Origin of the sequence: Corallococcus sp. AS-1-12 (assembly GCF_020036995.1) — a bacterium.
Classification (GTDB): domain Bacteria; phylum Myxococcota; class Myxococcia; order Myxococcales; family Myxococcaceae; genus Corallococcus.
The window spans coordinates 513,563-595,109 of record NZ_JAIQDD010000002.1; the positions used below are offsets into that span (position 1 = coordinate 513,563).

An 81,547-nucleotide genomic window follows, 5' to 3' on the forward strand; every position below is an offset into this window, starting at 1 on the left:
CCGGGATGCGGATGGTGCGGGCCTGGTCCGCGATGGCGCGGGTGATGGCCTGACGGATCCACCAGGTGGCGTACGTCGAGAACTTGTAGCCGCGCTTGTACTCGAACTTGTCCACCGCCTTCATCAGGCCGATGTTGCCCTCCTGGATGAGGTCCAGGAACTGCAGGCCGCGGTTCGTGTACTTCTTCGCGATGGAGACCACGAGGCGCAGGTTCGCCTCCACCAGCTCGCTCTTGGCGCGCTCGGCGCGCTTCTCGCCCAGGCGGATGGCGTCGTAGTTGCGGCGGAGCGCGTCCACCGGGAGGTTGGCCTCCTCCTCCACGCGCTTGATCTTCCGCACCGCCGTGCGCACGTCGCGGTCCAGGACCTCCAACTGCTCCGGCGTGAAGTTGAGCTGCTTCTGGAGCTTCTTGGCGATGTTCGGGTTCTCGCGCGACTCCTTGAGCTGCGGGCGCAGGTCCTTCATGTTGACCTGGTAGCGGCGCTCCAGGTCCCCGAGCTCCTCCTCCGCCTTCTCCACGCGCTCGATGAGGCCCTTGAGGTTCAGGACGATGCGGTCCACCTGCTTCTTGTTCAGCCGCATCTCCTCCAGGACCTCCATCATCTTGGTCCTGAGGTCCTTCACCTCCTGCTTCAGCTCCTTCTTGCGGACCTCCGTCAGCTTCTTCTTGCCGGAGAGCTCCTCCTCCAGCACCTCGCAGTCCTTGGCGAACTTGCGGAAGCGTTCAATCTGCTTGGAGATCTGCTCGATCTTGTTGAGTTCGCTCTGCGCGAGCTGCGCGGGGGCCTCGCCCTCGGCCGCCTCCTCGGCGGGCTCTTCCGCGTTCTCCGACTGGGCCTCTTCCGGCGCGTCCTTGATGACGTCGCGCACGCGCAGCTTGCCCGTCTTCAGGCGGTTGCTGATGTCCAGGATGTCCGCCACCGCGACGCGGCAGGCCAGGAGCGCGCGCAGGACCTCCTTCTCGCCCTCCTCGATGCGCTTGGCGATCTCCACCTCGCCCTCGCGGGTGAGGAGGCTGACGCTGCCCATCTTGCGCAGGTAGAGGCGGACAGGATCGTTGGACTTGCCGCCCGGCTCGTCGTCCTCGTCCTTCTCGTCCTCGTCCTGGTCTTCCTTCTCTTCCTCGACGGCGACGGTGGGCTTGATCTCGTTGGACTGCGCGGCCTTCTGCGCGTCCACGATCTCGATGTCGTTGTCGCCGAACATGCTCATCACGTCGTCGATCTGATCGGACGACACGATGTCGGCGGGGAGGGCGTCGTTCACCTCGTCATAGGTGAGGAAGCCCTTCTCGCGGCCCGCGGCCAGCAGGTCCTTGACCTCCTTGCGCTCGGCGACGGGATCCTCCTCCACGTCGTCTTCCACGGCGTCCGGGTCCACCTGGACGGCGGCGGCGGCTTCCTCCGCGGCCTCCTCGGGGTCCACGTCGTCCGCGATGGCGGCCACGCCCTTCTTCTTCTTGATCTTCTCGGTCGCCTCGGCGGGGGCTTCCTTCGCCACCAGCTCCTTCTCCTCAGGCTCCGCTGCCTTCGTGACCTTCGCCGCAGGGCTGTCCGGGGCCTTCTTCTTGCGGATCACCGGATCCACCTTCTTCTTGGTGGGCTTCACGGATGCCTTGGGGGGCTTCTGCGTCGGCATTCGGGTACTTCTCCTTAAGAAAATCAGGTGCTTTGGCCTGGGCCAGCCGGCCGATCTACCGCAAAGTCGAGCTTTCTTACAAACGCGAACTCAAACCGGTTGCATTGGTCCCTTTGTTCCCGTTGCCGAGGAAGCGGGGGACAGCTCATCCAGGACGCGCTTGCGGAGGGCGAGCAGCTCCTTGCGCTCGGACAGGAGCAACCGCGTCTCCTCTGTCAAATCAAAAGCCCCCTGCGTCTGTTCCGTCGCTCGCTTTATATAAACGAGCCGCTCGTCAATGCGCTTCTTCATGATGTCGCGGCACGCGAGGATGAACTCCGTTTCGAGTTCCATTCCCCCCGGAGAGAGCCGGCGGCCAGCCTCCAGGAGCGTCCGCTTGACGACCTCCGAGGCCTCGAAGAGCGCCTCCTCCAACCCCCGCCCGGACGTGGCCTGGGCCAGCACCATCCGCAGTCCCATGTGGGACAGCTCATCACACACGCGGAAGGTGTCCCGGGCGAGCAGCCGGGAATCCCGAAGGATGGCGGCCACATAGAGCGCCTCGGACTCCGGCGGGGGGCGCTCCGCCTGGGGCTTGGGCACCGGGCGCGGCATGGCCTGCGCGGGCACGGCGTTGGGGTGCGAGGCGGTGGCGGCGGGCTTGGGGGTGGGGGGCGGCCTGTACTGGAGCGACGACTCGATCTGCGCCGGCATCCAGCCGAAGTGGTCCGCCAGCGCGCTGATGAGCGCCGAGCGCGTCAGGCCCGGAGGCACCTGGGAGGTGACGGGCTTGAGCCGCTCCAGGGCGGACATCTTCTCCTCGAAGCTCGCCTGCTTGCCCATGGGGAGCAGGGTGGCGAAGAGGTAGGCGGTGAGGGGCTGGGCGCCCTCCAGCAGGCGCTCCACGCCGTCGGTGCCCTCGCGGCGGGCGAAGACGTCCGGGTCATCCCCCTGCGGCAGGAGCGCCACCCGGGTGGGGGCTCCGGCGGCGAGCAGGGGACCGGCCAGGCGCTCCACCGCGGCGAGCCCCGCGGAGTCCCCGTCCAGGAGCAGCACCAGGTCGCGGGCCTCCGCGCGCTTGAGCACCTGGAGGTGCCCGGCGGTGAGGTTGGTGGAGCACAGGGCCACCGCGTTGCGCACGCCCACCTGGTGCAGGCCGATGCAGTCGAAGTACCCCTCCACGAGCACGGCCGTCTTGCGCTTGTGGATGTCGTCGCGCGCCTGGTCCATGCCGAAGAGCGTCTCGCTCTTGTTGTAGAGCCGGGACTCGCGCGAGTTGAGGTACTTGGGCCCGTCCTCCGCCGCGACCAGCCGGCCGCCAAAGGCGATGGGCCGCCCCTCCGGCGCGCGGATGGGCACCATCAGGCGGCTGCGGAAGAAGTCGATGCAGCCATCCCCGCTGTTGCGCTTCGTGATGAGCCCCGCCTTCAGGCCCCACTCCAGCATGCCGTTCTTCTGGAAGCGGTCCGCCAGGAGGCTCCACTGAGCGGGCGCCCACCCCAGGCCGAAGCCCTGGGCCACCTCTTCCGACACGCCCCGGCTGGCCAGGTAGGCGCGCGCGGCGCGGCCCTCGTCCTCGTGCCAGAGCAGGCCGCGGAAGTGCTCCGCGGCGAAGTCCGTGGCCTCCTTGACCTGCTGGCGCTCCTTGAGGCCGGGGTCCTGCGCGGCCTCCAGGTCGATGCCCACCTCCTGGGCCAGGTCGCGCACGGCGTCCTGGAACGTCTTGCCCAGGTAGCGCTGGATGAAGGACACCGCGTCGCCGCTCGCCCGGCAGCCGTGGCAGAAGTAGAAGCGCTTCTCCGGCACCACGTAGAAGGACGGCGTCTTCTCCTGGTGGAAGGGGCAGCGGCCCTTGAACTCGCGGCCGGCCTTCTTGAGCTCCACGTGACGGGACACCAGCGACACGATGTCCACGCGGTCGAGGACCTCCTGGATCTTGTGCTCCGGAATCACGACGCCCCTCCATCCATCCGCATGAGCGCGGCCTTCCGCCCGCAATCCTGACGGCCCCCTCTGACGCGAACGGACGGAAGCTGGGACACGGCGCGCACTCCTGACGGCTGCCCGCCCGCCTCCCGGGTTGGGGGACGGGCGAAGATGCCTTGAGGATCAGCGCTTAATGGGCAGCGGGCGAGGGATCAAAAAATCCGCTTCGAGCCCGGGGTGGGGAGGGCACCTGGGAGATGTTCCCGGCGCCCCTTCCCCGAAGAATCACGGGTGCTTCAGGACAGCTTGGCCAACTGGGCCTTCACTTCCTCGGAGATGGCCTTGCCCTCGGCCTTGCCCTGGACCTTGGGGTTCACGTTCTTCATGACCGCGCCCATGTCCTTGGGGCCCTTGGCGCCGACCTCGGCGATGGCGGCCTGGACGGCGGCGGTGAGCTCCGCGGGGGTGAGCTGCTGGGGCAGGTAGCGCTGCAGGACGGAGATCTCCTGCTCTTCCTTCTCCGCCAGCTCCGGACGGCCTCCGGCCTTGAACTGCTCGACGGAGTCGCGGCGCTGCTTGATGAGGGTGGCGATGACCTGCTGGATGCCCGCGTCGTCCAGCTCGCTGGCTCCCGGCTCGACCTCCTTGTACTTCACGGCGCTCTTGAGCATGCGCACCACGCTCAGGGTCAGCTCGTCCTTGGCCTTCATCGCGTCCTTCAGGTCCGCGGTCAGGCGCTCTTTCAGGGTGGTCATGTCGGGATTCCTCACGGGCGGGGAAAAGGGTCGCCGCGCCAGCGGATGGGACGGCGGGAGCCAGGGCACCTGACGCTTCCAAGGAGCCCCGGCTCCTCACTGCGGGCCTGCTTAGTACGACTTGCGGGCCTTCTTCACAGCGCGCTTCTTGGCGGCGAGGGCCTTCTTCTTCCGCTTCACGGAAGGCTTCTCGTAGTGCTCGCGCTTGCGGATCTCGGAAAGGATTCCGGCCTTCTCGGTGGCCTTCTTGAAGCGCTTGAGAGCGCTTTCGATGGACTCACCTTCCTTCACTCGAATACCGGGCATGCAGTCACCTCCTTCCGCCTAGCTGGATGCAATCTGGAAATCTTCAGAGGGTCGGGGGGTATGGCGCAGCGGGCCGGAAAAGGCAAGGAGACCCGCACGGAAAGGATGGGCCGGGTGCGCTAGAGTGTCCGGCGCGTGTCCCGCCTCCTCCTCCTGGTGCTCCTGCTGGCGGCCAGCCCCTCCCGGGCCGGCACGGTCGCTTCCGAGTGCTGGGCCTCCTGCCGCCGTCACGTCGCGGACCCCTCCCTGCGCGCGCGGACCTGTGGCGCCTGCATCACCGGGGGGCGGGTGGAGAGCTGGGTGGCGTCCCTGGGGACGGGTGGGGTGGAGGCGCAGCAGGCGCTGGCCTCGGCGCTCAAGGACCCGAGCTGGCGGGTGCGCTGGGCCGCGGTGCGGGCGGAGGCCCGGAGCCGGGGGCTCACGGAGCGGCGGGCCCTGGCGGACTGGATCATGGACACCCCGCCGGACGCGGACCTGGGGGCCTGCCTCACCGCCGTCCGGGCCGCCGCCGACTCCGGCCGCTCCACGGCGGACTTCCTGCGGGAGGCCGGCGCCCGGGGGCCTGCCGCCGCCGCCCGGGTGTGGGCGAAGCGGGACGCCGTCCGGCAGTCGCTGTCGCTGGAGATGTTCTCGCAGGAGCCGTCCGTGCGGCTGCCGGCGCTCCTGCACCTGGCCACCTTCCAGGGGCGGTCCGCGACGCGCGTGGTGCTGGACGCGGTGGCGTCGCGGCCCGTCGCGGGTGACGCGGTGATGGCGGAGCTGCTCTCCGCGGTCGCCGAGCGGCAGCACGCGTCCGTGGGCCGGCTGCTCCTGACAGAGGCAAGGCCCCCGGACGAGGCGGTCATCAACCGGCTCTTCGCCGTGTACTCGCGCGAGCTGGACGCGCTGCGGCCGGAGCTCACCTCCGCTGACGTGCGGCGCCGGCGCACGGCGGTGGCCACCCTGCGCCGCTACGGCCCGCTGGCGAAGCGGGAGCTGGAGGGGGCGCTGGGGGATGAAGACGGCCGGGTGCGGGAGCTGGCGGCGCGGGGGCTGGCGGAGTCCGCCGGGAAGCCCCTGCGGGACGTGGCGCTCCAGGGCGTGAAGGACGCGGAGTCCGCGGAGGCCGCCCGGCCGTGGCTGGGCGCGATGGCGCGTGAGAAGGGGTGCTTCGCCTTCCTGCGGGACCTGGCGGAGGGGCGCAACGCCCGGACGCCGGAGGTGCAGGGGGAGGCGGTGGCGTTCCTGGGGGATTGCACGGAAGGACCTCCGCCCACGCGGCGGCTGGCGCCCTTTCTCTCGTCGAACGTGACGCCGGTGCGCGCGGGCGCGGTGCGCGCGCTGGGGGCGCTGCCGCGGAATGGGGACGCGATGGCGCTGGCGGCGAAGGCGCTGGAGGACGGCGCGCCGGAGGTGGTGGTGGCCGCGCTGGACGTGCTGTCCGCCTACCGGCAGCCGTCGCGCGGGGACGAGGCGGCGGGCCTGCTGGAGTCGGAGCACCCGGTGGTGCGCGCGGCGGCGGCGCGGGCACTGGAGTTCGTGGGGCGCACCGCGCACGTGCGCGTCCTGGCGGAGCGCCTGCGCGGGGATCCGGTGGCGGACGTGCGCGTCGCGGCGGCGAGGACGCTGACCGTGCTGGGCGGGCCGCACGCGGTGGCCGCCCTGAGCGAGGCGGCGGCGCACGACGCGGACACGCACGTGAAGCACGTGTCGGCGGAAGGGCTGCGGCGGCTGGGCTTCGGACGCTGAGCGCTTCAGGCGGAAGGCCCGTGGATCAGGCCTTCCTCCTTGCGCTCACGGGCCGCTGATGGCCTTGGCGTCCACGCGGTTCCGGCCCGCGTGCTTGGCCCGGTAGAGGTACTTGTCCGCGGCGGAGATGAGGTCCTCCGGCTGGGAGAAGTCCGAGTCCAGCAGCGTCGCCACGCCCAGGCTGATGGTCACCTTGATGGGCGTGCCACTGAAGATGAAGTCCGCGCGGTCCACCGCCACGCGGCAGCGCTCCGCGCACGCCAGCGCCGCGTCCTCCGCGGACTCGCGCAGCATCAGCGCGAACTCCTCGCCGCCGTAGCGCGCGAGCAGGTCCTCGGTGCGCACCGTGTCCGCCACCCGCTGCGCGATGCGCGTCAGCACGAAGTCTCCGGCCGGGTGGCCGTACACGTCGTTGATGCGCTTGAAGTGGTCCACGTCGAAGAGCACCAGCGACAGCGGCACGCGGTGGCGCAGGCAGTACGCGAACTCCTTGCGCACCGTCTCCATGAAGTACTTCTTGTTGTAGACGCGGGTGAGGCCGTCGCGCGTGGCGGACTCGTAGATGCTGCGCTGGTACTGCTCCTCCAGCGCGTCCTGGATGCTGAACTTCAGCACCGTGTTGGAGCCGATCTGGATCTTGTCGCCGTCGTACAGCGGCGCCGCGCTCACCTTCAGGCCGTTCAGGTACGTGCCGTTGGTGCTGCCCAGGTCCACGAGCTGGAAGCGGCCGTCGCCAATGGCGACCACCTTCGCGTGCTTGCGGGAGATGCCGTCGTCCTCGACCTGGAACTGGGCCTCCGAGCTGCGGCCCAGCACCACCTCCGAGCGGTCCAGCTTGAACATCCGCCCGATGCCGGCGGCGGACTTGGCGCTGATGACGATCAGATACGCGCTCTGCTGCTGGGCACTGCCCAGCAGGTCCGAAATCGAATGGACGGAAGTTTTCTCCTCGGACATCGCGCCTCCCATCTTACGGGCCGCCTTTTCACGGCGGCAAGCACACCCACGCTCCTTTCACGCACCCGGTGTCAGCCGACCCGCCCCACCCGCGCCGGCCGGCGCCTGGGTTTCTCCGGTGGCGGAACTGTCGGCCGCCCGACGGACAGCTCGCCGGCCACGGGCGTCCGGAGGAAGCGGGCGAGGGCCTCGCCCCCCCGGGGATGCTCCGCCAGCCCCTGCATCAGCTTCACCAGCGCCGCGGACGGGGTCATGTCCGCGCCCCCCACGGCCCCCTCCGCCAGTGCCTTGGCCCCGGACTCATAGAGCGTGAGGTCCACCCCGTTGCGGTACGACTGGCTCACCACCAGCACCGGGACGCCCCGCTCCCGCGCCTGGACGAAGAGCGGCAGCAGCGAGCGGCCCAGCTCCGGCGCGATGGGCACGTTGCCCGCCCCGTACGCCTCCAACACCAGCCCCTTCACGTGCGGCAGGAGCTGCAGGGGCAGGGCCGGGTCCAGCCCGGGGTACACCTTCAGGAGGAAGACGCGCGGATCCAGCCGGTCGTGGAGCCGGAAGGGGCCCCGGGACACGAGGCCCTTCTCGAAGGTGGCGTCCACGCCCAGCGTGCCCAGCACCGGGAAGTTGGGGCTCTCGAAGGCGTCGTACTCCGCCACCTTCACCTTGCGCGTGCGGTTGCCCCGGTACAGGTGCGAGTCGAAGCAGATGGTCACCTCGCGCGGACCCTGGAGCGCGGAGAGCACCGCGTCGATGAGGTTCAGCCGCGCGTCCGAGCGGATCTCCCCCAGCGGCCGCTGCGAGCCCGTCAGCACCACCGGGCAGGGCGGATTGCGCAACATGAACGACAGCGCACTCGCCGTGAAGGCGAGCGTGTCCGTTCCATGGGTCACCACCGCCCCGTCGAAGTCCGGCAGTCGACGGTGGAGGTGGGCGGCCATCCGGCTCCAGAGCTCCGGCTGCATCTCCGAGCTGTCCAGGTTGGAGAACAGCTCGAGTTCGATGTCGGCCAGTTGGAACAGCTCCGGGGCTCGCTTGCGGAGCGTCTGGAAGAAGGCCGCGGGACGCAGGGCGGAAGGCCGGCCACCGGCCATTCCGAGCGTGCCTCCCGTGTGCAGCAGCAGGACTCTGGGCATGGGCGAGGGGCCGTCTGCCAAAGGCCGCCTTGCTTTACAAGCCCGGCGCGCGTGGCTAAACCCCGGGGCCGTGCTCCTCCCTCGATGGAAGCGTGTTGCTCCCGTGCTGGCCGCGGCGACCCTGATGGGCGCCGGCTGCGCCAAGAGCGCGGAAGTCCCGGCCACCCCCAAGGCCCCGGCGGCCGCCGCTCCGGCCCCGGCCCCCGCCGCCGCTCCGGCCGCGAGCCCCGCCGCGGAGGCGCCCTCGTCGGATCCGGCCCAGGTGCTGACGGGCATCCCCGGCATGGACTTCTCCGCGCTGCCGCCCGCGGCCAAGCGCGAGCTGGCCACGGTGTTCAGCGACGAGTTCTGCTACTGCGGCTGCCCCCACTCGCTGGGCGCGTGCCTCAAGCAGCACACGCCCTGCAAGCACGCGAAGCGGATGGCGCGGCTGTCCGCCCGGATGGTGGCGGAGGGCGGGCCCGCGAGCGAGGTCATCGTCACGCTGTCCAAGTACTACGCGTCCTTCCGCGAGCCGCGCGTGCAGCTCCAGGTGGATCCGCGCATGTGCCAGGGGGACGCCAACGCGCCCGTGACGGTGGCGGAGTTCTCCGACTTCGAGTGCCCCTTCTGCGGCAAGGCGCGGCCCATCCTGGAGGGCTTCGCGAAGAAGCACCCCAGCGAGGTGCGCTTCTGCTACCTGCCGTTCCCGCTCTCCATGCACCCCAACGCCGTCCCCGCCGCGCAGGCGGTGCTGTGGGCGCGCGACCAGGGCAAGTTCTGGCAGATGCACGACGCGCTCTTCGGCCAGCAGAACAACCTCAAGCCGGAGGCGCTGCCCGCGCTGGCGAAGTCGGTGGGCCTGGACGGGGACAAGCTGGCCGCCGTGCTGAGGACGGAGCAGTACAAGGACGAGATTGAAGGCTTCCGCGCGCAGGGGCGCATGGCGGCCATCAACAGCACCCCGTCCGTGTTCTTCAATGGACGCGCCTACGAGCTGGGCTTCCAGGAAGGGCAGTTGGAGCACAGCATGGAGGACGAGGTGGAGTGGCGCGCGAACAACAACGCGTGGGCCGCTGACTGACGCTTTGATGAACCCACGCTTCCGCATCGATGGCGCCGCGCAGTTGGTCCCCGAGGACCGCACCGGCATCCCCGCGCTCGCGGGACGCTCGGGGACGTACGCGCTGATGCCCACCGCGCCCGACCTGCTGGTGTTCTCCCGCACGCCGCCGGAGGGCGGCTCCATCCCCACGCCGCGCGTGGTGCTTTCGGGGGACGCGGGCGGGTTCCCGCTGTCGGACCTCATCGCGTTCCTCAGCCAGTCGCGCTGGAGCGGCGTCATCCGCGTGCACACGCCGGGCGGCGAGCGGTCGCTCACGCTGCGCGAGGGCGAGGTGCGCGGCGCTACCTCCGAGGAGCCCGCGGACCGCCTGGGCGAGGTGCTGGTGCGGCTGGGCTACGCGGACCGGGCTCAGGTGGAGGCGGTGCTGCGCGAGCAGTCGGCGTCCAAGCTGGGCCGGGCGCTGGTGGAGAAGGGCGTGCTGCAGGCGCACGACCTCTTCAAGTGCGTCACGCACCAGGTGAGTGAGATCTTCCACGCCATCGTGCTGTGCCGCGAGGGGTCGTTCTTCCTCATCGACCAGCCGCTGGACGAGAAGACGGGCCACTCGCTCCAGCTATCCACGCAGAGCCTGCTGATGGACAGCATCCGGAAGATCGACGAGATGGCGCACTTCCGGAAGCGCATCCCCCACGGCCGCATGTACGTGGCGCGCAAGCGCCCGTCCGACGGCAAGCTGGAGGAGGACGAGGACCGCGTGCTCGCGATGCTGGACGGGCGGCGCACGGTGCTGGAGCTGGGGCACGCGGCGCGGCTGTCCGAGTTCGACGTCACCAAGGTCGTCTTCCGCCTGCTGGAGGGCGGCTTCGCGGGGCTGACGGACAAGCCCGCGGGGGCGCCCGCCTCGGCCGTGGCGCAGGAGAAGACGGCGGCGCCGCGCGTGCGTCCGCCGGTGCGCGCGCCGGCTCCGGTGGATGCCCGGCCGGTGGCGCGCGTCTTCAACTTCATCTTCCGGGAGATCCGCGACGAGGTGGCCCGCTCCGGCATGGACCGCGAGTTCATCGCGGCGGCCAACGCGGCGCTGTCCAACCAGGCGCTGTCGTCGTCTCCGGTGCTGGAGGGGCTGGCGTTCGCGGCGGATGGGAGCCTGCCGGAGGGCCGGCTGATGGAGGCCTTCGACAAGCACCGCGCCCAGTTGGGCAGCGAGCCGCTGGCCTCGTTCCGTCAGGCGCTGAGCGACGTGATGTTCTTCCTGCTGTTCCAGGCGGGGGAACTCTTGGAGTCGCGCGCGGACGAGGACCTGGCCCGCCGGGTGAAGGAACTCCTGGCCACGCTCGAGGCGCCGTGACGGACACCGGCTTTCCGAGGCTGACCGCGGGCGTGCCCGGGTGCGGCGGCGCGTTCAAGCTCTCCCCCGAGGACTTCGAGGTGGAGGAGCTGCCGGCGTACCTGCCCTCCGGCGAGGGCACGCACCTGTACCTCTGGGTGGAGAAGCGCGGCCGGGACACGCGCGAGGTGGTGCGCGCGCTGGCGACCGCGCTGGGCGTGCGCGAGGACGACATCGGCGCCGCCGGCATGAAGGACCGGCAGGCGGTGACGCGGCAGTGGCTGTCCGTGCCCGCGAACGCGGAAGGCCGGCTGCCGGAGTTCGCGCTGGACGGGGTGCGCGTGCTGGAGGCGAAGCGGCACGGCAACAAGCTGCGCACCGGGCACCTGAAGGGAAACCGCTTCCGGCTGCGGCTGCGCGGCGTGAAGGACCTGGGCGCGGCGCGGGAGTCCTTCTCCCGGCTGGCCGCTGAAGGCGTGCCCAACTACTTCGGGGAGCAGCGCTTCGGGCGGGCCGGGGACAACGCGGACCTGGGCCGGATGCTCATCCTGGGGCAGCGGCTGCCGAAGCGGCCGGACCGCTTCCAGCGCAAGCTGTACCTGTCCGCCTTCCAGTCGCGCCTCTTCAACCAGGCGCTGGCCGCGCGGCTCACCGCGGGCACCTTCGCCACGGCGCTCCTGGGCGACGTGCTGCGCAAGGAGGAGACGGGCGGCCTCTTCGTGTGCGAGGCGCCGGACGTGGACGGTCCGCGCGTCGCCGCGTTCGAGGTGAGCCCCGCCGGGCCGATGTTCGGCCCGAAGATGACCGCCTCCAAGGGCGAGGTGGCGGAGTTCGAGGCGCGGCTGCTCGCGGACGCGGGCGTCACGCTGGGGGACTTCCAGCGGGGCGGCGACGAGACGGAGGGCACGCGCCGTCCGTACCGCGTGCGGCTGGGTGCGGCGGAGCTCACGGCGGATGGCGAGGACGCGCTGCTCACGTTCGAGCTGCCGCGCGGCGCCTACGCCACCGAAGTGCTGCACGAGCTGCTCAAGGACGGCTGAGGCCTCCGGCCCGCGCTGGCGCTGCCTCGCGGTTCGACGCCTCGGAGGGGCGCGAAGGTCGTCAGGGCCTCGCGCTGCTTCGTGCCCGGAAACGACCGCGCCTCCCTGGGCGTGAGGCCCGGGGAGGCGCGTGGGGGAGCCGCTTGTCCCGCTCCGTCCTGGACGGAGCGGGGTGGGGCGTCACGTCACTGCCGGATGACGTTGAACTCCGTGCGGCGGTTGAGCGCGCGGCCGGCCTTCGTGTTGTTGGGCGCCACGGGCTTCGTCTCACCGAAGCCCACGGCCTCCATGCGGCCCGGGTCGATGCCGCGCTTGAGCAACTGCGCCATCACCGCGTCGGCGCGCTTCTGGGACAGCTTGAGGTTCGCCGTGTCGTTGCCCATCGAGTCGGTGTGGCCCTCGATGCGCATCTTGCGGATCCACGGCGCGTCCTTCAGCGCCTGCGCCACCTCATCCAGGATGGTCGTGCTCTGCTTGCCGATGATCTTCGCGGAGCCGGTGCCGAAGAGGATCTGCTTCTTGATCTCAATGCGGTCCTTCTTGACGATGACCATCTTGTACTGCTTGGCGCACCCGCGCTCCTCCTTCACGCCCGGGTCGTCAGGGCACGCGTCCAGGCGGTCCACCACGCCGTCGCCGTCGCGGTCCGGATCCGGGCAGCCGCCGTTCTCCTGCGGGCCGGACTCGTTGGGGCACCTGTCCTGCGCGTCCGGCACGCCGTCGCTGTCGTTGTCCAGGTCCGGGCAGCCGTCCTCGTCCTGGTAGCCGTCCTTGTCCTCCGGCTCGTCCGGGCACTTGTCCTTGTCGTCGTTGATGCCGTCCCCGTCCTTGTCCACGATGGGGCAGCCCAGGTTCTGCAGCGGGCCCGGCTCGTTGGGGCACTTGTCCGTGCCGTCCACGATGCCGTCCAGGTCGTTGTCCAGGTCCGGGCAGCCGTCCTCGTCCTCGAAGCCGTCCTTGTCCTCGGGCTGGTCCGGGCACCGGTCCACGTTGTCCAGCACGCCGTCGCCGTCGCGGTCCTTGGGGGCCTCCGGCGGGCAGCCGTTGTTCTCCGCCACGCCGGGGATGAGCGGGCACTTGTCCTGCACGTCCAGCACGCCGTCGCCGTCGTTGTCCGGGTCCGGGCAGCCGTCCTGGTCCTGGAAGCCGTCCACGTCCTCGGCCTGCTCGGGGCAGGGGTCGTCCTTGTCCAGCACGCCGTCGCCGTCGTTGTCCGTCTCCTCGATGCTCACCACCACCTGCTGCTGCTGCTGGGGCTGGGTGGGCTGCTGGGGCTGCTCCGGCTGCTGCGGCGTCTCCGGGCGGTCGCGCACCAGCACCTGGCGCGGGCCGCAGTTCTTGGACAGCTCCAGGGCGCGCTTCACCGCGGTGTCGGCGTCGCGCACGTGCTGGGCCGCGCGCGAGCTGTTGCCCTGGCTGAGCTCTCCGCGGGCGAAGTCGAGGTTGGCCTCCGCGGCGGCCAGCTCCGCGGGCGCGCAGCGCAGGGCTCCGCCACGGCGGGCGCGCTCCACGTCGGCGGTGAGCACCTCCGTGTCAGCGCGGATCTTGTTGCCGCTGACGCAGGCGAGGGAGGTGAGCAGCAGGGTGAAGAGCGCGGACTGGGTCAGACGCTTCATCGGAGAACGCTCGGGCGTCACGGGTTCTGGGGGCGGCCCTGGGAGTCGCCGCTGTTGGCCGCGGACATGGCCTTCTCACGCGCCTCGTTGGCGAAGCGCGAGGCCTTCACGGCGAAGTCCACGCCGGCCTGGTAGTCCGAATAGCCGACCTCCTCCCGCGCCTTCTGCAGGTAGAGGTTGGCGGCCGTCCACTCGTAGGGGGCTTCCTTCTGCGCCCCGGCGGTGCGCGCGGCCTGGATCTGCACCTCGGCGTCGAGGATGTTGGACGTGGACTTCACGGGGCCACATGCGGTCAGCACGCCCGCGAACGCCAACAGGAGCGACTGCTTCGTCATCACGAGGGCCTCGGTCGACAGAGCGGAGACAGACTGGTCGACGGTCGTATCAATCGCCTCCGGGGGGGTCAAGAATCGGGCGGTTGGCGTGGAGCAGGGGGCCGGGCGGAGGGGTGGACTTTGACGGCGGGTGCCGTGCTTGCCATCGTTCCGGACCTGTGCGTCCACCGTCCGTCCGTGCCCTGCTCGTCGTGCTGCTGTTGCCCCTGACCGCCCTCTCCGGACCGGGGGCCGCGTCCAAGAAGGCCCAGGGCCGCGCGGAGGCGGACATCGTGCTCAACCAGGTGGCCAACGGCGGCCCCGTGCCCGCCGCCACGTCTCGCCTGCGCTTCCTGCGCCAGGAGGCCTACGCGGCCGAGGAGATTGGCCCGCTGCTGCGCACCACGTACGAGGAGCGCACCCGCCGCAACCTGGCGGCGCTGCTGGCGTCGCTGGGCGCGCGCACGGGGGAGGCCACGCTGGTGAAGCTGGCGTCGGACGGCGACAGCACCGTGCGCATGTACGCGGCGCAGGGGCTGGCCCGGCTTGGCAGCCGCAACACCGCCGCCGTGCTGCCGCTGCTCCAGGACAAGAGCAGCGGCGTGCGCCGCGAGGCCGCGCGGGCCCTGGGGGCGTCCCGCAACCCGAAGATGGGCAAGCCGCTGATGGCCGCCGCGAAGGACGAGCAGGAGCTGGAGGTCCGCGCGGCGCTGCTGGAGGCCGCGGGCGCGACCGGCGACGCGAAGCAGAAGGCCGCGCTCAAGGCATACCTGGACAGCGACTCGGAGAGCACGCGCTTCGCCGCGGCCCGGGGCCTGTGCCGGCTGGGCGCCCCGGAGGGCTTCGCCTTCGCGCAGAAGCTCCTGGGCCACACGGACAAGTTCGTGCGCCGCCAGGGGCTGGTGCTCTTCGAGGGCGTGCCGGCGAAGAAGGCCAGCCCCGTGCTGACGCCGCTCTTGAAGGACGCGGACCGCACCCTGGCCGCCACCGCCGCGCGCGTGCTGTACCAGGGCGGCGATGCCGCGTCGCTGGACTGGCTGGTGCTCGCGTCGTGGAACGCCAAGGGCGAGGAGAAGCTCGTCTACGAGAAGGAGCTGGAGACGCTCCAGCTCGCGGACGACCGGCGCAAGGCCATCCTGCGCAAGGCCGGGGTGGCGCCGTGAGCCCGTGGGGTGTCTGCGCGCTCGCGCTCCTGTCCCAGGCCCCCGCGAAGCCCCCGGCCACGCCGGCCGTGCCCCCGGCGCGCGCGGTGCCCGCGTCGCTCACCTCGCCCGCGCATCCGGCGGCCCCGGTGGCCCCCCCCGTGAGGGAGAACGGCTGGAGCGCGCTCACGCCCGAGCAGCGCGCGGCCCTCATCGCCGACAAGGCCGACTCCCCGCTGGCGGAGCGCCTCCTGGGCATGAGCGAGAAGTTCCTCGACACGCCCTATGTCCTGTCGCCGCTGGGAGAAGGGCAGGGCGTGGACCCCGACCCCACCTTCCGCCTGGACGCGGTGGACTGCCTCACCTTCGTGGAGGAGACGCTGGCCCTGGGGCTGGCGCACGGCGAGCCGGAGGTGCCGGCGCTGCTGGAGCGGATCCGCTACGCGAGCACGCCCACCTACGAGGACCGCAACCACCTGATGGAAGCGCAGTGGCTGCCCAACAACATCAAGAAGGGCCTGCTGGTGGACGTGACGCGCAGGTACGCGAAGGAGGACACCGTCTCCGTCACCAAGAAGCTCACCGCGCACACCTGGCAGTCGAAGTCGTCCATGGCGCTGCAACTGCCCCGCGAGCGCCAGCCCGTGGGCACCTTCACCCTGGACATGATTCCGTTGGACAAGGTGCTCGAGCACGCGCGCGGCGTGGCGTCCGGCACCATCCTCGTCGTGATGCGCGAGGACCTGCCGCTGAAGGCCACGCGCATCACCCACCTGGGCTTCGTGGTGCAGAAGAAGAAGCGCACGTACCTGCGCCACGCGTCCCGGGGCGGCTACAACCGCGTGGTGGACGAGGACCTGGAGACGTTCCTCGCCCGCAACGCGCGCTACGACAAGTGGAAGGTGACGGGCGTGAGCCTCTTCGAGGCCCGGCGTCCGCCCGCCACGCTCGCGTCCCAGCCCGCGCCCGCTCAAGGCAGCGCGGACGTGGGCTCACCCTGAGGCGCTAGTACGCGGGAGGCGCGCTGGTGTCGGCCGGGGCCTGGCGCGCCCGCTCGTCCTCCAGCTCCTCTTCCTCCGCCGCGCGGCCGGCCTCGTCCGCGTAGGCGCGCGCCTGGATCTTCTCCTCCTCCAGGAGCCGGGCGGCGCGGACCTGCTCGGTGTCCGGCACCAGCAGCTCCCACCAGGGCAGCAGGTTGCCCGTGGTCAGCTCGTCCACCACGCCTGAGCGGCCGGGGCGCACGATGAGCGGGATGCGGTGCTCGTCCAGCACGTCCACGAAGACCTGGGCCGTCACGGGGTCGTCCGCGATGCCCGCCCTCACGAAGCGGCGTTGATCCAGCTCATGGGGCAGGGGCAGCCCCCGCTCGTGCATCTCCTCCGCGGAGACGAGCGGCGGGTGGTTGGGGCAATCCGTGCAGTCCACGACACTGTCCTGATACTCCGAGCCACACCGTGCGCAGTACCTCATGAAGCCCTCCTGGGCGATGGCTGGAATGTTAGGAACGGCTCGCGCGGATGGCAGGCGGTGCCCCGCGCGAATTTCCCGTCAGTGCCGCGCGGCGTCCCCCAGCTCGCCCACCATGCGGCTCAGGCGCTCCACGTCGATGGGCTTGCGCAACACGGCATCGCAGTAGTCCGCGCCCTCCACCTGTGCGTAGCCGGAGACCAGGACGACGCGGGCCCTGGGCTCGCGCTCCTTCACCTGCTGCGCCAGCTCCGTGCCGTTCATTCCGGGCAGGGATTCATCCGTCACGACGACGTCGGGGTGCGTGGCCTCGAACGCCTTCAGGCCCGCCACGCCGTCCGACGCGGTGGTGACCTCGAAGTCGTCCTCCAGGAGCTCCGCCAGGAGCTCGCGGCTGTCCCCGTCGTCCTCCACCAGCAGCACCTTGATTCGCTCGCCATCCATGCGACTAGAGCAACCCGGTGCGGCGCGGGATTCGTCCAACGCGTCCCGGGCGCGGTGACGTCCGGCCGGCTGCTTCGGGGGAGGGCAGGCGGGAAGGCTTGCGACAGCCCCTCACGGGCGGGCGGGGGACTGCCCATGTTTATGCCCGGAGGTGAATCCATGAAGGTGCAGCTGCGGGGAGTGCATCTGGGGCTGAACGACAACCTGAAGCAGTACGTGGACACGCATCTGGTGGCGCATATCGAACGGTTCGCCGAGGACGAGGCGTCGGAGATCGAAATCGCGCTCGTGGACATCAACGGGCCCAAGGGAGGCGTGGACAAGGAGTGCCGGGTGACGGTGCGCATGCCCGGCCTGGAGGCCGTGCACGTGACGGAGACATCGGAGACGCTGTTCCAGGCCATCGACGCAACGCGTGACCGCCTGGAGAAGGCCATCAAGCGCGCGGTGGAGCGACGTCGCCAGGGCATGGGGAACAGCGGCATGCCGTTCGACCTCAACGCCGACGCGACGAACTACTAGGCGGCCGGCCGTATCGGGCGTGACAGAACGAAGGGCCCGGGAATTCCGGATGCCAGCCAGGCATCCGGCCCCCGGGTTCCTTCGGGCCAGTTCCTTGCTGGGGTCGAACGGTGGACGCTATAAGCGGACCTCTCACCCCTGGGCTAAAGGACGGCGATGGTCCGCCTCAAGTTCCTGCTGTTCGCACTCCTGGTCCTCGGACTGGGCCTGGCTCACCTCCCGACGCTGTCGGCGCCTCAGCGCGCGCGCGCGGTGGAAGGTGCGTCGCTCCAGGCCGCGTCGGGCACCGGCGAGGTCGCGCGTCGCGTGGATGCACGCCGCGCCGAAGTGCAATCCCTGGCGCTGAAGCTCGCCGGCAGCCCCCAGGTGGCCGCCGCCATGCGCGCGCTGACGCCCGCGCCCGCGCCGAAGTCCCCGCGCGACCGCTACGGTTCGAAGGACGCGGAGGAGCCGGCCGGGATGCTGCCGCTCACCGCGGAGCGCTTCGGCGCGCTGCGCACCGCCGCGCAGGCCGGTCTGCCCCAGGAGCTCCAGGGCGCGGTGGTGGCGGTGGTGGCCGGCGACGCGGTCTTCCACGCCCGCGCGGGCGCCGAGCCCTCCTCGGACACCGCGGCGCTGGACGTCGCGGCGCTCGCCCGGGCGGGCACGTCCGTGGTGGACGCCTTCGGGGCGCCGCACGTGTTCGCGGCCGTGCCGCTCGCGTGGGGCGGTGAGGGGACCCCTGCTCCGGCGGTGACGCTGGTGGTGGGCGCGCCCCTGGCCGCGGAGGCCGCGCTGCAGGGCGCGCTGGAGACGTCCGGCGCGGCCGCGGTGGGGCTCGTGCAGGGCGACAAGGTGGTGGGCGGCGTGGGCGCGGAGAAGGCGCGGCTGGATGGCGCGCTGCCCCGGCTGACGGCGGGTGCGAAGGACACGGTGCTGGAGTCGGGTTCGCTCCAGGCGCTGGGCCCGGTGCAACTGCCTGCCTTCACCAACGGCGACGCGATGGGCGGCCAGGCGCCGCTGTTCGTGGGCTCGCGCCAGGCGCTGGCGGGCACGCCGTACGAGGTCGTGGTCCTCGCGGGCACGGCGGCGACGCTGGCGCCGCTGGCCGCGTACCAGCACACCGCGCTGCTCGCGCTCGCGGGCCTGTTGGTGCTGAGCCTGCTGTGGACGGCGCTGATGGGCGGGAGCAAGAAGTCCTCCGACGAGGAGACCGTGTCGGGCGGCTCCGACACGCTGGGCTGGGGCGCGGCGATGGCCGCTCAGCAGTCCGCGCCCCCCGCGCAGCCCGTGAGCACCACGTCTCCGCCGGCTCCGGCCCCCGTGGCCGCTGCCCCCGCGGATCCGTTCGCGTCGAGCGCGCCCCCGGAGCCCGTGTCCAACCCGTTCGGGTCGGCCGCGCACGCGGAGCCCCTGTCCAACCCGTTCGCCTCGGTGGCGCCGCCGGCCGCGGATCCGTTCTCGGGCGCGGATGCGTTCCCCTTCCCGGGGACTCCGGCTCCGGCCGCGGATCCGTTCGCGATGCCTCCGCCCCAGGCCGCCGCGCCGCTGGCGGATCCATTCGCGATGCCTCCGCCCCAGGCCGCCGCGCCGCTGGCGGATCCGTTCGCGGGCGCGGATGCGTTCCCCTTCCCGTCTCCGCCCGCGGCCTATCCGCCGCCGGCCGCGGAGCCGTTCGCGCCGCCTCCGGCGTACGCGCAGGGGGGCGCGGTGCCCTTCGAGCCCCCGCCGGCCGAGCCCATTGCCCCGGCCGCGCCGCGCCACGGCGCGTTCGCCTTCGAGGATCAGCCCACGGCGGCGTACTCGCTCCAGCAGGCGGCCAATCCGTTCGCGCTGGCGGCGGCGCAGTCCTCCGAGCCGGAGTCCCCGGAGACGACGCGCGTGGCGGCGATTCCGCGCGAGCTGCTCCAGGCCAGCACCCGGCCCACGTCCGAGGCCATCCCGATGCCGGCGCCGCGCTCCAGCGGGCCGCAGGCGATTCCGCTGCCCATGCCGGGCGGCAACGGCGCGGCGGCGGCGCTGTCGGAGGAGCAGCACTTCCAGGACGTCTTCCGCGAGTTCGTCACCACGCGCGAGCGCTGCGGTGAGCAGGCGGACGGCCTGACGTACGACAAGTTCGTGCAGAAGCTGCGCAAGAACAAGGAGCAGCTCGTCACGAAGTACGCGTGCAAGACGGTGCGCTTCCAGGTCTACGTGAAGGAGGGCAAGGCCGCCCTCAAGGCGACGCCCGTCAAGGACTGACGGCCGCGCGCCACCGTGCGGTGCCCGAAGGCCCGGGACCTCTTTCACGAGGTGCCGGGCCTTCTTGCGTGAGGGTCAGCTCGCTCGGGGGAGCACGACGCTGAAGCGGGCTCCCTGGCCCGGCTCTCCGCCGACCTCCAGGCGTCCGCCGTGCTCCTGGAGGATGCGCGCGGCGATGGCCAGCCCCAGGCCGGTGCCGCCGTCCTTGGTGGTGAAGTAGGGCTCGAAGACGCGGGCGCGGTGTTCCAGGGGGATGCCGGGGCCCTCGTCCTCCACCTCGACGATGGCGTCCGCGTCCGTGCCCTTCACGCGCACGCGCAGCGCGCCGCCCTTGCCCGCCATCGCTTCCTCCGCGTTCTTCACCAGGTTGACGAGCACCTGGGTGAGCTGGTCGCGGTCCGCGCGGGCCACCACGCCTGTCTGGAGCGCGGGGACCAACTGGATGCCCTCGGGGGGCGCGGCGTACAGCGACAGGACGCCCTGGGCCAGCTCTCCCAGGTCCACCGGGGCGAGCTGGGGCTTGGGCAGGCGCGCGAAGCGGCTGAACTCGTCCACGATGCGCCGCAGCCGCTCCACCTCCTCCAGCACCACGCCCGCGCTCTCCTTGAAGAGGGTGGGGAAGCTGGGGTGGCGCGCCTCGTGCGCGGCCATCAGCGTCTCCAGCGACATGCGGATGGGGGTGAGGGGGTTCTTGATTTCGTGCGCCAGCCGCCGGGCGACCTCCTGCCACGCGGCGATGCGCTCGGTGGCCATCAGCCGCTCGGTGGTGTTCTTCAGCTCGGACGTCATGTGGTTGAACGTCCGGACCAGCTCGCCCACCTCGCCGGTGGCGCGGGCCGTCACCTGGACGTCCAGCGCGCCCTCGGCCACGCGGCGGGCGCCGGAGGTGAGGGCCTCCACGGGCCGCGTCATCCAGCGGGACACCAGCAGGCCGAGGAGCGCGGCGAAGCCCAGGCCCAGGCCGGCGAGGAGGAGGAAGGCGCGCATGACGCCCTCCTCGGCTTCGCGCGCGGCGGCGCGGCTGAAGGTGAGGCGCACGGAGGCGGCGTCGCCCAGCGGCAGCACCTGCTCCACGGTGGGCGGGGCGGCGCTGCCCGCGTGCGCGACCTGGGCGCCGCCGGACAGGAGCGTCACGTCGGATTGCGTGAGGCGGGCCAGGTGCTGGGCCAGGCCGTCGTCCAGGACCACGCCGCCCACGGCCCACAGGCGCACGTCGCCGTAGTCCACGGGGCGCGCGGTGACGAGCGCGGGGACCTGGCGCAGGCCCGCGTCGCCCCGCACGTCCACGCGCACGGGCACGGGCCTGGGGGACTTCTCCTTCGTCACGGCGAAGAGGGCGGGGTCCGGGTCGCCGCGCCGGGCGGGCAGGTGGCCGGAGGACAGCACGGTGCCGTTGCGGTCGAAGAGCGTGAGCACGGTGAGGCCGCGGCTCTTCATCAGGCCCTCGGCGGTGTTGGCCTGGATGACGCGCAGGGGGGCGGTGCGCGATTCGCGCACGAGGTCCTCCATGGCGGGGCTCTCCACCAGCTCCTCGACGGCGCGGCGCGCGTTGGCGGCGGAGCGCTCCAGGGACTCCTGCGCGGAGGCGGTGGCGGCCGTCATGCGCGCGTCGAGTTCGCGCGACAGCGTGTCGCGAAGGCGCGTCAGCGTCAGGGGAACGACGACCGCCAGCGGCACCAGCGCGAGCAGGGCGAAGGCGAGCGCGAGCCGGGTCCTCAGGCGCATGCGGGCCCGTCCTTCCCATTGGCTGCCGAGTGGATGAGGCTCATGGTCGGCCTTTGCCGCCCGAAGCCCAAGCGACGGCAGTGCCTGAGCGCCGCATGCGCAGCCACACCTTCGGGGCTCATGGCCGGCCTCCGCCGCCAGTGGCCTCGATGGGGGCGAGCCAGGCGCCTTCGAGCACGGGCAGGCCCTGGGCATCCAGCACCAGCCCGGTTACCTCCGGTGCCGCGCGCAGGGCGAGCCCTTGCGCGTACAGCGGGATGATGGGCACGGAGGGCGCGAGCGCCAGGGCCCGTTCGCGGCTTCGCGCATCCCGGGCCCCCGCGTCCGTCAGGGCCCCGATGGGCGGCAGCTCCACGCCGAGCAGGTCTCGACGTCCTCCGGCTTCCAGCACCACCGCCAGCGCGGGACCGGGAACGGGCGGCAGCAGGAACGCGCTCAGCATCAGCTCGAAGTCGCCCTTCGCCTGACGGCTTCGCAGCGCGGCGCGCGACTGCGGCTCCAGCGCGACGGTGTAGCCCTGGTCGTGCAGCTTCACCTGGATGCGTTCGGCCACGGCGCGTTGATCCGCCAGCGCGGCGTCATAGGCGAGCGTCACCTTGCGGGTCGCTCCCGCGGGGGCCGTGGGCCGGGGCCTGGGCCCCTGGGGCATCAGCGCGGGCGGCAGCAGGTTCGCCATGGGCACCGCCGGGCCCCTCACGAACAGGCGCGTGAGGTCCTCGCGGTCGATGGCGCTCTCCACCGCCTGCCGGAAGTCCGCGGGCACCTTCCGGGGGGAATACGCCAGATAGGTCGCGTACAGCCCGGCGCCTGTGAGCGTGTTGTCGTCGGGCGGGGTGCCCAGCACCACCTGCACCTGCCGCGCGGACCACAGCCGCGCGAGGCCCCGCTCATCCGTGGCGGTGAGCGCCAGCCGGTCCACGTACGGACGACCTTCGGGCCACGCGGCCTGGGCCCCCAGCACGCCCCGGCCCTCGGCGCTGAACGGCCCCGACGCGGGCGACGGCGGCGTCGCGAGGGCAGGGTGGCACAGCGCGCGCTCCAAGTCGGGCCACGGAAACGCCAGCGCCAGGTCCAGCGTGGCGCCCGTGGACGTCACCTGACGGCCTTCACCGCGTAGCGGATACAGGAGCGCGCGATACGGAGACGGCGACTCCGTGGCGGACAGCCGCGTCCACGCACGGGCCACGGCGGCCGCGCTGGCCGCAGAGGGCATCGTCACACGCAGGGCCTGCGGCACGGGGCGCGACAGCTCTCGCGCCAGCGTCGGGTGCACCTGCCCGCCGGAGTCCACGCGGCACACCGGCCGCGTCAACAGCCCCAGCAGCGCGGCCTCCATCGGCGTGTCCGCGAGCGCGGGCTCCCCGATTTCAGGTGGCCCCGCGTGCGCCACCCGCAACTCGCCCCCGTAGCGCGGACGGCTGGCCGCCAGCGCCGGAGTGGAAGCCATCAGCACGAGGCCCGCGAGGGCGGTGCGGATCCTCACGATGCCCTGCCGTCCATACCGCGGTGCCGCTGCTGCTTCGCGGCGCACCGGTTGGAGCGGCGCCCCGCTGGAGCGCGACGCCATCACCGGGACTTCGCCGCGCTCATGAGCCTTCATCACGGTGCACCCTGACGCGGGAGGACCCACTCGCTCGTGTCGCTGGCGCACGAGGGCGCGTGTCGTTCGAGCCTTCATCACGGTGCACCCTGGCGCAGGAGGAACAGCTCGCTCGTGCCGTCCGGCTTCCACGAACCCACGAGGACTTCACGGCGCTTGTCGCCATCCAGGTCCGCCGTCACCACGTACAGCGCCCGGCCCGGCGGGAGCGCCCCCTGCCACAGGGGCTCATGCGCCATCGGCGCGTCGGAGCCCAGCGACAGCACCCGCAGCACGTCCGGCGACGGCTGGAGCTGCGGTGACGTGGTGAGCAGCTCCGGCGCCCCGTCCCCATCCAGGTCTCCCAGCGCGCTGCCCGCGCCCAGCCCGGACACCTTCAGCGGCGCGGACGTGGGACGTGCGTAGAGCGACGCCGTGCTGTCCGCGTGCACGAACAGCATGCGCGGCCCCGCGAAGCTCGCCGTGCCGAAGGGCGCGGGCACCGTGAGGCTCCGCCCGTCCGCCAGCCGGACCTCGGGCGCGAACACCGTCTGCCCCGGCACGAACGCCCCGCGCTCCGCCGTCCCCAGCGGCGCGGCGTCCAGCGTCCCCGACGTGCGCAGCGTCCCCTTCGCCTTGTCCAGCACCAGCACCTCGCCGCGCGCGAACCGCGTGCTCCAGGCCGCGAGCCTCGGCGGCCCCGTCAGCACCGCCAGCGCGCCGAAGGGCTCGCGCGTCGTCGCCGCGGCCGCCGCCCCTTCCAGCTCCCGCCGCGCGAGCACCCGCCCGTCCGCGCTGAACACCACCACCTCGTGCTCGGTGAGCGCGGCCACCTCGTCGCGGCCATCGCCATCCAGGTCCCCGGCCGCCAGCGCGGCCAGCGGCGTCTCCAGCCTCGCGAACACCGCGCCCAGCAGGCGCACCGGCCTCCGAGGCTGCGGCCCCGGGCCCGTCACCCCCGACGACGGCGTCCCCACCGCCGCCAGCGACAGCACCGCGGCGTCGGCCTCCACGCCCTCGGCCACGGCGGCGGCGGGCTTCGGCGGACGCGTGGGCGTGCGGCCGGACCAGAAGTTCACCCACGTGCCCAGCACGTCCCCCCGCGCCACCAGCTCGCCGCCCTCCACGTCCAGCGTGAGCCGCGCCAGCGAGCGGGCTCCCTGTTCGCGGGCGGCGGCCTCGGCGCGCTCGGGCGGGACGTCCAGCACCACCGGCCCCAGGTTCATCGCGGAGAGCCGCGCGGCGAGCAGCGTCCCGAACGCCCGGCGCAGCTCCGGCGAGCTTCCGGACAGGCAGAGGGCCACGGGCGCCTCCGCGGGCGCGCCGCGGATGGCGTCGGCCACGGCCAGGGCCAGCCGGGCGGAGGCAGGAGGCTCGCGTTCGTCCGACTCCGCGAAGGCGGGCAGGGCGAACGCGAGCGCGAGGACCAGCGACAGGAGCGAGCGACTCACAGCCCCCTTTTGCCACCTTCCTCCAGGAAGTAGTTGTCCGGCGTCACCTGTCCGGGCGGCGGGGCCTCGGCGGTGGGCTGGGTGCCCTCCAGGTAGGGCTCCATCCGGCCCGGGACGGCGTTGCCCGCGAGCAGCCCGCTGACGGGGTCGATTCGCACCTGGGTGACGCCCGGAGGCACCTCGAAGTCACGCGCGGGCAGGCCCTCCTCCGCCACGCGCATGAAGTTGAGCCAGATGGGCAGCGCCGCCCGGCCACCCGTCTCGCTGCTGCCCAGGGGCGTGTTGTCATCGAAGCCCACCCACGCGCTGGCCACCCAGTCCATCGTGTAGCCGTTGAACCACGTGTCCTTGGACTCGTTGGTGGTGCCCGTCTTGCCCGCGGCGGGGCGGTTCAGCTCCCGCACCGCGCGCGCGCTTCCGTCCTCCACCACGCTGCGCATCAGCGACGTCGTGAGGTACGCCACCGCCGGGGGCAGCGTCTCCTCGAAGGCCGGCTGGTGCTCCTCCAGCACCGTGCCCTTCGCGTCGCGCACGCGCAACAGCGTCAGCGGCTCCGCGTAGCGGCCGTTGGCCTGGAGCGTGGCGTACGCGTTGACGGCCTCCAGCATCGTCACCTCGCCGGTGCCCAGGGCCAGCGTGAGGTTCTCCGGCATGGTGGAGCGGATGCCGGCCCGGCGCGCGAAGTCGATGGCGGTCGCGGGCGTAATCGACTCGATGAGCCGCACGGACACCGTGTTCTTCGACTTGCTCAGCGCCGTGCGCAGCGTCATGGGGCCCTCGAAGCGACCGTCGAAGTTCTTGGGCCGCCACGTCTTGCCCGTGTACGGGTCGCGGATGGACTCCGGCGCGTCGTTCACCATGGAGAGCGGCGTGAAGCGTCCGCTGGCCAGGGCCGCGCCGTAGATGAAGGGCTTGAACGACGAGCCCGGCTGCCGCTTCGCCTGCGTGGCGCGGTTGAACGACGAGCGCTCCGCGTCGTAGCCGCCCACCATGGCCACCACGTTGCGGTTGGCCGGGTTGATGACCACGAGCCCGCCCTGCACCAGGGGCACCTGATCCAACGTGGCCTCCACGAAGGCCGGCGCCGGAGGGGCCTTGAGCACGCGCACGAACACCAGCTCCCCGGGCGTGAACACGTCCGAGATGTTCTTGGGGGCGCTCTTCTTCTTCTGCCGCGCCCAGGTGACGGAGTCGAAGGACACCTCCGCGGTGCGGCCCACCAGGTCCACGCGCGCCACGTTGCGCTTCGCGTCCACCTCCGTGACGTAGCCGGTGAGGCGCAGCCCCTCCTCCATCGGCTTGAGGAGGACCTGTCCCGCGCGCTCGCGCTCCGGAGACCGGGCCTCCTCCTCCTCGGAGTCCGTGTCCGCGGCCAGGGCGGCGGGCTGCTGCTCCTCGGCGCCCTCCACCTCCGGCGCGGTGGGCGTCTTCGCCGGAGCCGGGGCGGCGAGCGGCTGGGCGAGCGGCGCCAGGTCCGCGACATACCCCTGGTCCTTCTGGCGGCGGCCGGCCTCCTCGATGCGCTGGACGATGAGCTCGCGGTAGCGCTTCCACTGCGCCTCCTCTAGCCTGCCCTGCGCGCCCCGGTAGCCCTGGCGCCGGTCCAGCGCCTCCAGGCCGTCGCGCACGGCCTGCTCGGCGGTGGCCTGGAGCTTGGGCACGAGCGCGATGTCCACGCGCAGGCCGCCCTCCATCACCATCTTCTCGCCGTAGCGTTCAATCAGCGTGCGGCGGATCTCCTCCGCGTAGTACGCGCCCGCGCTGACCGGCTTGCGCGGCGCGAGCACGATGGGCTTCTCCTTCTCCGCCTCCACCACCGCGCGCGGCACGAAGCCCTGTCCCGCCATCTGCTCCAGCACGTAGCGCTGGCGCGCCTTGGCGCGGGTGATGTTCGCCACGGGGTTGATGCGGTGCGGGGACTGCACGGTGCCCGCGAGCACGGCGGCCTCGCCCACGGACAGGTCCTTCGCGTGCTTGCCGAAGTAGAAGAGCGCGGCCTCCTCCAGGCCGTAGCGGCGCTGCCCGAAGTACACGCCGTTGATGTAGAGGCTGAGGATCTGATCCTTGGTGAGCGCCTGCTCCAGGCGAGGGGTGAGGATCCACTCGCGGATCTTGCGGCCCAGGCTGCGCTCGGGCGTGAGCAGCATGTTCTTCACCACCTGCTGCGTGAGCGTGGACGCGCCGGACTTGCGGCTGCCGGGGATGAGGTTCTTCACGCCCGCGCGCAGGATGCCGAAGGGGTCCAGGCCCTCGTGCTTGTAGAAGTCCGCGTCCTCGGCGGCGAGGAACGCGTTGCGCACGTGCGGGGGCAGGTCCTCCATGCGCACGAGCGTGCGGCGCTCCAGCGCGTACTCCGCGCAGAGCGAGCCGTCCGCGCACGTCACCTTCGTCACCTGTGGCGGCTGGTAGTTGCGCAGCGACTCCACGGAGGGCAGGTCGCGGCTGAAGTAGACGTACGTGCCCACGCACACGCCGATGAGGAGCACCAGCCCGACGGCGCCCAGCACCAGGAGCCGCTTCGTCCAGCGCCACAGCGCGGCGCCGAAGCCGCCCTTCCGGGGCGGCGGGGCTCCGGTCGGGGCCGGGGGGAGGGGCTCGGGAGGAGGAGGCATCGGTCGGGCCGGAGTCATGACGCTCGTGAAGGCTGGATGAAGGACTGGAGGTTAGACCGGGGGGCGGGCGGGGTGAACCCGTCCGGGCCATCCCCCCGGAAACGGGGCTGTTTCCTGGCTGCCCGCCCTACGGCGCGGCGGGCGGGAGCGGCTCCGGCGTGACAGGACCCGCCGGGTCGGCCCGGGCCACGCGGCCCACCCGCTCCGCGTTGACGCGAGCCTGCACGTAGCGAGGCGACAGCCGGGTGGCGGCGGCGTAGGCGGACCGGGCCTCCTCCAGCCGGCCCAGGCGCTCGCAGGCGACGCCCAGGTTGTTCTGCACGTAGGCCACGTTCGGCAGGAGGCTGGCGGCCTGGGTGAGGACCTCCACGGCGCGCGCGTTGTCGTTGGCGCGCAGGTAGGCGAAGCCCAGGTTGTTGAGCGCGTGGCCGTGCTCGGGGTCCAGGTGCACCGCCTGCTGGAAGCGCAGGATGGCGGAGGTGAGCTCATGGGCGCCCAGGTGCGCGCGGCCGAGCACCTGGTACACCTCCGGGTCCTCCGGGTCACGCAGGAGCGCCTCCTCGCCCACGCGGACGGCGTCCGGGAAGCGGCCCTCCGACACCAGCAGCCGCGCCTGCTGCACCAGCGCCCCCGCGTCATGGGGCTCCGCCTGGCCCAGCCGGGCGTACGCGTCGATGGCGAGCGGCGTGTCCCCGGCCAGCCGGGCCGTGCGCGCGAGCTGCGCCAGGGCGTCCGTGGCGCCCGGGTCGTCGTGCAGCGCGCGGCGCAGCTCCGTGACGGCGCCGGACAGGTCCCCCAGCTCGCGCAGGCCCTGGGCGCGGGCCACGTGGTCCACCCGGCGGGCGTGCGTGTGCGGCAGCGCCAGGGCGTCACCGGGGACGGGAGCCTCCGCCGGGGCGGCCTCCTCCACGGGGCGCGGGGCGGCCATCAGCGGGGGCTCGTCGCCGGTGGCCTCCAGGGGCAGGGTGGGCGCGGCGGCGACAGGGGCCTGTCCCGCGCGGGCCTCCAGGGCGTGGGAGAGCCAGGGCTTGAGCAGGCGGGGCAGGGGGACGTCCTCCCAGGCGGCGAGCCCCAGGGCGGCGAGCGCGGCGGGGATGAGGGCCTTGCGAAGCGCGGGCGGCACGGTGAAGCGCCGGAAGGAGGCGGGGCGACGGGACCGGGTGCGCGTCTTCGGGTTCATGGCCTCCCCTACTGCGACCGGTGTGCCAACGGGTTTTCCCTCTGGGGGACGGCGGGTGTGTCCCTGGGGCCACAGGCGCGAGGGGAAAAGCGTGGCAGGGGCGTGGGCCGCGTGCGACGGTCCGCGCCGCATGCGAATCGCGACCTGGAACGTGAACTCGGTGAGGGCCCGGCAGCAGCGGTTGGTCAACTGGCTGAAGAGCGCCCAGCCAGACGTGCTGTGCCTGCAGGAGCTCAAGTGCACCGACGCGGACTTCCCCTTCGACGCGGTGAAGGAGGCGGGCTACTTCGCCGCGGTGCACGGGCAGAAGACGTACAACGGCGTGGCCATCCTGGCGAAGACGGAGCCCACGGACGTCATCCGGGGCCTGTCGGACGGGGTGGATGACACGCACGCGCGCTTCATCTCCGCGACGGTGAACGGCCTCCGGGTGGTGAGCGCGTACGCGCCCAACGGGCAGCAGGTGGACTCGCCGGCGTACGTGTACAAGCTGGAGTGGTACCGGCGGCTGCGGAACTACCTGGACACGCGCCACAAGCCGGACGACCTGGTGGTGATGGGCGGGGACTGGAACATCGCGCCGGACCCCATCGACGTGTACGACGTGGCGCAGTGGGAAGGGCAGACGCTCTTCACGTTGCGCGAGCGCGACGCGCTCCAGCAGGTGTGTGCCTTTGGTTTGACGGACGCGTTCCGCAGGCTGCACCCGGACGTGCAGAAGTTCTCCTGGTGGGACTACCGGATGCTGATGTTCCCCAAGAACAAGGGCGTGCGGATCGACCACCTGTTCCTCACGGCGCCGCTGGTGCCAAGGCTCACGGCGTGTGACGTGGACCGCGAGGAGCGCAAGGGACAGCAGCCATCGGACCACGCGCCGGTGTGGCTGGAGTTGAAGGACTGAGTAGAGTCGGAGGCATGTCCGTCCTCCGACTTGAATGCACGAAGTGCGACCAGACGTATGCGCCGGGCAAGGTGTGGAACCTGTGCACGGCGTGTCAGGCGCCGCTGTTCGCGCGCTACGACCTGGAGCGCGCGGCGAAGACGTTGCGCAAGGAAGCGCTGCCCGAACGTGAGCGCTCCATGTGGCGCTACCACGAGGTGCTGCCGGTGGAGGCGCCGGCACAGCGCCTGACGTTGGGAGAGGGCTTCACGCCGCTGCTGCCCGCGCCCCGGCTGGGGTCATGGCTGGGCTTGCAGCGGGTGTGGGTGAAGGACGAGAGCGGCAACCCGACGGGCTCCTTCAAGGCGCGAGGCCTGTCCGCCGCGGTGTGCATGGCGAAGGTGCTGGGCGCGAAGGCGGTGTGCCTGCCCTCCGCAGGGAACGCGGGCAGCGCGCTGGCGGCGTACGCGGCGCGAGGCGGGATGGAGGCGCACGTCTTCGTGCCGAAGGACATCGCGTCGCTGTTCCTGATGGAGACGCGGGCGTACGGCGCGCACGTGGAGACGGTGGACGGGCTCATCTCCGACGCGGGCCGGGTGTGCGCGGGGCTGGCGAAGGAGCATGGCTGGTACGAGTGCGCCACGCTGAAGGAGCCCTACCGGGTCGAGGGCAAGAAGACGATGGGCTACGAGCTGGCGGAGCAGCTCGGGTGGACGCTGCCGGACGTCATCCTGTACCCGACGGGTGGGGCACGGGGCTCATCGGGATGTGGAAGGCCTTCGAGGAGATGGAGGCGATGGGGCTGATTGATTCGAAGCGGCCCCGGATGGTGGCGGTGCAGGCGGAGGGCTGCGCGCCCATCGTGAAGGCGCACGCGGAAGGCAAGCCGGACGCGCCCATGTGGCAGGGCGCGACGACGCACGCGCACGGCCTGCGGGTGCCCAAGGCGCTGGGTGACTTCCTCATCCTTCGCGCGGTGAAGGACAGCCACGGCACGGCGGTGTCGGTGACGGAGGCGGAGATCGTCCAGGGCACGAAGGACGCCGCCGCGGCGGAAGGCCTGTTCATGGCGCCGGAGGGCGGCGCGTGCGTGGCGGCGCTCAAGAAGCTCCAGGCCGCCGGGGACGTGAAGCCGGAGGAGACGGTGGTCGTGTTCAACACGGGTACGGGCTTCAAGTACGTGGAGAACATGGCGCCACTGTGGTGAGCGCCCGATGGATGAAGGTCTTCGCGCTCGTCGTTTCCCTGCTGCTGGTGGGCTGCGCATCCGCGCCCCTGCCGGCGCTGGAGGACTGGAGCGCGGCGGAGCACGGCGCCTGCGAGGGGCACGACCGGTGCGTGGCGCTGGTCTGTGCCGACGACCTCTGCGGCCTCTATCGCTGCGAGGACACCGGTGTGTTGCTGGCACGGGGAGGCATCCGGCCTCCCGTGTCGTCAGCAGCACCCGGTTCAGGTCCCCGGCGCAACTGGGGCAGCGCTCAGTCGCTTCCGGGTGACCGTGAAGCCATCTTCGTCATCCGCTGGTACAACCATCCCGCGCCTTCTCCGCCTCCCGATGGCAGGAAGCCCTCTGGCTCGGGATGGGTGAAGCATCACCTCTACCCCCAAGAGGAACGTCTCGCCGAGTTCTTCTGGCAGCAGGGAAGAATCAACGTGCATGACTTCACGATGGTCATTCCTCGTGCGGAGCACGTACGAATCCATGGTCCGGGAGGACGGGGCGGGCCCTGGAATCAGGCGTGGCGCGACTTCGCTCGAAAGAACACGAATGCGACTCCGAAGGAGATCCAGGATCAACTGGCTCGGATGATTGTTGACTTCAACATCATGGGTCCCATCGTTTCCTACTACCAGCTTCGATAATTGCCTGGAGGAACCGTGAGGTTCTTTGAAGTGAATGCGGCGGAAGGGCCGCGCTTCACCGGATTCATCAATGGAACGCACCGATGGGGATTGCCGGGAGGATTGTGCCCTGTGTGCGGATCCAGCCCTGGTGGACTGGGAGAGGCCTATCCCTCCGTGGATCTCTCTGGCTGGGCCCATCGTGAGGAACTCGCGGAAGCAAGGCAGGTTCCGCTGGAGGAGTACGAGCGGCTGCGTGAGTTGGTCCGGCTCCAGGTTCCCTTCGAGGCGCCATTGCTGCCAGGGGCCGAGTTCGGGCCCCTCATCGGCAAGGCCTCCGGCAAGTGGAGTGCGCTCGATCTGTATGACCCGTGGACCCTTGTGATGCGGAGCGAGACCGTGGACCGCCTTCGTGATGCGGGCATCGCTCTTCGCGTCAGCAAGATGGACCTGCGATTCAGGGGTAAGACTGAAGTGGATTTGCGGGAGGTCGAGATCCATTGCCGGGGCCGCGTGCACGACAACTGTTTCCCAGGCGGGCGGGAACGCGCCTGCGAACGGTGTGGGCGTCAGGGCGGCAGTTATCCAGACGCGCCCATCCTCGACGGGCAAACCCTGACCGGCGATCTGGATCTGTTTCGCCTCCGTGACTACACGACCATCATCATCGCCACGGAGCGCTTCGTGGACGCCGTGAACCGCCTTGAATTCGAAGGCGTCGTGTTCAAGGAGATCCCCGTCCTCTGACCTACGGCGCCACGTTCAGCCGCGTCCAATCCGCGGCGACCTGGAGCTCCAGCACACCGTTCTCGAAACGGTGTGCCAGGGCACCCGTCACGTGCCGCACGGACGTCAACCCATACACCCGGATCGTCTCCTCCACCCGCGCCCGAGCGAGTGTCCCCAGCTCGCTCCGCTCCAGTCGCAGCGCCCCCGCGGTCACTCCGCCGCGCAGCTCCGTGAGCCGTGACTCGCCGTAGCCGTCTCCCGCGTCCTCGTAGAGCCGGCCATATATCTCCGGCGCCGCGTGCACGTGCCACTCCAGGTGCTTCCAGTTCGCGTCCGTGGTGTGCATCGCGGGCCGTGTCAGCGCCACCGCGCCTCCCGCGCGCAGCCACACCGGCACCGTGTCCAGCGGCCCGTCCGCGATGACGTGCCGGCCTCCCTCGCGCACCTCTCCCGTCCGCTCCAACCCCGGCCACTCCAACCACGCACCCGCGGGCAGGTACGCCAGCCGCTTCGTCTGGCCGGGCCGCACCACCGGCGCCACCAGCAGGTCCCTTCCGAACAGGAACTGATCAAACGCGCCCGCCGCCTCCGCGTCGCCGGGCGCCTCCATCAACAGCGGCCGCAGCGGCGCGAGCCCCGTCTCCGACGCCTCGTGCATCAGCGTGTACAGCGTGGGCAGGAGCCGGTACCTCCGCTCCAGCGCCGCCCGTGCCAGCGTCAGGTACGGCTCTCCGAAGCGCCACGGCTCCTGCGGCGACGTTCCCTTGCCCGCGTGGTTGCGCATCAGCGGGTAGAAGGTGCCCGTCTGCATCCAGCGCACCAGCAGCTCGCCGTTCGCCCGGCCGATGAAGCCCGGGATGTCCACCCCCGTGTGCGCCACCGCCGCCAGGCCCAGGCCCATCAACATGGGCAGGGACGTCTCCAACTGCGTCCAGTGGCTGGAGTTGTCCCCCGTCCACACCGCCGAGTAACGCTGGATGCCCGCGAACCCCGCACGCGTCAGCAGGAAGGGCCGGGCCTCCGGCCGCAGCTCGCGCAGGCCCTCGAACGCGCCCTTCGCCATGCCCAGCGCGTAGACGTTGTGCACCTCCAGGTGCCGCTTCTCCCCGTGGCGCGCGTCGTACGGCAGCGTCTTGCCCTCCACCGTGCCGATGCCTTCCGCGCGCTCGCTCGTCAGCGTGAGGATGCCCACGTCCGGCTGCACCCCGAAGCACGACGGCTCGTTCATGTCGTTCCAGAACCCCGCCATGCCCAGCGCCACGAAGTCGCGATGCAGGCCGCCCCACCAGCGCTGCACCTCCGGCCGCGTCAGGTCCGGGAACACCGCGGGCTTGGGCCACACCTCGCCCACCAGCACGTCGCCCCGGTCGTAGCGCACCAGGTGGTCGCGCGCCTTCGCTTCCTCGTACACGCTCCAGCCCGGCTCCAGCTTCAAGGCCGGGTCGATGATGGGCACCAGCCGCACGCCCTGCGCCGCCGCCTCGCGCACCAGGCCGGCCGGGTCCGGGTAGCGCGCCCGGTCCCAGGTCCAGACCTTGTACCCATCCATGTAATCGATATCGAGGTACACGCAGTCCAGCGGCAGGTCCCGCTGCCGGTAGCCCTGGATGACGCCCCGGATGTCCTGCGCGTTCTCGTAGCCCCAGCGGCTCTGCTGCGCGCCCAGGCTCCACAGCGGGGGCAGGGGAGGCCGCCCCGTCAGCGCCGCGTACCCGCGCACCACGTCCGCGGGCAGGGGCCCCGCGAAGAGGTAGCAGTCCAGCTCCGGCCCCCACGACTCCCACGCCACCCGCGACGCGTCCGCGAGCGCCACGTCCACCTCCGAGCGCCAGGACTCGTCCAGGAAGAACCCCCACGCCACGCCGTCGCGCAGGCCCACGAAGAACGGGATGGACTGGTAGAGCGGATCCGTGTCCGGGTGGTGCGGCACCACGTCCGTGTTCCAGAACGTGAAGTGCATGCCGCGCTTGTCCAGCGGCCCCACCTTCTCTCCGAACCCCAGGTAGCGCTCGCCCTCCGGCGCCCGCAGCTTCAGCCGCGCGCGGTGCCGGCTCATCGGATACGCGGCCTGCACCTCGCCGGACACCTCCACGCAGCGCGCCAGCTCCCGCCCCCGCGCGTCCCGGAAGCGCCACGTCCCCGACTCCACATCCACCTCCAGGGACACGCCCTCCGCCGTCACCCGCGCGAGCTCGCCGTCGCGCTCGACCTTCACGGGGTGGCTCCCTTCGGCGATGACGGACCAGGACCGCTTGCCGGGCAGCTCGGGATGGAGGAAGCCTGTCTCCGACGACACCGGCGCGTGCCTCAGCCGCAGCACCCCGGGCAGCGGACACGACACCTCCAGGACGGCGTGCCGGCCGGACAGGCGCAGCCGGTGGGATTCGACGTGGGCGTCAGCGACGTGCATGGCCCGCAATCTAGGGAGCGCGCGCGGCCCGCACCCGCCTTTCCTTCCCGGCCCGTGCGATGCTGTCCACTGTCATGACGCCGCCCCCTGATCCGCTGCCGTTCCCGGGCAGCCTCTGCCACCGCTGCGCCGCGCCGCCCCGCTACGTCCAGACGCGGACCTCCACGTTCATCATGTGCCCGCTCCTGCCCCAGAAGTACGCGCCCCAGCCCGTGCGCGCGTGCTCGCTGTTCCGTCCGCGCGAGCCCGGCGCCACCCCGGCGTAGCGCCCCGGTCTCCAGCGCCGAGCAGGCAGCGGAGCGGCGCGGGCCATTCCCCGCCAGCCATCCGTACCTTTGTCCCCAGCAAAGGAGCCTTCATGGCCAGCCGTCGCAAGACCCACGCCGCTCCCCGGCGCAAGCACGCCGCCGCCACGCCCGCGAAGCGCGCCGCGCGAAAGCCCCACGCGTCCGCCAGCGCGAGCAGCCGCTATACGAACCCCGCCCTGCGCGAGCGCCTCAAGAAGCGCATCATGAAGAGCGACAAGGGAGGCCGCGCCGGCCAGTGGAGCGCGCGCAAGGCCCAGCTCCTCGCCGCGGAGTACAAGAAGGCCGGCGGCGGCTACCGGGGCTCCCGCGGCACCGCGCAGCGCCACCTGTCCTCCTGGACGAAGGAGAAGTGGCAGACCCAGGACGGCCGCACCCGCGCCCGCCACGGCCGCACCACCGCGCGCTATCTTCCGAAGGAGGCCTGGGCCCACCTGAGCCCGGCGCAGAAGAAGGCCACGGAGCGGCGCAAGCGCGCGGGCTCCCGGGCGGGACGCCAGTTCGTCGCCAACACGCCCGCCGCACGCCGGGCGAGGAAGCAGGCCTCGAAGCGCTAGCCCGCGCCGCCCGGTCCTCCCTTCATTCCGGGGGCGTGCGACAGGTCCCACCAGGACGGCTCGCGCTCGTGGCATAGAGTGCGGACCTCCTGGGTGTGGGGAACGCTCACGCTCCGGGAGACGGGGAGGACGTCATGGACTGCGACTGGCTCATCATCGGCTCGGGATTCGGCGGCAGCGTCAGCGCGTTGCGGCTCGTCGAGAAGGGCTACCGCGTGGTGATGCTGGAGAAGGGCCGGCGCCTCCAGGGCCAGGACTTCCCCAAGTCCAACTGGAACCTGAAGCGCTGGCTGTGGATGCCCCAGCTCGGGTGGCGGGGCCTCTTCAAGATGACCTTCTTCCGCCACGTCACCGTGCTGTCCGGCGTCGGCGTGGGCGGCGGCTCGCTCGTCTACGCCAACACGCTGCCCATCCCACGGGACGACTTCTTCGACGCCGCCTCCTGGGGCCACCTGGCGCCGTGGAAGGAGGAGCTCGCGCCGCACTACGCGACCGCGCGCCGGATGCTGGGCGCCACCGTCAACCCGCTCAACACCTTCCCCGACCAGGTGCTCAAGGACGTGGGCCAGGACCTGGGCCGCACCGACTTCCAGCCCACCACCGTGGCCGTCTACTTCGGCGAGCCCGGCGTCACCGTGAAGGACCCCTACTTCGGCGGCGAGGGCCCGGACCGCACCGGCTGCAACGCGTGCGGTGGCTGCATGCTGGGCTGCCGCAACAACGCCAAGAACACGCTGGACAAGAACTACCTCTACTTCGCGGAGAAGAAGGGCCTCGCCCTCCACGCGGACACCGAGGTGACGTGGGTGCGCCCCCTGCCGGAGGGCGGTGGCTACGAGGTGACGGCGAAGCAGGGCACCGGCCTCTTCAAGAAGACGCGCCGCTTCACCGCGAAGCACGTCATCTTCGCGGGCGGCGTGCTGGGCACCCTGGACCTGCTGCTCAAGCTCAAGGACGCGCCCAACGGCCTGCCGAACCTCTCCGAGCGCGTGGGCGACGGCGTGCGCACCAACTCCGAGGCGCTCATCGGCATCGTCAGCGGCAGGAAGCAGAAGGACCGCGACCTGTCCCGGGGCATCGCCATCGGGTCCATCCTCCACACCGACGAGCACTCGCACCTGGAGCCCGTGCGCTACCCGGAGGGCTCCGGCTTCTTCCGCCTGCTCATGGCCCCCCACGTCCCCGGCGCCACCGCGTGGACGCGCGTGGCCCGGCTGGTGGGGCTGCTCGCGCGCCGCCCCCTGCGCTTCCTCCAGGCCTGGTTCGTCCCGGACTTCGCGCGCCGCACGATGATCCTCCTGTACATGCGCACCATGGAGGGCCACCTGCGCATGCGCCGCGGCCGGGCGCTCACCACCGGCTTCCGCTCCGGCCTCACCACCGGCCTGCAGGAGGGCCCCGCGCCCACCGCGAACATGCCGGAGGCCTTCGACCTGGCGAAGCGCGTGGCCGACAAGCTGGACGGCTTCCCCATGACCATGGTCAGCGAAACGCTCATGGGCATCCCGACCACCGCGCACATCCTGGGCGGCGCGTGCATGGGGGACTCCCCAAAGACAGGCGCCATCGATGCGCGCCACCGCTTGTATGGCTATGAGGGGCTGTACGTGGTGGATGGCGCGGCCATCTCCGCCAACCCGGGCGTCAATCCCTCGCTCACCATCACCGCGCTCGCCGAGCGCGCCATGACCTTCATCCCCGCCGCCCGGGAGCTGCCCCGGGGCGACGAGGACGCCACGCTCGAAGCCCCCCCGCGCGCCCACGCCGCCATCTCATGACACGCCCCCAGGGGCCGTGTACGCGGATGCCCCCTGCGCCCCCCTGGGACTCCTGGGCGGGCGCCAGTGATCAGACGTGAGCGCGGGACTCGTACCGCGGTCCTGATTCCCGCGTGTTCGGTGGACGCGGGGATGGCCTGCTTGTCATTGTTGGCTGCGAATGAAAGGGATGCCGCCACCCGGGCGGCGTCCCACACCGTCGGCGTGGGTGGGAGCCGGCAGTGTTGAAGCACGGGCACTCCAGGTGCCCCCAGGCAGCATGGCTGGGCTGAAGAGTTCCGTGTAGTTCCTATTTTGCAGGATTAGTCGCTTTCGCCACCAGTCCGGTCGGGTGAAGAGATGACTCCGTTCATGTCTGCCTTTTCCATTCATGCTCCGGTGCATGTCTCCGCTGGCCTGGAAGGCCGGGCGGCGGCGCTGCTGGCGTTGCAGTTGCGCGAGTCGCGCAAGCGGGTGGATGGCCTGTTCACCTGGTTGATGTTGGGGCAGTGGGCGGCGGCGGTGCTGGTGGCGGTGTTCGTGTCTCCCTATGGGTGGGAGGGCAAGGTGCGCGCGGTGCACCTGCACGTGCAGACGGCGGTGCTGCTGGGCGCGGCGCTGAGCGTGTTCCCGGTGATGCTCACGCGGCTGCACGCGGGACACACGGCGACGCGCCACGTGGTGGCGGTGAGCCAGATGCTCTGGTCCGCGCTGCTCATCCACCTGACGGGGGGCCGCATCGAGACGCACTTCCACATCTTCGGCTCGCTGGCGGTGCTGTCTTTCTACCGCGACCCGAAGGTGCTCTTCACCGCCAGCCTGGCCATCGTCGCGGACCACTGCCTGCGCGGCGCGCTGTGGCCGGAGTCCGTCTACGGCCAGCTTCATCCGGAGTGGTGGCGCTTCCTGGAGCACGCCTTCTGGGTGGCCGCCATCGACGTGGTGCTGGTGGTGGCCTGCCGGGACGCGCTGCGCGAAGTGGGGGAGCGGGCCGCCCGCCAGGCCCTGGCGGAGGCCACCATCGAGGAGGAGCTGGCGCTGCGCGCGGGCCAGTTGGACGCCGCCGTGCGCGAGGTGCACGCCGTCCGCGGCCACGCGGAGCAGATGGAGCGGCTGGCGTCGCTGGGGCAGCTCACCGCCAGCGTCAGCCACGAGCTGCGCAACCCGCTGGCGGCCGCGCGCACCGCGCATGCGTTCGTCCTGCGCCGGCTGCGCAAGGCGGAGACCCTGCCCGCGGATCCGCGCATCGCGCGCTTCCTGGACATCATCGACCGGGAGCTGCAGGCGTGCTCGGTCATCATCTCCGACCTGCTGGACTACGCGAAGGGCCGGCCTCCGCGCCGCACGCCCTGTCCGCTCAAGCCGCTGGTGGAGGAGGCCATCAGCGTGGTGCCGTGCCGCGAGGGCGTGCGCGTGGACAACCAGGTGCCGGACGGGCTGCCGGTGCCGCACCTGGACCGCGAGCAGTTCCGCCAGGTGCTGGTCAACCTCATCCAGAACGCGGTGGAGGCCATCCCGGCGGAGCGCTCCGGGACGGTCTGCGTGCACGCCGACGCGCTGGGGGACGGCGGCTGGCGCCTGCGCGTGACGGACGACGGGCCGGGCATCCCCGCGTCGCTCCTGGAGCGCATCTTCGAGCCCATGTTCACCACCAAGCTGCGCGGCACCGGGCTGGGGCTCGCCATCGTGAAGCGGCTGGTGCAGGGACATGGCGCGCGCATCCAGGCGGAGAGCGACTTCGGCCACGGCTCGCGCTTCACCGTCCTCTTCCCTGAGGCGTCTCTTCTCTGAAGCATGCGCACCTGCTGCCGCGGCGCATCCCGGAAGAGAGCAGCGTCACGTTGGCGATTCGCACGTGGGGCGTGGGCCCACGCGATAACGGAGGCAGGCATGCAGGTACAGGCGAAGCCGTACCCGGAGGCGGGGGCGGTGGAGGCGGACTGGGCGGTGCGGCGCATGGCGGCGACGGAGCTGGACACCGCCCGGGGGATGTTCTTCCTGGGGGTGCTGGAGACGGTGCGCACCGGCGCGGGCGAGGAGGCGGTCGCCGCCTGCAGGGCCGTCACCGACGAGCGCCGCTTCGTGGGCTTCTTCAACTACCCGGTGGCCAGCTTCCTCAAGCTGGCGCAGGTGGCGGCGCGGCAGTTGTCGCCCCGGTGGGGCGGGGCCGACGAGGCGCTGCGGCAGATGGGGATGCAGGCCACGCGCAGCTTCCTGGAGTCCGCGGTGGGGCGCACCTTCCTGCTGCTCGCCGCGGGGGACGCGCGCAAGCTCGTGACGAACCTGCCGTCCGGCTACCAGATGGCGGTGAGCTACGGGGAGCGCACCGTCGACTGGAGGGGAGAGGGGGACGCGCTGTTCGTCATGCGGCGCGACTTCATGCCACCGGCCTATCACGAGGGCGTGCTGCGCGAGGTGCTCACCATGGTGGGGGCGCGCAACCCCCGGGTCCAGGGGCGCAAGCTGGGCCTGCTGGACACCGAGTACCACATCTCCTGGGAGGCCCCCGTCGCGCTGCCCACGGAGGCGCCCAAGGTGTCCCGCTGGCGGATGTTCCAGTAGGGGGCGCGGGGACCGGGAGTTGGGGCCCGGTCCCCCTGGGCGTCGCGCCCGCGGAGGGCGCGGGAACTTGCGCCCCCCGTGCGGGGGAGCACGATGGCGGGCTCTCCTCGTACCGGGAGGTCTTCTCCGCGTGAGCCGCAATGACAGTCAGGAACGGACGGAGCGCTGGCGCCAGCTCCTGTCGGACGCCCGCGTCGGGTCGGGGCCGCGCTCCGCGCAGGCGGAGGACGCCGCGCTCCGGCAGCTCGACGAGCGCAATGACTACTCGCGGGACTACGACCGCATCGTCTTCTCCAGCGAGTTCCGCTGCCTGCACGACAAGACGCAGGTGTTCCCCCTGTCGACGAGCGACTACACGCGCACGCGCCTCACGCACAGCATCGAGGCGTCCTGCGTGGGCCGCTCCCTGGGCCACCAGGCCGGGCTGGGGTTGAAGGCGCAGGGCGTGGAGCTGGACCCGTCGCACCTGGGCACCATCGTGGCGGCGGCGTGCCTGGCGCATGACATCGGCAACCCGCCGTTCGGACACTCGGGGGAGGCGGCCATCCAGCACTGGGTGGGGCAGCGGCTCTCGCCGCCGGGGGAGGGGAGGAAGAGCCCGTTCGCGACGGAGGCCGAGTGGCGCGACCTGCGCGACTTCGAGGGCAACGCGCAGGGCTTCCGCATCCTCAACCGGCTCCAGTCGCGCGAGCGCCGGGGCGGGCTGCGCTACACCGCCGCGACGCTGGGGGCCATGAGCAAGTACCCGCGCCCGTCGGTGCTGCCCGGCTCGCGGCAGAAGACGAAGGGCGTCGTGTCGGAGAAGAAGTTCGGTTACTTCCAGGACGACGTCGACCTGGCGCTGGAGGCGTACCGCGCCACGGGCCTGCGCGAGCGCGAGCCCGGCGTGTTCAGCCGCCACCCGCTGGCCTTCCTCGTCGAGGCGGCGGACGACATCTGCTACGCGGTCATCGACCTGGAGGACTCCGCGAAGCTGGGGCTGGTGCCCATGGAGCGCGCGTGCCAGTTGCTGGAGTCGGTGCTGCCGGAGCCCACGGCCCGCAAGCCGCCCCGGCACCTGGAGACGCGCATGGCGCAGGCGCGGGCGCGGGCCATCGGGAAGCTCATCCCGAAGTGCGTGGAGGCCTTCGTGGAGCACGCGCACGAGCTGGAGGCGGGGCGGACGGAGACGTCGCTCACCGCGCTCAAGCCCGACGTGCGCGCGCGGCTGGAGGAGATCACCGACTTCACCCGCGAGCACGGCTACTGGAGCGAGCGCGTGCTCCAGATTGAGAGCGCCGGCTTCAAGACGCTGGGCGGCCTGCTGGACATGTTCGCCCTGTCGGTGGTGGCGGAGACCCCCAACGCGGAGGAGAAGAAGCTGCGGCAGCTCCTGCCCCTGGAGTGCTTCCAGCGCCCGGAGTTCGCGGCGGCGGATGAGGCGGCGCAGCGGCCGTTGCGGCGGGACGAGGCCATCCAGCGGCTGACGCCGTACCAGCGGCTCCTGTGCGTGACGGACTACATCACCGGCCTGTCGGACAGCCGCGCGGTGGAGCTGTACCAGCGCCTGTCCGGCATCCAGCTCCCCACGTAGGCCCTCGGGCGCGGGGAGCGTGCGGCGCCGGCCGCCGGGCGCTACGCTTCACCCCCATGTGTGGCCGAGTCACCGTCCGGACCTCCCCCGCGCAGCTCGTCGCCGAGCTGGAGCTCGCGGGCGCGCGCGCGACGCTGGAGCGCGAGCGCTTCAACCTCTGTCCCACGCAGCTTTTGCCCGTGGTGCCCAACGACGGCGCGCGGCTGCTGGACGTGTTCCGCTGGGGGCTCATCCCGTCCTGGGCGAAGGACGCGTCCATCGGCAACAAGCTCATCAACGCGCGCGGTGAGACGGTGGCGGAGAAGCCCAGCTTCCGCTCGGCGTTGAAGCGCAGGCGGTGCCTGGTGGTGGTGGACGGCTGGTACGAGTGGAAGCAGTCCACGAAGCCCAAGACGCCGTACTTCTTCCACCACCGCGAGGGCAGGCCGCTGGCCCTGGCGGGGCTCTGGGAGGAGTGGACGGCGCCGGACACGGGCGAGGTGCTGCGCACCTGCACCATCATCACCACCGGCCCCAACGCGCTGATGGCGCCCATCCACGACCGGATGCCCGTCATCCTGTCGCCGGAAGGCCAGGCGGTGTGGCTGCGCCCGGAGCCCCAGGAGGCGTCCGTCCTGCTGCCGCTGCTCGTCCCCGCGCCGGAGGCGCCGCTGGACGTCCACGAGGTGTCGCGCGGGGTGAACTCCCCCGCCAACGACGGCCCGGAGTGCGTGGCCCGCGTCGCGGCCTGAGCCGGCGCTATCCCGCGGAGGGGCCCTCCTTCTTCGCCGGAGACGGGTAGTAGGGCGCCACGGCCTCCTTGAAGAGCTCCATGTGCAGGGGCTTCTGGAGCGTCCCGACGACGCCGGCCATCCGCTCCGTCTGGAAGCTGGCCGTGAGCACGAACACGGGGAGCCCGCACAGCGTCGCGTCGTCGTGCAGCCGCCGCAGGAAGCCGTAGCCGTCCATCACCGGCATCATCAAATCCAGCAGCACGATGCAGGGCTTGCGGCAGGAGGCCAGCGCCAGCAGCCCCTCCTCGCCGTTGGCCGCCGTCAGTACGGAATAGCCTTCGAGTTCGAGGTACCGGGCCGTGACTTCCAGCTCCGGCTCGTCATCGATGAGGAGGATCAAGGGCGGGGTCGTCGCGTCAGGCACAGCGCTCTCTTCCTTGGGGTCAAAGGAAAGCTAGGTCGCCCGAACGCCGCACCGCCCAGGACCCATCATAGATTCCGGGACGGCGGTTTCCACCACGGCCATGAGGGCAGGGGGCCGCCTGCCCGTCCGCCCTGAAACAGTGGCGCGGCGGTCCCTGGACAGTTCCTGGGTGCTCCGGAAAAAGCCCCCTAGGATTCGCGCCATGACGTCCTCCGACAGGGGCATGCCGGGCAGGCGCCGCCGCATCGCCGTGGCGTCCCTGACGGGGCTCGCCGTGCTGGCCGGCGCGACCCTGCTGGGCGTGGAGGCCTGGTACCAGGGGAGGTTCGAGACCCCGCTGCGCGACGGAGGCGAACCGGTGCATCGCCCTGACGCGGGGCGTGACGGTGGAGGACCCCGCATCTGGCATGTCCTCCCTGGCCTCGTCCGTGGCATGGATCCCCTGGGCCCCCGGCCGCCTGGCCCGCTCACACCTCGCCCGGGGCGTCCTCGCCAGCACCCTGGGAGACCTCACCGCGCTGTATGAAAACACGACGAAACATCCCGCCCCCCTGCATGGCCAGGCAGGCATTTCAACCCCCTGAATCGCCGTCCCGGGAGCCCCGGGAAGAGGCCGGCGCCTGCCCACCTCCACGGTTTTCCGTGGATGACATGGAACTGGCGCCTCGACTGACCTACAGTTCTTGAACGGAGGGGGAAGTTTGCCCGAACTGCCACCCAGCGCGTATCCGGCCTTGTTCGAGCACACGCGAGACGGCGTGCTCGTCCTGGACCCGACCCTGCGGGTCGTGGCCGTGAACCGCGCCGCGGAGGCGCTGCTGGGCCCTCGTGACGTGTGGGTGGGGCAGCCCGTGGACGGCGTGCTGCCGGGCTGGACGCCCCCCCAGGTCTCATCGCCGGGTGAAGACGCTCCCCCGGAGACGGAGCTCCCGGTGGGCCCGGTGCGCTCCGTGCGGGTGCGGGCGGTGCCCCAGGACGGCGGCTGGCTCCTGCTGCTGCGGGGCCTGGACGTGGCCCAGGAGGCCGAGTCCATCCTCCGGCAGCAGAAGGAGTTCTTCGAGGCGGTGGTGCGCCACAGCCCGGTGGCCATCGTCACCATCAGCCGCGCCTTCGAGGTCCTGTCCTGGAACCCCGCCGCGGAGCGGCTCTTCGGGTACACGCCGCAGGAGGCGCTGGGGCGCAACATCCTCAAGCTGGTGGCCAACGTGGACGACATCCGTCCGCAGGCCGAGGAGACGTCGCGCGAGGTGCTGCGCAAGGACCGCGTGCACGTCGTCACCAGGCGCGTGCGCAAGGACGGCACGGTGGTGGACGTGGAGCTGCGCGCCATGCCGGTGACGGTGGCCGGCCAGTCCATGGGCTTCATCGCCATCTACCACGACGTCACCGACCTCCAGCGGGCGCGCCAGTCCGCCGAGGACGCCAACCAGGCCAAGAGCCTGTTCCTGGCCACCGTGAGCCACGAGATCCGCACGCCGATGAACGCCATCATCGGCATGGCGGGGCTCCTGATGGACACGGCGCTCACGCCCGAGCAGCGCGACTTCGCGTCCACCATCCGCCAGAGCGGGGACGCGCTGCTGGGGCTGCTCAACGACATGCTGGACTTCTCCAAGATCGAAGCCGGCCGGGTCGAGCTGGAGCAGCAGCCCTTCAACCTGCGCCAGTGCGTGGAGTCCGTGCTGGACCTGCTCGCCATGCGCGCGAGCGAGAAGTCCCTGGACCTGGGCTACCACGTCACGGACGAGACGCCCGTCAGCGTGGTGGGCGACGGCGCGCGCCTGCGGCAGGTGCTGCTCAACCTGGTGGGCAACGCGGTGAAGTTCACCGAGCGCGGCGGGGTGTCCATCTCCGTGGACACGCCGCGCCAGCCGCTCGCGCCGGGCGGCCTCTTCGAGCTGCACTTCGCGGTGCAGGACACCGGCCTGGGCATCAGCGAGGCCGCGCGCGCGGGCCTCTTCCAGCCCTTCAACCAGTTGGATGAGTCCGTGTCGCGCCGCTACGGCGGCACGGGGCTGGGGCTGGCCATCAGCAAGCGGCTGGTGGAGGCGATGGGCGGGCGGTTGTGGATGGAGAGCGAGGGCGTGCCGGGCAAGGGCGCCACGTTCCACTTCACCTTCCAGGCGCGCGAGGCCCCTCGCGGCGGGGAGGCCCTGCGTCCGGACGCGCTCAAGCTGCATGGCCGGCGCGTGCTGGTGGTGGACGACAACGCCATCAACCGCAAGCTGCTGGGCCGCCAGTTGGCCGCGTGGGGGATGGCCATCGTGGAGGTGGGCTCCGGCGCGGAGGCGCTGTCCCGGCTGGAGTCCGGGGCCCGCTTCGACCTGGCCATCCTGGACCACCGCATGCCGCTGATGGACGGCCCCACGCTGGCGGCGCACATCCGCCAGCAGCGCGACGCGCGCGAGCTGCCCCTCCTGCTGCTCACCTCGTACGATCAACGCGACGCGCAGCCCCCCGGCCTCTTCACGGCGGTGCTGCCCCGGCCGGTGAAGGCGTCGCAGTTGCATGACGCGCTGATGACGTGCCTGGCGCAGGACCTCATCTCCGCCCGGCCCATGCCCGTCGTGCCCGCGCCCGCCACGCGCGAGCGCTCCGTGTTCAACACGCGCCCCGGCGAGCAGATGCCGCTGCGCATCCTGCTGGTGGAGGACAACCCCACCAACCAGAAGCTGGCGCTGCTGGTGCTGGAGCGGCTGGGCTACCCGGCGGACACCGCGAACAACGGCCGCGAGGGCCTGAACCTCCTGGCGCGCAAGCGCTACGACGTCGTGCTGATGGACGTCCAGATGCCGGAGCTGGACGGCCTGGCCACGACGCGCCAGTTGCGCCAGGACATGCCCGCCGGCGAGCAGCCGTGGGTCATCGCCATGACGGCCAACGCGATGACGGCGGACCGCCGCGAGTGCCTGGACGCGGGCATGGACGACTTCCTCAGCAAGCCCATCCGCGTGGAGGAGCTCATCTCCGCGCTGCGCCGCGCCTGGGAGCGCCTGCCGGGAAAGCCCGGGGCAGCCCCCGTCGTCCGCGCCCCGGAGGCCCCGCGCCTGGGCGCCCCGCGCATCCGCGGGCTGGACGCGAGCGCGCTGGAGCGGCTGTGGCAGTCGCTGGACGGGCAGGTGGAGCGGATGCTCCCGGAGCTCGTGGACACGGCGCTGGAGAGCATGCCCCGGCTGATGGACGACGCGCGGGGGGCGCTCGCGCGCGGTGAGCTGGAGAACCTGGCGCGCGCCGCGCACACGCTCAAGTCCAACGCGGCCTACTTCGGGGCGGCCATGCTGGAGTCGCTGTGCTGGGACATCGAGCAGCGCGCGGACGCCCGGGTGCTGGAGGGGCTGGAGCCGCTCGTCGCCCACTGCCAGGAGGCGCTGGAGGAGAGCCGCCGGCTCCTGGAGCAGCTCAAGGGCACCGTGGTGTAACGGGCCGCGGGCTGAAGCGCCTCAGGCCCGCTGGGGCGCGTTCGGGTCGCTGATGGTGAGCGGCTGCCGCTGACCGTCCTTGGCGACGAGGCTGGCGGTGAGGGCGAAGTCCGGCCCCATGCGCAGCTCCAGCGTGGTGGGGCCCGGGTGCGCCACGCGCCAGTCCGGCTCGATGCGCACGGTGCCCAGCAGCTCGCGCTCCACGGTGGTGCGGTCCAGGGCCTCGAAGAGCGCCACCGGCACGGGGCCCGGCCAGGGCGGCAGCTCCAGGTCCACGGAGCGCGTGCCGGGCACGGGCGTGTTGGCGGGGAGCACCTCGTGCTGGCCGCCGCCGGGCACCATGGCGCCAATGGGCATGGGCACCACGTCCGACAGGCCGCTGATGCCGCGCGCCAGGTTGCGCCCCAGGATGGCCGCGCCCACGGCCACGCCCAGCTCCGGGTGCACTTCTTTATCCGACGACAGCTTCTTGAAGTGGGACAGGCGCCTGCGGATGGCGGGCATGCGCGTCTGGCCGCCCACCATCACCAGCTCGTCGATGGCGTCCGGCTTCAGGCCCGCCTTCTCCAGCACGTCGTCGCACGCGGCGGCGGTGCGCTCGATGAGCTGGAACACCATGGCCTCCATCCGCTCGCGCGTGAGCGTGACGTTGAAGTCCACGAAGGCGCCATCCTTCTGAGTGATACAGGGGATGCGGATGGGGACGGACGCGCCGCTGGAGAGCGCCATCTTCGCGGACTCGGCGGCGAACACCAGGCGCTGCATGACGACCTTGTTGCCGCGCAGGTCGATGCCGTGCTGCTTCTGGAAGTCGTCCACCAGCGCTTCCACGATGGCTTCGTCGAAGTTGGCGCCGCCGAGGAACGCGTCGCCGCCGGTGGCCAGCACCTTCACCACGCGGTTCTGCACGGACATGAGGGTGACGTCGAAGGTGCCGCCGCCCAGGTCGAACACCATCACCGTCTGCTCGGGGTTGCGCAGGTTGGCGTAGTAGAGCGCCGCGGCGGTGGGCTCGTTGACGATGGCGCGCACGCGCAGGCCCGCCTTCTCCGCGGCGCGGCGGATGGCCTCGCGCTGGCGGATGGAGGCGTGCGCGGGCACGGTGAGCACGCACTCCTGGAACGGGGCCCCGGCCGCGTGCGTGGCCAGCGTGTTGAGGTGCTTGAGGATGAAGTGCGCCACGTCGATGAGCGGCGTCACCTTCCCGTACACCTCCACGGCGGTGTAGCCGTCCGGGCCCTCCACCAGCTCGAAGGCGAAGCGGCCGCGGTGGCGGGCCACGTACTCGGACTGGAAGCGGCGGCCCAGGAAGCGCTTGGCGCCGAAGACGGTGTGGCGCGGGTCGTCGATGATCTGCCGCCGCGCGGCCGGGCCGACGATGGCCTTGTCCCCCGCGTGGAACCACGCGATGGAGGGCAGGGTGAGGCTCTTGTCCGCGATGGGCACCACGCGCAGCTTGTTCGCCTTGTCGAAGAAGGCCGCCGCGGTGTTGGTGGTCCCGAAGTCAATGCCGAGGATGGGGGCGGCGCTCGTGCTCATGTGAGGCCGCCATCCTCGCACGTCCCGCCGCGCCGGGGCACCTCCCGCGCGCCGTCGAGGCGGGGCACGAGGGCCTGGATGTGGAATCGGGACCTACTCGGGGTCGATGGAGGCGGCGCGCACGCCGGGCAGCGCGCCGCGCAGCTTCTCCAACAGGAGGAAGGTGTCGGTGCGCTCCGGCACGGCCAGCTCCACCACGGCGGTGCCACCTGGGGTGGCGGTGGCCTGCTCCAGGGTGAGCACGCGCGAGTCGGGGTGCAACTGGCGCAGGGGAGGCAGGGCGGCGCCCAGGTCCTCCACGTCCAGGGACAGCTTCAGCCGCTGCGGGTGGCGCTGGAGGGTGGAGTCCAGCGCGAGCAGCACGGCGCCGAAGAACAGCGTGGCGCACACCGCGATGGGGAAGGCACCCAGGCCGCAGGCCATGCCCACGCCGATCATCACGAACATCACCGCCGCGTCGCGCGAGTCCTTGATGCCGGAGCGGAAGCGGATGAAGCCGCCCAGGCCCACCAGCCCGAAGGCGCGCGACATGCTGTCGCCAATCACGGTGGTCATCACCGCCCCGGCGATGGCGATGAGCAACTGGGTGTGCATGGTCTCCTGCGCCATCACCGGCGCGCGAGGCATCCACCGGCGCCAGGGCCGGAAGGCCAGCAGCGACCCCAGCACCAGCGCGAAGCCCAGCCGCTCGAACACCTCCAGGAGCGGCAGACCGTGCACGGACGCCTGCGCGCCCGCGTTGAAGACCTCAAGCGACGCCATGGCGAGGCTCCTGTTCCAACTGTGAGGCCGTCCGCGCCGCCTGGCGCAAGAGGGCGAAGTCGTGGGGATGGCGCTCCAGCAGCTCCAGCGTGAGGGCCTGCCCCCGCGCCGTCGTCGCGAGCAGGCCCAGGCTCTTCACGGTGGCGGAGGGCCACGTGTCCGCGAGCGCCGTGCGCAGCTTCCACGCGGCGGGCACGTCCATGCCGGTGAGCGAGTCCAGGACCTCCTCGCACGTCACCCCGAACGTCTCCCGCAGCCTCCACGCGGCGGGCACGTCCAGCCCGGTGAGCGAGCCGATGACCGCCTTGGGGGCGCGCGCCGCGTGCTGTTCACGCAGGGCCCAGGCGCGGGGGCTGTCCAGGCCCTCCAGCGAGCGCAGCACGGCGTCCGGTGCCACGGCCATCGCGCGCTCGCGCCACTCCCAGGCCCGCTCGCTGTCCACGCCTCGGAGCGAACGGCACAGCGCGCGCGCCACGCCCTCGTCCGCGAAGGCCGCGTCGCCGCCGCGCGAGGACAGCCACCGCCAGCGCTCGTCCCAGGCGCGGGGGCTGTCCAGTCCGGACAGCGACACCACCACCGGCTCCGGCGCGGCGCGTGACAGCCGGTCGCGCATGAGCCAGGCGCGCTCGGAGTCCAGGCTGGTGAGCGACGCGGCCACGGCCTCCGGAGCCCGGGTCTCCCACCGCTCGCGCAGGTGCCAGGCCGCTGGCGCATCGCTGGCACCGTCGGTGAGGGACTCGAGCACCTGTTCGGGCGCGGCGGCCTCCAGGCGGTGGCGCCACTCCCAGGCCGCGGGATGCGTGAGGCCGGAGAGCCCGTGCGCGATGAACTCCGGGCACCGCTCGGCCAGCAGCGCGCGGCGTGCCTCCACGTCCTGGCCCTCCAGGCCCGCGAGGAACCACGCGGCGAGGCCCGGCTCGTCCACGGTCCAGCCGTCCAGCCGGGCGAGGAACCGGCCGCGCGCCTCGGCGAGCGAGCGCACCGGGACCTTGGGCCGCGTCAGGCCCGCGGCGTGGAGCGGCGCTTCACCGCGGCGCACGCGCAGCACGTCCTCCACCAGTCGCGTCACCTGTTCCTCCAGGGGGACGTCGGTGTTCTCGATGATGCTCCAGCGCTCCGGGCTCGCGGCGGCCAGGGCGCGGTAGCCGGCGCGCAGGCGGGACTGGAGGCCGGCGCCGGTGAGCCCCTTGCGCGATGGCGTGGAGCGGTCCTTCGCCAGCAGCTTGGACGCGCGGCGGCGGGCGCGGGCGATGGCGGGGTCCACGTCGATGAGGAAGACGCGGTCCGGGTGCAGGCCGCGCTGGCAGGTGTCCAGCACGGACCGCACCTCCGCCTCTGGCAGGCCCCGGCCGAAGCGGGCGAGCACTTCGGCGGTGTAGAGGAAGCGGTCGGCGATGACGACGTCGTGCTCCGCCAGCGCGGGCCGCGTCACCTCCTCCAGGAGCTGCGCCTCGCGCGCCGCGTACAGCAGCAGCTCCGCCACGGGCGTGAGCGCCAGGTGCAGCGGGTCGCGCGTGAAGCGCCGCAGCCCCTCCGACACGGGCGAGGCCAGCCGGCCGTCCTCGCGCACGTGGCGCACGGTGAGCCCGGCCCGGCGCAGCTCGCGCGCCACGCGGTTGGACAGCGTCGTCTTGCCCGACCCGTCGATTCCCTCGAACACGATGAACATCAGAAGGAGACCTCCATCTGCAGCAGCACGGCCTTGCGCGAGGCCAGGTTGTCCTCCAGGGCCGTGACGACGGCGGGCACGGCGTCGCCGGCCTCGCGCACCTCCGCCTGGGCCTGGAGGCGCCAGTGGCGGAACTGGCCCACGTTCAGGCCCGCGGCCCCCTCCCACACCCGGTCCTGGTGGAGGGTGCGGTCGGGGTCCAACGCGGACAGCATCACGAAGGGCTCCACGAACAGCGCGCCCCTCGCGCCGCCGCCGATGCGCCAGCCGGTCAGCGCCCGCGCGGTGAGGAAGGGGCCCTCCAGGCCGGTGAGCACTTCGGTGCGGCCCACCAGCACCTCGCCCCAGGTGCGCAGCGCGCCGAGTCCCACGGGCAGCTCGTGCTGGACGTCCAGCCCCGCCGTCCAGCCCGTGTGCGAGCCCCCGTCGATGGAGCCCGCGGGCTGGAGGAGCGCGGACGCGCCCAACTCCACGGTGCCCAGCGTGAGCGTTCCCCGGAAGGCGGGCACCACGCCCAGGCCCTTGGACAGGTCCACCTTGCCGGTGTCATGGCCCGTCTGCCACACGCCCGCGCGCAGCTTCAGGTCCACCGCGCAGTCCTTGCACTTCCACTCCAACTGGGCGCCGGGCCTGCGGCCGGTGAGCACCAGCGCGTCGCGCAGCACGTCCCGCATGAGGCCCCGGCGCACGAGCGGCAGCGACCGGGACGACTCCAGCTCGATGAGCGACAGGGGGACCTTGAATTGGCCCGCGCGAATGGCGAAGCCGTGGGGCAGGTCCAGCCACGCGTACGCGTCCTTGAGGCCGTCCTGCACGTCGAACTCGACCACCGCCTTGAGCTTCTTCTTGAAGCGGTAGGTGGCCTCCAGGCGCGTCGCGGGCAAGGACAGTCGCCCGGACCAGACCTTGTCCGGGCGCGAGTCCACCGTCTCCCGCACCGACAGCCTGCCACCCACTTCGATGACCCCGGAGCCGGCGGGGAGCCGCACCGTGGGCGGTGGCACGTCCGAGCCCGTGTCGTCGCCTGGCGGAGGCTGCAATGGCTCGGCGGCGGGAGGCGGCTCCGGGAGCGACGGCGTCGTGCCCGTCGGAAGGGAGGGGTCGGCCTGCCCCGCGCTGGCGGACGCGCAGAACAGCAGGGAGGTCAGCAGCAGTCCGCGCGCGGGCATGGCACGGCCAGGAGGGGGGCGGAGTCTCGGTGGCACGGGAGGGGGATTCCTTCGGGGGTTCACTTCGTGGGGCGCGCGTCCTCCAGGAGCGCGCGCATGCCCTGCTCGAACTTCGAGGCGGCGGTCTCATGGGACGACAGCCCCCACAGCGCCTCCTCCAGCCAGGAGGGAGCGTCGCGCTTCCACTTCACCTCCACGACCGTCGCGGGCGGCGCCCGGCCCACGCGCCGCGCGGGGACCGCGAACGCGCCATCCGCTGTCGTGTCCGGCGGCAGGGCGAACACCAGGCCTTCATCCAGCGTGATGCGCACGTCGCAGGACACCGTGGCCAGCGTGGTGCGCCGGTACCACGCGGTGACCCGGGGCCGCACCGGCAAGAGGCTCGCCTGTCGCAAGAGCCGCGCGGCGGCGCCGTCCACCGGCAGGGGATGGCCGGTGAGCACCGCGCGGGCCTCCGCCTCCGTGACGGGCAGCCGGACCTTGGTGCGCCGCTCGCCATGGCTGCGCTTCAGCTCCAGGACGCGCTTCCCGGTCAGCACCGGAGCCTCCGTGAGGTGGGCCGCGCCCGCGTACTCCCGCAGGCGCAGGCGCTCCGCCTGTCCCGAGTGGCACGTGCCCAGGAAGTCCAGGCCGTCGGTGTCCAGGTACGTCGTGCGCGTGTAGGCCACGGGCAGGCCCGGGTCGTAGAGGTGCCGGGACGTCCAGCCCTGGACGGCGCCCAGGAAGGACGCCAGCACCTCGCGCGGCGGTTGGAAGCGCCGCTCCCGGTCCTGCTCCGCGGCGGGCGCGGGCCTCTGCGCGTCCTGCACCCGGGCCGTCGCGGTCATGGGCTCGTACCGAAGGCCGCGTGCACTTCCGCCTGCCGCTTCGTCGCGAAGTCCACCAGGCCGTTGGCCCCGGTGAGCGCGTCCTGGAACGCCTGCGGGCTGCTCAGGAACGTGAACCCCGCCTGCTCCGCGTTCTCACCCACGGCCCACGGGGTGACGAGCGCGTGCTCCTCGCGGAAGCGCGCCTCCAGCGGGCCGGGGGCGAGCAGTCCGTCCGCCGCCTCCAGCGCGTACTTCTCGTAGATGGGCCGGTAGACGGGGTCGTCCATCAGGTAGCGGATGAGCGGCCAGGTCGCGTCCACCGACTCCTGCGACAGCGACGTGGCGCGCATGCCGTCCTGGAACGACCGGTCATGGTCCCACGTCACCCAGTGCAGCCGGCCGTTCTCACCCGGGTGCGAGTACAGGAGGTAGTTGTGGGCCATGGCCCCGTACGCGTCCCAGTTCTCGATGACGGTGTTGTAGGCCAGCCACTTGAGGAAGCCGTCCACGTCCAGCGTCGCCTCCAGCCGCGAGCGCCACGCGGCGGAGTCCGTGCGCTCCGAGTTGAGCGCGGTGATGAGCGCCTCCACGCTGCCCCAGCCCGCCGCCTCCGCCGCCTTGTTGTCCGGCTCGAAGGAGGCCTCGTCGAAGCTCTGGAGCCGCGCGCCAACGCCGTCCGCCTCGTAGAGCGGACCGCTGTCGTCGCTGAAGAAGCGCTCGAGCAGCGGATCCCCGGGGTCCTCCGCCAGCGTGTAGAGGCCCCAGTATTGGGGCCCGTCGCCGTGGTCCACGTAGACGGCCGCGAACGCGGTGTAGCTGGCCGGGACGCCCGCTTCGCGGAACAGGTCCGTGGCCACCTTGTTGCGGATGAGCGACGCGTCCGACACCGCGTTGGACAGCGACAGCTTGCCGAAGCCGTAGAAGTGCTGGCCCTCGATTTCAGGGTACTCGTCCTCGAACTTGTCGAAGTTGAAGCGCAGCGGCATCTTGCCCACGCCGCTCCGCCACGCCTGGGACAGCGACGAGTTGCCCTTGTAGCGAAGCCCCACGTGGTTCCACGCCTTGCCCTCGAACTTCACCGTCGCGGGCACGTACACCGGCGTGTTGGGGATGAGGTCTCCACCGCCGCCTCCGCCCGGAAGCCCTCCGCCGTCGGGAGGCCCGCCAGGGAAACCGCCACCGCCACCGCCCATCGGCGGGAGGCACGCGAGCGCGCCGCCCATGGGGGACGTGGAGCAGGTGCTGGTGAAGGGGGTGCCATTGAAGGTGGCGGTACAGGCGTCACCGGACGCCTTGCCCACGCACTCGGACTCGAACTCCGCGGGGAAGCCACCTCCGCCGCCGCCCATGCCTCCGTCGGGCTGGCCGCCCATGCCACCCCCACCGCCGAAGTCCCCACCCGCGCCGAACTCGCCGAGCATGGACGTCATGTCGTCCTGCATCGTCGTCCAGTCCTCCGGCGTGATGACGATGTCCAGGCGCTGCACCTTCCCCTTCGGGAAGACAACGTCATACGCGGGCGGAGCGTTCTTCCCGTGCGAGGCGTCGGTCCAGGTGTCGGGGCGGTCGGTGCCACAGGCTCCGAGGGCGAACGCCAGGAATGCGAAGGCGCCGGAGAGGCGCGGACGAGGCAAGGCCATGGGGGTCCCTTTGCGGGTGCGGGGGCGCGGTGCCACGGCGGCGCGAGACTCCTCCGTGGCACTGCGATTGCGGACCTTGAAGGGCTGACGTGACCTCTTCGTTACATGGCCGTGACGGATTGTTTCCGGGAAGGCGGCCGGTGCTCCGGCGCTCAGGGCCTGGGCGGCGTGTTGTAGCCGGCGTCGCCGTAGGGCCTCAGGCGCTCCAGCCACATCTCCTCCAGCACCTTCAGCTCCTCCACGGGCGGAGGGCCACCGGGCTCCTCGCGGGGCTTGAGCCGGTCCAGCACCTCGAAGGAGAAGGCCGCCTCGCCATGGCGCTCCCAGTCCGCCTGCAACTCGGGGACGCGGTGCATGCGCTGGGCGAACTCGAACCGGATGCGGTTGAACATCGCGGTCAGGTTGAGGGCATGGCCCACGAACAGCTTGCCGTTGGCGTGGCAGCGGATGGCGTAGATGCCCATGGGCACCTCCGCTTCCTTGTACGCGCGCTTGCGCTCCGCGCGGGCCGCGCGCGAGTCGTCACCGGACGTCATGGTGACCTCCGAAGCCCCGCGCGACGAGCTTCGCCTCCAGCCGCGCCTTCGCGTCAGGGTCGCGCGGGCGCACCCAGTCGTGGCCCAGCCGTTCCCAGTCCGCGTCGCGCGAGTCGATGCCCAGCGCCTGGAGGAAGCCGGCCTCGCAGATGAAGCACTGCTCGCGGAAGGGGAAGAGGAAGCCGCCCTGCGCCGCCAATGAGCGAGCGGCCTCCTCGTAGGTGGAGAACCACCGGTTGAGGAACGTGCTCTGGCCCTTCTGGAAGAAGGCGCGCGTGTCCAGCGCGTGCGCCCGGGCCTCCAGGGCCTGCTTCAGCTCCGTCCAGGTGGTGTGCCCGGCTTCCCGCGCGACGACGGCGAGCCCGTGCTTGTGCCGCACGGTGTCCCGGCGCGCGAGCACCTCGCCCAGGGACAAAGCCGCGAAGAAGGGCAGGGCGCGCATCCGCTCCGCGGCGCGCGTGGCGCGGGCCGTGTCGGACGAGTCCAGGTCCTTGAGGAGCAGGGACGCGCGGACCTTGTATTCATGAAGCGTGACGGGGAGGGTGCTGCCGGTTCCCATGACGAATCCTCCGGTGCTGGCCCTCACCCGTTGGGGGACCGTGGAAGGACTTCATCAGGAGTCTGGCGACAGCGGGTGACGCGAGGGTGACGTCGTCTTTCCGGGCGGCGGGCACCCCTCGGCACCCGTGGGACGAATAGACCAGACGCGCCGCGCGGGCGTCAACGCGGCCGGAGACGTGCGGCCGGGAGGGCGCCCTTTGATTCGGCCCATCCCCAGGGGAGCATGTGCTGGGTATGTTCCGGCGATGACGTCCGAACGCGCACGAACAGCCCCCTCCGCGAACGACCCTGCTGCCTCCGAGCTGGAGGCCGTGCGGATCCTGGAGGGAGGCGCGGAGCTCATCGCCGGGGCGATGCGCCCCCATGCGGAGCTGGAGGCCATGCTGTCGGCCCGTGGCTGGAAGCGCCGCTTCCTGAAGCAGCCGGAGCGGGTGTCCGCGTTCGTGGCCGGAGCCGAAGCGGTGCGGAACGCGCTGGCGCGTGTGCACCGCCGCGCGGAGGTGGAGGCGTGGACCGAGGACATGCCCGTCCTGCGGCAGGCTCGGGCGCTGTCCACGCAGCGCGAGCGCCTCACCCGGCTCGCGCGACAACGGCTGGACACGTTGACGGTCGCGCCTCCGGACGTGACCCTCGAAGAGGCGCTGACGCGGTTGGAGGCATTGCTTCGCCAGCCTGTCAGCAAGACGCTGAAAGAGGGCGAGGTGCTCGTCTTCGAGCCCGACTACGGCGGTTCGAGGGGGAAGCCAGGCCCAGGCGTGGGCGGCATGAACGTGCCCTCCCGCTATCTCCTGCCGGTTCCGTTGGGCGCCTTGCTCCTCACCCTCCTCATGGTCTCGGGGCTTCCCGGGGCCATGGAGCTGGGACTGGCCCTCATGGGGCTCTCGATTGGAGGCGTCCTGCTGTGGCCCCAGCTTCGCTCCGGCAGGGTGCGGATCACCAGCGAGCGGCTCCTCTGGACGCCCGTGTTCGGCGAGGCACAGGAGGTGCGCCTGGACTCGATCGCGGATGACGGCGTCCACCTGGACAGGAGCCAGTTCGACCTGGAGGTGACGGGCGACCGTCGGCTGCGCGCGCGCAGCGTGTCGGATGCCCTTCATCTGATGGTCGCGCTGGAGCTGCACCGCCGGCCACCCCTCCTCGGCGCGGTCCGGTCGGGCGTGCAGTTGGAGGACGTCGCCCTCCTCCCCGCGAAGGTGGGGGAGGTCGAGGGTGTCTGCGTCCTGCGTCCCCACGCGTTGGCGTTCATCCCAGACAGGCGCGGCCCCCAGGCGCTTCAGGCCGTCACCGGAAGGCCCACGTCGCTGAAGGGATTCGAGGCGGACCGGGTGTTGGAGGCGTTGCGCTGGCTGCCCGCGGAGGAGTTCGACGCCTGTGTCTCACGCGTGGTGAAGGCCACGGGCGGCCTTGCCTGGGCCGTGGGAGAGGCGCACTTCGTTCCGGGCCCGCCGATATGGGTGGCGATCCGGATCAAGCGCGGTGAGCAGGTGCTGCTCGGCCGGGCGGAGTGGCACGACCGCGCCGCCGCCGAGCGGATTCTTCAGGGATGGCACCCGCGCCCCGCGCTTCCGCCCCCAGGGTAGGGAGCGGCCAATGCGGGCACCTACGCTTCGGACTGTCCGCGGCGCAGGCCCAGGGCCTTCATCTTCTTGTAGAAGTGACCCCGCTCCAGGTCGAGGATGCGCGCCGCCTCCGTCACGTTGTCATGCGTGTGGGCGAGCACCCGCTGGATGATCTCCCGCTCCGCGTCCTCCACCTGCTCGCGGAAGGTCTGATCCACGCGCGGCCTCCACCCGCCCGGGTTCGAGGGCGCGGGCTCGGCGGGCGCCGTCACCACCGGGGCCGGCTGCGTGGCGGGCACGTCACCGCCCACGGTGGGCTCGGGCATGGGGGGCAGGGGCCGGCCCCGGGGCAGCAGCTCCAGCGCGTCCGTGCGCGAGACGACCGGCCCCTCGCAGAGGATGGCCAGCCGCTCCACCAGGTTGCGCAGCTCGCGCACGTTGCCCGGGTAGTCATACGCGCTCATCACCGCGAGCGCGTCCGGCGACAGCGCCAGGGGCCGCCGCCCGTTCTTCGCGCACGCCTCGCGCAGGAACGTGTCGATGAGGTCCGGCAGGTCCTCGCGGCGCTCGCGCAGCGGCGGCGAGTGGATCTGCACGACGTTGATCCGGTAGTAGAGGTCCTCGCGGAACCTGCCCGCGGCGATCTCCTTCTCCAGGTTCTTGTTCGTCGCGGCGATGACGCGCACGTCCACCTTGAGCGTCTCCGCGCCGCCCACGCGCTCCAGCTCGCCCTCCTGGAGCACGCGCAGGAGCTTCGACTGCATCGCGGCCGGCATGTCGCCAATCTCGTCCAGGAAGAGCGTGCCCTCGTGCGCCAGCTCGAACTTGCCGCGCCGCACGCTCACCGCGCCGGTGAAGGCGCCCTTCTCGTGGCCGAACAGCTCGCTCTCGATGAGGTCGTGCGGCACCGCGGCGCAGTTGAGCTTCACGAACGGCCCGCCCTTGCGCCGGGAGTGCTGGTGCAGCGCCCGCGCGATGAGCTCCTTGCCGGTGCCGTTCTCGCCGGTGATGAGCACGCGCCCCTCGCTGGGCGCCGCCCGCTGGATGAGGGAGAAGATGCGCTGCATGGCGGGCCCGCCGCCCACCATGTCGAAGCGGCCCAACTGCGCGCGCAGCTCCTGCAACTCCTCCATCGCCGCCTGGTGCTTGAGCGCGTTGCGCAGCGCCACCAGCAGCCGGTCGCGCGCCAGCGGCTTCTCCAGGAAGTCGCGCGCCCCCAACTGCGTCGCCTTCACCGCCGTGTCGATGGTGCCGTGGCCGGACATCATGATGACGGGCAGGTCCGGCTTGAGCTCCGTGAGCCGCGCCAGCACCGTGAGGCCGTCCATGTCCGGCATCTTCACGTCCATCAACACCGCGTCCACCGGCCGCGCGCTGACCACGTCCAGCGCCACCTGCCCGCTGCTCGCCAGCTCCGTGCGGTAGCCGGCCAACTGCAACGACTGGCTCAGGGTGAGGAGGATGTTCTTTTCGTCATCAACGATGAGGACCGCAGCGGGCATGGGCAAACCGTTCACACTCTCACGGAAATAATCGGGGCATCAAGGGTCTCGTGTTGCCCGGAGGGGCAGGGAAAAGACAAATCTTTTGACTCTCCCCGGTGGGTCCGACTACACGCGACAGGCCGGGCCCGCCCTCTGTGGGCCTCTCTTTTCCCGTGGTTGCTGTCGGAGGAATGATGCGTCGGATTTCGCTTTGGGCCGGGTTGGCCCTCGCCGTGGCCGTGATGACCGGGTGCCCGCCCACCTACCCCAAGTGCAACAACGACGAGCAGTGCCAGGAGAAGGGCGAGGTCTGCGTCCAGGGCCAGTGCCAGGAGTGCGCGACGGACGCGAACTGCCGTGAGGGCTTCACCTGCCAGGCCAACAAGTGCGCGCCCAAGCCCCCTGAGTGCACCACGGACACGGCCTGTGGCACCGGCCGCATCTGCGAGGCCGGCAAGTGCGCCGAGGCCCAGTGCAAGGACGACTCCGCGTGCAACGGTGGCAAGTGCCAGGCCGGCCGCTGCCAGGCCCCCAAGGACACCTGCTCCGCCAACACCGACTGCGGTGAGGGCCAGGAGTGCCAGTCCGGCAAGTGCGTGACGGCGGACACCTCCTCGCGCTGCGACTACTCGCCGGTGCGCTTCGGCTTCAACGAGTCCACCCTGGACTCCAGCGCGCAGTCGCGCCTGGGCGAGCTGGCGGCCTGCATCAAGGCCAGCCAGGGCAAGATCACCCTGGGCGGCCACGCGGACGAGCGCGGCACGGAGGAGTACAACCTCCAGTTGTCCAACCGCCGCGCCGCGGCCGTGAAGCGCTACCTGGTCGACCTGGGCGTGCCGTCCAACCGGCTGTCCACGGTGGGCTATGGTGAGACCCGCCCGGTGTCCAGCGCGGCCACCGAGGAAGGCTGGGCGGAGAACCGCCGCGTGGAGTTCCAGCGCTAGTTCTGGGGTAGGCTCTGGCGCGCATGGCCGCCCTAGAGTCGGAAACGCGTCAGTCCTACCTCGTCTTCGCGTGTGGAAGCAGTTGGTACGCGGTGCCCGCGGAAGCTGCGGCGGAGGTCGTCACCTTCCCCGAGCTGACGCGGGTACCGGGTTCCCCGCCACACCTGCTGGGTGTGTTCGCGCACCGGGGTGAAGTCATCCCCGTCGTGGACATGAGCCTGCTGGTGGGCGGGGTCACCGCCGGGTCCCGCCGCGCCGTCCTGGTGCGCTTGACCCGGGGAACCCTGGCCCTCACGGCCAGCAACGTCGCCGGCGTGTCCGCGCTGATGGGACCGCTGGAGCCCCTGGGCCCCTCGGGCGTGCACGTCCACCTGCGCGGCCCCGTGAAGAGCGGCTCGCGCGACGTGGCCGTCATCGACCCGGAAGGCCTCTTCGACCACCTCAGCCAGGGCGGCTAGCCCCATGCCTCCCGCGGGCCGGGTCGAGGGGACGCTCCTGTGCCACGTGGGGCCGCACCGCATCGCCTTCGAGGCGGGCGAGGTGGCCTCCATCGCCGCGCCCGACGCGGGCACCGTGTCCGCCCACCGGGCCTTCCTGGGGGGCGGCGGCGCCCAGCGCGTGCTGGTGACGGCCACCGGCGAGACGGTGGGCGTGGACGGGCTGGAGATCGACTCGGAGGTGCTATCGGTGCTGCCGCCCTCGCCGGTGGTGGCGGGGGCCTCCGGGGGCAGCCTGCGCGGCTTCGTGCTCACGCGCGGGGTGCTCTGGCCGCTCTTGCGCCTGGACGCCTTCCAACGCTACCTGCGCGGGCTGGACGGGGAGGGCGCATGATGGCGCCGCTGGAGCTTCGCGCGCTGGGCCGCTGGACGACGCGGCCCCGCATCCCGGGCAGTTGCCTGGGCGTGGGCATCGCGTTCCTCCACATCCACCTGTCGCACACGCTGCCGGAGGCGGGGCGCACGCCGCTGACGTGGCTGATGTTCTCCGCGCTCGTGCTGTTCATCAGCGTGGGGTACGCGCGCGACACGCGGGCCCTGCGCACGCTCTTCGCGCTGGGCGAGGGCCGCCTGCCCGCCACGTCGGAGCACCTGCTGGTGGCGGTCCAGGAGGTGGCGGCCATCCCCGGCCGCAGCTTCTGGTTCGTGATGCAGGGCTGGCTGGGCGGCACGCTGACGGTGGCCCTGGCCTTCCCGACCCTGGCGGACGTGCCGTGGACGGAGGGCGTGCGGGTGATGGTGCTGGGGCTGTCCATCGGTCCGCTGAGCGCCATGCTCACCTACCTGATGGTGGTGCGCCGCGCGCGGGCCACGCTGGACCGGCTGGTGTCGCTGGGGCCGGCGCCGCTGGAGGTGCTGGCCGCGCTGCCGCCCCGGCGCATGCACATCCGCCGCCGGCTGGTGGTCTTCACCGCCATCGCGGTGCTGAGCCCGTCGCTCTTCATCCTGGACGTGGCCTTCACGCGCACGGTGGCGGTGGTGGACGCGTGGACGCAGGCCACCACGCCGGAGGCGCGCGCGGAGGTGATGGCGCGGGCGCGGGAGGGGGACGGGCCGCCCCTGGGGCTCATCGCGGGGCTCGTCACGCTGCTCATCCTGGGCACCGCGGCGCTCGCGGGCACGGCGCTGTCGGAGCCCCTGCGCGCCATCACCGAGGACGCGACCCGCATCGCGCGCGGCGAGGTGCGCCCCCCGCGCGTCATCCACGCCGAGGACGAGGTGTGGGCCACCTCCGCGGCCTTCACCCAGATGCAGGTGCAGCTCGTGCAGGCCCTGTCGCAGCTCAAGCGGGCGGGCATCCAAATCTCCTCCACCACCGAGCAGTTGGTGGCCACCAGCACGGAGCAGGAGGTGGGCGCGGACGAGCAGGCCGGGGCGCTCAACGCCACCAGCGCCACCACGGAGGAGCTGGCCCGGTCCGCGCAGCAGATCGCCGACAACGCGGAGTCCGTGTCCGCCATCGCGGAGACGACCTTCGGCGCGGCGCAGTCCGGCCAGCGCGGCGCCACCGCCTTCCTGGGCGCCATGCAGCGCATGAAGGAGGACAACGAGGCCATCGCGGAGGCGGTGGTGCGCCTCAACAAGCGCGTGCAGCAGATTGGCAAGGTGGTGGAGTTCATCAACGAGATCGCCGACAAGTCGGACCTGCTGGCGCTCAACGCGGAGCTGGAGGGCACCAAGGCGGGCGAGGTGGGGCGGGGCTTCTCGCTGGTGGCGGCGGAGATGCGGAGGCTGGCGGAGAACGTCATCCGCTCCACGAAGGAGATTGAAGGCCTCATCGGGGAGATCCGCGACGCGACGAACGGCGCGGTGATGGCTACGGAGGCGGGCCTGAAGACGACGGAGCTGGGCACGCTCCTGGCGGCGCAGGTGGACGACAGCCTGAGCCTCATCCTGGAGCTGGCGCGGCAGACGTCGCACGCGGTGCGCAGCATCTCGCTGGCGACGCTGCAGCAGCAGACGGGCACGGATCAGCTCGCGGCGGCCATGGGGGACATCCTGCGCGTCACCGAGCAGAACGCCGCGGCCACCAAGCAGATGGTGGCGGCCAACGCGGACCTGTCCACCCTGGCGGCGGACCTCCAGCACGTGGTGCAGCGCTTCCACATCGAGCCTCCCGGGGCCGAGTCCCCCGGGGCTTCCGGCGGCGCGCCCGGCGCGACGGGAGGCGGGTGACATGGACCGCTCCTCGGGCTCGCGGCGGGCCGCCTTCAGCCAGCAGTTGATGTTCCCCGTGCCGCTGGCGAACCTGGTGGGCTCCACGCTGGGGCTGCACTTCGCGTCGCTCGTGGTGGGCGGCGAGCTGTCCCAGAAGCTGGGGGGGCTCGTCGTCCTGGTGGTGGGCGTGAGCGCGCTGCACATGCTCCTGGGCGTGGGCGTGTCCCTGCGCCGCTTCCCCCGGCTGAGGGCCCTGGAGCGCGGCGCGCTGCCGCCCACGCCCGAGCACCTGGCCCAGGCGGTGGGCGAGGTGGCGCGCTCGCCGGGCGAGGCGTTCTTCCGCTCGCTGGGCTTGTGGGTGCTGACCACGGGCGTGGTGGCGATGGCGCTCGGGTCGACCATGGCCCTGGCGTGGAAGGACACCCTGCGGGTCGCGGGGCTGGGGGCGCTGTTCGGCCCGCTCACGTCGCTGCTCGTGTACGGGCTGGTCACGTTGAGGGCGCGGCGCGGCGTGCTGTGGGTGGCGGAGCAGGGGCTGACGCACTCGCAGGTCATCGCCGCGCTGCCCCGGCGCTCGCGCATCCGCGCGCGGCTGGTGGCCTTCACCGCCATCTGCGTGGTGACGCCCGCGGTGATGTGCGCGCAGGTCGTCACGGCGCTGACGGAGCGGCTCCTGCACCGGCTGGAGGACACGGGCAGCCCGGTCGCGCAGGGCGTGCTGGTGGACGCGTTCACGTCCAGCGCGCTCCTGTGCGCGGTGGTGTTCGGCCTGGCGCTGGCCACGGCGTACCTGGGCGGAACGCTGCTGGGGCGGCCCATGCGGGAGCTGTCCGGCGAGGCGCGCCGCATCGCCGCGGGCGACCTGGCCAGCCCCCGGCTGGTGCCCGCGGAGGACGAGGTGTGGGCGGTGTCCGCGGCCTTCACCACCATGCGCACGCACCTGGCGGACGTGCTCGCGGAGCTGCAGCGCGCGGGGGCGCAGATTTCGGCCACCACGGAGGAGATCCTCAGCACCTCCGGGCGCTACGAGGCGGGCGCCGCGGAGCAGGCCAGCAGCCTGGACGAGACGAGCGCCACCACGGAGGAGCTGGCGCGCTCGGCGAAGCAGATCGCCGAGAACGCGAGCTCGGTGGCGGAGATCGCCCAGCGCACGCTGGCGGCGGCGCAGGGCGGGCAGCGCAGCGCGGAGTCCTTCCTTGGGGCCATGTCGCGCATGCGCCAGGACAACCAGGCCATCGGCTCGGCGGTGGGGCGGCTGGACAAGCGCGTGCAGCAGATCGGGAAGATCGTCGAGTTCATCAACGGCGTCGCGGACAAGTCGGACCTGCTGGCGCTCAACGCGGAGCTGGAGGGCACCAAGGCGGGCGAGGTGGGGCGGGGCTTCTCGCTGGTGGCGGCGGAGATGCGCCGGCTCGCGGAGAACGTGCTGGAGTCCACGAAGGAGATCGAGGGGCTCATCGAGGAGGTGCGCGAGGCCTCCGCCGCCGCGGTGGCGGTGACGGGCGGCGGCGTGCGCGCGGTGGAGACGGGGACGGGGCTGGCGGAGCAGGTGTCCGAGTCGCTCCGGCAGATTGTCGACCTGGCGGGGCGCACGTCGGACGCGGTGCGGATCATCTCCCGGTCCACGCAGCAGCAGCAGGCGGGCACGGATCAGCTCGCGGACACGATGGCGGACATCCTGCGCATCACCCAGCAGAGCCTCAACGCGACGAAGCAGGTGGGCGCGGCGAACGGGGACCTGCTGGGGCTGGCGCAGGACCTGCGCGGCGTGGTGGAGCGCTTCCAGATCCACCAGGCGACCCTGCGCAAGGGGGGCGGCGGGTGAACCCCAGCGAACGGCTCCTCAAGCAGTTCCGCGACCTGGTCACGGTCCGTCTGGAGCGCATCAACCGCTCCCTGATGGAGCTGGAGTCCGGGGGCAACCTGGAGGCCGGGCAGCGGGTGCTGCGCGAGCTGCACGGGCTCAAGGGCGAGGCCCGGATGATGGGCTTCAGCGAGATCAACACGCTCGCGCACGAGATGGAGGAGTTGGTCCGGTGCGCGGAGCCGCAGCGCTACCGGCTGTCCTCGGAGTCCACCGACGCGCTGCTCGCCACGGCGGACACGGTGCTCGCGCTGTCGGGGGCGCTCCAGGCGGGGGAGCCGCTGCTGGCGGTGGAGACGCTGGTGGCGACGCTGCAGGAGCGGGTCATCGCGGAGTCCGCGCGTCCTGCGGGAGCCCCGCGTCCGGAGGAGGGCGGCCGGGCCGCGAAGGGGGAGGGCGCGTCGCACCTCATCGTGGCGGACCGCAGGGAGCCGTCCGCGGCCGTGGTGGTCCCCGCGCACTGGGGAGCGCCCGCGTCCCGACCGGAAGCGTCGGCGGGAGGCGCGGCTCCAGGAGTCACCGCGTCGCAGTTCCTGACCACGGCCCTCCGGTCGGAGGTACCTGGGAGTCCGGCGGGAGCGCACGGAGACCCGTCCGCCACGGGGGCTGTACCGAGCACGGCGTTCGGAGGGAGCCCGCTTGGCCACGTTGCCGGCGCGTCGCCGGGCCCGCACACGGGGCATCCAGGCCACGGAGCAACACCAGGCACTGCGTACGGGAACCCAGGTCCTGGACAGAGCGCGGGAGCCACGCCCGGTTCGCACGGTCTCCCACCGGGAGGCTCGGGCCATTCGCACCTCGTGGCCCCGGTGGCGGGGAGCGCGCACCTCGTGGCTTCGGTGACGGGAAGCCCGGGGCTCCCGCACCTCGTGGCGTCCGCTCCCGGTAGCGCGGGCGCCCCGGGCGGCGCCGCTGGCGGTCCGGGGAACTCACACCTCGTGGCCCCCTCTCCGGGCACGTCCCCGAACACGCCCCCCGCGAGTCCGGCCGCTTCGCCCGGCGCGCGGATGGTCGACGCCGCTCGCTCGCGCGCACCCGCCGCGCCGAAGCACGGGACGGCCACGGTGCGCACGGGCGACGTCCGCATGGACACGGCCGTGCGCATCGGCGTGGCCAGCCTGGACATGCTCACCAGCGCGGTCACCAACCTGGGCCAGGTGGCCCGCCGCCGCGAGCTGGCCACCGCGCGCCGCCTGGAGCTCGTTCGCGAATTGAGCGAGCTGGCCCGCGCCGCGGAGGACCTGGGTCCCGCCGGCGTCGCGCTCGCGGAGCGCCTGGGCCGCGCCAAGGAGCTCGCCGCCACCCTGCACCGCGAGGCCAAGCTGCTCGCCAACGCGGAGCTGCGCGACCTGGATCAGGTGTCCGAGGAGATCCAGGGCCTGCGCATGCTGCCCCTCTCCGTCCTCTTCGAACCCTACCCCCGCATGGTCCGCGACCTGGCGCGCGAGCTGGGCAAGGAGGTGGAGCTCGTCGTGGACGGCGAGGACACCCGCGCGGACCGCTCCGTCGTGGAGGCCCTGCGCGAGCCCCTCATGCACCTGGTCCGCAACGCGCTGGACCACGGCCTGGAGACGCGCGTGGACCGCGTCGCCTCCGGCAAGCACCCCCGGGGCTGCCTCACCCTGCGCGCCGCCCGCGAGGGCAGCCGCATCGTCCTGCGCGTGGAGGACGACGGCGCCGGCATGGACCCCGCCCTCCTGCGCCGGGTGGCCGTGCGCCGGGGCGTGCTGGACGAGCCCGCCGCCAACGCCCTGTCCGACGCGGCCGCGCGCGAGCTCGTCTTCCTGCCCGGCTTCACCTCGCGCGACGTGGTCACCGACCTGTCGGGTCGGGGCGTGGGGCTGGACGCCGTACGTACCTCGCTCCAGGCCCTGGGCGGCGACGTGGGCGTGGAGTCCGCGCCCGGCTGGGGCACCATCTTCACCCTGCGCGTCCCGGTGTCCCTCACCGTGGCGCCCCTGCTCTTCGTCCAGGTCGTCGACGAGACGCTCGCCCTGAGCGCCGTCCACGTCTCCCGCGCCCTCAAGGTGGACGCCTCGGAGGTGGGAGAGGTCGCCGGCCGTCCCACCCTCCGGATGGAAGGACGCGTGCTCCCCTTCGCCTCGCTGGCGTCGCTCCTGGGGCTCGCCACCGAGCGCCCCGCCCGGGAGGGCGAGCTGGTGCTGGTGGTGAAGGGCCAGGGCATGGAGGCCGCACTGGCGGTGGACCGCGTGCTGGAGGAGCGCGTCCAGGCCATCCTCCCCCTGAAGGGCATCCTCGCGCGCTACACGCACCTCACCGGGGCCACGTCGCTCGCGGACGGGCGGCTGGCCATGGTGCTGTCCGCGGCCGCGCTGGCGGCGGGCGTGCATGGCACCGCGCCCCTGAAGCTCGCCCGGCCCCCGGTGCGCGCGCCCGCGCCGCGCCGCCGCCGCATCCTGGTGGTGGACGACTCGCCCCTCACCCGGGAGCTGGTGGCCAACCTGCTGGAGGCGGTGGGGTACGACACCCTCCGGGCGGCGGACGGCCCCTCGGCGCTGGAGCAGTTGGCGCAGGAGGGGCCCCCGGTGGAGCTGGTCGTCACCGACCTGGAGATGCCGGAGATGGACGGCGTGGAGCTCACCCGGCGTTTGAAGGCGGACCCGGCCCGGCGCGGGCTGCCCGTCGTCATCCTCACCACCCGGGGAGGGGAGCCGGACCGGGCGCGTGGGCTGGCGGCCGGAGCGGACGGCTACATCACCAAGGGCGACCTCGTCCGCCAGGACCTGGTGGACGTCGTGGGGCGGCTGCTGGCCTGAACTCCCCGGAGACCGGGACAGAGCGCCCGGGGGCCCATCGCATTGCTATACTCCCGCGGCGCGTACGGGGTATTGAACGGACATGGGCAAGAAAGTGACGGTGCTGGTGGTGGATGACTCGGTCATCTGCCGTCAGCTCATCAGCGCGGCGTTGAGCGATGACCCGGACATCCAGGTCATCGGCACCGCCGCGAACGGCCAGGAGGCCGTTGCCCTCACCAAGGAGCTGCGCCCCCACGTCATCACCATGGACGTGGACATGCCCGTCATGGACGGGCTCACGGCCGTGGAGCACATCATGGCCGAGTGCCCCACGCCCATCCTGGTGCTGACGGGCGACCCGCGCTCGCAGGCCCCCGCGCTGACGTACCGCGCGCTGGAGCTGGGCGCGCTGGCGCTGCAGATCAAGCCCGCCATCGACGCGGGCCCGGAGGCGTGGAACCTCACCAAGGAGGTGAAGCTCATCTCCTCCGTGCGCGTCATCCGCCACGTGCGCGGCCAGAAGCGCGGCCCGCCGGGGACGCCGCACGCCCCGGTGGCGGTGCTGCCCGCGGCCTCCATGGGCATCGTCGCGGTGGCCGCCAGCACGGGCGGCCCGCAGGTGCTCTACCGGATGCTGTCGGAGCTGCCGGCGGACTTCCCGGCGCCCATCGTCATCGTCCAGCACATCAACGCCGCCTTCTCGGAGTCGCTGGCGAGCTGGCTGGCCAACGCGAGCAAGCTGAAGGTGCGCCTGGCGGTGGACGGGGACACGCTCGCGCCCGGGCTGGTGCTGGTGGCGCCGCCGGATCAGCACATGGTGGTGCCCGTGCGCGGCCGCGTGGCGCTCAAGCCCGGCGTGGAGCGCGACGGGCACATGCCCAGCGGCACCGTGCTGCTGGAGAGCGTGGCCAAGGCCTACGGCCGCAGGGCGGTGGGCGTGGTGCTCACCGGCATGGGCGCGGACGGGGCGGACGGGCTCCTGGCCATCAAGCAGGGCGGTGGGCTGGCGCTGGCGCAGAACGAGGAGTCCTGCGTGGTGTTCGGCATGCCGGGCGCGGCGGTGGAGCGCAAGGCGGTGGACCACCTCATCCACGGCGATGACGTCGCGGCCACCCTGGCGCGCCTGGCGCGTGGAGAGTCGCTGGCCGCAAGCCGCTGACCTCGCGCGCCATGACGCCCCCTCCCGAGCGCTGGACTCCCGTCCACGCCTGGCTTCAGGCGCACACGGGCATGGCGCTGAGCGGGGCCCAGCGGCGGCGGCTGGACGCGCGGCTGGACGCGCTGGGACACGGCCAGGGCGCGGCGCGGCTGGTGGCGCACCTGCGCACGGCGGCGGGCGCGGCGGACCTGGCGCGGCTGGTGGACGCGGTGGCGGTGCACACGTCGGAGGTGTTCCGGGACGAGGTGCAACTGTCCGCCTTCCGCGAGCACGTGCTGTCCCCCCGGATACAGCGCTCCAGGACGCCGCTGCGCGTGTGGAGCGCGGGCTGCGCGGCGGGCGAGGAGGTCGCCACGCTGCTCCTCCTGATGGCGCAGGAGGGCGCGGATCCCGCCAGCCGCGTGCTGGGCACGGACATCTCCGAGCAGGTGCTCACCCGGGCGCGCGAGCTGAGCTTCCCGGCGGATGCGCTCCGGCGCGTGCCGGACGCGGCGCGCTCGCGCTACTTCCAGCCGAAGGGCCGGCGCCACGCGCTGGTGGAGTCGCTGCGCGCGCAGGCGGAGTTCCGGCGCCACAACCTGATGGAGGCCCCGTATCCGGAGGCCCCCGGGGGCGGCGGGTTCGACATCATCTTCTGCCGCAACGTCCTCATCTACTTCACCCCGGAGGCCTTCCAGCGCACGGTGCGGAGCCTGGGCGAGCGGCTGACGCCCGGCGGGGTGCTGGTGCTGTCCGCCGCGGAGCCCCTGCTCCAGGTGCCCCCGGAGCTGCGGCTGCTGCCCAGCGAGCACGCGTTCTTCTACGTGCGCGAGGACGCCGCGCCGCCCGTGGAGCCTGCCCGGCCGAAGCGGGACTCCGGAAGGTTCCCGAGCGTTACCGGAGCCCCCGGCCCCACCGCGCCGGCACCGAAGCACGACGCACCCGTGCTCCCGCCCCCGGCCGCGGACGAGGCCGCGATGGCGCAGGCGGACTGGCTCTTCTCGTGCGTGCTGGACGGGGCCTCCACGGGCGTCCCGGACGAGAAGTCCGAGCGCGACCTGCGCCGGTGCCTGGACCTGGATCCGGACCACGTCGCCGCCCGCTACCTGCTGGGGCTCCTGCTGGAGCAGTGCGGCCAGCCCGGCGCGGCCCTGGAGTCCTACCGCCGGGCCCTGCGGGCGGTGGACTCCGGGCGGGCGCGGCCGGTGCCCTTCTTCCTCAACCTGCCCCGGCTCCGGGTGGCCTGCGCCCGGGCCGTGGAGCGGCTGGAGGCGGAGGGGGCGCGCTGAAGGGCAGGGGGGCGGCCGGGCGAGGCGGAAACAGAAGCGGCGCGCGGGGCCTTTTGGACCTAGGATGCCCGGCCCATGCGCAGGCTCGTGCTCTTCGCCCTGTTGACCGCCGCCGTACCCGGCTGTTTCTACCCCGCCGACCGCGGCCGTGCCCTGGAAGCCAAGGTGGACCGGCTGGGCGCGGACAACGCGAAACTGGCCGCGGAGCTGAAGGAGGCGCGCGACCAGCTCGCCGTCACCCAGCCGAAGCTCGATGAGAAGATCGCCCAGGTGACGCAGGCCCTGCAGAGCCTGGACACCGCCGCGCGCCGCAAGGACGCGGACATCGGCGTGCAGTTCCAGAAGACGGTGGAGGACCTGGCGCAGCTTCGCGGCCAGGTGGAGACGTACCTCTACAAGATTGGGGAGCTGGAGGCCGCGCTCGGCAAGAGCACGGAGGAGACCAACCAGCGGCTCCTGGCGCTCCAGGGCACGGAGGCGGTGAAGGAGGCCGAGGCGAAGAAGAAGGCCGAGGAGCTCCAGCGCCCCACGGACAAGAAGGAGTTCCTCACGCTCGCGCAGGAGAAGGCGAAGGCCGGCGACGCGCTGGTCGCGCGCCAGCTCTACAACGAGTTCGTGAAGAAGTGGCCCAAGGACGCGCTCGTGGGCGAGGCCCACTTCGGCCTGGGCGAGACGTACTTCACCGAGTCCAGGTGCCGCGAGGCCCTCTTCGAGTACGGCAAGGTGGTGCAGGACCACGCCAAGACGCCGTCCGCGCCGGACGCGTACCTGCGCTCCTCCGACTGCTTCCTGAAGCTGAAGATGAAGGAGGAGTCGAAGCTGGCGCTGGAGGAGCTGGTGAAGGGTTACCCCAAGTCGGACGCGGCCAAGGCGGCGAAGACGAAGCTGGCGGAGCTGGACAAGAAGCCCGCGCCCGCCCCCGCGCCGAAGAAGGCGAAGAAGTGATGGGCCTCCGCGCCCCCCGGCTCGCCGCCCTGGCGCTCCTGTTGCTCCTGCCGCTGGTGGCGGGGGCCGCGCCGAAGAAGCTCGTGCTGCTCTTCACCGGAGACAACGGGGGCGAAGTCGCCCCCTGTGGTTGACGCCACAACCCGTCTGGCGGTCTGGCCAGACGAAAGACGGTCCTGAACCAGGAGCGCGCGAAGGGCGTGCCGGTGCTCGCACTGGACGCGGGCAACGCGCTCTTCAAGACCCTGGCGGATGGCCAGGATGCGACGGCGAAGCCTCGCGCGGAGCTGCTCCTGGAGCAGTTGGACGCGCAGGGCTACGCGGCCATGGCCGTGGGCCAGCGCGACCTGGTGCTGGGCGTGGACTTCCTCAAGAAGAAGACGAAGGGCGCGAAGCTGAAGCTCGTGTCCGCGAACCTCGTGGACGCGAAGGGGCAGCCGCTCTTCCCCGCCTCGGTGGTGACGACGGTGGGCGGGCTGAAGGTGGGCATCCTCGGTGTGTCCCCGGCGTCCGCGGAGGGCACCGCCATCCTGCCCGAGGGTGTCCGGGGCCTGCCGGTGGGGCCGGCGGTGACCGCGGAGGTCAAGCGCCTGCGCCAGAAGGAGCAGGTGTCGCTGGTGGTGGTGCTCGCGGCGGTGCCCTACGTGGAGGCGGTGAAGCTGGCCCAGGGCGCCGAGGGCGTGGACTTCGTGGTGCAGTCGCACGACGGCCGGGGCGTGGGCATGGCCCAGCGCCAGGGCGTGTCCACGCTGGTGCCGCCCGGGGAGCGGGGCCGCCAGGTCGCGAAGCTGGAGCTGTCCGTGGAGGGCGATGGTCCCTTCGCGGACCTGTCCGAGGCGAACCGCGCCCGGGAGAGCCAGCGCATGGTGGAGGCGAACATCGCGCGGGTGCGGGAGCGCCTGAAGGCGGAGAAGAACGAGGACACGCGCCGCTCGCTCCAGGAGACGCTGGCCTCCTTCGAAGCGCGGCGCGACGCCCTGGCCCGCACGGCGGCGGCGCAGGGCCCGGAGACGGGGCGCACGTACCAGTTGACGTACCTGCAACTGGGCGCGGACGTGGCGTCGGATGCCGCCGTCCAGAAGCAGGTGGAGCGCGTCGAGCCGCCCGGCTCCGCGGGTCACTGAGCTTCCAGGCGTGGAGCCAACCCCGTCCATCCTGGGACGGGGGCTGAAACACCTGTCTCATCCCCTGTCGCGGCATGTGTCACGCCCGTTCCAGCCCTGCTGGAGAGCAGGCAGGCCCGGCGGCGTGGAACGCATGGCAGGTCGCTCTTCGACCGAATAATGTGATCAACAGGTTTCATGGCCACCCCCCCCACGCTGCTCGCGCGACGAGCGGCAGGCCGCGCGTGATCGACATCCACCGGCACTGACCCTCTGGGCCCTGCGTCCCGCTTTCCGGGCGCCCCTCGGGGGCCGTGTCGTGTCCAGATTCCGGAGTCAATTCGATGAGCAGCAGCGGTGATTTGTCGAAGCGGATCGCGAACCTGTCTCCGGAGAAGCGCGCGGAGCTGCTCAAGAAGATGGCCGCGCAGAAGAACGCGGCGGGGACTCCGGCGCGGGCGGCGTTCCCGCTGAGGGACCGGTCGAAGCCGGCGGAACTCTCCTTCGCGCAGCAGCGGCTGTGGTTCATGGACCAGTTGGCGCCGGGCAGCCCGCTCTACAACGTCCCCGTGGCGGTGCGGCTGGAGGGCGCGCTGGACGTGGCGGTGCTGGAGCGCTCCCTGCTGGAGGTGGTGCGGCGCCACGAGTCGCTGCGCACGACCTTCCAGGGCACGGAGAGCGGGCTGGTGCAGCACTTCGCGCCACTGCCCGCGCTGGCGCTGGAGCGCACGGACGTGGGCGCGCTCGCGGCGGACGCGCGCGAGGCCGAAGCCTGGCGCCGGGTGCGGGAGGGGGCGCTGCGTCCCTTCGACCTCGCCACGGGGCCGCTGATGCGCGCGCTGCTGGTGCGGCTGGGAGACGCGGACCACCTGCTGCTGGTGGTGATGCACCACATCGTGTCGGACGGGTGGTCGCTGGGCGTGCTCGTGCGCGAGGTGGCGGTGCTCTACGCCACGTTCCTGCAGGGCCAGCCGTCGCCGCTGCCGGAGCTGGCCGTGCAGTACGCGGACTACGCGGCCTGGCAGCGGGACACGTTGCAGGGCGCGGCGCTGGAGCGGCAGTTGGCGTACTGGCGCGAGCAGTTGTCGGGCGCGCCGCCCGCGCTGGAGCTGACGACGGACAAGCCCCGGCCCGCGGCGCGCGGCTTCCGGGGCGCGCGCACGCCCATCCAGTGGCCGCGGGAGCTGACGGACGCGCTCCGGGGGCTGGCGCAGCAGGAGGGCGCGACGCTGTTCATGGTGCTGCTGGCCGGGTGGCAGTCGCTCCTGTCGCGCTACTCCGGGCAGGACGACGTGAGCGTGGGCTCTCCCATGGCGGGCCGGACCCGCTCGGAGCTCGAAGGCCTCATCGGCATGTTCGTCAACACGCTGGTGCTGCGCGCGCGCTTCACGCCGGAGCTGTCGTTCCAGGGACTGGTGCGCCAGCTCCGCGAGACGATGGTGGGCGCGACGGACCACCAGGACGTGCCGTTCGAGAAGCTGGTGGAGGCGCTCCAGCCGGAGCGCGACTCGGGGCGCACGCCGTTCTTCCAGGCGATGTTCGCGCTGCAGAACGCGCCGCGCGGGCCGGTGGCCGTGCAGGGCCTGAGGTTGAACGCGATGGAGGTGGACACCCAGACGGCCAAGTTCGACCTGCTCCTCCAGCTCACGGAGGCGGAAGGCAGCCTGAGCGGCTACGTGGAGTACGACACCGACCTCTTCCACGCGGCCACCGTCGCGCGGATGGTGGAGCACCTGCGCGGCCTGCTGGAGTCCGCCGTGGCCCACCCGGCGATGCCCGTGGCCCGGCTGACCATGGTGAAGGCCGCCGAGCGGCGCTTGCTGGCCGAGGACTGGAACCGGACGCAGGCGGCGTACCCGAGGGAGCGCCCGGTGCACGCGCTCTTCGCGGAGCAGGCGCGCAAGGCGCCGGGCCGGGTGGCGGTGGTGCAGGGCGTGGACGGGCAGGCGCTGACGTACGGCGAACTGGACGCGAAGGCGAACCAACTGGCGCACCACCTGCGCGGGCTCGGGGTGAAGCGCGGCACGCGGGTGGGCGTGTACGTGGATCGCTCGTGGGAGATGGTGGTGGGGCTGCTCGGCATCCTGAAGGCCGGGGGCGCGTACGTGCCGGTGGACCGCAACTACCCGGCGGAGCGCATCGCGCTGCTGCTGGAGGACGCGGGCGTCGAGGTGACGCTGACGCAGCGGTCGCTGGTGGAGAAGCTGCCCGCCGGTGCGGGCAAGCCGCTCTGCGTGGACACGGCGTGGGACGCCATCCGCCGCGAGCCGGAGACGCCGCCGGACGTGGCGGTGGGCGGAGAGGACCTCGCGTACATCATCTTCACGTCAGGAAGCACGGGGCGCCCGAAGGGCGTGTGCGTCCCCCACCGGGGCATCACCCGCCTGGTGGTGGGCAACGACTTCATGCGCTTCGACGCGGACGCGGTCTGGTCGCAGACGGGGCCTGTGGCCTTCGACGCCTCGACGCTGGAGCTGTGGGGCGCGCTGCTGCACGGGGCGAAGCTGGTGCTGGCGCCGCCGCACGCGCTGACGCTGGAGGAGCTGGGCGCGCTGCTGAAGCAGGAGCGCATCAGCACGCTGTGGCTGACGACGGCGCTGTACGAGCAGATGGCGCTGCACCAGGCGGACGCCCTGGCGGGCGTGTCCCAGGTGCTGACGGGCGGTGACGTGATGCCGCTCCCGCGCGCTCGGGAGCACGTGTCACGGCTGCCGGAAGGCGCGGTGCTGGTGAATGCGTACGGCCCCACGGAGAACACCACGTTCTCCACCACGCACACGCTGACGCGCGAGACGTCGCTCACCGCGTCGGTCCCCATCGGCAAGCCGATTGGGAACTCGACGACGTACGTGCTGGACGCGCGCGGGGACGTGGCGGGTGTGGGCGTGCCGGGAGAGCTGTACGTGGGAGGCGAAGGCCTGGCCTGGGGCTACCTCAACCGCCCGGACCTGACGGCGGAGCGCTTCGTGCCCCACCCGTTCAGCCCGGAGCCCGGAGCGCGGCTGTACCGCACGGGAGACAAGGCCCGGTGGAGGGAGGACGGCACGCTGGAGTTCCTGGGGCGCACGGACTTCCAGGTGAAGGTGCGCGGCTTCCGCATCGAGCTGGGTGAAATCGAAGCCGCGCTCCTCCAGCACCCGGACGTGGCGGAGGCCACGGTGGTGGCGAGGGGGCAGGGCGCGGACAAGCAGTTGGTGGGGTACGCGGTCGCGAAGCCGGAGCGGACGCTCGACGCGGCGGAGCTCAAGGCCCACCTCAGGCAGCGGCTGCCGGAGTACATGGTGCCCACGGCGCTGGTGTCGCTGGCCGCGCTGCCGCTCAGCGCGAACGGCAAGGTGGACCGCAAGGCGCTGCCGGAGCCGGAGGCCCCGCGCTCGGAGAAGGCCTTCGAGGCGCCCCGCACGGAAGTGGAAGTGAAGCTGGCGGCCATCTGGGCGCAGGTGCTGCGCGTGCCCCAGGTGGGCGTGACGGACAACTTCTTCGAGCTGGGCGGCCACTCGCTGCTGGCGACGCAGGTGGCCTCGCGGATCCGCGCCGGGTTCGGCGTGGAGCTGCCGCTGCGGGAGTTGTTCGAGTCCGCCACGCTGGAGGCCCTGGCGCTCCGCCTGGAGCGCGCCACGCGCTCCGTCGCCCCGCCGCTGGTGGCCGTCTCGCGAGAGCAGCCCCTGCCGTTGTCGTTCGCGCAGCAGCGCCTGTGGTTCATCGACCAGTTGGAGCCGGGCAGTCCGCTCTACAACGTCCCGCTCGCGGTCCGGCTGGAGGGGGCCCTGGACGTCGCGGCGCTCCAGGGTGCGCTGGATGCGTTGGTGGGACGTCACGAGGCGCTCCGCACGACGTTCACGTCGCATGAAGGCACGCCGGTGCAGGTGGTGCATCCGCCCTCGGCGATGCCGCTGGAGGTGGAGGACCTGCGCGGCGTCGAAGCGGGCGAGCGGGAGGAAGAGGCCCGCCGCCGGGTGATGGCGCAGGGGCTGAGGCCGTTCGACCTGTCGCGAGGGCCGCTGGTCCGAGCGCAGTTGGTGCGGCTGGACGGGCACGACCACCTGCTCGCGCTCACGATGCACCACGCCATCTCGGATGGCTGGTCGTTGGGCGTGCTCGTGCGGGAGATCGGCGCGCTGTACGCGGCGTTCGTGCAGGGCCAGCCCTCCTCGCTGCCGGAGCTGCCGCTCCAGTACGCGGACTACGCGGCCTGGCAGCGCGGCTGGTTGCAGGGGGATGCGCTCGAACGCGAGGTGGCCTTCTGGAAGGGCCGGCTCGCGGGAGCACCCGCGGCCCTGGAGTTGCCCACGGACCGTCCGCGCCCGGCGGTGCGGGGCAACGCGGGCACGATGCACTTCTTCCAGTGGTCCCCCGCGATGACGCAGCGCCTGCGAGCGTTGGCGCAGCGTGAAGGCGCGTCGCTGTACATGGTGCTGCTGGCGGGGTGGCAGGCGCTGCTGTCGCGCTACTCGGGACAGACGGACATCAGCGTCGGGTCGCCCATCGCGGGCCGGACCCGGGCGGAGCTGGAAGGGCTCATCGGCTTCTTCGTCAACACGCTGGTGCTGCGAGCCCGGGTGGACGGGGAGAAGTCCTTCCGGGAGCTGCTGAAGCAGGTGAGGGGCACGGTGCTGGAGGCGTACGAGCACCAGGACGTGCCCTTCGAGAAGCTGGTGGAGGCGCTCCAGCCCGAGCGCAGCCTGAGCCACACGCCCCTGTTCCAGACGCTGCTGGCGCTCCAGAACGTGCCGCAAGGAGACCTGGGGCTGCCGGGCATGTCGCTCAAGCCGGTGATGATGGAGAGCCGCACGTCGAAGTTCGACGTGAGCCTCTTCTTCGTGGAGGAGGGAGAAGGGCTGAGAGGCTCGGTCGAGTACAGCACCGAGTTGTTCGACGCCGCGACAGTGCGCCGGATGGTGGAGCACCTCCGGGTCCTGCTGGAGGCCGCGCTGGCACGTCCGGAGGCCGCCGTGTCCCGGCTGCCGATGGTGGACGCGGAGGAGCGGCAGCGGCTCCTCGACGGTGGCAACCGCACGGTGGCGGAGTCCACGAACACGACGCCGGTCCACGCCCGCTTCGAGGAGCAGGCGCGGAGGACGCCGGAGGCAGTGGCGCTCCAGACCCAGGACGGCAGGACGCTGACGTACGGCGAGCTGGACGCGAAGGCGAACCAACTGGCGCACCACCTGCGCGGGCTCGGAGTGAGGCGAGGCACGCGGGTGGGCGTGTTCGTGGATCGCTCCTTCGAGATGGTGGCAGGGCTGTTGGCCATCCTGAAGGCCGGGGGCGCGTACGTGCCGGTGGACCGCAACTACCCGGCGGAGCGCATCGCGTTGCTGCTGGGGGATGCGGGCGTGGGGGTAACGCTGACGCAGCAGTCGCTGGTGCAGAAGCTGCCGAAGAGCGCGGGCACGCCGCTGCTGCTGGACACGGTGTGGAGCGAAGTGGCCCACCAGCCGGAGGCAGCGCCGCAGGTGGAGGTCAGCGCGGAAGACCTGGCGTACGTGATGTTCACGTCAGGAAGCACGGGGCGCCCGAAGGGCGTGAGCGTGCCGCACCGGGGCATCACGCGGTTGGTGGTGGACAACGGCTTCCTGCGCTTCGGGCCGGAGGAGGTCTGGCTGCAACTGGCGCCGGTGGCCTTTGACGCCTCGACGCTGGAACTCTGGGGCGCGCTGCTGCACGGGGCGAAGCTGGTGCTGGCGCCGCCGCACGCGCTGACGCTGGAGGAGTTGGGCGCGCTGCTGAAGCAGGAGCGCATCACCACGCTGTGGCTGACGGCGGCGCTGTACGAGCAGATGGCGCTGCACCAGGTGGACGCGCTGGCGGGAGTGTCGCAGGTGCTGGCGGGCGGTGACGTGCTGCCAGCCCAGCGCGTGCGAGAGCACCTGAAGCACCTGCCAGAGGGCGCGGTGCTGGTGAATGGCTACGGCCCCACGGAGAACACCACGTTCTCCACCACGTACACGCTGACGCGCGACACTCCGCTTACCGCATCGGTCCCCATCGGCAAGCCGATTGGGAACTCGACGGCGTACGTGCTGGACGCGCGAGGGGACGTGGCGGGCGTGGGCGTGCCGGGAGAGCTGTACGTGGGAGGCGAAGGCCTTGCCTGGGGCTACCTCCACCGCCCGGACCTGACGGCCGAACGCTTCGTCCCCAACGCCTTCAGCACGAAGCCGGGAGCGCGGCTGTACCGCACGGGAGACAAGGCACGCTGGAAGGAAGACGGGACACTGGAGTTCCTGGGCCGCACGGACTTCCAGGTGAAGGTGCGCGGCTTCCGCATCGAGCTGGGCGAAGTCGAAGCGGCGCTCCTGAAGCAGGAGGGCGTGGCGGAGGCCACGGCGGTAGTGCGGGACGTGGGCGGCGACAAGCGGCTGGTCGCGTACCTCGTGGCGAAGCCGGGGCAGAACATCGACCCGAAGGCCGTGGAGTCGGAGCTTCGGCAGCGGCTCCCTGAATACATGGTGCCGTCCGCGATGGGGGTGCTGGACGCGCTGCCGCTCACGGCCAACGGCAAGGTGGACCGCAAGGCCCTGGAGGCGCTGGATGCGCACGAGGCAGGCACTGCCTACGAGCCGCCTCGCACGGAGGCGGAGCGAAAGCTGGCGGCCATCTGGGCGGAGGTCCTGCGGGTACCCAGGGTGGGCGTGAAGGACAACTTCTTCGCGCTCGGCGGGCATTCGTTGCTGGCGACGCAGGTGGTCTCGCGGATCCGCACGGAACTCGGAGTGGAACTCTCGCTGCGAGTCCTCTTCGAGGCACCCGTGCTGGAAGTCCTGGCCGAGCGACTGGGGACGGCCGCCCGTCCGTTGCCCGCGGCGTTGGAGCACGTCGCCAGGGACGAGGTGCCGCCGCTGTCGTTCGCACAGCAGCGCCTGTGGTTCATCGACCAGTTGGAGCCGGGCAGCCCGCTCTACAACGTCCCGGTGGCGGTCCGGTTGCAAGGCACCTTGCAGCGGGGCGCACTGGTGCGGGCCCTGAACGAGATTTTCCGGCGCCACGAGTCCTTGCGCACGACCTTCGAGCTGCACGAAGGGCAGCCCGTGCAGCGCATCCATCCACATGCGCGCCTGCCACTGGCGGACATCGACCTGGAGAGCCTCACGCCCGAGCAGCAGGAGCAGGAGGTCCGGCGTCGGCTCGGGGTGGAGCTGGCGGAGCCCTTCGACCTGAACAAGGGCCCGCTCATCCGGGCCGGCCTGTTGAAGCTGGGAAGCACCGAGCACGTGCTGCTCATCACGATGCACCACATCGTGTCGGACGGCTGGTCGCTGGGAGTGCTGATCCGTGAGGTGGGGGCGCTCTACGCGGCGTTCTCGGAAGGACGCCCGTCGCCGCTGCCGGAGCTGCCGCTCCAGTACGCGGGCTACGCGGCATGGCAGCGCGGTTGGTTGCAGGGAGAGACGCTCCAGAAGGAAGTGGACTTCTGGAGGGGGAAGCTCGCCGGGGCGCCGCCGGTGCTGGAGTTGCCCACGGACCGGCCTCGCCCGGCGGTGCGAGGCAACACCGGAGCGGTGCATTCCTTCCTGGTGCCATCGGCGCTGGCCCATGCGCTGCGGGAACTGGCGCAGCGGGAGGGCGCATCGCTGTACATGGTGCTGCTGGCGGGCTGGCAGGCGCTGCTGTCGCGCTACAGCGGCCAGCAGGACATCAGCGTGGGCTCGCCCATCGCGGGCCGGACGCGAGCGGAGCTGGAAGGGCTCATCGGCTTCTTCGTCAACACACTGGTGCTGCGAGCCCGGGTGGACGGGGAGAAGTCCTTCCGTGAGCTGCTGAAGCAGGTCCGCGGCACGGTGCTGGAGGCCTATGAGCACCAGGACGTGCCGTTCGAAAAGCTGGTGGAGGCGCTGCATCCGGAGCGCAGCCTGAGCCACACCCCGCTGTTCCAGACGCTGCTGGCGGTGCAGAACATGCCCGAGGGAGAGGCGAAGCTGCCCGGGCTGACGATGAAGCCGCTGGAGCTGGAGATCCGCACGTCGAAGTTCGACGTGAGCCTCTTCTTCACGGAGACGCCGCAAGGCTTGAGCGGAGCGGTGGAGTACAGCACCGAGCTGTTCGACGAGGCGACAGTGCGCCGGATGGCGGAGCACCTGCACGTCCTGCTGGAAGGCGTGGTGGCGAAGCCGGAGACCGCGGTGAGCCAGTTGCCCATGCTGACGGAGGCGGAGCGCCAGCAGGTGCTGGTGACGTGGAACCAGACGGCCACCCAGAACCGCCACGACCTGCCGGTCCACGCACGCTTCGAGGAGCAGGCGCGGAAGACACCGGAGGCAGTGGCGCTCCAGGCCCAGGACGACAGGACGCTGACGTACGGCGAGCTGGACGCGAAGGCGAACCAACTGGCGCACCATCTGCGCGGGCTCGGAGTGAAGCGAGGCACGCGGGTGGGCGTGTTCGTGGAGCGCTCCTTCGAGATGGTGGCGGGGCTGCTGGCCATCCTGAAGGCGGGTGGCGCGTACGTGCCGGTGGACCGCAACTACCCTGCGGAGCGCATCGCGTTGCTGCTGGGGGATGCGGGCGTCGAGGTGACGCTGACGCAGCAGTCGCTGGTGCAGAAGCTGCCGAAGAGCGCGGGTACGCCGCTGCTGCTGGACACAGTGTGGAGCGAAGTGGCCCACCAGCCGGAGGCAGCGCCGCAGGTGGAGGTGAGCGCGGAAGACCTGGCGTACGTGATGTTCACGTCAGGAAGCACGGGGCGCCCGAAGGGCGTGAGCGTGCCGCACCGGGGCATCACGCGGTTGGTGGTGGGCAACGGCTTCCTGCGCTTCGGGCCGGAGGAGGTCTGGCTGCAACTGGCGCCGGTGGCCTTCGACGCCTCGACGCTGGAACTCTGGGGCGCGCTGCTGCACGGGGCGAAGCTGGTGCTGGCACCGCCGCACGCGCTGACGCTGGAGGAGCTGGGCGCGCTGCTGAAGCAGGAGCGCATCACCACGCTGTGGCTGACGGCGGCGCTGTACGAGCAGATGGCGCTACATCAGGTGGAAGCGCTGGCAGGAGTGTCGCAGGTGCTTGCGGGCGGAGACGTGCTGCCAGCCCAGCGTGTGCGCGAGCATCTGAAGCATCTGCCAGAAGGCGCGGTGCTGGTGAACGGCTATGGCCCCACGGAGAACACGACGTTCTCCACCACGCACACGCTGACGCGCGATACGTCGCTCACCGCATCGGTCCCCATCGGCAAGCCGATTGGGAACTCGACAGCGTACGTGCTGGACGCGCGCGGGGACGTGGCGGGCGTGGGCGTGCCGGGTGAGCTGTACGTAGGAGGCGAAGGCCTGGCGTGGGGCTACCTCCACCGCACGGACCTGACGGCCGAACGCTTCGTCCCCAACGCCTTCAGCACGAAGCCGGGAGCGCGGCTGTACCGCACGGGCGACAAGGCCCGGTGGAAGGAGGACGGGACACTGGAGTTCCTGGGGCGCACCGACTTCCAGGTGAAGGTGCGCGGCTTCCGCATCGAGCTGGGCGAAGTCGAAGCGGCGCTCCTGAAGCAGGAGGGCGTGGCGGAGGCCACGGCGGTGGTGCGGGACGTGGGCGGCGACAAGCGGCTGGTCGCGTACCTCGTGGCGAAGCCGGGCCAGAACATCGACCCGAAGGCCGTGGAGGCAGAGCTTCGGCAGCGGCTCCCTGAATACATGGTGCCGTCGGCCATTGGCGTGCTGGACGCGCTGCCGCTCACGGCCAACGGCAAGGTGGACCGCAAGGCCCTGCCTGAGCTCGATACGGTCCGCTCGGAGCGCGAGTACGAAGCGCCCCGCACGGAGGCGGAGCGAAAGCTGGCGGCCATCTGGGCGGAGGTCCTGCGGGTACCCAGGGTGGGCGTGAAGGACAACTTCTTCGCGCTCGGTGGGCACTCGTTGCTGGCGACGCAGGTGGTGTCACGGCTCCGTGCGGAATTCGGAGTGGAGCTCCCGCTGCGAGTCCTCTTCGAAGCACCCGTGCTGGAAGTCCTGGCCGAGCGACTGGGGACGGCCGCTCGTGCGTCGCCCGCGGCGTTGGAGAATGTCGCCAGGGACGAGGCGCCGCCGCTGTCGTTCGCGCAGCAGCGCCTGTGGTTCATCGACCAACTGGAGCCGGGCAGCCCGCTCTACAACGTCCCAGTCGCGGTGCGGCTGGCTGGCGCACTGGACGTTGGAGCCCTGGAGTGGTCACTGCGTGAGGTCGTGCGCCGCCACGAATCCCTGCGGACGACCTTCGAGCTGCACGAAGGACAGCCCGTGCAGCGCATCCATCCGCATGCGCGCCTGCCACTGGCGGACGTCGATCTGGAGGGCCTCACCCCCGAGCAGCAGGAGCAGGAGGTCCGGCGTCGGCTCGGGGCGGAGCTGGCGGAGCCCTTCGACCTGAACAAGGGCCCGCTCATCCGGGCCGGTCTGTTGAAGTTGGGAGGCACCGAGCACGTGCTGCTCGTCACGATGCACCACATCGTGTCGGACGGCTGGTCGCTGGGAGTGCTGATCCGCGAGGTGGGGGCGCTCTACGCGGCGTTCTCGGAAGGCCGTCCGTCGCCGCTGCCGGAGCTGCCGGTGCAGTACGCGGGCTACGCGGCGTGGCAGCGCGGTTGGTTGCAGGGAGAGACGCTCCAGAAGGAAGTGGACTTCTGGAGGGGGAAGCTCGCCGGTGCGCCGCCGGTGCTGGAGTTGCCCACGGACCGGCCTCGCCCGGTGGTGCGGGGCAATGCCGGAGCGGTCCAGACCTTCGTCTTGCCGCCGTCGCTGGAACAGCAGTTGAAGACGTTGGCGCAGCGTGAAGGCGCATCGCTGTACATGGTGCTGCTGGCGGGGTGGCAGGCGCTGCTGTCGCGCTACTCGGGACAGACGGACATCAGCGTGGGCTCGCCCATCGCGGGCCGGACGCGAGCGGAGCTGGAAGGACTCATCGGCTTCTTCGTCAACACGCTGGTGCTGCGCGCCCGGGTGGACGGGGAGAAGTCCTTCCGTGAGCTGCTGAAGCAGGTGAGGGGCACGGTGCTGGAGGCGTACGAGCACCAGGACGTGCCCTTCGAGAAGCTGGTGGAGGCGCTCCAGCCCGAGCGCAGCCTGAGCCACACGCCGTTGTTCCAGACGCTGCTGGCTTTGCAGAACATGCCCGAGGGCGAGGCGAAGCTGCCGGGGCTGACGATGAAGCCGCTGGAGCTGGAGCTTCACACGTCGAAGTTCGACGTGAGCGTCTACTTCACGGAGACGCCGCAAGGCTTGAACGGAGCCGTGGAGTACAGCACCGACCTGTTCGACGAGGCGACGGTGCGCCGGATGGCGGAGCACCTGCGCGTGCTGTTGGAAGGCGTGGTGGCGAAGCCGGAAGTCGCCGTAGGCCGTCTGCCCCTGCTTACGCCCGTGGAGCGCCAGCAGGTGCTGGTGACGTGGAACCAGCAGCAGGCGGAGTACGACCGGGACGCGACGATTCCGCGCCTCTTCGAGGCGCAGGCAAAGCGCACGCCCAATGCCGTGGCCGTGGTGAGCGGCAAGCAGCGGCTGACGTACCGGGAGGTGGAAGCGAAGGCGAACCAACTGGCGCACCGGCTGCGCAAGCTGGGAGTGGGCCCGGAGTCGCGTGTGGGCCTGTGCGTGGAGCGCACGGCGGACGTCGTGGCGGGGACGCTGGGCATTCTCAAGGCGGGTGGCGCGTACGTGCCGTTGGACCCGAGCTACCCGAAGGAGCGCCTGGGGTGGCTGCTGGAGGACGCGCAGGGCCCGGCGCTGGTGGCGCACTCGCACCTGCTGGAGTCGTTGCCCGCCTTCAGCGCGCAGGCCGTGTGCCTGGACCGCGAAGAGGAGTGGGCGGAGGAGTCCTGCTGCGAGCTGACGTCGGAGGTGCGCCCGGAGAACGTGGCGTACCTCATCTACACGTCGGGAAGCACGGG

58 protein-coding genes and 1 pseudogene (1 of these 59 only partly in view) are annotated in these 81,547 nt (G+C 71.9%); 33 read left to right on the forward strand and 26 right to left on the reverse strand.

The features are described 5' to 3' along the window. The 4 genes from rpoD to rpsU form a co-directional block, all read right to left on the reverse strand. On the reverse strand, positions 1–1,639 hold the 5' portion of the coding sequence (rpoD, locus tag K8556_RS04490; protein ID WP_223738752.1) for an RNA polymerase sigma factor RpoD. 482 nt of this gene lie to the left of the window's left edge; only the first 1,639 of its 2,121 coding nucleotides appear in the window; it begins with the start codon at positions 1,637–1,639; the stop codon falls past the left edge of the window. A 90-nt stretch (positions 1,640–1,729) separates the two neighbouring features. After that, positions 1,730–3,571 carry a DNA primase gene (gene dnaG, locus K8556_RS04495; RefSeq protein ID WP_223738753.1) on the reverse strand — a complete coding sequence of 614 codons (1,842 nt, stop codon included), beginning with the start codon at positions 3,569–3,571 and terminating at the stop codon, positions 1,730–1,732. Positions 3,572–3,840: 269 nt separating this feature from the next. Beyond that, a complete protein-coding gene (locus tag K8556_RS04500; RefSeq protein ID WP_014395135.1) occupies positions 3,841–4,299 on the reverse strand; it encodes a GatB/YqeY domain-containing protein in 459 nt (152 codons plus the stop codon). Between the two features lie 111 nt (positions 4,300–4,410). Then, positions 4,411–4,605, reverse strand: coding sequence for a 30S ribosomal protein S21 (gene rpsU / locus K8556_RS04505; protein ID WP_014395136.1), 195 nt, complete (start codon positions 4,603–4,605; stop codon positions 4,411–4,413). 135 nt (positions 4,606–4,740) lie between these two features. On the opposite strand from rpsU, the gene K8556_RS04510 reads away from it, so the two are divergent. Beyond that, positions 4,741–6,333 carry a HEAT repeat domain-containing protein gene (locus K8556_RS04510; RefSeq protein ID WP_223738754.1) on the forward strand — a complete coding sequence of 531 codons (1,593 nt, stop codon included), beginning with the start codon at positions 4,741–4,743 and terminating at the stop codon, positions 6,331–6,333. A gap of 45 nt (positions 6,334–6,378) precedes the next feature. Here K8556_RS04510 and K8556_RS04515 read toward each other — a convergent pair whose 3' ends face one another. Beyond that, positions 6,379–7,290 (reverse strand): GGDEF domain-containing protein, encoded by a 912-nt coding sequence (locus K8556_RS04515; protein WP_014395138.1) that lies wholly within the window; start codon positions 7,288–7,290, stop codon positions 6,379–6,381. 71 nt (positions 7,291–7,361) lie between these two features. Continuing rightward, a complete protein-coding gene (locus K8556_RS04520) occupies positions 7,362–8,423 on the reverse strand; it encodes an asparaginase (protein ID WP_223738755.1) in 1,062 nt (353 codons plus the stop codon). Between the two features lie 103 nt (positions 8,424–8,526). Here K8556_RS04520 and K8556_RS04525 point away from each other — a divergent pair, with 103 nt between their 5' ends. From K8556_RS04525 to truD, 3 genes are read left to right on the forward strand one after another with little or no spacing between them, the layout of a single operon-like run. Then, positions 8,527–9,486 (forward strand): thioredoxin domain-containing protein, encoded by a 960-nt coding sequence (locus K8556_RS04525; RefSeq protein ID WP_223738756.1) that lies wholly within the window; start codon positions 8,527–8,529, stop codon positions 9,484–9,486. Between the two features lie 7 nt (positions 9,487–9,493). Next, complete coding sequence (locus tag K8556_RS04530) at positions 9,494–10,813, forward strand: DUF4388 domain-containing protein (RefSeq protein ID WP_223738757.1); 1,320 nt, start codon at positions 9,494–9,496, stop codon at positions 10,811–10,813. Then, a complete protein-coding gene (truD, locus tag K8556_RS04535; protein ID WP_223738758.1) occupies positions 10,810–11,832 on the forward strand; it encodes a tRNA pseudouridine(13) synthase TruD in 1,023 nt (340 codons plus the stop codon). The genes K8556_RS04530 and truD overlap by 4 nt, the downstream gene beginning before the upstream one ends. A 185-nt stretch (positions 11,833–12,017) precedes the next feature. Here the strand turns inward: truD and K8556_RS04540 are convergent, their stop codons facing one another. Both K8556_RS04540 and K8556_RS04545 read right to left on the reverse strand, forming a co-directional pair. After that, positions 12,018–13,448, reverse strand: a complete 1,431-nt coding sequence (locus tag K8556_RS04540; protein WP_223738759.1) for an OmpA family protein — start codon at positions 13,446–13,448, stop codon at positions 12,018–12,020. A gap of 17 nt (positions 13,449–13,465) precedes the next feature. Next, positions 13,466–13,783: a DUF4398 domain-containing protein gene (locus tag K8556_RS04545; RefSeq protein WP_223738760.1), complete on the reverse strand. Its 318-nt coding sequence runs from the start codon at positions 13,781–13,783 to the stop codon at positions 13,466–13,468. Between the two features lie 158 nt (positions 13,784–13,941). Between K8556_RS04545 and K8556_RS04550 the strand changes: the two genes are divergently transcribed. Together K8556_RS04550 and K8556_RS04555 are read left to right on the forward strand one after the other, a co-directional pair. Further along, on the forward strand, positions 13,942–14,925 hold the full coding sequence (locus K8556_RS04550) for a HEAT repeat domain-containing protein (protein ID WP_223738761.1): 984 nt from the start codon (positions 13,942–13,944) through the stop codon (positions 14,923–14,925). Beyond that, positions 14,922–15,905 (forward strand): N-acetylmuramoyl-L-alanine amidase-like domain-containing protein, encoded by a 984-nt coding sequence (locus K8556_RS04555; RefSeq protein ID WP_223738762.1) that lies wholly within the window; start codon positions 14,922–14,924, stop codon positions 15,903–15,905. Before K8556_RS04550 ends, K8556_RS04555 begins: the two co-directional genes overlap by 4 nt. A gap of 4 nt (positions 15,906–15,909) precedes the next feature. Here K8556_RS04555 and K8556_RS04560 read toward each other — a convergent pair whose 3' ends face one another. Both K8556_RS04560 and K8556_RS04565 read right to left on the reverse strand, forming a co-directional pair. Further along, positions 15,910–16,374 carry a DUF2007 domain-containing protein gene (locus K8556_RS04560; protein ID WP_223738763.1) on the reverse strand — a complete coding sequence of 155 codons (465 nt, stop codon included), beginning with the start codon at positions 16,372–16,374 and terminating at the stop codon, positions 15,910–15,912. Positions 16,375–16,452: 78 nt separating this feature from the next. Next, positions 16,453–16,815 carry a response regulator gene (locus K8556_RS04565; RefSeq protein ID WP_014395148.1) on the reverse strand — a complete coding sequence of 121 codons (363 nt, stop codon included), beginning with the start codon at positions 16,813–16,815 and terminating at the stop codon, positions 16,453–16,455. Positions 16,816–16,974: 159 nt separating this feature from the next. Between K8556_RS04565 and hpf the strand changes: the two genes are divergently transcribed. Both hpf and K8556_RS04575 read left to right on the forward strand, forming a co-directional pair. Further along, a complete protein-coding gene (hpf, locus tag K8556_RS04570) occupies positions 16,975–17,337 on the forward strand; it encodes a ribosome hibernation-promoting factor, HPF/YfiA family (protein WP_223738764.1) in 363 nt (120 codons plus the stop codon). 156 nt (positions 17,338–17,493) lie between these two features. Then, on the forward strand, positions 17,494–19,557 hold the full coding sequence (locus tag K8556_RS04575) for an MXAN_5187 family protein (RefSeq protein ID WP_223738765.1): 2,064 nt from the start codon (positions 17,494–17,496) through the stop codon (positions 19,555–19,557). 75 nt (positions 19,558–19,632) lie between these two features. On the opposite strand, the gene K8556_RS04580 is transcribed toward K8556_RS04575, so the two are convergent. The 5 genes from K8556_RS04580 to K8556_RS39400 form a co-directional block, all read right to left on the reverse strand. Continuing rightward, on the reverse strand, positions 19,633–21,282 hold the full coding sequence (locus K8556_RS04580; protein WP_223738766.1) for an ATP-binding protein: 1,650 nt from the start codon (positions 21,280–21,282) through the stop codon (positions 19,633–19,635). Between the two features lie 118 nt (positions 21,283–21,400). Further along, positions 21,401–22,765, reverse strand: a complete 1,365-nt coding sequence (locus tag K8556_RS04585; RefSeq protein WP_223738824.1) for an ABC transporter substrate-binding protein — start codon at positions 22,763–22,765, stop codon at positions 21,401–21,403. A 194-nt stretch (positions 22,766–22,959) separates the two neighbouring features. Next, on the reverse strand, positions 22,960–24,312 hold the full coding sequence (locus K8556_RS04590) for a VCBS repeat-containing protein (protein ID WP_223738767.1): 1,353 nt from the start codon (positions 24,310–24,312) through the stop codon (positions 22,960–22,962). Beyond that, positions 24,309–26,924, reverse strand: a complete 2,616-nt coding sequence (locus K8556_RS04595) for a penicillin-binding protein 1A (protein WP_223738768.1) — start codon at positions 26,922–26,924, stop codon at positions 24,309–24,311. The genes K8556_RS04590 and K8556_RS04595 overlap by 4 nt, the downstream gene beginning before the upstream one ends. Before the next feature lie 127 nt (positions 26,925–27,051). Beyond that, positions 27,052–28,104, reverse strand: a complete 1,053-nt coding sequence (locus K8556_RS39400) for a lipopolysaccharide assembly protein LapB (RefSeq protein WP_223738769.1) — start codon at positions 28,102–28,104, stop codon at positions 27,052–27,054. A 130-nt stretch (positions 28,105–28,234) separates the two neighbouring features. Between K8556_RS39400 and xth the strand changes: the two genes are divergently transcribed. From xth to K8556_RS04620, 4 genes and pseudogenes are all read left to right on the forward strand, one after another. Then, positions 28,235–29,005: an exodeoxyribonuclease III gene (gene xth / locus K8556_RS04605; RefSeq protein ID WP_223738770.1), complete on the forward strand. Its 771-nt coding sequence runs from the start codon at positions 28,235–28,237 to the stop codon at positions 29,003–29,005. 14 nt (positions 29,006–29,019) lie between these two features. Beyond that, positions 29,020–30,191 (forward strand): annotated as a pseudogene (locus K8556_RS04610) (threonine synthase). An 11-nt stretch (positions 30,192–30,202) separates the two neighbouring features. Beyond that, positions 30,203–30,847 (forward strand): TIGR02269 family lipoprotein, encoded by a 645-nt coding sequence (locus tag K8556_RS04615; RefSeq protein WP_223738771.1) that lies wholly within the window; start codon positions 30,203–30,205, stop codon positions 30,845–30,847. 30 nt (positions 30,848–30,877) lie between these two features. Beyond that, positions 30,878–31,573: a double-CXXCG motif protein gene (locus K8556_RS04620; protein WP_223738825.1), complete on the forward strand. Its 696-nt coding sequence runs from the start codon at positions 30,878–30,880 to the stop codon at positions 31,571–31,573. Position 31,574: 1 nt separating this feature from the next. On the opposite strand, the gene K8556_RS04625 is transcribed toward K8556_RS04620, so the two are convergent. Then, complete coding sequence (locus tag K8556_RS04625) at positions 31,575–33,965, reverse strand: glycoside hydrolase family 31 protein (protein ID WP_223738772.1); 2,391 nt, start codon at positions 33,963–33,965, stop codon at positions 31,575–31,577. Positions 33,966–34,039: 74 nt separating this feature from the next. On the opposite strand from K8556_RS04625, the gene K8556_RS04630 reads away from it, so the two are divergent. The 7 genes from K8556_RS04630 (at position 34,040) to K8556_RS04660 (ending at position 41,450) form a co-directional block, all read left to right on the forward strand. Continuing rightward, on the forward strand, positions 34,040–34,231 hold the full coding sequence (locus K8556_RS04630) for a hypothetical protein (protein ID WP_223738773.1): 192 nt from the start codon (positions 34,040–34,042) through the stop codon (positions 34,229–34,231). Between the two features lie 92 nt (positions 34,232–34,323). Beyond that, a complete protein-coding gene (locus K8556_RS04635; RefSeq protein WP_223738774.1) occupies positions 34,324–34,827 on the forward strand; it encodes a hypothetical protein in 504 nt (167 codons plus the stop codon). 134 nt (positions 34,828–34,961) lie between these two features. Beyond that, entirely contained in the window at positions 34,962–36,605 is a 1,644-nt protein-coding gene (locus K8556_RS04640) for a GMC oxidoreductase (RefSeq protein WP_223738775.1), read from the forward strand. A 351-nt stretch (positions 36,606–36,956) separates the two neighbouring features. Next, the gene (locus tag K8556_RS04645; protein WP_223738776.1) at positions 36,957–38,375 is read left to right on the forward strand and encodes a sensor histidine kinase; all 1,419 of its coding nucleotides are present in this window, start codon (positions 36,957–36,959) and stop codon (positions 38,373–38,375) included. A 99-nt stretch (positions 38,376–38,474) separates the two neighbouring features. Continuing rightward, positions 38,475–39,146, forward strand: coding sequence for a DUF2378 family protein (locus K8556_RS04650; protein ID WP_223738777.1), 672 nt, complete (start codon positions 38,475–38,477; stop codon positions 39,144–39,146). A gap of 130 nt (positions 39,147–39,276) precedes the next feature. After that, a complete protein-coding gene (gene dgt / locus K8556_RS04655) occupies positions 39,277–40,719 on the forward strand; it encodes a dGTP triphosphohydrolase (RefSeq protein ID WP_223738778.1) in 1,443 nt (480 codons plus the stop codon). A gap of 56 nt (positions 40,720–40,775) precedes the next feature. Next, positions 40,776–41,450: an SOS response-associated peptidase gene (locus K8556_RS04660; protein ID WP_223738779.1), complete on the forward strand. Its 675-nt coding sequence runs from the start codon at positions 40,776–40,778 to the stop codon at positions 41,448–41,450. A 7-nt stretch (positions 41,451–41,457) separates the two neighbouring features. Here K8556_RS04660 and K8556_RS04665 read toward each other — a convergent pair whose 3' ends face one another. After that, positions 41,458–41,856: a response regulator gene (locus K8556_RS04665; RefSeq protein ID WP_223738780.1), complete on the reverse strand. Its 399-nt coding sequence runs from the start codon at positions 41,854–41,856 to the stop codon at positions 41,458–41,460. A 701-nt stretch (positions 41,857–42,557) separates the two neighbouring features. On the opposite strand from K8556_RS04665, the gene K8556_RS04670 reads away from it, so the two are divergent. Beyond that, on the forward strand, positions 42,558–45,275 hold the full coding sequence (locus K8556_RS04670; protein ID WP_223738781.1) for a PAS domain-containing hybrid sensor histidine kinase/response regulator: 2,718 nt from the start codon (positions 42,558–42,560) through the stop codon (positions 45,273–45,275). Between the two features lie 21 nt (positions 45,276–45,296). Here the strand turns inward: K8556_RS04670 and K8556_RS04675 are convergent, their stop codons facing one another. The 8 genes from K8556_RS04675 to K8556_RS04710 all read right to left on the reverse strand — a co-directional run bounded on the left by K8556_RS04675 (position 45,297) and on the right by K8556_RS04710 (position 53,958). Continuing rightward, positions 45,297–46,814 carry an Hsp70 family protein gene (locus K8556_RS04675; RefSeq protein WP_223738782.1) on the reverse strand — a complete coding sequence of 506 codons (1,518 nt, stop codon included), beginning with the start codon at positions 46,812–46,814 and terminating at the stop codon, positions 45,297–45,299. Positions 46,815–46,907: 93 nt separating this feature from the next. Continuing rightward, entirely contained in the window at positions 46,908–47,576 is a 669-nt protein-coding gene (locus K8556_RS04680; protein ID WP_223738783.1) for a DUF4956 domain-containing protein, read from the reverse strand. Further along, entirely contained in the window at positions 47,563–49,245 is a 1,683-nt protein-coding gene (gene tmk / locus K8556_RS04685) for a dTMP kinase (RefSeq protein WP_223738784.1), read from the reverse strand. The genes K8556_RS04680 and tmk overlap by 14 nt, the downstream gene beginning before the upstream one ends. Then, complete coding sequence (locus K8556_RS04690) at positions 49,245–50,414, reverse strand: porin (RefSeq protein ID WP_223738785.1); 1,170 nt, start codon at positions 50,412–50,414, stop codon at positions 49,245–49,247. The genes tmk and K8556_RS04690 overlap by 1 nt, the downstream gene beginning before the upstream one ends. A gap of 59 nt (positions 50,415–50,473) precedes the next feature. Further along, entirely contained in the window at positions 50,474–51,241 is a 768-nt protein-coding gene (locus K8556_RS04695) for a VTC domain-containing protein (protein ID WP_223738786.1), read from the reverse strand. After that, entirely contained in the window at positions 51,238–52,863 is a 1,626-nt protein-coding gene (locus K8556_RS04700) for a CotH kinase family protein (RefSeq protein WP_223738787.1), read from the reverse strand. Before K8556_RS04700 ends, K8556_RS04695 begins: the two co-directional genes overlap by 4 nt. Positions 52,864–53,015: 152 nt before the next feature. Continuing rightward, positions 53,016–53,399, reverse strand: a complete 384-nt coding sequence (locus K8556_RS04705; RefSeq protein WP_223738788.1) for a GIY-YIG nuclease family protein — start codon at positions 53,397–53,399, stop codon at positions 53,016–53,018. Next, entirely contained in the window at positions 53,386–53,958 is a 573-nt protein-coding gene (locus tag K8556_RS04710) for a hypothetical protein (protein ID WP_223738789.1), read from the reverse strand. Before K8556_RS04710 ends, K8556_RS04705 begins: the two co-directional genes overlap by 14 nt. Before the next feature lie 247 nt (positions 53,959–54,205). Here K8556_RS04710 and K8556_RS04715 point away from each other — a divergent pair, with 247 nt between their 5' ends. Next, the gene (locus K8556_RS04715) at positions 54,206–55,540 is read left to right on the forward strand and encodes a hypothetical protein (protein WP_223738790.1); all 1,335 of its coding nucleotides are present in this window, start codon (positions 54,206–54,208) and stop codon (positions 55,538–55,540) included. Between the two features lie 20 nt (positions 55,541–55,560). Here the strand turns inward: K8556_RS04715 and K8556_RS04720 are convergent, their stop codons facing one another. Continuing rightward, the gene (locus K8556_RS04720; protein ID WP_223738791.1) at positions 55,561–57,021 is read right to left on the reverse strand and encodes a sigma-54 dependent transcriptional regulator; all 1,461 of its coding nucleotides are present in this window, start codon (positions 57,019–57,021) and stop codon (positions 55,561–55,563) included. A 176-nt stretch (positions 57,022–57,197) separates the two neighbouring features. On the opposite strand from K8556_RS04720, the gene K8556_RS04725 reads away from it, so the two are divergent. The 12 genes from K8556_RS04725 to K8556_RS04775 all read left to right on the forward strand — a co-directional run. Beyond that, positions 57,198–57,947 carry an OmpA family protein gene (locus K8556_RS04725; protein ID WP_370639885.1) on the forward strand — a complete coding sequence of 250 codons (750 nt, stop codon included), beginning with the start codon at positions 57,198–57,200 and terminating at the stop codon, positions 57,945–57,947. A gap of 23 nt (positions 57,948–57,970) precedes the next feature. Beyond that, on the forward strand, positions 57,971–58,405 hold the full coding sequence (locus tag K8556_RS04730; RefSeq protein ID WP_223738793.1) for a chemotaxis protein CheW: 435 nt from the start codon (positions 57,971–57,973) through the stop codon (positions 58,403–58,405). 4 nt (positions 58,406–58,409) lie between these two features. Continuing rightward, positions 58,410–58,778, forward strand: a complete 369-nt coding sequence (locus K8556_RS04735) for a protein CrdC (protein ID WP_223738794.1) — start codon at positions 58,410–58,412, stop codon at positions 58,776–58,778. After that, the gene (locus K8556_RS04740) at positions 58,775–60,619 is read left to right on the forward strand and encodes a methyl-accepting chemotaxis protein (protein WP_223738795.1); all 1,845 of its coding nucleotides are present in this window, start codon (positions 58,775–58,777) and stop codon (positions 60,617–60,619) included. The genes K8556_RS04735 and K8556_RS04740 overlap by 4 nt, the downstream gene beginning before the upstream one ends. 1 nt (position 60,620) lies before the next feature. Continuing rightward, on the forward strand, positions 60,621–62,426 hold the full coding sequence (locus K8556_RS04745; RefSeq protein WP_223738796.1) for a methyl-accepting chemotaxis protein: 1,806 nt from the start codon (positions 60,621–60,623) through the stop codon (positions 62,424–62,426). After that, positions 62,423–65,242 (forward strand): response regulator, encoded by a 2,820-nt coding sequence (locus tag K8556_RS04750; protein ID WP_223738797.1) that lies wholly within the window; start codon positions 62,423–62,425, stop codon positions 65,240–65,242. The genes K8556_RS04745 and K8556_RS04750 overlap by 4 nt, the downstream gene beginning before the upstream one ends. A gap of 82 nt (positions 65,243–65,324) precedes the next feature. Then, a complete protein-coding gene (gene cheB / locus K8556_RS04755; RefSeq protein WP_223738798.1) occupies positions 65,325–66,383 on the forward strand; it encodes a chemotaxis-specific protein-glutamate methyltransferase CheB in 1,059 nt (352 codons plus the stop codon). 11 nt (positions 66,384–66,394) lie between these two features. Then, complete coding sequence (locus K8556_RS04760; RefSeq protein WP_223738799.1) at positions 66,395–67,651, forward strand: protein-glutamate O-methyltransferase CheR; 1,257 nt, start codon at positions 66,395–66,397, stop codon at positions 67,649–67,651. A gap of 75 nt (positions 67,652–67,726) precedes the next feature. Continuing rightward, positions 67,727–68,596, forward strand: a complete 870-nt coding sequence (locus tag K8556_RS04765) for a tetratricopeptide repeat protein (RefSeq protein ID WP_223738800.1) — start codon at positions 67,727–67,729, stop codon at positions 68,594–68,596. Continuing rightward, the gene (locus K8556_RS39050; protein ID WP_255651349.1) at positions 68,596–68,730 is read left to right on the forward strand and encodes a hypothetical protein; all 135 of its coding nucleotides are present in this window, start codon (positions 68,596–68,598) and stop codon (positions 68,728–68,730) included. The genes K8556_RS04765 and K8556_RS39050 overlap by 1 nt, the downstream gene beginning before the upstream one ends. A gap of 66 nt (positions 68,731–68,796) precedes the next feature. Next, positions 68,797–69,720 (forward strand): 5'-nucleotidase, encoded by a 924-nt coding sequence (locus K8556_RS04770; RefSeq protein ID WP_223738801.1) that lies wholly within the window; start codon positions 68,797–68,799, stop codon positions 69,718–69,720. 323 nt (positions 69,721–70,043) lie between these two features. Beyond that, the coding region (locus K8556_RS04775; RefSeq protein ID WP_223738802.1) for a non-ribosomal peptide synthetase at positions 70,044–81,547 on the forward strand (11,504 nt) is incomplete at its 3' end.

Coding starts and splice junctions, on each gene's coding strand:
- K8556_RS39400 (WP_223738769.1), bottom strand. CDS start 28,104: ATGAACCCGAAGACGCGCACCCGGTCCCGTCGCCCCGCCTCCTTCCGG.
- K8556_RS04725 (WP_370639885.1), top strand. CDS start 57,198: ATGCGTCGGATTTCGCTTTGGGCCGGGTTGGCCCTCGCCGTGGCCGTG.
- K8556_RS04735 (WP_223738794.1), top strand. CDS start 58,410: ATGCCTCCCGCGGGCCGGGTCGAGGGGACGCTCCTGTGCCACGTGGGG.
- K8556_RS04660 (WP_223738779.1), top strand. CDS start 40,776: ATGTGTGGCCGAGTCACCGTCCGGACCTCCCCCGCGCAGCTCGTCGCC.
- K8556_RS04630 (WP_223738773.1), top strand. CDS start 34,040: ATGACGCCGCCCCCTGATCCGCTGCCGTTCCCGGGCAGCCTCTGCCAC.
- K8556_RS04640 (WP_223738775.1), top strand. CDS start 34,962: ATGGACTGCGACTGGCTCATCATCGGCTCGGGATTCGGCGGCAGCGTC.
- rpsU (WP_014395136.1), bottom strand. CDS start 4,605: ATGCCCGGTATTCGAGTGAAGGAAGGTGAGTCCATCGAAAGCGCTCTC.
- xth (WP_223738770.1), top strand. CDS start 28,235: ATGCGAATCGCGACCTGGAACGTGAACTCGGTGAGGGCCCGGCAGCAG.
- K8556_RS04715 (WP_223738790.1), top strand. CDS start 54,206: ATGACGTCCGAACGCGCACGAACAGCCCCCTCCGCGAACGACCCTGCT.
- cheB (WP_223738798.1), top strand. CDS start 65,325: ATGGGCAAGAAAGTGACGGTGCTGGTGGTGGATGACTCGGTCATCTGC.
- K8556_RS04680 (WP_223738783.1), bottom strand. CDS start 47,576: ATGGCGTCGCTTGAGGTCTTCAACGCGGGCGCGCAGGCGTCCGTGCAC.
- K8556_RS39050 (WP_255651349.1), top strand. CDS start 68,596: ATGGGCCTCCGCGCCCCCCGGCTCGCCGCCCTGGCGCTCCTGTTGCTC.
- K8556_RS04580 (WP_223738766.1), bottom strand. CDS start 21,282: ATGCGCCTGAGGACCCGGCTCGCGCTCGCCTTCGCCCTGCTCGCGCTG.
- K8556_RS04745 (WP_223738796.1), top strand. CDS start 60,621: ATGGACCGCTCCTCGGGCTCGCGGCGGGCCGCCTTCAGCCAGCAGTTG.
- K8556_RS04560 (WP_223738763.1), bottom strand. CDS start 16,374: ATGAGGTACTGCGCACGGTGTGGCTCGGAGTATCAGGACAGTGTCGTG.
- K8556_RS04500 (WP_014395135.1), bottom strand. CDS start 4,299: ATGACCACCCTGAAAGAGCGCCTGACCGCGGACCTGAAGGACGCGATG.
- K8556_RS04515 (WP_014395138.1), bottom strand. CDS start 7,290: ATGTCCGAGGAGAAAACTTCCGTCCATTCGATTTCGGACCTGCTGGGC.
- K8556_RS04595 (WP_223738768.1), bottom strand. CDS start 26,924: ATGCCTCCTCCTCCCGAGCCCCTCCCCCCGGCCCCGACCGGAGCCCCG.
- K8556_RS04575 (WP_223738765.1), top strand. CDS start 17,494: ATGGTCCGCCTCAAGTTCCTGCTGTTCGCACTCCTGGTCCTCGGACTG.
- K8556_RS04545 (WP_223738760.1), bottom strand. CDS start 13,783: ATGACGAAGCAGTCGCTCCTGTTGGCGTTCGCGGGCGTGCTGACCGCA.
- hpf (WP_223738764.1), top strand. CDS start 16,975: ATGAAGGTGCAGCTGCGGGGAGTGCATCTGGGGCTGAACGACAACCTG.
- K8556_RS04700 (WP_223738787.1), bottom strand. CDS start 52,863: ATGGCCTTGCCTCGTCCGCGCCTCTCCGGCGCCTTCGCATTCCTGGCG.
- K8556_RS04695 (WP_223738786.1), bottom strand. CDS start 51,241: ATGACCGCGACGGCCCGGGTGCAGGACGCGCAGAGGCCCGCGCCCGCC.
- K8556_RS04650 (WP_223738777.1), top strand. CDS start 38,475: ATGCAGGTACAGGCGAAGCCGTACCCGGAGGCGGGGGCGGTGGAGGCG.
- K8556_RS04675 (WP_223738782.1), bottom strand. CDS start 46,814: ATGAGCACGAGCGCCGCCCCCATCCTCGGCATTGACTTCGGGACCACC.
- K8556_RS04740 (WP_223738795.1), top strand. CDS start 58,775: ATGATGGCGCCGCTGGAGCTTCGCGCGCTGGGCCGCTGGACGACGCGG.
- K8556_RS04615 (WP_223738771.1), top strand. CDS start 30,203: ATGAAGGTCTTCGCGCTCGTCGTTTCCCTGCTGCTGGTGGGCTGCGCA.
- K8556_RS04530 (WP_223738757.1), top strand. CDS start 9,494: ATGAACCCACGCTTCCGCATCGATGGCGCCGCGCAGTTGGTCCCCGAG.
- K8556_RS04710 (WP_223738789.1), bottom strand. CDS start 53,958: ATGGGAACCGGCAGCACCCTCCCCGTCACGCTTCATGAATACAAGGTC.
- K8556_RS04760 (WP_223738799.1), top strand. CDS start 66,395: ATGACGCCCCCTCCCGAGCGCTGGACTCCCGTCCACGCCTGGCTTCAG.
- K8556_RS04705 (WP_223738788.1), bottom strand. CDS start 53,399: ATGACGTCCGGTGACGACTCGCGCGCGGCCCGCGCGGAGCGCAAGCGC.
- K8556_RS04645 (WP_223738776.1), top strand. CDS start 36,957: ATGTCTGCCTTTTCCATTCATGCTCCGGTGCATGTCTCCGCTGGCCTG.
- K8556_RS04730 (WP_223738793.1), top strand. CDS start 57,971: ATGGCCGCCCTAGAGTCGGAAACGCGTCAGTCCTACCTCGTCTTCGCG.
- tmk (WP_223738784.1), bottom strand. CDS start 49,245: ATGTTCATCGTGTTCGAGGGAATCGACGGGTCGGGCAAGACGACGCTG.
- K8556_RS04690 (WP_223738785.1), bottom strand. CDS start 50,414: ATGCCCGCGCGCGGACTGCTGCTGACCTCCCTGCTGTTCTGCGCGTCC.
- K8556_RS04635 (WP_223738774.1), top strand. CDS start 34,324: ATGGCCAGCCGTCGCAAGACCCACGCCGCTCCCCGGCGCAAGCACGCC.
- K8556_RS04765 (WP_223738800.1), top strand. CDS start 67,727: ATGCGCAGGCTCGTGCTCTTCGCCCTGTTGACCGCCGCCGTACCCGGC.
- K8556_RS04720 (WP_223738791.1), bottom strand. CDS start 57,021: ATGCCCGCTGCGGTCCTCATCGTTGATGACGAAAAGAACATCCTCCTC.
- K8556_RS04520 (WP_223738755.1), bottom strand. CDS start 8,423: ATGCCCAGAGTCCTGCTGCTGCACACGGGAGGCACGCTCGGAATGGCC.
- K8556_RS04565 (WP_014395148.1), bottom strand. CDS start 16,815: ATGGATGGCGAGCGAATCAAGGTGCTGCTGGTGGAGGACGACGGGGAC.
- K8556_RS04625 (WP_223738772.1), bottom strand. CDS start 33,965: ATGCACGTCGCTGACGCCCACGTCGAATCCCACCGGCTGCGCCTGTCC.
- K8556_RS04540 (WP_223738759.1), bottom strand. CDS start 13,448: ATGAAGCGTCTGACCCAGTCCGCGCTCTTCACCCTGCTGCTCACCTCC.